The 115343-nt window shown below is 39.4% G+C and carries 110 protein-coding genes, 4 tRNA genes, 1 other RNA gene and 1 riboswitch (2 of these 116 only partly in view); of the genes, 67 read left to right on the top strand and 48 right to left on the bottom strand.

All coding sequences use genetic code 11. The annotated features are described in order from the left end of the window. Both AOLE_RS15700 and AOLE_RS15695 read right to left on the bottom strand, forming a co-directional pair. On the bottom strand, window positions 1-641 hold the 5' portion of the coding sequence (locus AOLE_RS15700; protein ID WP_023274313.1) for a tRNA dihydrouridine synthase. 304 nt of this gene lie to the left of the window's left edge; 641 of the gene's 945 nt are visible here — the first part of the coding sequence; the start codon lies at window positions 639-641; its stop codon lies beyond the left edge, outside the window. Window positions 642-725: 84 nt separating this feature from the next. Continuing rightward, window positions 726-1535, bottom strand: a complete 810-nt coding sequence (locus AOLE_RS15695) for a cytochrome C assembly family protein (protein WP_013198819.1) — start codon at window positions 1533-1535, stop codon at window positions 726-728. Between the two features lie 140 nt (window positions 1536-1675). Between AOLE_RS15695 and ffh the strand changes: the two genes are divergently transcribed. After that, entirely contained in the window at window positions 1676-3091 is a 1416-nt protein-coding gene (gene ffh / locus AOLE_RS15690; protein ID WP_004794257.1) for a signal recognition particle protein, read from the top strand. A 49-nt stretch (window positions 3092-3140) separates the two neighbouring features. Here ffh and AOLE_RS15685 read toward each other — a convergent pair whose 3' ends face one another. After that, on the bottom strand, window positions 3141-3875 hold the full coding sequence (locus AOLE_RS15685; protein ID WP_013198818.1) for a pantothenate kinase: 735 nt from the start codon (window positions 3873-3875) through the stop codon (window positions 3141-3143). Window positions 3876-3889: 14 nt separating this feature from the next. Further along, entirely contained in the window at window positions 3890-4642 is a 753-nt protein-coding gene (locus AOLE_RS15680) for a biotin--[acetyl-CoA-carboxylase] ligase (RefSeq protein WP_013198817.1), read from the bottom strand. Between the two features lie 30 nt (window positions 4643-4672). Here AOLE_RS15680 and AOLE_RS15675 point away from each other — a divergent pair, with 30 nt between their 5' ends. The 7 genes from AOLE_RS15675 (at window position 4673) to AOLE_RS15645 (ending at window position 15268) form a co-directional block, all read left to right on the top strand. Then, window positions 4673-5476, top strand: a complete 804-nt coding sequence (locus AOLE_RS15675) for a sulfite exporter TauE/SafE family protein (protein ID WP_004794252.1) — start codon at window positions 4673-4675, stop codon at window positions 5474-5476. A 256-nt stretch (window positions 5477-5732) separates the two neighbouring features. Continuing rightward, window positions 5733-6428: a GntR family transcriptional regulator gene (locus AOLE_RS15670; RefSeq protein ID WP_004794249.1), complete on the top strand. Its 696-nt coding sequence runs from the start codon at window positions 5733-5735 to the stop codon at window positions 6426-6428. Window positions 6429-6438: 10 nt separating this feature from the next. Next, the gene (gene smc / locus AOLE_RS15665) at window positions 6439-9888 is read left to right on the top strand and encodes a chromosome segregation protein SMC (RefSeq protein ID WP_013198816.1); all 3450 of its coding nucleotides are present in this window, start codon (window positions 6439-6441) and stop codon (window positions 9886-9888) included. 1 nt (window position 9889) lies between these two features. Then, complete coding sequence (locus AOLE_RS15660) at window positions 9890-10933, top strand: cell division protein ZipA C-terminal FtsZ-binding domain-containing protein (protein ID WP_013198815.1); 1044 nt, start codon at window positions 9890-9892, stop codon at window positions 10931-10933. Window positions 10934-11027: 94 nt separating this feature from the next. Further along, a complete protein-coding gene (gene ligA, locus AOLE_RS15655; RefSeq protein ID WP_013198814.1) occupies window positions 11028-13067 on the top strand; it encodes an NAD-dependent DNA ligase LigA in 2040 nt (679 codons plus the stop codon). Between the two features lie 252 nt (window positions 13068-13319). Beyond that, entirely contained in the window at window positions 13320-13784 is a 465-nt protein-coding gene (gene ftn / locus AOLE_RS15650; RefSeq protein ID WP_001214863.1) for a heteropolymeric bacterioferritin subunit Ftn, read from the top strand. Window positions 13785-14074: 290 nt separating this feature from the next. After that, window positions 14075-15268 (top strand): MFS transporter, encoded by a 1194-nt coding sequence (locus tag AOLE_RS15645; RefSeq protein ID WP_081399367.1) that lies wholly within the window; start codon window positions 14075-14077, stop codon window positions 15266-15268. A 67-nt stretch (window positions 15269-15335) separates the two neighbouring features. On the opposite strand, the gene AOLE_RS15640 is transcribed toward AOLE_RS15645, so the two are convergent. Continuing rightward, entirely contained in the window at window positions 15336-16769 is a 1434-nt protein-coding gene (locus AOLE_RS15640) for an alpha,alpha-trehalose-phosphate synthase (UDP-forming) (protein ID WP_013198812.1), read from the bottom strand. Next, the gene (gene otsB, locus AOLE_RS15635) at window positions 16757-17608 is read right to left on the bottom strand and encodes a trehalose-phosphatase (protein WP_013198811.1); all 852 of its coding nucleotides are present in this window, start codon (window positions 17606-17608) and stop codon (window positions 16757-16759) included. The genes AOLE_RS15640 and otsB overlap by 13 nt, the downstream gene beginning before the upstream one ends. Before the next feature lie 354 nt (window positions 17609-17962). On the opposite strand from otsB, the gene AOLE_RS15630 reads away from it, so the two are divergent. From AOLE_RS15630 to bioD, 5 genes are all read left to right on the top strand, one after another. Continuing rightward, the gene (locus tag AOLE_RS15630; RefSeq protein WP_013198810.1) at window positions 17963-18694 is read left to right on the top strand and encodes an alpha/beta fold hydrolase; all 732 of its coding nucleotides are present in this window, start codon (window positions 17963-17965) and stop codon (window positions 18692-18694) included. Between the two features lie 93 nt (window positions 18695-18787). Next, window positions 18788-20068 (top strand): adenosylmethionine--8-amino-7-oxononanoate transaminase, encoded by a 1281-nt coding sequence (gene bioA / locus AOLE_RS15625; RefSeq protein ID WP_013198809.1) that lies wholly within the window; start codon window positions 18788-18790, stop codon window positions 20066-20068. A 1-nt stretch (window position 20069) separates the two neighbouring features. Next, window positions 20070-21227, top strand: coding sequence for an 8-amino-7-oxononanoate synthase (locus AOLE_RS15620; RefSeq protein ID WP_013198808.1), 1158 nt, complete (start codon window positions 20070-20072; stop codon window positions 21225-21227). After that, window positions 21224-21973, top strand: a complete 750-nt coding sequence (gene bioC / locus AOLE_RS15615; RefSeq protein ID WP_013198807.1) for a malonyl-ACP O-methyltransferase BioC — start codon at window positions 21224-21226, stop codon at window positions 21971-21973. The genes AOLE_RS15620 and bioC overlap by 4 nt, the downstream gene beginning before the upstream one ends. Beyond that, window positions 21974-22618 carry a dethiobiotin synthase gene (gene bioD / locus AOLE_RS15610; RefSeq protein ID WP_013198806.1) on the top strand — a complete coding sequence of 215 codons (645 nt, stop codon included), beginning with the start codon at window positions 21974-21976 and terminating at the stop codon, window positions 22616-22618. 60 nt (window positions 22619-22678) lie between these two features. Here bioD and rluB read toward each other — a convergent pair whose 3' ends face one another. The 5 genes from rluB to AOLE_RS15585 all read right to left on the bottom strand — a co-directional run bounded on the left by rluB (window position 22679) and on the right by AOLE_RS15585 (window position 26619). Continuing rightward, window positions 22679-23602, bottom strand: a complete 924-nt coding sequence (gene rluB, locus AOLE_RS15605; RefSeq protein ID WP_004794225.1) for a 23S rRNA pseudouridine(2605) synthase RluB — start codon at window positions 23600-23602, stop codon at window positions 22679-22681. 41 nt (window positions 23603-23643) lie between these two features. Continuing rightward, window positions 23644-24237, bottom strand: coding sequence for an SMC-Scp complex subunit ScpB (gene scpB, locus AOLE_RS15600; protein WP_004794223.1), 594 nt, complete (start codon window positions 24235-24237; stop codon window positions 23644-23646). Beyond that, on the bottom strand, window positions 24234-25025 hold the full coding sequence (locus AOLE_RS15595) for a segregation and condensation protein A (protein ID WP_013198805.1): 792 nt from the start codon (window positions 25023-25025) through the stop codon (window positions 24234-24236). Before AOLE_RS15595 ends, scpB begins: the two co-directional genes overlap by 4 nt. A 224-nt stretch (window positions 25026-25249) precedes the next feature. Continuing rightward, complete coding sequence (locus tag AOLE_RS15590) at window positions 25250-25867, bottom strand: L-threonylcarbamoyladenylate synthase (RefSeq protein WP_004794219.1); 618 nt, start codon at window positions 25865-25867, stop codon at window positions 25250-25252. An 89-nt stretch (window positions 25868-25956) separates the two neighbouring features. Beyond that, window positions 25957-26619 carry an elongation factor P hydroxylase gene (locus AOLE_RS15585; protein WP_013198804.1) on the bottom strand — a complete coding sequence of 221 codons (663 nt, stop codon included), beginning with the start codon at window positions 26617-26619 and terminating at the stop codon, window positions 25957-25959. A gap of 96 nt (window positions 26620-26715) precedes the next feature. On the opposite strand from AOLE_RS15585, the gene AOLE_RS15580 reads away from it, so the two are divergent. The 6 genes from AOLE_RS15580 (at window position 26716) to lysM (ending at window position 30385) form a co-directional block, all read left to right on the top strand. Next, on the top strand, window positions 26716-27276 hold the full coding sequence (locus tag AOLE_RS15580) for a YceD family protein (protein WP_013198803.1): 561 nt from the start codon (window positions 26716-26718) through the stop codon (window positions 27274-27276). A gap of 74 nt (window positions 27277-27350) precedes the next feature. Beyond that, window positions 27351-27536: a 50S ribosomal protein L32 gene (gene rpmF / locus AOLE_RS15575; protein WP_000290730.1), complete on the top strand. Its 186-nt coding sequence runs from the start codon at window positions 27351-27353 to the stop codon at window positions 27534-27536. 151 nt (window positions 27537-27687) lie between these two features. After that, complete coding sequence (fabD, locus tag AOLE_RS15570) at window positions 27688-28674, top strand: ACP S-malonyltransferase (RefSeq protein ID WP_005303062.1); 987 nt, start codon at window positions 27688-27690, stop codon at window positions 28672-28674. After that, on the top strand, window positions 28671-29405 hold the full coding sequence (gene fabG / locus AOLE_RS15565) for a 3-oxoacyl-ACP reductase FabG (RefSeq protein WP_013198802.1): 735 nt from the start codon (window positions 28671-28673) through the stop codon (window positions 29403-29405). Before fabD ends, fabG begins: the two co-directional genes overlap by 4 nt. A gap of 84 nt (window positions 29406-29489) precedes the next feature. Beyond that, window positions 29490-29726, top strand: a complete 237-nt coding sequence (gene acpP / locus AOLE_RS15560) for an acyl carrier protein (RefSeq protein ID WP_004641570.1) — start codon at window positions 29490-29492, stop codon at window positions 29724-29726. Window positions 29727-29911: 185 nt separating this feature from the next. After that, entirely contained in the window at window positions 29912-30385 is a 474-nt protein-coding gene (gene lysM, locus AOLE_RS15555; RefSeq protein WP_005303067.1) for a peptidoglycan-binding protein LysM, read from the top strand. A gap of 42 nt (window positions 30386-30427) precedes the next feature. Here the strand turns inward: lysM and AOLE_RS15550 are convergent, their stop codons facing one another. Continuing rightward, window positions 30428-31195, bottom strand: a complete 768-nt coding sequence (locus AOLE_RS15550; RefSeq protein WP_013198801.1) for a hydroxymethylpyrimidine/phosphomethylpyrimidine kinase — start codon at window positions 31193-31195, stop codon at window positions 30428-30430. A 97-nt stretch (window positions 31196-31292) separates the two neighbouring features. On the opposite strand from AOLE_RS15550, the gene AOLE_RS15545 reads away from it, so the two are divergent. Beyond that, window positions 31293-31967 carry an HAD-IA family hydrolase gene (locus AOLE_RS15545; RefSeq protein ID WP_013198800.1) on the top strand — a complete coding sequence of 225 codons (675 nt, stop codon included), beginning with the start codon at window positions 31293-31295 and terminating at the stop codon, window positions 31965-31967. Between the two features lie 59 nt (window positions 31968-32026). Here the strand turns inward: AOLE_RS15545 and ribB are convergent, their stop codons facing one another. Continuing rightward, window positions 32027-32686, bottom strand: a complete 660-nt coding sequence (gene ribB, locus AOLE_RS15540) for a 3,4-dihydroxy-2-butanone-4-phosphate synthase (protein ID WP_005303071.1) — start codon at window positions 32684-32686, stop codon at window positions 32027-32029. A gap of 90 nt (window positions 32687-32776) precedes the next feature. Next, window positions 32777-32927, bottom strand: a riboswitch (FMN riboswitch). Between the two features lie 176 nt (window positions 32928-33103). Between ribB and AOLE_RS15535 the strand changes: the two genes are divergently transcribed. Together AOLE_RS15535 and AOLE_RS15530 are read left to right on the top strand one after the other, a co-directional pair. Further along, complete coding sequence (locus AOLE_RS15535) at window positions 33104-34894, top strand: DUF2157 domain-containing protein (RefSeq protein ID WP_013198799.1); 1791 nt, start codon at window positions 33104-33106, stop codon at window positions 34892-34894. Continuing rightward, window positions 34891-35442 (top strand): GDYXXLXY domain-containing protein, encoded by a 552-nt coding sequence (locus tag AOLE_RS15530; RefSeq protein WP_013198798.1) that lies wholly within the window; start codon window positions 34891-34893, stop codon window positions 35440-35442. The genes AOLE_RS15535 and AOLE_RS15530 overlap by 4 nt, the downstream gene beginning before the upstream one ends. Before the next feature lie 55 nt (window positions 35443-35497). On the opposite strand, the gene panD is transcribed toward AOLE_RS15530, so the two are convergent. From panD to AOLE_RS15485, 9 genes are all read right to left on the bottom strand, one after another. Beyond that, the gene (gene panD / locus AOLE_RS15525) at window positions 35498-35878 is read right to left on the bottom strand and encodes an aspartate 1-decarboxylase (RefSeq protein WP_002120296.1); all 381 of its coding nucleotides are present in this window, start codon (window positions 35876-35878) and stop codon (window positions 35498-35500) included. Window positions 35879-36009: 131 nt separating this feature from the next. Beyond that, the gene (pth, locus tag AOLE_RS15520; RefSeq protein WP_013198797.1) at window positions 36010-36591 is read right to left on the bottom strand and encodes an aminoacyl-tRNA hydrolase; all 582 of its coding nucleotides are present in this window, start codon (window positions 36589-36591) and stop codon (window positions 36010-36012) included. Window positions 36592-36611: 20 nt separating this feature from the next. Then, complete coding sequence (rplY, locus tag AOLE_RS15515; RefSeq protein ID WP_004794199.1) at window positions 36612-36908, bottom strand: 50S ribosomal protein L25; 297 nt, start codon at window positions 36906-36908, stop codon at window positions 36612-36614. Window positions 36909-37004: 96 nt separating this feature from the next. Beyond that, the gene (locus AOLE_RS15510; protein WP_005303079.1) at window positions 37005-37955 is read right to left on the bottom strand and encodes a ribose-phosphate pyrophosphokinase; all 951 of its coding nucleotides are present in this window, start codon (window positions 37953-37955) and stop codon (window positions 37005-37007) included. Window positions 37956-37991: 36 nt separating this feature from the next. After that, a tRNA-Gln gene (locus tag AOLE_RS15505) sits at window positions 37992-38066 on the bottom strand. 91 nt (window positions 38067-38157) lie between these two features. Beyond that, window positions 38158-38232, bottom strand: a tRNA-Gln gene (locus AOLE_RS15500). Next, complete coding sequence (gene ispE, locus AOLE_RS15495; RefSeq protein WP_013198796.1) at window positions 38231-39064, bottom strand: 4-(cytidine 5'-diphospho)-2-C-methyl-D-erythritol kinase; 834 nt, start codon at window positions 39062-39064, stop codon at window positions 38231-38233. Before ispE ends, AOLE_RS15500 begins: the two co-directional genes overlap by 2 nt. Before the next feature lie 18 nt (window positions 39065-39082). After that, the gene (gene lolB, locus AOLE_RS15490; RefSeq protein WP_003653326.1) at window positions 39083-39661 is read right to left on the bottom strand and encodes a lipoprotein insertase outer membrane protein LolB; all 579 of its coding nucleotides are present in this window, start codon (window positions 39659-39661) and stop codon (window positions 39083-39085) included. Between the two features lie 4 nt (window positions 39662-39665). After that, entirely contained in the window at window positions 39666-41375 is a 1710-nt protein-coding gene (locus tag AOLE_RS15485) for a tetratricopeptide repeat protein (RefSeq protein ID WP_023274311.1), read from the bottom strand. Between the two features lie 88 nt (window positions 41376-41463). Here AOLE_RS15485 and hemA point away from each other — a divergent pair, with 88 nt between their 5' ends. After that, a complete protein-coding gene (gene hemA, locus AOLE_RS15480; protein WP_004794195.1) occupies window positions 41464-42747 on the top strand; it encodes a glutamyl-tRNA reductase in 1284 nt (427 codons plus the stop codon). Here hemA and AOLE_RS15475 read toward each other — a convergent pair. After that, window positions 42744-44618 (bottom strand): DNA primase, encoded by a 1875-nt coding sequence (locus tag AOLE_RS15475; RefSeq protein ID WP_013198794.1) that lies wholly within the window; start codon window positions 44616-44618, stop codon window positions 42744-42746. The genes hemA and AOLE_RS15475 overlap by 4 nt on opposite strands. A 157-nt stretch (window positions 44619-44775) precedes the next feature. Continuing rightward, window positions 44776-45939, bottom strand: coding sequence for an outer membrane protein assembly factor BamD (locus tag AOLE_RS15470; RefSeq protein ID WP_013198793.1), 1164 nt, complete (start codon window positions 45937-45939; stop codon window positions 44776-44778). Window positions 45940-46010: 71 nt separating this feature from the next. On the opposite strand from AOLE_RS15470, the gene rluD reads away from it, so the two are divergent. From rluD to AOLE_RS15455, 3 genes are all read left to right on the top strand, one after another. Beyond that, window positions 46011-47063, top strand: coding sequence for a 23S rRNA pseudouridine(1911/1915/1917) synthase RluD (rluD, locus tag AOLE_RS15465; RefSeq protein WP_013198792.1), 1053 nt, complete (start codon window positions 46011-46013; stop codon window positions 47061-47063). A gap of 10 nt (window positions 47064-47073) precedes the next feature. Beyond that, complete coding sequence (gene pgeF / locus AOLE_RS15460) at window positions 47074-47811, top strand: peptidoglycan editing factor PgeF (protein ID WP_013198791.1); 738 nt, start codon at window positions 47074-47076, stop codon at window positions 47809-47811. Between the two features lie 192 nt (window positions 47812-48003). Then, a complete protein-coding gene (locus AOLE_RS15455) occupies window positions 48004-48555 on the top strand; it encodes a flavodoxin family protein (protein ID WP_005303092.1) in 552 nt (183 codons plus the stop codon). Between the two features lie 47 nt (window positions 48556-48602). Here the strand turns inward: AOLE_RS15455 and smpB are convergent, their stop codons facing one another. Beyond that, window positions 48603-49079: an SsrA-binding protein SmpB gene (gene smpB / locus AOLE_RS15450; protein ID WP_004641603.1), complete on the bottom strand. Its 477-nt coding sequence runs from the start codon at window positions 49077-49079 to the stop codon at window positions 48603-48605. 134 nt (window positions 49080-49213) lie between these two features. Between smpB and coaD the strand changes: the two genes are divergently transcribed. From coaD to AOLE_RS15430, 5 genes are all read left to right on the top strand, one after another. Beyond that, entirely contained in the window at window positions 49214-49705 is a 492-nt protein-coding gene (gene coaD, locus AOLE_RS15445) for a pantetheine-phosphate adenylyltransferase (RefSeq protein WP_023274310.1), read from the top strand. A 1-nt stretch (window position 49706) separates the two neighbouring features. Then, window positions 49707-49970: a YfhL family 4Fe-4S dicluster ferredoxin gene (locus tag AOLE_RS15440; protein WP_004794186.1), complete on the top strand. Its 264-nt coding sequence runs from the start codon at window positions 49707-49709 to the stop codon at window positions 49968-49970. Window positions 49971-49997: 27 nt separating this feature from the next. Beyond that, window positions 49998-50353: RNase P RNA component class A (gene rnpB / locus AOLE_RS19590), an RNA gene on the top strand. Between the two features lie 63 nt (window positions 50354-50416). Further along, a tRNA-Met gene (locus AOLE_RS15435) sits at window positions 50417-50493 on the top strand. Between the two features lie 149 nt (window positions 50494-50642). Next, the gene (locus AOLE_RS15430; RefSeq protein WP_013198789.1) at window positions 50643-51827 is read left to right on the top strand and encodes a porin; all 1185 of its coding nucleotides are present in this window, start codon (window positions 50643-50645) and stop codon (window positions 51825-51827) included. Window positions 51828-51880: 53 nt separating this feature from the next. On the opposite strand, the gene AOLE_RS15425 is transcribed toward AOLE_RS15430, so the two are convergent. After that, complete coding sequence (locus tag AOLE_RS15425; RefSeq protein ID WP_013198788.1) at window positions 51881-52861, bottom strand: LysR family transcriptional regulator; 981 nt, start codon at window positions 52859-52861, stop codon at window positions 51881-51883. Window positions 52862-52964: 103 nt separating this feature from the next. On the opposite strand from AOLE_RS15425, the gene AOLE_RS15420 reads away from it, so the two are divergent. The 7 genes from AOLE_RS15420 (at window position 52965) to AOLE_RS15390 (ending at window position 60647) form a co-directional block, all read left to right on the top strand. Continuing rightward, complete coding sequence (locus tag AOLE_RS15420; RefSeq protein WP_013198787.1) at window positions 52965-54077, top strand: tartrate dehydrogenase; 1113 nt, start codon at window positions 52965-52967, stop codon at window positions 54075-54077. A gap of 20 nt (window positions 54078-54097) precedes the next feature. Then, window positions 54098-55750, top strand: coding sequence for a BCCT family carnitine transporter (locus AOLE_RS15415; RefSeq protein ID WP_081399194.1), 1653 nt, complete (start codon window positions 54098-54100; stop codon window positions 55748-55750). 11 nt (window positions 55751-55761) lie between these two features. After that, complete coding sequence (locus AOLE_RS15410) at window positions 55762-56736, top strand: alpha/beta hydrolase (protein WP_013198785.1); 975 nt, start codon at window positions 55762-55764, stop codon at window positions 56734-56736. 42 nt (window positions 56737-56778) lie between these two features. After that, on the top strand, window positions 56779-57894 hold the full coding sequence (gene cntA / locus AOLE_RS15405; RefSeq protein ID WP_013198784.1) for a carnitine monooxygenase subunit alpha: 1116 nt from the start codon (window positions 56779-56781) through the stop codon (window positions 57892-57894). A 63-nt stretch (window positions 57895-57957) separates the two neighbouring features. Then, window positions 57958-59409, top strand: coding sequence for an NAD-dependent succinate-semialdehyde dehydrogenase (locus AOLE_RS15400; protein ID WP_013198783.1), 1452 nt, complete (start codon window positions 57958-57960; stop codon window positions 59407-59409). A 47-nt stretch (window positions 59410-59456) separates the two neighbouring features. Beyond that, window positions 59457-60413: a carnitine monooxygenase, reductase subunit CntB gene (gene cntB / locus AOLE_RS15395; protein WP_013198782.1), complete on the top strand. Its 957-nt coding sequence runs from the start codon at window positions 59457-59459 to the stop codon at window positions 60411-60413. Window positions 60414-60570: 157 nt separating this feature from the next. Continuing rightward, window positions 60571-60647, top strand: a tRNA-Met gene (locus AOLE_RS15390). 43 nt (window positions 60648-60690) lie between these two features. Here AOLE_RS15390 and AOLE_RS15385 read toward each other — a convergent pair. The 5 genes from AOLE_RS15385 to AOLE_RS15365 form a co-directional block, all read right to left on the bottom strand. Then, window positions 60691-61719, bottom strand: a complete 1029-nt coding sequence (locus AOLE_RS15385; protein ID WP_013198781.1) for a hypothetical protein — start codon at window positions 61717-61719, stop codon at window positions 60691-60693. Then, the gene (locus AOLE_RS15380) at window positions 61712-63337 is read right to left on the bottom strand and encodes an NAD+ synthase (RefSeq protein WP_013198780.1); all 1626 of its coding nucleotides are present in this window, start codon (window positions 63335-63337) and stop codon (window positions 61712-61714) included. Before AOLE_RS15380 ends, AOLE_RS15385 begins: the two co-directional genes overlap by 8 nt. Window positions 63338-63722: 385 nt before the next feature. Then, window positions 63723-64283 carry a hypothetical protein gene (locus tag AOLE_RS15375; protein WP_013198779.1) on the bottom strand — a complete coding sequence of 187 codons (561 nt, stop codon included), beginning with the start codon at window positions 64281-64283 and terminating at the stop codon, window positions 63723-63725. 163 nt (window positions 64284-64446) lie between these two features. Next, on the bottom strand, window positions 64447-64899 hold the full coding sequence (locus AOLE_RS15370) for a CopD family protein (RefSeq protein ID WP_013198778.1): 453 nt from the start codon (window positions 64897-64899) through the stop codon (window positions 64447-64449). Window positions 64900-64917: 18 nt separating this feature from the next. After that, window positions 64918-66147 (bottom strand): beta-ketoacyl synthase N-terminal-like domain-containing protein, encoded by a 1230-nt coding sequence (locus AOLE_RS15365; RefSeq protein WP_004641618.1) that lies wholly within the window; start codon window positions 66145-66147, stop codon window positions 64918-64920. A 300-nt stretch (window positions 66148-66447) separates the two neighbouring features. Between AOLE_RS15365 and AOLE_RS15360 the strand changes: the two genes are divergently transcribed. The 8 genes from AOLE_RS15360 to rimI all read left to right on the top strand — a co-directional run bounded on the left by AOLE_RS15360 (window position 66448) and on the right by rimI (window position 75339). Then, a complete protein-coding gene (locus AOLE_RS15360) occupies window positions 66448-67767 on the top strand; it encodes an EcsC family protein (protein ID WP_013198777.1) in 1320 nt (439 codons plus the stop codon). 200 nt (window positions 67768-67967) lie between these two features. Next, the gene (gene rpsL, locus AOLE_RS15355) at window positions 67968-68342 is read left to right on the top strand and encodes a 30S ribosomal protein S12 (protein ID WP_002050319.1); all 375 of its coding nucleotides are present in this window, start codon (window positions 67968-67970) and stop codon (window positions 68340-68342) included. 160 nt (window positions 68343-68502) lie between these two features. Further along, a complete protein-coding gene (rpsG, locus tag AOLE_RS15350; RefSeq protein WP_004638185.1) occupies window positions 68503-68973 on the top strand; it encodes a 30S ribosomal protein S7 in 471 nt (156 codons plus the stop codon). A gap of 177 nt (window positions 68974-69150) precedes the next feature. Then, window positions 69151-71289: an elongation factor G gene (fusA, locus tag AOLE_RS15345; RefSeq protein ID WP_005303124.1), complete on the top strand. Its 2139-nt coding sequence runs from the start codon at window positions 69151-69153 to the stop codon at window positions 71287-71289. A gap of 94 nt (window positions 71290-71383) precedes the next feature. Further along, on the top strand, window positions 71384-72574 hold the full coding sequence (gene tuf / locus AOLE_RS15340) for an elongation factor Tu (protein WP_004794160.1): 1191 nt from the start codon (window positions 71384-71386) through the stop codon (window positions 72572-72574). A gap of 204 nt (window positions 72575-72778) precedes the next feature. Further along, entirely contained in the window at window positions 72779-73660 is an 882-nt protein-coding gene (locus tag AOLE_RS15335) for a metal-dependent hydrolase (RefSeq protein ID WP_013198776.1), read from the top strand. A 240-nt stretch (window positions 73661-73900) separates the two neighbouring features. After that, complete coding sequence (locus tag AOLE_RS15330; protein ID WP_013198775.1) at window positions 73901-74776, top strand: metal-dependent hydrolase; 876 nt, start codon at window positions 73901-73903, stop codon at window positions 74774-74776. A gap of 107 nt (window positions 74777-74883) precedes the next feature. Continuing rightward, window positions 74884-75339 (top strand): ribosomal protein S18-alanine N-acetyltransferase, encoded by a 456-nt coding sequence (rimI, locus tag AOLE_RS15325; RefSeq protein WP_013198774.1) that lies wholly within the window; start codon window positions 74884-74886, stop codon window positions 75337-75339. Window positions 75340-75380: 41 nt separating this feature from the next. Here the strand turns inward: rimI and AOLE_RS15320 are convergent, their stop codons facing one another. From AOLE_RS15320 to trxB, 3 genes are all read right to left on the bottom strand, one after another. Continuing rightward, window positions 75381-76196 carry an arginyltransferase gene (locus tag AOLE_RS15320; protein ID WP_013198773.1) on the bottom strand — a complete coding sequence of 272 codons (816 nt, stop codon included), beginning with the start codon at window positions 76194-76196 and terminating at the stop codon, window positions 75381-75383. 18 nt (window positions 76197-76214) lie between these two features. Next, complete coding sequence (gene aat / locus AOLE_RS15315) at window positions 76215-76946, bottom strand: leucyl/phenylalanyl-tRNA--protein transferase (protein ID WP_013198772.1); 732 nt, start codon at window positions 76944-76946, stop codon at window positions 76215-76217. Window positions 76947-77069: 123 nt separating this feature from the next. Beyond that, window positions 77070-78017 carry a thioredoxin-disulfide reductase gene (gene trxB, locus AOLE_RS15310; RefSeq protein ID WP_013198771.1) on the bottom strand — a complete coding sequence of 316 codons (948 nt, stop codon included), beginning with the start codon at window positions 78015-78017 and terminating at the stop codon, window positions 77070-77072. A gap of 269 nt (window positions 78018-78286) precedes the next feature. Here trxB and AOLE_RS15305 point away from each other — a divergent pair, with 269 nt between their 5' ends. Next, on the top strand, window positions 78287-81328 hold the full coding sequence (locus AOLE_RS15305) for a DNA translocase FtsK (protein WP_013198770.1): 3042 nt from the start codon (window positions 78287-78289) through the stop codon (window positions 81326-81328). Window positions 81329-81486: 158 nt separating this feature from the next. Next, window positions 81487-82107 carry a threonine export protein RhtC gene (gene rhtC / locus AOLE_RS15300; protein WP_013198769.1) on the top strand — a complete coding sequence of 207 codons (621 nt, stop codon included), beginning with the start codon at window positions 81487-81489 and terminating at the stop codon, window positions 82105-82107. A 41-nt stretch (window positions 82108-82148) separates the two neighbouring features. Here the strand turns inward: rhtC and AOLE_RS15295 are convergent, their stop codons facing one another. The 6 genes from AOLE_RS15295 to AOLE_RS15270 form a co-directional block, all read right to left on the bottom strand. Beyond that, window positions 82149-82436 carry a PA4642 family protein gene (locus tag AOLE_RS15295; protein ID WP_013198768.1) on the bottom strand — a complete coding sequence of 96 codons (288 nt, stop codon included), beginning with the start codon at window positions 82434-82436 and terminating at the stop codon, window positions 82149-82151. An 84-nt stretch (window positions 82437-82520) separates the two neighbouring features. Beyond that, window positions 82521-82793 (bottom strand): cell division topological specificity factor MinE, encoded by a 273-nt coding sequence (minE, locus tag AOLE_RS15290; protein WP_000896934.1) that lies wholly within the window; start codon window positions 82791-82793, stop codon window positions 82521-82523. A gap of 2 nt (window positions 82794-82795) precedes the next feature. Continuing rightward, window positions 82796-83608 carry a septum site-determining protein MinD gene (gene minD / locus AOLE_RS15285; protein ID WP_004794144.1) on the bottom strand — a complete coding sequence of 271 codons (813 nt, stop codon included), beginning with the start codon at window positions 83606-83608 and terminating at the stop codon, window positions 82796-82798. A gap of 66 nt (window positions 83609-83674) precedes the next feature. After that, window positions 83675-84403, bottom strand: coding sequence for a septum site-determining protein MinC (minC, locus tag AOLE_RS15280; RefSeq protein WP_004641649.1), 729 nt, complete (start codon window positions 84401-84403; stop codon window positions 83675-83677). Between the two features lie 121 nt (window positions 84404-84524). Next, window positions 84525-85571, bottom strand: a complete 1047-nt coding sequence (locus tag AOLE_RS15275) for a hypothetical protein (RefSeq protein ID WP_013198767.1) — start codon at window positions 85569-85571, stop codon at window positions 84525-84527. A 16-nt stretch (window positions 85572-85587) separates the two neighbouring features. Further along, complete coding sequence (locus tag AOLE_RS15270; RefSeq protein WP_013198766.1) at window positions 85588-86514, bottom strand: acyltransferase; 927 nt, start codon at window positions 86512-86514, stop codon at window positions 85588-85590. A 245-nt stretch (window positions 86515-86759) separates the two neighbouring features. On the opposite strand from AOLE_RS15270, the gene AOLE_RS15265 reads away from it, so the two are divergent. From AOLE_RS15265 to AOLE_RS15220, 10 genes are all read left to right on the top strand, one after another. Next, window positions 86760-87413, top strand: coding sequence for an OmpA family protein (locus AOLE_RS15265; RefSeq protein WP_004794137.1), 654 nt, complete (start codon window positions 86760-86762; stop codon window positions 87411-87413). A 193-nt stretch (window positions 87414-87606) separates the two neighbouring features. Next, complete coding sequence (locus AOLE_RS15260; protein WP_004794135.1) at window positions 87607-89646, top strand: UvrD-helicase domain-containing protein; 2040 nt, start codon at window positions 87607-87609, stop codon at window positions 89644-89646. A 24-nt stretch (window positions 89647-89670) separates the two neighbouring features. Beyond that, entirely contained in the window at window positions 89671-90123 is a 453-nt protein-coding gene (dut, locus tag AOLE_RS15255; protein ID WP_003653255.1) for a dUTP diphosphatase, read from the top strand. Between the two features lie 198 nt (window positions 90124-90321). After that, on the top strand, window positions 90322-91740 hold the full coding sequence (locus AOLE_RS15250; RefSeq protein WP_013198765.1) for a phosphomannomutase/phosphoglucomutase: 1419 nt from the start codon (window positions 90322-90324) through the stop codon (window positions 91738-91740). 15 nt (window positions 91741-91755) lie between these two features. Continuing rightward, window positions 91756-92661 carry an acetylglutamate kinase gene (argB, locus tag AOLE_RS15245; protein WP_004794131.1) on the top strand — a complete coding sequence of 302 codons (906 nt, stop codon included), beginning with the start codon at window positions 91756-91758 and terminating at the stop codon, window positions 92659-92661. Between the two features lie 122 nt (window positions 92662-92783). Then, entirely contained in the window at window positions 92784-93566 is a 783-nt protein-coding gene (locus AOLE_RS15240; protein WP_004794129.1) for a GNAT family N-acetyltransferase, read from the top strand. 107 nt (window positions 93567-93673) lie between these two features. Further along, window positions 93674-94522, top strand: a complete 849-nt coding sequence (locus AOLE_RS15235; protein WP_013198764.1) for a class II glutamine amidotransferase — start codon at window positions 93674-93676, stop codon at window positions 94520-94522. Between the two features lie 249 nt (window positions 94523-94771). Beyond that, the gene (locus AOLE_RS15230; protein ID WP_013198763.1) at window positions 94772-95227 is read left to right on the top strand and encodes a bacteriohemerythrin; all 456 of its coding nucleotides are present in this window, start codon (window positions 94772-94774) and stop codon (window positions 95225-95227) included. Window positions 95228-95378: 151 nt separating this feature from the next. Next, entirely contained in the window at window positions 95379-96446 is a 1068-nt protein-coding gene (locus tag AOLE_RS15225; RefSeq protein WP_023274309.1) for a hypothetical protein, read from the top strand. After that, window positions 96446-96760: an RnfH family protein gene (locus AOLE_RS15220; protein ID WP_013198761.1), complete on the top strand. Its 315-nt coding sequence runs from the start codon at window positions 96446-96448 to the stop codon at window positions 96758-96760. The genes AOLE_RS15225 and AOLE_RS15220 overlap by 1 nt, the downstream gene beginning before the upstream one ends. A 64-nt stretch (window positions 96761-96824) precedes the next feature. Here the strand turns inward: AOLE_RS15220 and AOLE_RS15215 are convergent, their stop codons facing one another. Further along, window positions 96825-97223 carry an outer membrane protein assembly factor BamE gene (locus AOLE_RS15215; protein ID WP_003653245.1) on the bottom strand — a complete coding sequence of 133 codons (399 nt, stop codon included), beginning with the start codon at window positions 97221-97223 and terminating at the stop codon, window positions 96825-96827. Between the two features lie 111 nt (window positions 97224-97334). Between AOLE_RS15215 and fur the strand changes: the two genes are divergently transcribed. Then, the gene (gene fur, locus AOLE_RS15210; protein ID WP_002121758.1) at window positions 97335-97772 is read left to right on the top strand and encodes a ferric iron uptake transcriptional regulator; all 438 of its coding nucleotides are present in this window, start codon (window positions 97335-97337) and stop codon (window positions 97770-97772) included. 69 nt (window positions 97773-97841) lie between these two features. Here the strand turns inward: fur and AOLE_RS15205 are convergent, their stop codons facing one another. Further along, window positions 97842-98960 (bottom strand): PilT/PilU family type 4a pilus ATPase, encoded by a 1119-nt coding sequence (locus AOLE_RS15205; protein WP_013198760.1) that lies wholly within the window; start codon window positions 98958-98960, stop codon window positions 97842-97844. A 19-nt stretch (window positions 98961-98979) separates the two neighbouring features. Beyond that, a complete protein-coding gene (locus AOLE_RS15200) occupies window positions 98980-100017 on the bottom strand; it encodes a type IV pilus twitching motility protein PilT (protein WP_003653239.1) in 1038 nt (345 codons plus the stop codon). 126 nt (window positions 100018-100143) lie between these two features. Between AOLE_RS15200 and AOLE_RS15195 the strand changes: the two genes are divergently transcribed. Beyond that, entirely contained in the window at window positions 100144-100836 is a 693-nt protein-coding gene (locus AOLE_RS15195) for a YggS family pyridoxal phosphate-dependent enzyme (protein WP_013198759.1), read from the top strand. 107 nt (window positions 100837-100943) lie between these two features. Continuing rightward, on the top strand, window positions 100944-101786 hold the full coding sequence (locus tag AOLE_RS15190) for an undecaprenyl-diphosphate phosphatase (protein ID WP_013198758.1): 843 nt from the start codon (window positions 100944-100946) through the stop codon (window positions 101784-101786). Window positions 101787-101908: 122 nt separating this feature from the next. Here the strand turns inward: AOLE_RS15190 and AOLE_RS15185 are convergent, their stop codons facing one another. Together AOLE_RS15185 and AOLE_RS15180 are read right to left on the bottom strand one after the other, a co-directional pair. Continuing rightward, window positions 101909-105505: an AAA family ATPase gene (locus tag AOLE_RS15185; RefSeq protein ID WP_013198757.1), complete on the bottom strand. Its 3597-nt coding sequence runs from the start codon at window positions 105503-105505 to the stop codon at window positions 101909-101911. Window positions 105506-105514: 9 nt separating this feature from the next. Beyond that, on the bottom strand, window positions 105515-106783 hold the full coding sequence (locus tag AOLE_RS15180) for an exonuclease SbcCD subunit D (RefSeq protein ID WP_023274308.1): 1269 nt from the start codon (window positions 106781-106783) through the stop codon (window positions 105515-105517). 163 nt (window positions 106784-106946) lie between these two features. On the opposite strand from AOLE_RS15180, the gene AOLE_RS15175 reads away from it, so the two are divergent. Further along, window positions 106947-107420 carry an OsmC family protein gene (locus tag AOLE_RS15175; protein ID WP_013198755.1) on the top strand — a complete coding sequence of 158 codons (474 nt, stop codon included), beginning with the start codon at window positions 106947-106949 and terminating at the stop codon, window positions 107418-107420. A gap of 76 nt (window positions 107421-107496) precedes the next feature. On the opposite strand, the gene AOLE_RS15170 is transcribed toward AOLE_RS15175, so the two are convergent. Beyond that, the gene (locus tag AOLE_RS15170) at window positions 107497-107874 is read right to left on the bottom strand and encodes a VOC family protein (protein WP_013198754.1); all 378 of its coding nucleotides are present in this window, start codon (window positions 107872-107874) and stop codon (window positions 107497-107499) included. A 387-nt stretch (window positions 107875-108261) separates the two neighbouring features. Here AOLE_RS15170 and AOLE_RS15165 point away from each other — a divergent pair, with 387 nt between their 5' ends. Then, window positions 108262-108714 carry an ABZJ_00895 family protein gene (locus AOLE_RS15165; protein WP_013198753.1) on the top strand — a complete coding sequence of 151 codons (453 nt, stop codon included), beginning with the start codon at window positions 108262-108264 and terminating at the stop codon, window positions 108712-108714. Window positions 108715-108797: 83 nt separating this feature from the next. Beyond that, window positions 108798-109703, top strand: coding sequence for a TIGR01777 family oxidoreductase (locus AOLE_RS15160; protein WP_013198752.1), 906 nt, complete (start codon window positions 108798-108800; stop codon window positions 109701-109703). On the opposite strand, the gene AOLE_RS15155 is transcribed toward AOLE_RS15160, so the two are convergent. Together AOLE_RS15155 and hemB are read right to left on the bottom strand one after the other, a co-directional pair. Continuing rightward, the gene (locus AOLE_RS15155; protein WP_013198751.1) at window positions 109695-110810 is read right to left on the bottom strand and encodes an NAD(P)/FAD-dependent oxidoreductase; all 1116 of its coding nucleotides are present in this window, start codon (window positions 110808-110810) and stop codon (window positions 109695-109697) included. The genes AOLE_RS15160 and AOLE_RS15155 overlap by 9 nt on opposite strands. Window positions 110811-110835: 25 nt before the next feature. After that, complete coding sequence (gene hemB / locus AOLE_RS15150) at window positions 110836-111849, bottom strand: porphobilinogen synthase (protein ID WP_013198750.1); 1014 nt, start codon at window positions 111847-111849, stop codon at window positions 110836-110838. A gap of 142 nt (window positions 111850-111991) precedes the next feature. Between hemB and AOLE_RS15145 the strand changes: the two genes are divergently transcribed. The 3 genes from AOLE_RS15145 to AOLE_RS15135 form a co-directional block, all read left to right on the top strand. After that, window positions 111992-112489, top strand: a complete 498-nt coding sequence (locus AOLE_RS15145) for a thioesterase family protein (RefSeq protein ID WP_005303182.1) — start codon at window positions 111992-111994, stop codon at window positions 112487-112489. Window positions 112490-112756: 267 nt separating this feature from the next. Further along, window positions 112757-113908, top strand: a complete 1152-nt coding sequence (locus AOLE_RS15140) for an EmrA/EmrK family multidrug efflux transporter periplasmic adaptor subunit (RefSeq protein ID WP_013198749.1) — start codon at window positions 112757-112759, stop codon at window positions 113906-113908. Between the two features lie 6 nt (window positions 113909-113914). After that, window positions 113915-115343 carry the 5' portion of a DHA2 family efflux MFS transporter permease subunit gene (locus tag AOLE_RS15135; RefSeq protein ID WP_013198748.1) on the top strand. Its footprint extends 98 nt past the window's final position, so the window shows 1429 of its 1527 coding nt (coding positions 1-1429); its start codon is at window positions 113915-113917; the stop codon falls past the right edge of the window.

Here is a 115343-nt window from a genome sequence, read left to right as displayed (position 1 = left end):
TGTTGCTGACAGGCTCTAGCATCAGCATTGGTCCAGATTTCACCATTCGCAATGACATTAATTTTTAAAGCTTCTTTAATCGGTAGAATTTTTTCCCAATAAGCTGGTGGCGTGTAACCGTCTGCTTTAGTACGAGCATGAACCGTTAACCAACTTGCACCAGCATCTTCAACAGCATGGGCATTTTCCATGGTGTGATTTTCATCGAGATAACCTAAACGCATTTTTGCTGAAACAGGGATGTGTGCAGGTAGTGCATCTCTCACTGCTTTAATGAGCATATGTACAACATCAGGTTCATCAAGAAGAACAGAGCCACCTCGGTGTCGATTTACAGTTTTTGCAGGACAACCGAAATTTAGATCAATTGCTGGTGCACCAAGCTCTACAACTTTTGCTGCATTTGCTGCCAGCATATCTGGGTTGTTACCTAAGAACTGGACATGAACAGGCGTTCCAGCAGCTGTTTTACCATCGTTCTTTAACTCAGGGCAAAAACTATAGTAAATATGGTCTGGCAAAATGCTGTCTGTAACTCGAATAAACTCGGTCACACACCAGTCGAAATGACCAACAGATGTGAGTGTATCCCGCATGATCGGGTCAGTTAAACCTTCCATTGGAGCGAGTATGAGTTTCACAGTCTGTGTCACCTGAGCAAAAAGAAAACAGCGTTATACGGGATATGTATAACGCTGTCTAGTATCGAAGAAATTTTAATTTACTTAACGGCCCAAGATCATCTCAAGCACAAATTTACTACCAATAAAACCAATAGCCAAAAGCACAAAACCAATTAAGGTAAAACGAATCGCTTTTTGACCTCTCCAGCCAAGTTTGTAATGGCCAATTAAGAGTGAGCCATAGATAAACCAAGAAATAATACTAAATACAGTCTTATGAGCGAGATGCTGTGCAAAGAAGCTATCGATTGTCAAGAAACCAAAAGTGAGTGCAATTGTTAATAAAATAAAGCCAGTAATGATCAGATCAAATAACAAAGACTCCATCGCCTGAATTGGCGGAAGTAAATTGACCCAAAAGCGTTTTTTTTGTTTCTTTTTGAGTTCACGATTTTGGAACCAGAGCAAAATAGCGTGAATGGTTGCCATCAATAAAACTGCATAGGCAGAAAGTGAAAGAATAATATGAGTATCTAAGCCTAACGAATGCTGCTCAATAAATTGATCTGGTCGACTGAATCCAAAACCTAAAATTAGACCAATAGCCGCTACAGGAATGCCTAATAAATTTAGCGGTACGATGGGACGAAAAATACTAAAAATTAAACTTAACAACAGCATAAGCCACGATGTAAACGATACTAAATTAAAAACATCGTAGTTAATTCCGGCTGGTGTCAGCATGGCGTGACATAAAACTGTACCGTGCAACAGGAGCGCCAAAGTTGCAACAAAAGCAAATAACCATGGGTTTGGTTCACGTTTTGACATTAAACGAATAAACAGATACCAGAAAGAAGTGGTATATGCGATGAGTGCCAAAATTGTGTAAACCAAGGGGAGGCTAATCATGTCAAACCTTTTTCAGGATTAATTCATCTATATAAGATATAAATTCGCTGCGAACTAAAGTATCCTATAGCATTCTATGCATAAATTTTCTATTTCGAGAAAGATTTTTTTGCAACTAGCCATTTTAAGCGGATTTTGCAATGTTTGATACCTTAACAGAACGACTCACACAGAGTTTAAGAAATGTTACTGGCTCAGGGCAGCTGACCGAAGACAATATTAAAGATACCTTACGTGAAGTACGTATGGCACTTCTTGAAGCCGATGTCGCGTTACCTGTAACTCGTGAATTTATCGCGAAAGTTAAGGAAGAGGCATTGGGCCAAGAAGTGATGACTCAGTTATCACCAGGCCAGGCATTTGTAAAAATCGTCTATGACGAACTCACCAAGATGATGGGTGAGGCGAATGAAACACTTGATTTAAGTGCTAAGCCTCCCGTTGTTGTATTACTTGCTGGTTTACAAGGTGCGGGTAAAACGACAACTGCCGCTAAGTTGGCACGTTTCTTAAAAGAACGTCAAAAGAAAAAAGTAATGACGGTTTCTGCCGACGTTTACCGTCCGGCAGCAATTAAACAGTTAGAAACTGTGTCAGCAGAAGTTGGTGCAGGTTTTATTGCATCAGATGCTTCTGAAAAGCCAATTGATATCGTTAATCGTGCAATTGAACAAGCAAAAATCCAGTTTGCTGATGTGTTAATTGTCGATACCGCAGGTCGTTTGCATGTCGATGAAGACATGATGGACGAAATTAAAGAATTACATGCTGCCGTTAAGCCGACTGAAACCTTATTCGTGGTTGATGCCATGACAGGTCAGGATGCTGCAAATACAGCTAAAGCGTTTAATGATGCATTAGCACTTACAGGTGTGATTCTTACTAAAACTGATGGTGATGCACGTGGTGGTGCTGCGCTTTCTGTACGTGCAATTACGGGTAAGCCAATCAAGTTCTTAGGTATGGGTGAGAAGCTTGATGCTTTAGAACCATTCCATCCGGATCGTGTTGCTCAACGTATTTTAGGCATGGGTGACGTACTTTCTTTAGTCGAGGAAGTTGAACGTAAAATCGACAAAGAAAAAGCCGAAAAAATGGCTAAAAAATTGCAAAAAGGCGGCAGCTTCAACTTTGAAGATATGCTGATGCAATTTGAGCAAATGAAAAGTATGGGCGGCATGATGGGCTTCTTAGATAAGTTGCCTGGCATGAGCGGTGCAGGAATTCAGCAGGCTATTGAGCAAGCAAATCCTGAAAAACAGGTCAAGAAAATGGAAGCTATTATCCAGTCAATGACCGTTAAAGAACGCCGTAATCCAGACTTGATGAACCCAAGCCGTAAAAAACGTATTGCCGCGGGTTGTGGTATGGATGTTGCTGAAGTGAATAAACTCATTAAGCAACAAGCACAAATGGCTAAAATGATGAAGAAATTTGCGAATCCATCTGGTATGAGCAAAATGATGCGTTCATTAGGCAATATGCAAAAACAATTTGGTGGCGGCGGTGGTGGTGGAATGGGCCCACTGTTTGGCAACAACGACCAAAAGAAATAAACTTATAAAATAAAAGGCGCTGATAGCGCCTTTTATTTTGTTCTGTGTTTTAGTCTTTAGGATAATGAGCAATATATTGTTGTAGTCCTTTGAGCAAAAGATCTGTTTCTACGACTGGATCATATTTTTTCAAGAACTTAGCAAAAAGAGGTGCATCTCCACCCGTAAGGAGCAATTTTTTAGGAGATTGCTGCATAATGCTTTCAATTGTACTAATCAGACCTAACAAAATACCGTGGTGTACAGCATCGACTGTGTTATTGCCCGGGTTTAAATTATCAAAAGCTGAGTCTGGAATTTTAATGCCTTTAGTATTTTGAATGAGTGCATCGCGCTGCAAATATAAATTAGGGAGAATATAACCTCCTAAATGTTGTTTGCCTTGCGTTAAATCAATCGTTAAGGCTGTTCCACATCCAATAATACAATAGTTTTCATCTGTTTGAGCTACAGCGAGTACTTGTAGCCAACGGTCAATCCCGAGCTGACTTGGTACTTCATAGCCACACTTTAACTCAGCATATTCAGCATGTACTTTGGCAAAAACAATTGGAATTTCAAGCCATTTTAAAATCTGCTGAATACGTTGGTTGTTTTCAGTATCGAGTACTGAGGAAATCCCAATGCGATGCAGACCTTGATGTTTAAAGTGTTGAATTAAACCCAATAATAAATCGGCAGGGGACTGTAAATGTAGCTCAGCTGCATGTTCAATAATCTGCTGATTTTCAGTAATCCAATACTTTAAACGGGTGTTCCCGATATCAAGCCATAAACTTTTCATGGAAGAACACCTGTTTATTGATTCACTTGCGGTCTTAAGCGACCTTGATAAAACTGCTGAGGTTCAGGAGTTTCAAGAATTACTGCACCTTCATTGGATATTCCAACAAAACGACCATGAACCAGTCCCTGACTATGTTCGAACTGCACCAACTGATTAAGCCATGCAGCGTGGTGGTTAAAACGTCCAGCCAAGTTGTAGCAACCATGATCAAACCAACGAGCTGCATTTTGAATCGCCACATAAAGCTCTGAAATAAGTTCAAGACGACTCATTTGTTCTAGGCCTAAATCCTCTAGAGAGGTAATCGGTTGGTCACTATCAGTCACTGGTGGTGTTTTTAAATTAATACCTACGCCCACAATAGCTTGATGCTGGGAAAGCGGTTCGACCAAAATTCCACCCCATTTTCCATGCGTACTATACAAATCATTTGGCCATTTCACTTGCAAATTCAGCGATTGTAACTGCGGGATTTGCAAAATATTCAGAGCAACTTCAAGTGCTAAGCGACCATCTAAGGGTGTTCGAGTTTGCACCAATGTGCTTAAATAAATGTTTCCTTCAGGTGAAATCCATTGCCGTTGATGTTGACCTCGCCCTTGAGTTTGTTGAGCACTGCAAACCAAGCCCGTTGTAATGCCTTTTTGGGCAATTTCACGAATATCATCATTGGTCGAAGTTGTGGTTGCTTTTAATAAAACCACTTCTGGAAGCTGGTTTTTTGCGCTTAAAAGTTGTTGTAGTTGGCGAGTCTCTAAATCCATGTTGAATATGAGCAGAGTGGTAAAACATTTATGGAGTTAATCATATATTTACTCATTGGCGCAATTGCTGGTTTTACTGCCGGATTGTTTGGAGTTGGTGGTGGACTAATTATTGTACCAATCCTCTATGTGGTTTTTACCCAGTTGCACTATGACCCAGCAGTAATCATGCATATTGCAGTCGGAACATCGCTTGCAACGATTATTGTGACATCGTTTAGTTCAGTTTCGGCCCATCATAAAAAGGGTGCAGTTCTTTGGCCTGTTTTTCGTAATTTAGCACCTGGACTGGTGATTGGTTCATTTTTAGGAGCGGGTATTGCCGATTTGATGTCTGGTCAGCATTTACAGCTCCTTATTGGTGTTTTTGCGGTTGTTATGGCCTATCGTATGTTTAAAGGGGCAAATGTGGTTGTTGACCCAACACGTCAGCTTCCTTCAACACCTATGCAATTTATGGCGGGTGGTGGCATTGGTATTGCCTCTGCAATTTTTGGTATTGGAGGCGGTAGCTTAACTGTTCCTTATTTAAACCGTCATGGCGTGGTCATGCAAAAAGCAGTCGCGACTTCTGCCGCTTGTGGTTTGCCAATCGCTATTGCGGGTGCAATTGGTTTTATGTGGTTTGGTGCCAAAGAACACATCTCTGTACCTAACACGATTGGTTATGTGCATATCTATGCGTTTATTGGCATTAGTGTCATGAGTTTTGTTACAGCGAAGTTTGGCGCAAAAGTTGCTCATGCGTTGTCACCACAAATGTTGAAAAAATGCTTTGCCTGTTTATTAGTGGTGGTGGGTAGTTATTTTATTTATAAAGGGATTATGCACTAGAAAATAAAATATTAATCTTGCTAGAACTACGATTTATGAGCTTGAGTTTTTAGAAATTCGAGCTTTTTTTATTCAATAAAATAAGAACATTTGGGGTTTTTATTCATCCGATTTTGGTGTTGTTTTTAAATGGGTTGGCTTAAAATGCAATAAAATTGTCAGACAATGACATAGTTTTTAATCGGTACGATCAGTTAAAAACAAGGATGCGAAAGAAAAGCATGGATTAATGCATATAAAAAGTAGCGGGTGATTTATGAATCTCGAAGAGACAGAAAGTCTTTCTGAGCAAATTGTCAAATATATTAGCGAACAGATCATTAGTGGTGAGCTGGTTGAAGGCGAGCGTATTCAAGAATTACGTATTGCCAAAGAGCTTGATGTAAGCCGAGGGTCAGTTCGTGAAGCATTGTTATTATTAGAGCGTACTCATTTAATTGAGATATTTCCACGCCGCGGGGCAATTGTTTCAGAAATGTCTGCACAGCAGGTTAAAGCACTGTTTGACACAAACGTGATGTTATTGGGGCATATTGTTCAACGCATCAGTGAAACATGGCGCGCACATGAAGCAGATCAATTGCAGCTATTGTTAGAACAACTTCTTGAACATGTAAAAGCAGGTGATATCGAAAAATTTTATGATGGTGTTTTTCAATATCTCGCTGAACAGCAAGATATGGTAGGTAATCCTTACCTAATGAAGTTCTATAAAGAGTTACTACCTTCACTACGTCGCAGTTATTTTTTGACCTTAAATACCTCTAAGCGGGAACTACAAGAAGCATTTGCATTATTTAAACTCGTGACTGATGCAATTTTGATCCGAAAATCACAACAAGCCGCTTTATTTATGGAAGATTTTTGTCGACACTTACGTAACCTTGTGTTGGAATCGCTGACACGAATGAAACAGATTGAATTGGCCTGGGCAAGACGCTCACGCCGCTAGTTAGGGCATTATGCGTTTAAGCAGTTTAAAACTTTCCGGCTTTAAATCTTTTGCAGATAGTACAACTTTAAATTTTAAGGCGAACCGCACAGCAGTGGTTGGTCCAAATGGTTGTGGCAAATCAAATGTAATTGATGCCATTCGATGGGTGATGGGTGAATCAAATGCTCGTCAGCTACGTGGTGGTAGCATGCAAGATGTTATTTTTACAGGAACCTCCAAGCGTAAGCCAGTGGGTGTGGCGAGTGTTGAGCTACGTTTTGATAATACCTATGGCAAATTGGGCGGGTCATATAATGCCTATAATGAGCTAGCGGTTCGCCGTCAGGTCACCCGTGAAGGTAAGTCCGAATATTTCTTAAATGGCACACGTTGCCGCCGCCGTGATATCACTGATATTTTCTTAGGAACAGGGTTAGGGCCGCGTTCATATGCAGTGATTGAACAAGGCATGATTAACCGTTTGGTTGATGCCAAACCTGAAGAAATGCGCATCTTTATTGAAGAGGCTGCAGGTGTTTCACGCTATCAAGCCCGTCGACGCGAAACCTTGCAACATCTTGAACATACTGAGCAAAACCTTTCACGTTTAGAAGATATTGCCCTAGAATTAAAATCGCAGCTTAAGACGCTTAAACGTCAATCCGAAGCAGCGGTTCAATATAAAACTCTGGAAAGCCAGATTCGGATCCTAAAAATTGAAATTTTGTCTTTTCAGGCAGATAAAAGCGTACGCTTACAAGAAGAATATACAGTTCAAATGAATGAACTGGGTGAAACTTTTAAATTGGTTCGCTCAGAGTTAAGTACGATTGAACATGATTTAGAAGCAACCAGCGCTTTATTTCAGCGACTTATTCAGCAATCTTCACCGTTACAACAAGAATGGCAACAAGCTGAGAAAAAACTATCTGAACTGAAAATGACTCTGGAACAAAAACAGAGTTTATACCAGCAAAATAGTATGACTCTCGTTCAGTTAGAACAGCAAAAATTCCAAACTAAAGAACGTTTACAACTTTCTGAATTGCAACTTGAAACACTGAATAATCAGTTAGATGAACAAACTGAATCATTAACTGGAATTGAGCATACTGCAACGGAAGCTGAACAAAACTTTGCTGATTTACAATCTCAGCAAAAACAAGCACAACAACAGTTTGAACAAATAAAAGCTCAGGTTGAAAAACAACAGCAGCAAAAAATGCAGATGTCTGCCCAAATTGAGCAGTTAGGCAAAAATGTTCACCGCATTGAACAGCAAAAAGAAACGTTGCAACATCAAGCAAGTCAGATTCAATCGCATGTTCATGAAGATGAGCAGGGCGAATTTGAGCAACTACAGCAGCAATTACGTCGTGAAATCTCGACTTTAGAGGCTGAAATTGAGCAGTATGTGCAACAGATTGAACAGTCTCAACAAGCGCATCAGACAACAAAAAATCAGCAACAAACGCTAAAAACAGAAATACAGGTTTTATTATCTGAGCAGAAAAACTTAAGCCAGCTTGTTGCTAAACAAAGTCCAAAGCAACATCAAGATACACTACGTTTAATGCAGGCTCTACAGTTAACGGAGCAAGGCAAGCCACATGCACAGATTGTTGAAAAGTTTTTAGCAAAATGGTTGCAGGCACATATTCTTGAAACTGAACAAGCCTTTCAGGAAGGAATTGCTCGCCAGTTAAAACCTTCAGAGCAAACGAGTCAATTTAAAGGTAATTTAGCCTGTTTAAATGACTGGATTGAGTCTCCACAGCTATCAATCTTTTCGAATGTAGTGATTGCACAAGATTTGGCAGTTGCTTTAAATGAGCAAAAGCAACTGCAATATGGTCAGTCTATTTTGACTTTAGATGGTTATCATATCGGGCAGGATTGGGTGATTGCCCTTATGTATGATGATGAAAGTCAAAGTGCGCAAGGTATGCTGAGCCATCGCATTCGTCTAGATGAAATTGAACAAGCCCTTGAAAAGCAACAACCTGAATTACAAGCATTAGATCAAATTTTAGTTCAGCAAAAAGATGAACTAGGGCAGTTGCAGTCTGACTTGCAGCAGAAACAGCAAGTTGTTAAACAAAAACAAAAAGACTTACAACAGCTTGATGTGCAAATTGCTAAACAGCAAACCGCAGCACAAGCCTTTTTACTGCAAAAACAACAATTGAAAGATCAGTTAGCTCAGCTAGACATGCAGCTTGAAGAAGATGCAATGCAAAAAGACGATCTTGAAATTGATTTGCATGCTCTAGCAATCAAACTTGAAACCATTTTACCTGATTATAAAACTTTGCAATTCCGGGTAGAAGAGTTAACGGAACAGTTAGAAGAACAGCAACAAGCTCTACAACATCAGCAGCAAGAACGCGAGATTTTACGTCGTAGTAGTACGCAAACCACACAACAAATCGAGTTGCTTGAAAAAGATATCTCGTTCTTGCAAAGTCAATATCAGCAGATTAATGCTCAAATGGAGCAGGCGAAAAAATTTGTTGACCCTATTCAGTTAGAGTTACCAAATCTTGAGTCAGAATTTCAGCAACAATTTGCTCAAACTGAAAAGTTGCAAAAGAACTGGAATGAATGGCAGCTTGAACTCAATAGTGTGCAGGAAAAACAACAAACCCTGACAGATCAGCGTCATCAATATCAACAAAAAGATGAACAACTCAGAGAGCAACTTGAAGAGAAGCGTTTGGCATGGCAAGCGGCTAAGTCAGATCGTGAACATTACCAAGAACAGCTTAAAGAGTTAAATGCCGAAGTCCAAAAAGGTTTACAAATTGATTTAACTGAGCACCAGCAAAAACTGGAAAAAGTACAGAAACAGTTTGAAAAAATCGGTGCGGTAAACCTTGCGGCTTCACAAGAATTTGAAGAGGTTTCTCAGCGTTTTGATGAGTTGAGTCACCAGATTCAAGATTTGGAAAATACGGTAACTCAACTAAAAGATGCGATGAAAAGCATTGATCAGGAAACCCGTAAGTTGTTTATGACAACGTTTGATCAGATTAATCAAGAGTTGCAAAATCTGTTTCCAAAGGTCTTTAATGGTGGTGAGGCGAGTTTAAGCCTTGAAGATGACTGGCAATCTGGTGTTAAACTGATGGCTAGACCACCGGGTAAGAAAAATAGTTCTCTAGCATTACTTTCCGGTGGAGAAAAGGCGTTAACAGCGTTAGCATTAGTATTTGCGATTTTTAGATTAAATCCGGCACCGTTCTGTGTGTTAGATGAAGTGGACGCACCACTTGATGATGCGAATGTTCAGAGATATTGTAATTTGGTAAAAGAGCTTTCTGAACATGTACAATTCATTTACATTACACATAATAAGCTGGCGATGACCATGGCAACTGATTTGTTGGGTGTGACCATGCCTGAACCGGGTACATCAAAATTAGTCACTGTCGATTTAGAACAGGCAAAAGAATACGGGTTAGTTTCGGAGTCATAGAATGGAAATCAATACGATTATTGGCATCGTTGTCGCCATTATTATTATGCTAATTGGCTTAAAAATGATTTTAAAAAAGTCAAACCATGCCGAACCCTCATTAGACAGTGATTTGCATATTAATCCTGATAGTAATCAACCAGTTATACCTAGACATGTGCGAGATCAGCTTGAACAAGCTGAAGCTGAACGTGTATCGGCAACTAGTACAGAGCGAGTAGAGCCGACGTTAAATGAATCTGCATCGGTAGAAACTAGTACAACAAAATCAACAGAAACTTTGGCTGTAGAACCTGCTCAATCAATTTCAGCCGAATCAACTCAACCCGCTGTTGAAAATTCTTCGGACCAGATTAAATCTGAAGAAACTGTAAAAAGCTCTACCATTAACACAGACAGTTCAGCTGAGTTAGTTGATACGGTTTCTGTTAAATCAGAAATTGAAGCTTTATCAGAAGAAAAATTGAAATCTGAAAGTGAAAAAACTGAGCCTGAGTTGAGTTTAAACCCAAATATTGAAACTGCCGAAATTGCTGAATTTGAAGGCGAGAGTAATATTCTGGATGTACATTTGCATGAACAGCAACGCTATGATGATGAAAGTGCATTAGCGATGGCTGAACAGATTATTGCTTTAAATGTCTATCCGAACCCGCGTCGCGCGTTGTCTGGCGATAAAGCACTTAAAGTATTGTTAAAATATGGTTTACGTTATGGCGAAATGTCATGTTTCCATCGCTATGAAAATACGGATGAGCCGAGCGTACTAATGTTTTCAGTACTGCGTATGACAGACAATGGACCAGCTGGATTTGATCTTGAAACCTTGTCTAGTGAACAAGTTCAAGGGTTGGCATTTTTCCTTGCGCTTCCAAACAGTAAAGCCGTAACTGGTTTTGACATGATGGCGAGTATTGCAGGTTTAATTGCTCGTGAAATTGATGGCAAAGTTTATGATGAAAATAATCTTGAATTTACACCACAGTTAAAAGAGCACTGGCGTCATCATGTGATTGATTATCGTCCGGCACATGCGACTGCCTAGTTTTAATTTTTTACGTTCGTTGCGATAATTGCAATATATCTAGTCGCAGCTCAGGGTGGAGAAATTTCCACCCTTTTTTATGGTGAATAACATAATGGCAACAACTTCCGTGATCGAACAGATGCGTCAGCTTATTCAACTGATTGCAAAGCATAACCACGCCTATTATGTGATGGATCAGCCGACAATCTCGGACAGTGAATATGATCATTTATTTCACCAGTTAAAAGCTTTAGAAGAGCAATATCCTGATCAGGTTCAATCAGATTCTCCAACGACAAAGGTAGGCGGCCAAGCACTCTCTAAATTTCAAAGTGTGACTCATGTCGTTCCGATGCTTTCTTTGGGGAATGTTTTTAATCAGGAAGACTTATTTGCATTTGCTCGCCGTGTTGAAGAGCGTTTGCCTAACCAAAAAGTACAATATGAAGTAGAACTAAAACTTGATGGTCTTGCGATTTCGCTTTGGTATGAAAACGGTGTGTTAATACGTGGTGTTACACGTGGTGACGGCGAAACTGGAGAAGACATTACCCAAAACGTCAAAACGATTCGTAACTTGCCTAAAGTGTTGCATTCAGATCACTTTGAAATTCCACGTTTGCTTGAAGTCCGCGGTGAAGTGCTCATGCCAAAGTCTGGCTTTGAAAAACTTAATGCCGATCAGGAAGCAAAAGGTGAGAAAACGTTTGCGAACCCACGTAATGCCGCAGCAGGTAGTTTAAGACAGCTCGACCCGAATATTGCTGCTAGTAGACCTTTAGCGTTTTATGCGTATGGTATTGCCCAGTGCGAACCAAATCATAACTTAACCACCATGCACGACAGCCTGCAATGGCTCACACAACTTGGATTTGAAATTGCTGAGCGTCAATATCTATGTAATTCAATTCAAGAAGTACAGCAGCGTTATGAGCAAATCCAACAAGAACGTCCAGATCTACAAGTTGAAATTGATGGAATGGTCGTAAAGGTTGATGACTTAAAACAACAACAACAACTTGGTTTCTTAAGTCGTGAGCCACGTTGGGCAACTGCTTATAAATTTCCTGCACAAGCTGCATTAACTACAGTTGATCAGATTGATTGGCAAGTAGGGCGTACAGGTACTTTAACCCCTGTAGCGCGTTTAAACCCTGTATTTGTAGGGGGAGTAACGGTTTCCAACGTAACTTTACATAACATTGGTGAAATCCATCGTCTAGATGTGCGTGTTGGCGATACTGTTAGTGTTTATCGTACGGGCGATGTTATTCCTAAAGTAGAAAAAGTTTGGCCAGAATTCCGTTCACCTGAAGCTGAAATTGTACATTTGCCTGAAAGCTGTCCTGTTTGTGCCTCACCAGTTGTAATGCCTGAAGGAGAAGCTTTAGCACGTTGTTCTGGTGGACTTTATTGTGCTGCACAGCGAATTGAAGCGATTCGCCATTTTGTATCACGTAAAGCTCTGGATATTGAAGGTTTAGGAGACCGCTGGGTAGAGTCTTTATTACACCTCGATTTACTTAAAGATGTTGCCGACATTTACCATTTGCATGAGCACCGAGAAACTTTGCTCGGTATTGAAAAAATGGGTGAGAAATCGGTACAAAATCTCATTGATGCCATTGAAGCCAGTAAGAAGACAACGCTTGCACGTTTTATTTATGCTCTGGGAATTCGTGGAGTGGGTGAAACAACAGCTAGAATGTTGGCCAATACTTTCCAAACTTTAGAAGCACTTAAAGCTGCTGATGTTGAAGCTTTAAAGAAAACCCCAGATGTCGGTGATATTACTGCAGAGTGGATTGCTGACTTTTTCTTGGCACCGCACAATATTGAAGTACTTGATCGCTTAATTGCAGCCGGGATTCATTGGGATGCGCCAACAGCTCCAACACGTCAGCCGTTAAATGGTGAAAGCTGGGTATTAACAGGCACATTAGAACAAATGACCCGTGATCAGGCGACTCAAATGCTACAAGCATTAGGTGCGCGTGTAAGCGGTAGTGTATCGAGTAAAACCAAATGCGTCGTTGCGGGCGAGAAGGCTGGTTCGAAATTAGAAAAAGCAGCAAAACTTGGTATTGCTGTTATGAATGAGACTGATTTCTTATCACTTATGGCGAGCTACGGGCAGACTTTAAGCGAATAGGTCTACCGAAATAAGAACCATTGATTTTAGTTACAAATTTATAAATTGATGGTTTAAGTTATATTTTAACGCTTGTTTGAACTTATAAATCAGACAAGCGTTTCTTTTTGCACAGGAAATTTAAATAACTTAAACTGCAAATGCGTATGTTTCTCATTTTAATTTGATAAAAATCATAAACTTAACTATTTTTTATTTTGCAATCATTTTTAAGATTGCCCATAATAGTCTTCATACGATAGGAGATTTATTATGCGTGGCAATCCAGAAGTCATAGACTATTTAAATATGCTCATTGGCGGAGAATTGGCTGCCCGTGATCAATATCTAATCCATTCTCGTATGTATGAGGATTGGGGCCTAAATAAAATTTATGAACGTATTGATCATGAGATGCAAGAAGAAGCTTCTCATGCTGATGCGATCATTCGCCGTGTATTGTTCTTAGGTGCTAAACCAAACATGCATCGTGAAGATATCAATGTTGGTACAGATGTTGTATCTTGTTTAAAAGCTGATTTGGCGCTTGAATATCATGTTCGTGAAAAGTTAGCGACTGGTATCAAACTCTGTGAAGAGAAGGGCGATTACATTAGCCGTGATATGTTGCGTCAACAATTATCAGATACTGAAGAAGACCATACATATTGGTTAGAAAAGCAATTACGTTTAATTGAGTTGATTGGCTTACAAAACTATATTCAATCTCAAATTTAATAAAATGACCCAGCTTAAGCTGGGTTTTTTTATGGGCTTATTTTAATGAAATGAAGTCTTAACTTGGATGTTAATTTTGTCAAATTGAACATATTCAAAGCCTTACTATATAAGGCTTTGGCAGTTACAAAAAAGTCAGAAAAATTGTATCGCACCCCCTGTTTTTTTTATGAAATTGTTTATAATTTCGCCAATAAAACCCTTGCCTAGAAATTTAATGAGGCAAGGGTTTTTCTATGGAAAATCGGTTGGTATGGATCGCCAATGATTTTATGGTGAGTTCGCGGAATATGTTATTTACCAAACCTGCTGTTTTAGACACAGCTACTCTCTTAAGCACACAGCGTCTTGCAACACGACTAAGCTTTTTTAGCTTAGGTTTTGCGACCGCAGCTTGGGCACCTCTCATTCCTTTTGCACAGCAGCGCCTAAACCTAAATCATGCTGATTTTGGTTTACTTTTGCTTTGTATGGGGATTGGCTCAATGATCGCTATGCCTGCGACAGGTGCTTTAGTCAAGCGCTGGGGGTGTCGTCCGTTAATTGCTTTAGCATTGATGCTGTTAATGGTCTTATTGCCTAGCCTTACGATGTGGAGCAGCATTGTGACCATGGCTGTAGCATTGTTTGTCTTTGGATCGGCAGCAGGATGTCTTGGAGTGGCTATTAATTTACAAGCAGTAGTTGTTGAAAAACATAGCTTGCGAGCGCTCATGTCTAGTTTCCATGGAATGTGTAGTCTTGGTGGCTTAACGGGCGCTATGCTTGTGACAGCACTATTGGCAGTAGGACTTTCACCCTTAATGAGTACTTTATCAGTCGTTATGATTTTGCTTGTTATTGGTGGTGTTGCTATTCCTTCTTGTTTAACGTCTTTTGAACAGGATGAAAAGCCACATGAAGATACAACTCAAGCACCGAAAAAACGTTATCGTCCCGATGGCATTATTCTGCTTATTGGTATGATGTGTTTTATCGCCTTTTTATCAGAAGGTGCTGCGATGGATTGGGGTGGTATTTATTTAACAAGTAAATATCAACTTAATCCTGCTTTTGCTGGTCTCGCATATACTTTTTTTGCGCTTAGCATGACCACTGGTCGTTTTGCAGGTCATGTCTTACTTAAGCAATGGGGCGAAAAAAATATTGTGACTTATAGTGCAATTGGGGCCGCGATTGGTATGGCTGTTATTGTGACAGCACCCGTATGGCAAGTGGTTGTACTAGGTTATGCGCTATTAGGATTAGGCTGTTCTAATATTGTGCCAGTGATGTTTTCTCGCGTAGGTCGACAAAACAAGATGCCGAAAGCAGCAGCACTTTCTTTAGTATCTACGATTGCCTATACAGGCTCATTAAGTGGACCAGCTTTAATCGGTTTAATTGGTGAATGGGTTGGTTTAAGCACGGTTTTAACAGGCGTAGCTGTATTGCTTTTTATTATTGCTTTACTTAACCGTTTTACGTTAATCAAGACAAATTAATTTATAACTAATAATCACCAAATAGCGAACATCGAGAAATTAAATTTCTCGATGTTCTTTTTTAGATTTATAAAACTTGATAGATAGATTGATAATTATCTTGTAATAATCTCTGAGGCTTCATCAGTAGAGTTGGTGTCTTTTCTAAATCATCCAAGAAGTTATTTCGCCAATTGGTAAGATCAGAAGATGTTAATCCCTCTATCAATTGCTGATAACGATTAATACGCTCAGTTTTAGACATTTCTAAAGCCATTTTTAAAGTATCCATCATTGCCGCTCTATCTTGCGGATCAACAATCAAGGCTTGAGACATCTGCTCAGCAGCTCCCGCATATTTAGATAAAATGAGTACCCCAGGATTTTCTGGGTCTTGGGCTGCAATATACTCTTTAGCGACTAGGTTCATACCATCGCGTAGTGAGCTGATCCAGCAAATATCTGAATGGCGGTAAATGTGCATAAGATTATGGTGTTGAACCGTGTCATAGCAGCAATCTACCGGTCTCCAGTCTTCATGTGCAAACTCTTCGTTAATTAACTCTAGCTTGGTTTTAAAACGTTGGTATAAGCGTTGATAAGCTGGAATATCGGTACGAGATGGTATTGCAACTTGAAGATGTCGAACTAAACCATGATATTCGGGGCTGGTTTCCAAAAAGGTTGCAAATGCATTAAATCTTTCGAGTAAACCTTTTGAGTAATCAATACGATCAACACCAATAATCGTTTTTTGACGTGGGATTTCTTCAAAATTAAACACGGAAGAGGTCGCCAAATCTTGTTGTGCTTGCTTTTGTATAATCTCTGGCTGAACACCAATTGGGTACGACTTAATTAATATTTGACGTTTTTTGTAGCTAATACTGTTGCTTTGAATTTTCTGAGCTTCGAGTAAATTTAGACAAGTCTGCATACATGCATTTTGATCGATCTGAGTTTGTAAGCCAATAACATCATATTGAATCAAGTCTTGAATTAATTCTCGAGCTACTGGAATTTTGTGCCAGATATTTAGGCTAGCAAAAGGAATATGTAAGAAGAAACCAATTTTATTTTGCATGCCTAATTCACGGCAGTAACGCGCCACACTAAAAAAGTGATAATCATGTATCCAAATAAGATCGTCAGGCTGTGCAAGCTGTTTTAATTTTTCAGCAAATAACCGATTGACCTTTTGATAGGTATTATATTCTTCTGCATCATATTCAATCAGGTCTTCTCGAGCATGCATTGCTGGCCAGAGAACCTTATTTGCAAATCCACAGTAATATTGCGCGTATTGTTGATGAGTAAGAGGACAGGTAATGTAATCAATTCCTTCAGAATAAGCCTGTTCAAATTCTGGTGCTTCGCCATCTGTGATTTGCTGACCATTCCAGCCTAACCAAATACCATTACTATCATTCAAAGCATCTTGCACAGCCACGGCAAGGCCACCTGCTGAAGCTTTACCTGATGGCATACTTATTCTGTTCGATAACACAATTAATTTAGACATATTTGTTCTCCATTCTCATTTTGGCTATTTTTGACATATAAGCTTTTTATTCTGTTTTTAAATAAAAGAAGAAAATTCGCGACATTATTAATATCTTTTAATCTATATTTGGCTTGTGTTTCGCCGGAACCTACTTTAATCGTGAGACCAGCGTGCTGATTAATAAAAATAAAACCAGATTCATCTGTTAAATCATCTCCTATAAAAATCGGTACTACAGAAGGTAAATTAAGATGATTTAATATAGTTTGAATGGCTTTACCTTTGTCAGCTTGGTTTGGTATTAACTCAACAACAAATTTCCCATGATTTATTTTTAATTGCGGATAATCAGGATTAATCTGATGCATAATATTAATAGCAACATTTTCTAGGTTGGGATTTTTACGGTAATGTAAAGCAATAGAATATCCTTTATCCTCAATTAATAATTCAGGATATTTCTCACAAGATTTTATAATATCTTGTTTTAATTTTTTAAAATTAATCGAACTTAAATCTGGTCGAATATAATGATCTGAGCCAAAATAAATATTTAAACCATGCAAGCCAGCAACAGGAATCTCAATAGGCTGTAATAGCTCGCAAGCTGTGTCTACATCTCGACCTGTTACAGCAATAACGGGTATATTTAATTTAATAATTTTTTTTATAGTTTCTAATGTCGTGTTTGGAATAAAACTTTGCTCAGGATTAATTTGGAATGGCGCTAACGTCCCATCAATATCCAAAAATAAGCAATAATTTCTATCTAAAGATAAGGTTTTTATAATATCATCTGGTGTAACAAAATATGTATTTTTTTCTCTCCCATCAGATATTGTACTTTGACCGTTCATATTAGCCTTCCTAATATTTTGTTCAATAATTAATCTTCTAACATTAAAATGAATTGATGAATCATTTCTTTTAATAAAAAAACATAAGTATTAACATTAATTACATTGCATAATGGATTTATAGGCGAAGTGTGGATTATGTTGTTTTTTGAGTGGCTTCAATGTTTAGATAATTAAAGTTTTGTATATTTACTATGAATAATGCAGGTCTTGTTTATCAATATATTTCAGAATATTAAATACTCATAAATCCTTGATTTTACTTTTTGAAATCCAATTTTTATGTTGATTTTAAAAGATATTTTAAAGTCATATTATTATATAATCCTGATAAAGTCGGCTTTGGACAGGCATATGAAGTTACAAAATAAAATTTTATTAATTACAGGTTGGGGAGTAGGTGTGGAACCTTTGCAAACTCTAAAATTACATTTGGAAAAAAAAGGTTTTGATACTCAACTTATTAATATTTTTAATGTTTTAGATCGTAACTTTCGAGCACAGCTTGATTTAGTGGCTGAAGTTGATGTGGTAATCGGTTGGTCTTTAGGTGGGCAGTTGGCGACTCACTTAGTTGATTCTTTTTATAAGAGCACTGGTCTAACTAAAACTTTAATTACACTTGCTTCTAATCCATGTTTTGTTGCCAATAGAGTGTGGCAAACTGCAATGCCTACTGATGTATTTAGTCAATTTAAAGCGTCTTTTTTACAGAACTCGCAAGCTACTTTAAAGCGCTTTTATTATTTAATTACACTTGGTTCATCTCAAGCTAAACAAGACTGGATAAGCTTACAAAATATAGCAAGCCCGCCTTCAAATGAACTTTTATTAGAAGGTTTGCAAATGCTTGAACAGTTAAATCTGGTAGATAACTTAAAAAACTATCTGGGGCCACAGCTTCATCTGTTTGCCGAGCAAGATAATGTCATTCCTTGCAAAATTATGGAAAATTTTAAAGATATAGCGACAAAGAACATGAGTTATAAGCTAATAAAAGACGCTACACATGCTTTTCCCTACCTACAGGTCGAAAGAACAATTGAAGAAATCTGCCAATTTTTAACAATTCATCAGCAAAGTTAATAAGCTTTGATTGATATCGCAATTTTCTTTCATTCTTAACAGGTTTAACATGTGTTCAATGAAAGATTTGAACGCTGTAAAAGGGTAAATAGGATGACCGATAATTTTGATTTAGAACATATTTGGCATCCTTATACTTCAATGACCCAACCTTTACCCACATTTAAAGTGAAACGTGCTTATGGAGCAACGATTGAACTAGATGATGGTAAAACTTTAATTGATGGTATGTCGTCTTGGTGGTGTGCAATTCACGGCTATAACCATCCTGAACTCAATCAGGCAGTGACAGATCAATTACAGAACATGTCACATATCATGTTTGGTGGGCTAACCCATGATCCTGCGATTGAACTTGGTAAAATTCTTTTAAAAATTACACCGCCAAGTCTCGATAAGATTTTTTATGCAGATTCAGGGTCGGTTGCCGTTGAAGTTGCTTTGAAAATGGCTGTGCAATTTTGGACAGCACAAGGCCAACCACAAAAAACAAATTTTATTACTCCGCGTTCTGGTTATCACGGTGATACATGGAATGCGATGTCGGTCTGTGATCCAGTGACAGGTATGCATCAGATTTTTGGCACAAGCTTACCTAACCGTCTTTTTGTAGCAGCACCGCAAACCAAATTTCATGAAGATTGGAATCCTCAAGATATTGCTGAGCTAGAACAGACTATTCAGCAAAATCATGAAAACCTTGCTGCACTCATTATCGAACCAATTGTTCAAGGTGCAGGGGGCATGCGTTTTTATCATCCTGAATATTTACGTCAGGCTAAAGCGCTTTGCGAGAAGTATCATCTGTTATTAATTTTTGATGAAATCGCTACTGGTTTTGGTCGTACTGGTAAGCTCTTTGCGTGGGAACATGCACAAGTTGAGCCCGACATTATGTGCATAGGTAAAGGGTTAACAGGCGGCTATATGACTTTATCTGCGACTTTGACTACAAAGTATGTTGCAGAAACGATTAGTCGCGGTGAGGCTGGAGTATTTATGCACGGTCCAACTTTTATGGCCAATCCGCTTGCTTGCGCTGTTGCCTTGAGAAGTACGCAATTATTAATTGAGCAAGATTGGCAAGCCAATATTAAGCGAATTGAGCAACAACTTAGCCAATATTTAACGCCTTTAAGTCAGCTTGATTATGTTGCTGATGTACGAGTGCTGGGTGCAATTGGTGTCGTAGAACTTACCTTTAATGTCGACATGAAAACTTTACAGCAACAATTTGTAGACCGTGGAATCTGGATTCGTCCTTTTGGCAAACTGGTTTATGTGATGCCACCGTATGTCATCACTCAACAAGAGCTAAGCGATTTGCTTGAACAATTGGTTGACGTTGTTAAAACGTTACAGGGAGCACATTAAGATGTCATTGCTTGATCATTTTGCTAACGAGCTAGATGAGTTAAAACAACAAGGTAATTTCAGACAATTTACCCAAAATGTGCAACATGGCTGTTTTATTACAATTCAAAATAAAACAATGCTCAACTTAGCTTCAAATGATTATCTTGGACTGGCGGCTGATCTAAATCTTCGCCAAGAGTTTTTAGATAGCTTGCCGTTAGAGCGGAGCTATTTTAGTTCTTCATCAGCCCGTTTATTGACAGGTAACTTTGATGAATATGAACAGTTGGAAAATAGTTTAAGTAAAGCATTTGGTGGTCGGTCGGCTCTGCTATTTAATAGTGGCTATCACATGAATATTGGTATTTTGCCTGCTGTTGCTGATAGTAAAACTTTAATTTTGGCAGATAAATTAGTCCATGCCAGCATGATTGACGGGATCCGTTTATCTGGTGCGCAGTATGTGCGTTATCGACATAATGATTTACAGCACTTAGAACAACTTCTGCAAAAGTATCATGATGATGACAAGATTGAACGAATCATTGTGGTCACAGAAAGTATTTTTAGTATGGATGGTGATGAAACGGATTTAGCTGCATTAGTCCAGCTTAAAAAACGTTTTGCTAAAACCATGCTATATGTCGATGAAGCACACTCAATTGGTGCTCGTGGTCAGCAAGGCTTAGGATGTGCTGAACAATATAATGTCATTCAAGAAATTGATTTTCTAGTTGGTACCTTCGGTAAAGCATTAGCAGCAGTTGGTGGTTACATTATTTGCGATCCAATTCTTAAAGACTATCTTATTAATAAAATGCGCCCGCTTATTTTTACTACCTCTCAACCCCCTATTATTGTAGCTTGGGTAAACTTTATATTCCAAAAAGTATTGGTTGCTCAACCTCAGCGTGAACACTTAAAAAATATTAGCCAATATCTTCAACAAGCCGTTGTACAAAAGGGTTATGTAAGCCCGTCGACTAGTCATATTGTTCCAGTTATTGTTGGAGAAAGTCAGGCTGCGATCGATAAGGCAAAACACGTTCAAGAAAGCGGCTTTTATGCCATGCCTGTACGCCCACCAACAGTACCTAAAAATAGTGCACGTTTGCGTATTTCTTTAACGTCAATGGTACAGCAACATGAGCTTGAAGAATTGGTGAGTTTTCTGTGAGTTTGAATAAAAACTTGGTTGCCCAGCGTTTTGCCAAAGCTGGGCAAAGCTATTCAGAGCATGCAATAGTTCAAAAACAAATTTGCCAAAATTTAACGGGCTTACTAAAGCAGTTTTGCCCAAGTACGATGTCACGTGTTTTTGAAATCGGTTGTGGTTCTGGCAATTTAACGCGTCTTATTACTGCATCTTTTCAGATTGAAAAATTAATTTTGAATGATCTGTATGCAGATGTGCAGCAGCACTTCAATCATCAAGAAAATTTGAAATGGTTGATTGGGGACATTGAAACGTTAGATTTCCCCCAACAGCTCGATATGATTATTTCAGGTTCTGCTTTGCAATGGATGCAGGATTTGCCTCTTTTGCTTAAGCGTTGTAATGAGGCTTTAGTTGATCAAGGCTGGTTATGCTTTTCAACATTCGGCTCTCAGAATTTAAGAGAAATTAAAGAGCTAACCGGACAAGGTTTAAGTTATTGGTCAGTTGAAAATTGGAATAGTGCCTTAACTCAGGCTGGTTTTGAGATTTTGCATTTGTCAGAGTCAGAAACTCAACTCTATTTTGATTCGCCTAAAGCCGTGTTGCAGCATTTAAAAGCAACAGGTGTAACGGCAACTGCTCAGCATCGTTGGACAAAGCAAACTTTACAACAGTTTTATCAAGATTATGATCGGTTTAAGTACGCTGAGGGATATTCCCTCACATATCATCCGATTTATTGTATTGCCCGGAGAGTGAAGTAAATGAGTGGCCAGATCTATTTTGTGAGTGGGATTGATACCGACATTGGTAAAACCTACGCTACAGGCTTTTTAGCAAAATTATGGACTGAGCAGGGTAAAAAAGTGATTACCCAAAAACTCATTCAGACGGGTAATGCTGATATTTCTGAAGATATCGAAAAGCATCGTGAAATTATGGGGCAGGGCTGGTTTCAAGAAGATCATGATAAGCTAACCATGCCTGAAATTTTTAGCTATCCTGCTTCGCCTCATCTTGCAACACGCCTAGATAACCGAGAAATTGATTTTCAAAAAATTGAAAATGCGACGCAAACATTGGCAGAGCGTTTTGAAATTGTATTGTTAGAAGGTGCGGGCGGCTTAATGGTGCCACTAACCACCAGTCTGCTTAGCATTGATTATGTTGCTCAGCACCAGTTTCCAGTTATTTTAGTAACATCAGGTCGTTTAGGAAGTATTAACCATACTTTACTTAGTCTTGAAGCACTTAAGTCTCGTGGACTTAAATTAAAAGCTTTGGTTTATAATTTAAAAGATGAATCAAAAGATCCATTAATTTCTCAAGATACTTCAAATTATCTGAAAGACTATTTAGCAGTTCATTTCCTTGAAGCTGAATGGATTGAACTGGAAAAAATGAATTAAGTTAAAAAATGATATAAAAAAACCGCTCTGATTTGAGCGGTTTTTTTATATCAATAAATCTTAGAACTTCTTAGAACCACGGTTAAAACCAGTTGATTTACGTTGGTTACCCGTGTTAGCTGGAGCTTCTTTTTCTTCATCACGACGTTGTTGGCGTAAGTAACCGCCACGACGAGCAGCCATTGGCTTTTCAGTCATACGGTCAGTACGACGTTTTGCCATACCAAATAAACCTGTACCTTGACGTGGTTTTAACTCAACAGATTTTGCTAGATTATCGATATCAGTTTTATCGAGTTCCATCCAGCGGCCAGTACGTAATTCGCGTGGTAAAATAACTGTACCGTAGCGCGTACGCAATAAGCGGCTTACTTTAAGTTCTTGTGATTCAAAAATACGACGAACCTCACGGTTACGACCTTCTTTCACCACAACTTGGTACCAACGGTTAATACCTTCACCGCCAATTTCTGAGAAAGATTCAAATTTAGCAGGGCCATCTTCAAGTTCTACGCCATTAACCATGTTTTGACGTATTTTAGGTGTTACTTCACCCATAACTCGAACAGCATATTCACGTTCAACTTCATTTGATGGGTGCATTAAGCGGTTAGCAAGCTCACCATCATTTGTAAATAGTAATAAACCAGTACTGTTAATATCTAGACGACCTACCATTACCCAGCGGTCATTCGCAATTTGTGGCAAATGATCAAATACAGTCGGGCGTTTTTCAGGATCATTACGTGAACAGATTTCGCCTTCTGGCTTATAGTAAATCAATACACGGCGACGAATTTCGTCTTCAATTTGAAACTGAACTTTACGGCCATCAATGCGTAATTCATCGCCTGGTTCAATGCGCTCACCCACTTGGGCAACACGACCGTTTACACTCACGCGTCCTGCGGCAATAACCTCTTCCATATATCGGCGGGAACCTAATCCGATTCGCGCTAATACTTTTTGCAATTTTTCACTCATGACAGCACAACCTTAGACATAATGATCAACAGTCCACCTCTTTATGATTTCGGTGCATTTGCATCGAGAGCCATAAAGGCTTCCTTGGCGTTCTGTAGGGGAGGCAATTGGCCTAGCGATGCTAGACCAAAAGCATTCAGAAACTGAGGCGTTGTAATTAGCAACGCGGGTCTTCCGGGTAAATCTCTAAAACCGGCTTCTTTAATCCAGTTCCAGTCAAATAGTGTTCTAAGAATCTGACTATTATTAGACACACCACGAATTTGTTCAATATCAGCGCGGGTAACCGGTTGATGATAAGCAATGACAGCCAGGGTTTCTAGTAATGAAGGCGACAGTTTTGTTGGTCGCTCTGGCCAAATTTGAGCAATAATACTACGATATTTAGATCGTACCTGAAAGCGAAACCCTTGCGCTGTTTCAATCAACTCAATAGATCGGCCATGTTGTAATAGCGCGAGCTGTTGTAAAAGTTGACGAAGCTGTTGTTTATTATATTGATTATTAAATGCTTCTTTTAAACGGGCAATTGAAACGGGCGCTTCACTAGCAAAAATAATAGCTTCAAGTTGTAATAAGACTTCGTGGTGAATGTCAGCTAATGACAAATCCGTATTATTTTGTTCAAAGCTCATATTGAAGATCCTTGAATTGCTAACGGAGCTTCAATACCTGAGGCAATAATTTTAATTCGCTGTTGTCGGGTTAACTCTAAAACAGCCATAAATGTAACAACCATTCCCATGCGACCTTGCAGAGGATTGAGTAATTCTTTAAAACTTAACACGTCACCAGACTCTAATTTCTCTTCAATATATGCAATGCGTTCTTCTAGTAAGACAGGCTCTTGAGCCACAACATGCGTAATAGGTTCTGGTCGGTTAAACACACAGAACAATGCGTCATGCAATGCTGAAATATCATAGCCTTCATAAACAGGAGCAATATGACCTAAGCTCACATTTGCACTGAATGTATCACGCTCAAGAATTGGCATTTGACCCAAACGTTCAGCCGCTTGCTTGATACGTAGATAGGTTTCAAGTCGGTCAATAAGTTCTTGTTTAGGGTCTTTTTCAATACTGATGATTGTTGGCTTTGGTAAAAGTAGGCGAGACTTTAAATCTGCCAATAAAGCGGCCATCACCATATAATCAGCGGTTAGCTCAATATTTAAGGATTTCATACTATCCATATAAGTTAAATATTGACTTGCTATAGGCGCAATATCGACGTGAATTAAATCAAAACCGTTTTTTTGAATCAGATAAATTAAAAAATCTAGGGGACCTTCAAACTGTTCGAGCAAAATCTCAAATGCAGCAGGAGGGATATAGAGATCTTCAGGAATCTTGTCATGCCACTCATCTAAAACACGGATGTGTGGAGCGTCTTCCATGGATTGATGAAGTGATTGATTCATTACGATTATAAGCCACGCGAATTTTCAAAAGCATGAGACTTGTTATTCAAGTCAAAGAGAGCTGTAAACAGAAGAACAGCAGATAGTGAAAATCATTCTAAATGAATTGTGCATTTTAATAAATTACTTAACGACTAAAGTGTAAAAAAAATCCAAAATAAATAAAGAGTATTTTTTTGAGTGATAATACTTTTTTTAAAACTATTGGTAAAAATTGTAAGTGCTTATTCAAAAGCACTTACATCGCCAATACCACGACGGATAATTTCAGGATGTTCACCCGATAAGTCGACAATACTTGTGCTTGTTAAAGTACCGAAACCACCATCAATAAATACATCGATTCGTTTATCTAGCTGATTTTCAATATCGTAAGGATCATCTAGAGGGTCTTCTTGACCCGGTAAAATTAATGTACTCGTAAGTAGGGGCTCACCAAGCTCTTGTAATAAAGCCTGACAAATTGGATTACTTGGAATACGTAAGCCAATGGTTTTCTTTTTAGGATGCATTAACCTACGAGGAACTTCACTTGTTGCAGGTAAAATGAATGTCGTTATAGCAGGGGTATTCGCTTTCAATAAACGATATGTTGCATTATCAACTTTTGCATACGTTGCAATATCTGATAAGTCACAGCACATAATGGCATATTGATGTTTAGGTCCTAAACCGCGAATCTGCGCAATACGTTCCATGGCATTTTTATTACCGATTTGGCACCCAATTGCGTAGGCTGCATCGGTAGGATAAACCACAACATCTCCGGCACGAATGCGTTCAACCGCTTGGCTAATAAGGCGTTGCTGTGGATTTTCAGGATGTACATGTAAATGCATCATATTTTAGAGACTCCATCACGCCAGTGTTAAAATAATTATTAGGCTTTTTAAACAACCTATGCAAGTAATTAACGTGGTTTTTTTGTCAATTAATCAAGGAGTTCACGTTTAAATTCATTTAATTGTAATGCTAGGCCTGAACGTGTACATTGGCAAATAAAACCAATAAATGCTGCTGCATCACGTGGCAACTTGGCTTCACCTGAAAAGTAACGTTGTACTTGAGCATAGACATTATCTTTAAATATTTTGCCATCTCCACCATCACCTGTCAGATTATCAAGCGAGACTCTAAATTTTCTACCAAAAGACTGTGCAAACAACCATTCAATTGCCTGAGGCTTAACTTCGACTTGTTCAAATAGACTTTGCTGTTCTTGCGTACGGCCATCGGGAGCGTACCAATATCCTAGATCAGGTAATAGGCGGCGTTTTTCGCCTGCAATAGACCAATGACTAATTTCATGCAAGGCACTATTAAAGAAACCATGGGCAAATTGAATCTTGGCAGGTTCTATATTTGTTGCAGGGAAATATTCTGGTTCAAAATCTCCACGAACTAATGTCACATTATGGTGGGAAAACCAGTGATTAAAGTGTAAAATAAGCCAATCGACTTGCTCAGACTCCGATTTTGAGCTTGACCATGGTGAGAGTTGCACTATGTCAGGTACAAGAGTGTTCTGATGAGTTGAATGGGTGCAAACGAGTAATGAAGTGTTAACTTCAGGTTGCGGCTGCAACAGGTGCATTGCTTAATTTACCCCGAGTTCTGTCTAAAGAAGTGCAAAATTGTATCTTAATCTTTGACAGAGTACCGATGAATTTGTAGAATTGCCGCCTTAATTATGTCAGCAAATACCTTTCCGGCACAGATTGAGCCGTTTAAATGGGCTGAACAAGGCTTTACATGGTCAGGTCAACTGCCCTTGTCTCGCTTTGCTCGTATCGCTCGTGAAGCTGTTGGATCAATTGATAACCAATTGATCAACATAGACTGTAAGCTATCAATGGATGCCTATCATCGCATTGTGTGGATGGATGGTCATATGGACACGATAGTTCCAATGGAGTGCCAACGTTGTTTGGAACCTGTTGAAATTCCTCTTGTCTTAGACTTTCATATTGCATTAATGGATGATGAGTCACTGATAGAGCGCTTGGATGAGGATGCTGATTTCATCGTTTTAGGTGAAAGTGAGTCTTCGACGAAAGGTGATTATGATACGCCAGCCTCGATTAACTTGCTCGCATTACTAGAAGATGAACTGTTATTGTTGGTGCCTTTATCTCCCAAGCATGATGCTTGTGAAAATAAACATCAACCTACCATTCAAAATGTTGTTGAAGAAAAACGGGATAACCCGTTTGATGTTTTGGCAGGTTTGAAGGGTAAACTTAACTCATAATTTGTGATATAATTGTGAGATAAGACAACTGAATTTGTTCTGATCCATTTTTTCGATCTTTGTAAGGAGCCATCATGGCCGTTCAGCAAAACCGTAAAAGTCGCTCTCGCCGTGACATGCGCCGTTCACATGACGCTTTAACCGAGAATGCATTAACAGTAGACCAAGCAACTGGTGAAACTCATCGTCGTCACCACGTGACTAAAGACGGTTTCTACCGTGGTCGTCAATTATTCGCTAAAGCAGCTGATGCTGAATAATTGCATGATATGCATTAAGCGTGATGCTTAAGTATAGAAAAAATGGGAGCGAAAGCTCCCTTTTTTTGTTGTTTTTCGCAATTATAAAAATATAAATAACATGTTAAATTTCCGCTCCAGAAATGAGTGAAAACCCAAAAAAGGATTTCTTATGTCTGCTAAACGTCTTGAACAAGTAGCTTTAGCCACAAAAACTGCGTTTGTGTTTCCAGGTCAAGGTTCACAAAAAGTCGGTATGCTTGCTGAACTAGCAGAACAGTTTAGTGGGGTTGGGCAAACCTTTGCGGAAGCATCAGATGCACTTGGATTTGATCTGTGGCATATTGCGCAAAGTGGTGAAGGTCTCAACCAAACAGAAAATACCCAACCTGTGTTATTAACTGCCAGTATCGCTTTATGGCGTGTATGGCTTGATTTAGGTGGTCTGGCACCTAAGTACCTTGCAGGACATTCTCTAGGTGAATACAGCGCTTTGGTTGCTGCAGGATCTATGAGCTTGGCAGATGCAGTGAAACTTGTGAATTTGCGTGGCAAACTCATGCAAAGCGCTGTTCCTCAAGGGGAAGGTGCTATGGCTGCAATCCTTGGTTTGGCTGATGAAAAAGTGGTTGAACTTTGCCAAATTGTGAATGCAGAAGGTCAAGGCTCAGTAGAAGCTGCAAACTATAATTCACAAGGCCAAGTCGTAATTGCCGGAAGTACAGCATCTGTACAACAAGTAATGGCTTTGGCAAAAGAGCAGTCTGCTAAGGCAATTGCTTTACCTGTGTCAGTTCCTTCGCATTGTTCATTGATGAAGCCTGCTGCTGAAAAATTTGCAGAAGCTTTGGAACAAACTGCCATTGAGCTGCCTACCATACCTGTAATACAAAATGTCAACGCGGGAATAGCTACCGATGTTGCTCAATTGCGTCAGGCGTTGACTGCTCAATTGTACCAATCTGTACAATGGACAGACACGATGCAATTCTTACAAGACCAAGGTATTCACTACGTTGTTGAGTGTGGCCCTGGTACAGTATTGAGTAATCTCGCGAAGCGTTTACCAAATATAGAAAAAGCTTTTGCTATCGATAGTAAGAGTAAAATGGAAGATGCCCTAAATGCTGTTTTAGTGGCAGAAGGAAAAATTGCATGACACAAGAACGCAAAGTTGCATTAGTAACGGGCGCGAGTCGGGGCATTGGCGCTGCAATTGCCCAGCAACTTATTCAAGACGGTTATTTTGTTGTAGGTACTGCGACATCTGAGTCTGGCGCACAAAAGTTAAGTGAAAGCTTTGGTGAGCATGGGGCAGGTTTAGCTCTCGATGTGCGTAATCTCGATGAGATTGAAGCAGTCGTTTCTCATATTGAACAAAACTATGGCCCTGTGCTTATTTTGGTTAATAATGCAGGTATCACGAAAGACAATTTATTGCTACGCATGTCAGAAGATGATTGGGATGACATTCTCAACATTCACCTTAAAGCCGTATATCGTTTATCTAAACGTGTGCTTAAAGGTATGACGAAAGCGCGCTTTGGCCGCATTATTAATATTAGTTCTGTTGTTGCTCACTTTGCAAACCCAGGTCAAGCGAACTACTCTGCTGCAAAAGCAGGTATTGAAGCGTTTAGCCGCAGTCTTGCAAAAGAAATGGGTAGCCGTCAAATCACTGTGAATAGTGTGGCACCAGGTTTCATTGCAACAGAAATGACAGATGCACTTAGTGAAGACATTCGCAAAAAAATGAGTGATCAAGTGGCTTTAAATCGCTTAGGTGAGCCACAAGATATCGCAAATGCGGTGAGTTTCCTTGCAAGTGATAAAGCAGGTTACATTACCGGTACGGTATTACATGTAAATGGTGGTTTATACATGGCCTAAGGCTGATGTATAAACTTTTAAAAATTTTTATATTCAATTAAACTAGTGGCAAATCAAACGCCACAAGCAATGAGGAGAATTCCTGTGAGCGATATCGAACTACGCGTTAAACAAGCGGTTGCAGAACAACTTGGTCTTAAAGCTGAAGAGATTAAAAACGAAGCATCTTTTATGGATGACTTAGGTGCTGACTCTTTAGATTTAGTTGAGCTTGTAATGTCTTTCGAAAATGACTTCGACATCACTATCCCTGATGAAGATTCTAACGAAATCACTACAGTTCAATCTGCAATTGACTATGTAACTAAAAAACTTGGTTAATTCGCATATTGCTGAATAAAAGAAGGCCACCGTAAGGTGGCTTTTTTTATTTGTGAAAAAATTTAAGGGATACATATTTTTACAAGATCAACCTCAATTGATAGCAGAGGCATAACTTTTTTGAAGTATAACAATAAAGGTCAGTTTAATGACTTTACTATAAACAATAATATGAGGACTAAAAGATGGGTCTTTTTGATTTTGTAAAAGGTATTGGTAAGAAAAATACCGCTCCTGCAGAACCACAACCAGCTCCGGCAACACCAGCAGAACCTTCTGCACAAGAAGTTGCAAATAAATTATTAGGTTTAATTAAAAGTTTAGGCTTAGGGGTAGAGGGCTTATCTGTAACCTATAATGGTGCTACAGATACTGCAATTATTAAAGGGCAGGTAAAAAGCCAAGCAGATAAAGAAAAAATTATTCTTATTGTTGGAAACATTGATCATGTGGCACAAGTAGATGACCAAATGACTGTTGCAACTCCTGAACCAGAAAGTAAGTTCTATACAGTGAAATCTGGTGACAATCTTTCAAAAATTGCGAAAGAATTTTACGGTGATGCAAATCAGTATCCAAAAATCTTTGAAGCAAATAAACCAATGTTAAAAGATCCAGATGAGATCTTCCCTGGACAGGTTTTACGTATTCCTCAATAATTGAGGGTAATAAAAAAGGCGCTTTTGGCGCCTTTTTTCTTTTTAAAATCTTTTTGGTATTTTTTGCCCATTTGGCACTGGAGTGTCAGCATTCTTTAAAACACCGAATAACCATGTTTCAGCATGCTGAACTGCAATTTTTAAAGAATCACCTAAAGCTAAACGACCCGCAATAAAACTAGCTAAAGAGCAACCTGATCCATGATATTCGCCTTCAAGACGGGGGCAGCTACTACTCGCTGCAAGTTCACCATTAATATATAAACTATTTTTAATATGATCTGGTGTATCTTCGTGCCCACCTTTAATTAATACAGCTTTAGCACCCATTTTAAAAAGTTTTTTGGTTGCTTGGTCTAAGTCATCAGTACCTGTTAATGCACGTAATTCGACCGTGTTGGGAGTAATAATGGTGGCTAGGGGAATAAGCTCAACAAATGCTTTAACAAGAGTCGCTTGATCACCTAAAGAACCACCGCTGTTTGCCACTAAAACAGGATCAAGTACATATTGATAGTCAGGGTGTGCGCGAAGAAATTCAGCTAGAGCAGCAATATTATCTGTAGTGCCAAGCATGCCTGACTTAACGCATTTAATTGGTAAATCACCAACAACGGCATTGGCTTGAGCTAATAAGAGTTCTTTTGAGGTTGCTTCGAAGCCAAATACTTGTTGTGAGTTCTGAATGGTAAGCGCTGTACATGCAATTGCTGCATGAGCACCACTTTGTCCAATTGCTTCAATATCAGCTTGTAAACCTGCACCACCTGAAGGGTCTAAACCCGAGAAACAAAGTACGGTTGGACGCACGGTTATTTCCTTTTCAATTTAAATTTACGTTAGTATAAGAGAGTTTGATTAAACTCTCGACCAATTGAATTAAATACTTTACTGGGTTAGTGATTGAATGGCTATAAAACATATTTTGATTGATTTAGATGGAACCCTAACAGACCCAAAGGTTGGTATCCATACTTCAATTCGTTATGCAATGGAAAAACTAGGCTATCCATTAGCTGCCGATTTAAATATTGACTGGACCATTGGCCCACCCTTAAAACCTTCACTCGCAAAATTGTTGGCTACTCAAGATGATGCGTTAGCTGAACAAGCTCTACTTGCTTATCGTGAGCGTTTCTCGGTGATTGGTTTATTTGAAAATGAAGTATATCCTTCTGTTGTACAGACACTTAAAGCGTTAAAAGAGGAAGGGTATCGTTTATTTGTTGCCACTGCTAAACCAACGATTTATGCAAAACGTATCTTGGATCATTTTGAGTTAAGCCAATATTTTGTAGATATTTATGGCAGTGAATTGACAGGTGAGCGCACCAATAAAGCTGAACTCATTCATTATATTCTTGAGCATGAGCAACTAAACCCAGAAGAATGCTTAATGGTAGGTGATCGTCAATATGATGTTTTAGGTGCACGGCATAATGGTATTGAGGCAGTCGCTGTGACTTATGGTTATGGAACAGCAGAGGAACTTGCTCAAGCACAGCCAAAAGCAATGATTAATCAATTCTCTGAACTCTTGGACTATGTTGAAGAAGTGGCAGCACAAAAGAAAGTTTCTTAAATATAAGTAAGATTTAATTTAAAGGTTTGGCCTTGATATAAAGCCAAACCTTTTTTCATTTAAACACCGTGTTGTTGACGGTATTGAACAAGTTCTTCAATCGTAATCACAGTTAAATGATGAGTTTGCGCATAAGCCAAAACTTGAATGCCTGATGCCATAGTGCCATCTGGGTTAGTCAATTCACATAACACACCAGCAGGTTTTAAACCGGCTAGTCGTGCGAGATCAATTGTTCCTTCAGTATGACCACGTCGAGTAAGCACTCCACCATTACGTGCACGTAATGGAAAAACGTGACCCGGACGATTAAGATCGCTTGGGACAGCACCATCTTTAATTGCAGTTTGAATGGTAGTAACACGGTCTTTAGCAGAAACACCTGTAGTAACACCTTGAGCAGCTTCAATGGTTACTGTGAAAGCGGTATGAAACTGGCTCGAGTTTTGAGAAACCATTGGTGGTAGTTCTAGATGATCTGCTAGCTCTTCTGTAAGGCATAAACATACGATACCCGAGCCATCACGAATCATGCGTGCCATTGTTTCTACTGTTAACGTTTCGGCTGCAACAATGAGATCAGCTTCATTTTCACGGTCAAAGTCATCCATAACCAAGACTGGTTTGCCTTTACGGATATCTTCTAATGCTTGTTGAATGCGCTGCTCAGCAGGAGAGAGGGCTGAGAAAAAAAGTTCTGGTTGAATTAAGCTAGACATAATGAAACGCTCTCGTAAAAATACGGTTGAACATTTCAGGACTGATGTAAAAACAGGCTGGCACTGAAATAAAACGGATTTATCCCAGTTCGTCGTCTTCTTTCATCCGGACTATACCGTCGGCTTTGGAGTTTCACCAAATCTGCTCAAATTACACAATTTAAGCTCGTGGGCTTGTTAATTTATTTATAAAAATTAACTTTACCACCGGTGGGGAATTACACCCCGCCCTGAAGCGATGGGTTTTATTATAGCGCGCTTGGCAAAATTGGCTAGATGCTTTTGTAGAATACTAAGTCTCATTATGAATAAGTATTTTCATAAACAGAATTAGGCTTTTTAACAAGAGCTTACTTGTTGATATGGAAATGGAATGCTATGTTTTTTATAGAAAATTATAAATAAAATAGGTGTTTCATGCAGATAAGAGACTATTATCCTTTAAGCAATAGCTCATTTATTCAGCATCTCCATATTTTCAGTTATGTGTTTATGGCGGTAAGTATTCTTTATTTAATTGCTGCTAACTGGTTGATGCTTCCAGATAGCATTCAACTCGCTATCCCGCCCCTTATATTACTTGTGACAGCATGGTTCAGTGTAAAAGATACCTTAACTGAAGGTGTTAGGCAGACCTTACACAGTATTTGTGGCTTGATGATAGGCTTAAGCTTGGCCGTTATCGGACAGGTTTATCAAACTGGTGCAGACAGTTATTTGCTTTTTTTAATTTGGACATTGCTTTTACTACCGTGGCTATATCGACCGAATATTGGAATTTTTGGTCTAATTTGTATAACCAGCCAGCTCACACTTTTTTTATTTTTTAAACAGACTTTTTGGCCAGAAAAGTTTCCATATTTATATCTGTTCGCTCTAAATTTATTAAGCCTTGTCGAGTTTGGGGTGTGTATAAAGAAGTATCGTGCTTTAAGATTTGTTTTTATCGCTTGGTTTGCCGTTATTTCAATCATTGGAATGATCCAATATTTATCGAATGAAAATATTCCTTATCTGATCTCGGCTTTCTTTTCAGGACTAATCGTTTTTTATTATTTCTTCAAAAAAAATGATCAGTTGTGTGCCAGTTTAATGGCTGCTGTTCTTGGTGTGACAGCAACAATATGGCTCGTAGATGGGATTAATAACTTATTTAAAGATTCTAATGAGTTCATCTTTTTATTGATTGCGGGCATTATTTTTATTTGGTTTGCACTGATTAGTTATCTTTTAATAAAAATTTTTCGTCAAAGCCGCTTTTATGTCATTCCATTGGCAATTGGTGCTTGGCTTGCAGGTCTAGCACTTGCAGCTTTTACGCTGGTGTTTTGGGAGGCTATTTCTTTAGTCATTGGAATTATTTTTGTTGGATTAGCTTTTATTCTTTTAAAGAAATCACAAAGCTATTTCTTTCGACAATTTGCTTATTGTTTATTTATCAGTGGACAGACTGCTTTCTTATTTCATCTTGGTTCAGAAACAGATCAAATTCTATGGGTTTTAATTGCGCAGATTTTTATTATATATATCAGTTATTTCCTTAAACCGCATTGGTTCTTCATTTTAATTCAAATGCTTGCTACATATGGCATCGCATTTGTCTATTTGCTACAACTAGACCATTCATTGTGGTCAATACATTCTACTCAGACTTATTTAAATTTAACTTTGCTCAGTTACTTGGTTTTTAGTTTGGTGCTGTTGCCTAAGTGCAAATCAATAGCGCTATATGAGCGTAGTATTTTTTTATGTGTGCTTGTCGTAATTTTAGTAGTTTCTTTTTTTGATGCTTTTATGGGTTTAATTCCAGAGAGTCCGATACATCAGCAGCTATGGGTTTTATATTTGCTACCTAGCATATGGTTGCTATGTTTTAGTATTTTTCATTTATATAGACAACTTCATGGAGTCACTTTTTTTGCCTTTTTAATTTTTAGCATATTGCTTATTACACTTGGCTATTTTGAAATTTTTATCCTGTTCATTATTTTAACGTGGGCATTAAAAAAGAAAGATTATATTGTTTATGGAGTTAGCTTGGCTGTATTAGTTTTAGTGTTCTGGCAGCTCTACTACAACTTACAAATAACTTTTCTAGCCAAGAGTGCCTCAATTTTTATTTCTGGTGTTGTTCTCTTTGCTCTGTCATGGTTACTTCATCATGAAAATAAAGATGATCTCGTTGAAGTTGAAGGAGAGAAAAAATGAAAAAGTATTTTTCTCTTATTCTTGTATTAGTCACCCTATTAATCTTTGTAGGATTAGTGGCAAAAAACGAATGGCATCTGCATCATAGTAAAAGTATTTTTATTGAACTTAGACCAGTCGATCCTCGTTCAATTTTACAAGGTGACTATATGGCACTGGCTTATGAGTTAAATTTACAATCTCTTAAAGCTCTTGCAGGAAGTGAAAGTGAGGCTCTAGATCAGGTAATTTTTAATCATTCTTCTGTTCAAGCAAAAGTTATTTTAGATTCACAAAATCGAGTAGTTCATACAATTTTAGATAGTAACAATTCATTTGCTGGGCAAAGTTTAATTTTAAAAAATCCTGAAAATCGTTTACAGGCTTTATATCCCGCTTCACGAAGTTTCTTGTTTGCCGAAAGTCTAGCTCAATGCTATCAGAAAGCAAAGTATGCTGAATTTAAGGTAAATACAAAAGGAGAGGCGATTCTGTTTGATTTGCGAGGAGGGGAGCTTCAAGCATTAAATTGCAAACAGCACAAGAACTGGTTGAAAGGAACTATTTAGGGTATATAAAATTATAAAAGCCCGTCAATGCGGGCTTTTTTATTCTTAGAATAAATTAGGCAACTTGAACAGGAATACAATTCGCTGTGTGGTTGACTGTATTATTTGGGTTTGCATAGACCAAACGTGGTTTATGAATATTTGCTTCAGCTTCAGTAAAATCGCCAAATGTAGCAATAATGACTAGATCACCAACGTCTGCTTGATGTGCAGCACCGCCGTTTACTGAAATAATTCCAGAGTTATCTTCACCACGAATCGCATAAGTCGTGAAGCGTTTGCCATTGGTTACATTCCAAACATGAATTTCTTCATATTCACGAATACCAGCTAAGTCCATCAATACGCCATCAATTGCACAAGAACCTTCATAGTGAAGTTCAGCATGGGTTACAACTGCACGGTGAATTTTGCATTTTAATAAACGAGATAGCATGGCTAGCGTCTCCTGAGTAGACCTAAGATGTAGATCTTATGGTGAAATCTTTAGCTTTTGCGGTTGGCAAAGTGGCTGATGCGCATTTTGCTCCTAAAAAAGCAAGATAGCAAGCATGATTGTTCAACAATTTAATTGGGTTTATAAGCATTAATTTGATTCATGGCCTGTGGAACTTGTCCTTGAACAAGTAGTTTCACTTTAGAAAGAGCATGATCAATTGCTGCATCCATCAGACTTTGTTCACTACTTGGTGCTTTTCCAAGTACGTGACCTGAAACTCTTTCTTTTGAGCCAGGATGTCCGATACCAATACGTAAACGATGAAAATTTGAACCAATATGAGGGACAATGTCACGTAAACCGTTATGACCACCATGTCCACCGCCTGTTTTAAGACGAATTACACCAGGGTTCATATCAAGTTCATCATGAGCAATCAAAATTGCTTCGGGAGCAATTTGATAAAATTTTGCAAATGGAACTACACTTTGTCCAGAACGGTTCATAAATGTAGTGGGTAGAAGTAGACGGACATCGTGTCCTTCTATATTACCACGTCCACTGATTCCGTGAAATTTCGGATCATTTTTTAATGTAATGCCATATTTATTAGCAAGCTGTTCAATGAACCAAAAGCCTGCATTATGGCGGGTTTGGGCATATTCTGAACCAGGATTGCCCAAACCAACAATTAGCGAAATATTTGACACTAATCTACGCCTTTCAACACTTATGCGCGTTTGAAGTCAGCGTGCATAGGAGTGTTTTTAGATGGGTGACGTTGTAACGCTTGGATTTTAACGTTTTCAACTTTGTCGCCCACTTTGATTTCTACAACTTCTTCAAAGAAAGCATTGTTTTCTAAAGCTTTTACAAGCTCGCGAAGTTCTAAAGTAATAGCTACAGGCTCAGCATTGCCACCATAAATGATAGCTGGAATTAATGCTTCGTGACGAAGGCGGCGGCTCGCACCTTTCCCTTGTTTGTCTTCAGCACGCGCTTGAGCGTTTAATACGAAGTTTGCCATGAGTAAATCCTCATTAAAGTTTAAATATACTAAACTTGCGACCAGTTTAGTGATAGAAAACCCCAGCCAAGGCCAGGGTTCATAAAAGCTGCGGTATTATAAACTATCGAACATCGCACTGATAGATTCTTCGTTATTAATACGACGAATCGTTTCAGCAACCATGCTAGCAACAGAAACCTGACGGATTTTGCCCAAGGTTAATGCTTCATCAGAAAGAGGAATGGTGTCAGTGACAACCAATTCATCAATAACTGAATTACGTAAGTTTTCAATAGCCTTGCCAGAAAGTACAGGGTGAGTTGCGTATGCAACTACACGACGTGCACCAAATTGCTTAAGCGCATCAGCTGCTTTGCACAATGTACCGGCAGTATCCACCATGTCATCTACGATAACGCAATCACGATCTTTTACGTCACCAATTAAGTGCATAACTTGCGACTCATTGGCTTTTTGACGACGTTTGTCAATAATTGCTAAATCGATGTCACCCATCTGTTTGGCAACGGCACGAGCACGTACTACACCACCAACGTCAGGAGAAACCACCATAAGGTTGTCATGCTGTTGTTGACGTAAGTCAGCAAGCAAAGCAGGAGTACCGTAGATGTTGTCGACTGGAATATCGAAGAAACCCTGAATTTGGTCAGCATGTAAGTCAATCATTACGACACGATCAATACCAACAGTGGTAAGCATGTCTGCAACAACTTTAGCTGTAATCGGTACACGTGCAGAACGTGGACGACGGTCTTGGCGAGCATAACCAAAATAAGGGATAACAGCGGTAATACGACCAGCACTTGCACGACGCAAAGCGTCTGCCATAACCAAGATTTCCATAAGGTTATCATTGGTAGGGGCACAAGTAGGCTGAACGATAAATACGTCTTTACCACGAACATTTTCAGTAATTTCTACTGAAATTTCTCCATCAGAAAAGTGACCGACTGATGCAGCACCTAGAGGGATATGTAAGTGACTTACGACTTTTTGAGCGAACTGTGGATGAGCATTTCCACTAAAAACGACAAGATTGGGCATGAAGCACCCTTGGCGGTTGGTATGTAATTAAATAGATGGCAGGGGCGGCTGGATTCGAACCAACGGATGCCGAGATCAAAACCCGGTGCCTTACCACTTGGCGACGCCCCTAATGCGGCAGAACTTTAATATTTTTGCAATGCAATGTCAAGATTAATCAACAAAAAGCATAGCAATTAAGTCTGTCTTTAAAATAAGAGAATGGCAGGGGCGGCTGGATTCGAACCAACGGATGCCGAGATCAAAACCCGGTGCCTTACCACTTGGCGACGCCCCTAACGTGTAACCTTAAAATGATTAAGAGGAGATTCTTTTAAACTATTTACCAAGTAAGATTTACAAGGTGAATGCTTAAGAATTTCATCAATATTCATTTCATTCGTTACTTCAATAAAAACACAAGCACCTGTACCTGTAAGCTTTGCTTGACCAAACTGGTCTAAATATCGCATCGCTTCTTCTACTTCAGGGTATAACTGCCGAGCTAATGGCTCAAAGTTATTTCCAAAATTAGAAGGTTCTAACTGATAGGCGCAAAATTTAGTGGTCTTAGAGTCTCTTGTCAATGTTTTTTGTGAAAAAAGCAATTGAGTGCTGATAAAACAATCAGGTTTTAAAATAATGAACTGTTTTTGATCTAAGTCTATGAATGATAAATGTTCACCAATACCTTCAGCCCATGCATTTTTACCATAAATAAAAATAGGAACATCTGCACCAAGCTTAACGCCATAGTCCGCAAGTTGTTCTTGATTTAGTCCACATTCCCATAATTGATTTAACACAATCAGGGTTGTGGCAGCATTGGATGAACCTCCGCCCAGACCTGCACCCATTGGAATATTTTTTTCAATTTTGATGTGTAAACCGCAGAATTTTTTTGCATGCGGTCTTAGTATTTGAGCAGCCCGATAAATCAGGTTTTCTTCAGGTCTGACTTCACTCAATCCATCAATTTCGATTTGTTCATCCAAAGTCGGCGTAAATATCATCCAGTCATATAAATCAATAAGTTGGAAAATAGTTTGTAACTCATGATAACCATTTTCGCGTCGGCCTGTAATATGCAAAAACAGGTTGAGCTTAGCTGGAGAAGGAACTCGAATCATAGATTTATATAATTAGACTTAGCGGTTTTGGATGACCATTGTAATACGGTTTTCTTTATCTTCAGCAAGAGCTTGCTTTAAAACCAGTTTGTTTGGCAAAGTTTGTTCTCCATCATAGCTAAAATTAACAGTCCAGCCATCTTCAATGAGTTGGTTTACGCGATTTTCATTATCTTTACTGATCTGAGCACTTAAAGTTGCAGGTTTAGCCAAAATCCAACTCGTTAAATGAGTAATTGGTGCTTGCCAACCAGTTGCACGCTCTAAAAGCTCTTCTGGAGAGGCAGCAGTAATTAATCCAGTTTTCGCACTATTTAACTTCACTTCACCGGGTTTACCCTGAATTTGGGTTTTTCCTACACCTAAAATACCGCTTAATTCAATATCAAAATTATCTTGTTGTTGAACCCATGTGAAAAAAGCACTACCAGTTTGCTGTGGTGTACGAACCCCGATTTTACCTTGTAAATTAAAGTGTTTTTCATCTTGAACTTGCTGGGTAACCGCAGGTTTTGGTTGAGTAAAATGCTGACAACCGGTTAGAAATAATACACTTGATCCACAGATCGCTGTGCACAGTTGGGCAAATTTGCTCATATATTTAACTCTTTTTTGCAGATGTAGGTAAAATTAACGCATCAAGCTGTTGTAATTGTGGATCATTGGCATGTTTTTGTTTCAGTTGTTGTAACACAGCGCTAAATTGAGTTAATGATCCTTGCATATACAATGCTTTAGCATAGCGAACGCCAATATTTATATTGTGACTAAGTTCATAAGCTTTGCCTAAAGCCTCTGCCGCGGCTTCATAATCATTCTGTAAAAATGCAATATAGCCCAGCGTATCAAGAATTGAGGCTTGTTCCGGTGCATATTCTAAAGCTTGCTCTGCATATTGACGTGCTTCTTTTAGCCGACGGTTTTGCAGGGCTAATGTATAAGCATATGCATTGAGGTACGTTGGACTGTTAGGCTCAAGTTGTAATAATTGTTTTAATGTTTTGTCGAGTTTATCTCTGTCAGTATACGGATCAAGTAATAAAACTTCTGCGTAAATGAGTTCCGGATCATCGGGTAAATTCTTTATCGCTTCATCTAATAAGTTTAATGCAGCTTTTTTATTGCCCATTTTCTTTAAGATTTCAGCTTGAGCTTGATATAAGAAACTCGCATGTTGGGGATAATTTACGCGTTCTTGCGTGAGGAACCGTAAAGCATCATGTAAATTTTCTTGTTTATCGTATATTGCAATCAGATTGCGTCTGGAAACGACGTATAAGCTGCCATCAACTAAACGATAGTAGGCTTTTGCGGTTTCATAATGTTGTTTGCGTTCTGCATTAATGGCTAAATAGTAATAAGCTTCATTTTGATATTTTGCAGAGTTTCGTAGATCAACAAGATATTGTTCTGCTTTGTCATATTGCTTTAAATCGATACTGGTTAAGCCTGCAATAAACAATGCTTCTTCAGCTTTAGGATTAGCTTCTATAACGTTTTCGAGCTTTTCTAACGCGAGCTGAGATTGGTTAATTTGAATGAGATAGCGGATTTCAGCTAAACGAATATCTAAATTTTTCTTATATTTACGGCTGGACTTTGCATACCATTTAAGCGCACCTTCTTGATCGCTAAGAGCGATGAGTAAGTTAGCTTTCATTAAAATAAAGCTCGTCACTTTAGGACGTCGGCGTAATGCCTTGTTGATGTTGGTTAGAGCAGATTCTAATTGGCCATTTTGGGCTTCTAAGTTGGCGATGAGTGCTAAAATAGAAGGGTTATCTTTTTCAGCACTAGAGCGTAAAGCTGTTAATAGTACATCTCGATCTTGAGCATTTTCTGGAGCAATACTTGCTAAAATTTGTTCTAAATCAGCAGTCGGATCTATTTTTAAAATTTTATCTAATGTTTCAGCGGCAAGCTGGTATTCATGTGTTTTTAAAGCAATATGTGACAAATAGAATAAAGCCGGCACATCTTTTGGCTCTTGAGCTACCCAATGTGTAGCAATATTTAAAGCGGCTTGTAAGTCATTATATTCAAGAGCAACGTCTAAAGCTCGTTGTTTAATTGAGGTAGAGTTGCTTTTAATTGCGAGCACTGTGTAATTGTGCAAAGCGTTAGGAATATCATCATAAGCCAGAGCAAATTCAGCGACCATAGTTTGTTCTAAGGCCTGATCAAATGAATGCACGGTATAGGTCTCTTGCACAGGACGTGCATAGACATGCGAGGACATGCTACCTAACAATAAGAATGTGGTAGAATACTGTCTTATCGAAGCACCGTTAAAATTAATACGGCTATTCATTTGACGCAATTTTTATTGATCCAAAGTAATGCTTTTTATGACACCGATGTTGCACAATAGCATAAATTTAGCGAAATGATGATCTGATATGTCTTTCTTTGCATTGGGTGTCAACCATCAAACAGCTTCTGTCGAACTCCGCGAAAAAATTGCTTTCAATGCAGAGCGATTAAGTCGTTTGCTTGCCGAACAAAATCATCACCAGAACTTAAAGGATTTGGTGGTGGTTTCGACGTGTAACCGCACAGAAGTGTATGCCATGGCAGAAAATGCCGAAAGCCTTCTGAAATGGTTAGCCGATGCCAATAATATTGATGTACAGCACTTAATTCATCATGTTTATCGTTACGAGAACACGCAGGCAATTACACATTTAATGCGAGTAGCGAGTGGTCTTGATTCTCTCATGCTGGGTGAGCCGCAAATTTTAGGGCAGGTTAAAAGTGCTTTAGCATTGTCTAAAGAAGCTCAAACGGTTTCTCCTGAATTAAACAGTGTTTTTGAATATGCTTTTTATGCTGCTAAACGCGTACGTTCCGAAACGGCAGTGGGTAGTCATGCCGTTTCGATGGGGTATGCAGTAGCTCAATTAGCTTTACAGGTCTTTAGTAAGCCCGAAAAACTTACTGTAATGGTCGTTGCAGCAGGTGAAATGAATAGTCTGGTTGCTAAACATCTGGCTGAAATGGGTGTTGCCAAAATTATTATTTGTAACCGTAGCCGTGAGCGTGCTGACCAATTGGCTCAAGAAATTTCACATCAAGTTGAAGTTGAAATTATTGATTTTTCAGCATTAGCTGAAAACTTATATCGTGCTGATGTTGTATCGAGTTGTACTGGTAGCTTATATCAAGTTATTGCTTATCCAGATGTTAAGGCTGCATTAAAGAAACGTCGCTATCAACAAATGTTAATGGTTGATTTAGCCGTACCTCGTGATATAGATCCCAAAGTTGAAGCGCTTGATGGGGTCTATTTGTATGGTGTTGATGATTTACAAAGCGTGATTGATGAAAACCTTGCTCAACGACGTCAGGCCGCTGTTGAAGCAGAAGTCATGGTTAATCAGTTAGCTACCCAGCTTATTACGCATCAAAAAGTTAAAGAGGCTGGCAGCACAATTCATGCTTACCGCCAACATAGTGAAGAAATTAGTCAACAAGAGCTTACGCACGCATTAGAGGCTTTGCATCATGGTGAAAATGCTGAACAAGTATTACAGCAATTCGCGCATCGCTTGACGCAAAAGCTTATGCATCCGACATCTATTTTGCTACGCGAAGCTGCCAAGGCAGAAAATCCTGATTATTTAGAATGGCTACAACAGCATTTACAGGACGTCTTTGATCATGAGCGTAAGCCAAAACATTAAGACAACAGTCTTAAGCTAATTTGTTTTGTTAGTTCATTGAGTTGTTGCCTTAGATTTCTTGATTCAATCAGAGAAATCGGTGACTTAAGCTTTTGACGTAAATATCTTTCTTTTAAGCCTAACGCATATTCTTGAGCTAACTTGTCAGCCACTTCAGGTGCTTGAGTTAATGCTTGGATATTGGTCCTTTGCATAATATCTGCAATTTCATGGCAATAACTGCTGCATGCACCCAAAACATAATAAGTCGCTAGCTCTTGGTCATCAGGCAACTCATCAAATATACGGTTTAAAGTTGCTAATATTTTAGCCAATAACTCATCTTGGGGAATATAGGCACGTAATCCTTCAAAATGAATATAAAGGAATGGATGGTGCATCAAAATTGCGACAGCAAAGTCTTCATCTTTCGTTTGAATATTAAATGATAACGATGCATCGTGACTAACTTGTGGGGTAAAACGTTTACCTAGTCCGAGTTTTTCACGGAAAGATTGATTAAGTAAATAACGGAAAGAACCCTGTTTGGGTAATAGTTCAGTTAGTTCCCTGAGTTCACCCATGACCAAGCTTTTGCCTTCAGGAGTGCTAATGTCGTGTTGACCTGTTAAATGGGCAAACACAAAATCAGACAAAAGAGGGGCCTGTTGTAATAGTTTCTGGAAATTTTCAAGCCCTTCACGACGAATAAGAGAGTCCGGATCGTGGTCATTTGGTAGAACGAAAAATTTGAGTTCACGGCCATCATTGAGAAGTGGTAAAGCAATTTCTAGCGTTCTGCGTGCTGCTTTTTGACCCGCAGCATCACCGTCAAAAGCAATGGTAATTCGGCTATTTTGTTTAAATAAAATATTAAGATGTTCTGTATTACTTGCAGTCCCTAAAGTTGCGACAGCCCCTGTAATGCCATATTGCTGAAGCGCAATGACATCCATGTAGCCTTCAACCATCAACCAGTCGCTAGACTTAAGTTTTCTGCCTTCATAAAGCCCATAAAGTAGCTGATTCTTGTGAAAGACTTCTGAGTCAGGTGAGTTGATATATTTGGGTTTGATTTCATCATTTAAGGCACGTCCACCAAAACCAACGACGCGACCTTTTGGGTCTCGAATCGGGAAAATGACACGGTCACGTAATAAGTCAAAATCACGGCCACTATCGCTTGAACGAATAAGTCCAAGTTGTTTTAAACCATCAATGTCATAAGGAAAAGCTTTTTCTAAGTGTTGCCAGTCTTCTGGTGCATAGCCCAAGCGCCAAAACTGAATAGTCTGATTAGTTAAGCCACGTTGTTTAAAGTAGTTTTTTGCCTTTTGACTATTAGGTAATTGGTGCTCATAGAACTGAGCAACATTTTCCAGTAAGTCATATAAATTACCTTCTTGAACTGGTTCATCAAAACTAAAAGGCTGCTCGAACTGAGCAAATGGATCATCAAAAAATACAGGTTCAAGCGTGTTATAGCTTTCATCAGTTGGTTGTTGTGGAGTTGGAGTTACAGGCTCCGCCGTATTTGCTTTAGCAACTGGTGGTTTCGTAACCTGACGGGTATAAGACAGCTTTTTATTTTCAGTATTATCTTTCGGTAGTTCGACTCCAGCGCTACTCGATAGCTCCTTCATGACATCTATAAAATTTCGGTTATCGATGTCCATGAGAAATCGGATCGCGTTCCCGTTAGCCTGACAACCAAAGCAGTGATAATACTGCTTGTCGCGATAGACATGGAACGATGGCGTTTTTTCTTGATGAAAAGGGCAACAGCCGGAATATGTACGTCCCGTCTTTTTCAGTTTCACACGTTGACCAATCAGATCGACAATATCTGTGCGATCTAAAATCTGATCAATCGTATGTTGTGGAATTGCCATAATTCAGATAACCGTATTAAAACTGATGAGAGAGTGAGTCAGAATATTCTGACATGATGAGGCAAGATCTACACAATAAATATTTTAATATTTTATAAAAACAAACAGGCAAGTGGTATCACTTGCCTGTTTATTGGTGCTTTTTAAAATTTGTAACTTATTGAGCAGCGTCGCTAGTACCTTGCGTTGCATCATCTGACTGAGTATCAGTTGATACACCTGTAGAGCTAACAGCTGGAGCAACAGTTGTATTTTCTGCTGGTTGTGGCTCAGGTTTATCTAATAAACCGAAGCTTAAACGATTTGTCCAACTACGTTCTGACTTTGGAGCTTCAACAGTAGTTTTTTCTGGTTCTTCAGTTTCTTCTTTATCTGAATTACCAATTAAACCAAAGCTTACGCGATTGAGGAAACCACGTTTTGGAGCTTCTGCTTCAGCTGTGCTTTCTGGAGTTGCAGCCGTAGATTCACGACCGAAAATACCCAGAGTCGCACGGTTAATCCAGTTGCCTTCTTTACGAGCAGCAAGCATGTTAACTGTGCCGTCTTTTTTCACCAAGTTAGGATAATTAAGCTTTAAAACTTCAATATATTGTTGTGAAGTCGCTTTATCACCTAATTGGTTATAGCTATATGCCAAAGTCGCTAATGCTTCTGGAACTTGAGGAGTTTGTGGATAGTGTTCAATTACCCATTGCGAACGTTCGGCAGCTGCGATCCAAGCTTTACGTTTAACGTTAAAACGCGCAGCAGTCATTTCATTTTCAGCAAGTTCTTGCCCAATGAACTTCATACGCTGAGCAGCATCAACAGAGTATTGGCTACTTGGGAAACGACGAATTAAATCAACAAAGTTCTGATAAGCAACTTTTAAATAACTCACATCACGATGAGATTGTTGCAGAGATGTATAGCGCATCAAACTGTCGTAATTTTGCTCCATATTCGATACAGCACGAACATAGTAAGCATAATCTACATTTGGGTGTTGAGGATTTAAACGAATAAAACGTTCTGCTAAGGCAATCGCGCCTTCATAATCTTTTTGTTTAAATTTTGAATATAGAAGTTCAAGTTGTGCTTGTTGTGCGTATTGTCCAGTCGGATAATAAGTATCGATTGCCTCTAAAGACTTGGTCGCATCAAGATATTGACCACGGTCAAGCGACTTTTGGGCCTTTTCGAAGTAAGCTTGTTCACTAGATTGTGGGCCACTATCGACCACTTCTTTTTTACTTGGATTGCTGCTACAGCCCACAAATGCAGACGCTACACCTAAAGATAAGGCAAGCATCGTAATTTTATAACGTGGTAGCGACATAAAAACTCCTCTGTTATGTTGGGCAATGAGCTACAATTGCGCTATTAAACCACTTTTATCTCAATGATCAAATGACTTCAGCACAATCTTCAAACACAAACTTATCTGAAACCGACTTCAATTTACTTGAAGATTCTGAGGATGCAGATAACCATACTTCTGATTCAACTGCAACACGTTTATCGTTGCAAGTTCAGTTAGATGAAACCTATCTGGGACAACGTATCGATCAGGTTGCGGCCTTGGTGTGGAATGAGTTTTCACGTGAAAAGCTTAAACAATGGTTGAAGGATGGCCATCTGTTGGTGAATGGTAACATTGTCAAGCCGAAGCACCGTTGTGAAGGGACAGAGCTGCTTACACTCGAAGTTGAGCTCGAAGCACAGACCACAAGTCAACCTGAAAATATTCCACTTAATATTGTTTATGAAGATGACGACATTTTAGTCATTAATAAACCAGTAGGCATGGTAGTACATCCTGGGGCAGGCAATAGTTCTGGAACTTTAGTGAATGCCTTGCTTTATCATTTCCCAAAATTGTCGGAACTTTCTCGCGCAGGTTTAGTGCATCGTATTGATAAAGATACAAGCGGTTTGTTGGTCGTTGCCAAGAGCCTTGAAGCACAATTTTCTTTAAGTAAACAGTTGGCAAATAAATCGGTTTACCGTGTATATGACCTAGTTGTTTATGGAAATATTATTGCTGGTGGTACTATTGATGAACCGATCAAACGTCATCCTGTTGACCGTGTGAAAATGGCGATTTTACCGGGCGGGCGTGATGCTGTGACCCATTACAATGTAAAAGAACGCTTTAAAGATTTTACTCGTGTACAAGCTCGTCTTGAAACAGGCCGAACTCATCAGATTCGTGTCCATTTTAGTTATATCGGCTATGGACTTATCGGTGATCAGATTTATATGAACCGTGTACGTGTACCAGCAGGGGCATCTGAATTACTCATTGATACTTTACGTGGTTTTAAGCGCCAAGCATTGCATGCAGCTAAATTGGGCTTAAAACACCCTCGTACTGGTGAAGAAATGCTATTTGAAGCGCCGTGGCCTGAAGATTTTACGCATTTAGTAGATGTGTTACGTTCAGAAAACGCTGCATATTAAGGACGCGTATATGGAATTTGTTCAAGGTTTACCTCAAGGCGTATATGTAGGACAGACACGTGTTCAACATCCTTTAGCATTAGCAACGGATCAATATGAATTGTCTGGCTTTAATCTGGCTTTACATGTTAATGATGAGGCAAAACGTGTTCAGCAACATCGCATGATATTGCTAGATGAGTTTGCTAAGTTCGGTGTTAAAAAAATGACATGGATGACTCAAACTCATAGTACGATTTGCCATACAGTAAATGAACAAATTCCTTTTAAGGCTTTAATTGGTGATGGTTTGGTCACTCAAATCAAAGGTCATGCTTTAATGATGATGACCGCTGATTGCTTACCTATTGTGTTAGGCAATGCCGAAGGTACCGAAGTCGCAAATTTACATGCGGGTTGGCGTGGTTTAGCTGGTGGGATTGTTGAAAACACAATTGCTGCCATGCAGAACCCTCCAGCTTGGGCGTGGTTAGGAGCAGCGATTAGCCAACCTTGTTTTGAAATTGGGGCTGAAGTAAAAGCTGTTTTTTGTGATAAATATCCTGAGTTGGAAACAGCTTTTGTTGAGGGGGCTGCTCCAAATAAATTTCATGCAGATTTATATGCAATTGCACGTTTTATTTTGCAGAGTCTAGGTGTGAAGCAGGTTTTAGGCGGAGACCAATGTTCATATCAACAGAGCGATGAATATTTTTCTTATCGTCGTGATGCGAAGACTGGGCGTATGGCTACCTTTGTTTTTATCTAAGCTTTATAAAAGTACGTAAAATCACTCTCTTATTTTGTAGTCATTAAATAAAGTAAGAGAGTGTCTATTTAGCTTAAAGATATTACGATTGTGAATTGTATTGAAACGCTTCTATTTCATATTTATAGATGTAGGTTTAGCAAGAGCTAATAAAATGATAAAATAGAAAAAATCGCTCAAAATTTTAATCTTATGTCTTTGCCTGAAAAACATCTCTCAATTGTCTACCACAGTCCATATGGTCATACCGCCAAAGTGGCCTCTGCTATTGCTGCTGGTGCAGAGGTGATGGGGGTGAAAGTACATTTAATGAATATTGAGCATATTGATTGGGATGCGCTTGATGCATCACAAGGCATTATTTTCGGATCACCTACCTATATGGGAAGTATGACTGCCGATTTTAAAAAATTTATGGACAGTACTTCTAAGCGTTGGAAAGAACGTGTGTGGCAAGGCAAACTTGCGGCGGGCTTTGCAAATTCGGGCGGACTGAGTGGCGATAAACTAGCGGTATTACAACAATTAAATATTTTTGCCATGCAACATGGAATGCTTTGGTCAGGTTTACCTTTAATGACGACAGGGCATAGTGAAAAAGATTTAAACCGATTATCGAGTTGCTTAGGTTTGATGACACAGTCAGATAACGCTCCTGTTGAAATTACTCCTCCACAAGGTGATTTAGATACAGCTAAATGGTTTGGTGAATATATTGCTGGACTTTTATACAGATTAAACTAATGAACTTCACGACGTAAAAAAGCCTCTGAAAAGAGGCTTTTGTTTTATTACTTATGAAATATACGAGCTTTATCACGTTGCCAGTCACGGTCTTTTTCGGTTGCACGTTTGTCATGAAGCTGTTTACCCTTCACAAGTGCAATCTCCAGTTTGACTAAATGACCTTTCCAATAACACGCTAAAGGAACACATGAGTAGCCTTTCTGGTTAACTGCACCCATTAGATGTTCAAGCTGACGTCGGGAGAGCAATAGTTTACGGGTACGTGTTGCCTCAGGTACAACATGGGTCGAAGCCGATAATAAAGGCTGAATTTGTGAACCAAGTAAAAATGCTTCGCCATTTTTGAAAATGACATAACTTTCCGTCAAAGTCATACGCCCAGCACGTAAGGATTTTACTTCCCAACCTTGAAGTGACATGCCTGCTTCAAATTTTTCTTCGATAAAATAATCATGACGGGCACGCTTATTTTGTGCGATTGTTCCGCCATTATGTTTCTTTACTACTGTTGCTTTCGCCATAATTCAAACTTCCACAATTATGCCTATTGTGCCGTAAACTGATGCTAAGGTGAAGTTTTTCCTGCACATGAATATTTCGCCTCATGTATAACTTTTGCTAAAATAGGTTCACAATATAATTAGAGTACTAGCGGATGTCTAAAACGCGTGTAATTTATCCTGGAACATTTGACCCCATCACGAATGGACACGTTGATTTAGTTACTAGAGCATCAAGAATGTTTGATGAGGTTGTAGTAGCAATTGCAATTGGACATCATAAAAACCCTTTGTTCAGTCTAGAAGAAAGAGTTGAACTGGCCCAAAAATCACTAAGCCACCTTTCAAATGTTGAATTTGTCGGCTTTGATGGTTTACTGGTTAATTTTTTCAGAGAGCAGAAGGCAACAGCAGTACTTCGTGGTTTAAGAGCGGTTTCTGATTTTGAATATGAATTTCAATTGGCTAATATGAACCGTCAACTTGATCCACATTTTGAAGCGGTGTTTTTAACACCATCTGAGCAGTATTCATTTATTTCTTCGACATTGATTCGGGAAATTGCTCGTTTAAAAGGGGATGTAACCAAGTTTGTTCCGCAAGCTGTGGTTGAGGCCTTTGAACGTAAACATCAACAAGGTTGGTAACGTGTCGTTATATATCACCGATGAATGCATAAACTGTGATGTTTGTGAACCAGTTTGCCCGAATGAAGCAATTTTTATGGGTGAGGTGATTTATGAAATTCATCCAGATTTGTGTACTGAGTGCGTTGGTCATCATGACCAACCGCAATGTCAGTTGTTTTGTCCTGTAGATTGTATTCCTAAAGATCCGCAGCATGAGGAAACAGAAGAACAGCTCTTCGACAAATATAAAAAATTAATTGCTCAAAAAAGCACGAGCAATTAGTAAATAAATTTGTTAATATGCGCCCCTGAGGTGAGCTGGATGGTCGCTGCTGTGGAGGTCTTCGTGACTGAAGCAGGGGAGGAAAGTCCGGGCTTCATAGGGCAGGGTGCCAGGTAACGCCTGGGCGGTGAAAGCCGACGGAAAGTGCAGCAGAGAGTAGACCGCCTCATTCGTGAGGTAAGGGTGAAAGGGTGCGGTAAGAGCGCACCGCGTGTCTGGTAACAGTTCACGGCATGGTAAACCCCACCAGAAGCAAGACCAAATAGGAATCCTGAGGTACGGCCCGTACTGGATTCGGGTAGGTCGCTTGAGCGTATGAGTGATTGTACGCCTAGAGGAATGACCATCCTCGACAGAACCCGGCTTATAGGCTCACTTCACCTAATTTATTTAAAATTTTTCTTGACGTGCATTAAAGAAACTAAGATAATGCGCGCACAGTTTTCGGCTATGTAGCTCAGTTGGTTAGAGCACCGCACTCATAATGCGGGGGTCACAAGTTCAAGTCTCGTCATAGCCACCATTTTATAGACCACGCTCCTGCGTGGTCTTTTTTTTATGCTCATTTTTTGATTAAACACAGTTTGTGAAGACCGACTTTATAGTTGTGGCATTGTTTGTCTACGTCAATTTCTTCATGTTCTTATAACACTTAACAAGGATGTTGAAGACATGAAAAGGTCATTATTATTTTTAGGGATTTTAAGTTTAACAGCGGGAGTTCAAGTTTCTGCGGCTGATTTGAGTTGGGGAGATCCAACTTTAGACTCGGGTCAATTTAAAGTTTCTGGCGCGGTACGCTCTCGCTATTTGCATAAAGATTATGTGGTTGATGCAAATGAAGGCTCTCAAAATGATGACTGGCGGCTAACTGATATTAAATTAGTGTTAGGTTATGAAAATCCAGATTGGATTGCAGGGGCGGATGCCCGTTGTTATCAATATGATCGCTTATGCGATGCAATTTTTCTAAAAAAAGCATGGGTAGGTTATAAGTTATCTGACCAGCAGAGAATCACGGCAGGTTTGCAACCCGTTGATTTTGGTTTTGGCGAATTTTGGGGAAGTAGTTATTACGAAACACTTTTAAATACAGTTGGTTTAGAAGATATCGATAATTTGGGTATCAAATATAAATTTGCAGATGATAAATATAATTTGACCTTGGGTTTCTATCCAACTGATGGTGGAAATTATAAGGGAACTTCAAAAGACTCAAGCCGTTACAGTGGTAATTTTGTTGAAGCTGATGATTTAAGTACAGGTACCAATATTGAAGAAAAAAATATGTGGATTGCCCGAGCATCTAGAAAATTTGAGATTGATAAGTCTCAAAATTTTTCGACTGAGCTAGGTGGGTCAGTTTGGTATTCTGACTTAGAAAATAAAAGAACAAATATAGATGGACACCGTAAATCTTGGAACATTTTTGCTCAAACGCAATATCAAGCATGGCAGTGGATGTTCTTGGCGGGTAAGCAAGATGTCACGAATGGCGACGATTTATTCCCTAATAGTTCAACGATTGGAGCATTTGATTATCCATATCAAGTCGCTAATAAAGGTAAGTATTTGGTCAATGAAATTAACTATACCTTTGCTCAGCCATTCCATCAGATTGAAAACATTAAACCTTATATCTCCCATAGTCGCTTTTTTAAAGACGAGGATGGCTATAAAGACTCTGAACGTTTAATTGCTGGGGTTTATTTTAATTACAAAGCCATAGGTATTCAGGGTGAATATATTATGAGCAAGAATGACCCAATGGTGGGAGGTAGTGCGAATGGTTTGGCACAAGGTAGTAGTAATGACTGGGATAAATTGTTTTATCTCTCAATTGGATATTATTTCTAAAATTTAAGAGCAATTTATTGCCCTAAGTGAATAGGCCTCACTTAGGGCTTTTTTTATAGAAAGACTTTTTCAGGCGGAGGTTCACGTTTGACTGCAGGTGAAACGAGTTGGCCTCGGCTTAAGTTTTGCACGTGCTGCAATCGATTAAGTAATTCATTTTGAATGAACAAAATGCAAGTTTGTAATTTAGACGAGCTTTTGAGTCGCGATGGATAAACTGCCCAGATGTCTGCATCTTGCCAATATTCAGGCAAAATGTGCTGGAGTTGGCCTGTAATCAATTCGTCTGCAACATCCCAAATTGATCGGAAAATAATACCGTGGCCTTCTATGGCAAGCTGATGAATAATTTCGCCGTTATTAGAAACAAAGCGTGGTTTGACATGAACCGAGACATCTTCAGAAGTATGTCGAAATTTCCATAGCACAGACGATTGATCACGCTCACTAATCGTCAAACAATCATGTGTTTGCAAGTCTTCAATGCTGTCTGGTACGCCGTGTTTAAGTAAATAGCTCGGTGCTGCACACAAAATACGGAAATTAGATGCTAACTTCTTTGCAATCATATTTGGCGCAATTTCATTACCAATTCTAATATCTAAATCAATACTGTGTTGAATCAGGTCTTTAGTATTGTCGATGGTATCAAAATGAATTTGAAGCTTTGGATAAAGCATCATTAATTTAGACAGAATTGGTGCGATATGCTTTCTGCCAAAACCAAAGCTACTAATAATATCCATACGGCCTGTGGGCGTACTGAGCGGGTTATTGACCAGTTCACAGACTTCATCAAATTCTTCAAGAATATTCGAAACTCTTTCAAGAATAAGTTTGCCATCTTCCGTCAGGCTGACATGACGTGTGCTGCGATGAAAAAGTTTGCAGCTCAACGTGTTTTCTAAAATATTAATTCGCTTGCTAATAAAAGCTGGCGATGTCCCAAGTTCCTCAGCAGATTCGACAAAACTTTTCAGTTTGGCGACTGTGCAAAAAACCTTTAAATCCGATAGGTTAGGTAGATTGTTCACGATCCGTGTCCATTGGAGTGATAGTTCCGTTATTGATCATTTTTGCTTAAAACATCATGTTTAAGCCATACAAGGATATTAGTCGAAGGTGTGAAGGAAGCTTATGGCAAAAAGATATAAAGTTGCCACGATTGCAGGCGATGGCATTGGTTTAGAAGTTCTACCAGAAGGCATTAAGGTTGTAAAGGCAGCAGCAGAAAAGCATGGCATTGAGCTTCAACTCGATGCTTTCGATTGGGCAAGCTGCGATTACTACCTTGAGCACGGCAAAATGATGCCGGATGACTGGTTTAAAACCTTGCAAGGTTACGATGCAATTTATTTTGGCGCTGTAGGCTGGCCAGATAAAGTGCCCGACCATATTTCACTTTGGGGTTCGCTACTTCAGTTCCGTCGTGGTTTTGACCAATATGTGAATTTACGTCCAGTGCGCTTAATGCCAGGTGTGAAATGTCCATTAGTAGGTAAAAAACCAGGCGACATCGATTTTTATGTGGTTCGTGAAAATAGTGAAGGGGAATACTCAGCTATTGGTGGTAAAGCTTTTGAAGGAACAGACCGTGAGTTTGTTTTACAAGAGGCTGTATTTACACGTCATGGTGTAGATCGAATTTTGCGTTATGCATTTGAGTTTGCAAATCAACGTGAAGCGAAAAAAATTACAGCAGCGACCAAATCAAATGGTATTGCGGTCAGCATGCCGTACTGGGATGAGCGCGTTGATGCGATGGCAAAACAGTATCCACAAATTCAGGCTGATAAACAGCATGTTGATATTTTAGCGGCGCGTTTTGTTTTACAACCTGAACGTTTTGATGTGGTTGTGGCATCCAATTTATTTGGCGACATTCTTTCCGATTTAGGCCCTGCATGTACAGGAACCATTGGTTTGGCTGCTTCGGCAAATTTAAATCCAGAAAGAAAATTTCCATCATTGTTTGAACCTGTACATGGTTCAGCACCAGATATTTACGGTAAACAAATTGCCAATCCAATCGCTGCGATTTGGTCGGGTGCCATGATGTTCGAATTCTTTGGTGAAGAAGATGAACGCTGCATTCAAGCAGGTCAGGACATTATGCAGGCGATTGAGAATGTCTTAATTAATGGGCCAAAAACAGCCGATATTGGTGGTCAGGCAAAAACTTATGAGGTAGGAGATGCAATTGCATCGTGTGTAGCCCAAATTAAAATGGACGTGTTCGCTATGGAATAACGCCATCCAAAAATGGATGTATGGATATGGATAATCAAAACACAAAAATTTATACGGATAAAGTTCTTGCCGTAACCAGTTTACTGTTTGTATTTATTTCAGTTGCTGGTTTGGCAATTTATTCGCAAGAGTCGATCAAGATTGCTGCAACATGGATGCAGTGGACGACATCGGTATTTACAACACCAGTATTACTGTTTGCTTTTTTAGCCATCATTTTTACTTTTGGTTTGGCCTTTAGTAAATATGGAAAAATCAAACTAGGTGAAGGGAAACCTCAATACACCACGATGTCATGGATTTTTATGTTCATCTTGTCAGGTATTGGGTCTTCTACACTGTACTGGGGCTTCTTGGACTGGGCTTACTATTATCAAACTCCGGGTTTGAGCTTACCGCCTGAGTCAGCAGAAGCATTGAAATATAGTGTGGCTTACTCGTTTTTTCATTCAGGTTTAAGTGCTTGGGCAATTTATGCATTGGCATCAATTTCTTTGTGCTACAGCTACCATGTGCGAAAAAACAAAGGATTAAGTTTGGCTTCCGTGATTGAGGCTGTAACAGGCTTTAAATCAACTGGCGTGGTTGGGCGTTTAGTCGACCTCATGTTCTTGCTTTGCATGTTTGGTGCTTTGACGATTTCGTTGGTACTCACCGCCGTGACATTTACCAATATTTTGTCTCAACTCACTGGTATCCCAAATACTTTTATGACCAAGGTCATCATTATTTTGGGTGTCTCGGTTGTGTTTGCTCTTAGTTCTTACGTTGGTATGGACAAAGGTATGCAGCGTTTAAGCCATTTGGTGTGCTTGGGTGTTGTGTTATTTGCAATTTATGTACTTTGCTTTGGTCCGACCCAATTCATTTTGAATAATTCATTAATGAGTTTTGGATTAATGGCAACCAACTTCGTTGATATGAGTTTGTTTACCGACCCAATGGGCGATGGCAAGTTTACTCGTGAATGGACTGTATTTTACTGGTTGTGGTGGATTTCATATGCACCGGGTGTGGCACTCTTTGTAACGCGTGTTTCTAAAGGTCGTACGATTAAAGAAGTGATCTTTGCCATGGTAATTGGTGGTAGTGTCGGTCTTTGGTTCATCTTTGGTGTGTTTGAAAACTACAGCGTCTATAGCTTTATCCATGGGGCTGTAAATGTACCGCAAATCTTAAGCCAACAAGGTGGTGAGGTTGCGATTGGTCAATTGCTCAGTCTGTTACCTGCTGGAAAACTAATGATGTGGATTTTCCTCGGCATTATGGTGGTGTTCTTGGCAGCACACATGGATGCGGTAGGCTATGCGGTTTCAGCAACATGTACACGTGGTTTAAGTGAAGGGCAAGATCCATCGCCAAATGCTCGTTTGTTCTGGTGTGTCATGCTGACTTTAGTTCCAATTGCCATGATCTTTAGTAAAGCGCCTTTGGACACAATGAAAACAGCAACCATTGTGACGGCTTTACCATTCATTGTGATTATTCTGATTCAAACCTATGGCTTAGTGAAATGGTTGATTCAAGATTATGCCAAAGTCCCATCGCATTTAATTGAGCAACAAGGTTATGATGATCAGGAAATTGGTTTAAACCAGTCTCAAGATGAACATGCAAAACGGATGCAGCTTGAGCTTGCAAGCTCAATCAAACTGGATAGAAAAACCAGCTAGAGGGAACGGTAATGACTACACATGAACAGACCACTTATGCCTTAAGTGAAGAAATGCAAAGCCTTGTGTATTGGAGCAGCATTTATTCACCAGCAGATGCAGATATTGACTCAGTCCGTGCGGCCTATGACGCAATGTGTCGACACTACACTTTGCCACGTGATGGCAAGATTGAAGTAGAAGATCGCTTTGTTGCAAATGATGAGCATCAAGTTCCTGTTCGTGTGTATTTACCAAAAACAAATCGACCTGAGTCTGGTTGGCCATGTGTGTTGTATTTACATGGCGGCGGTTGGATGGTTGGTGGGCTCGATTCACATGAGTTTATTACCAGCTATTTGTGTCAGGACTTAAATGCAGTTGTCATTAGCGTAGATTACCGTATGGCACCAGAGCACCGCTTTCCGGCAGCTTTTGAAGATTGTTTAGCAGTTTATCAATGGCTTAAAAAGCATGGTTCAGCTTGGCAGATTAATAGTGAAAATATCGTTCTAGCAGGCGATAGTGCAGGCGGTAATTTGGCAGCAGCCCTTGCAGTTGAACTACAACATAGTGGTTTGCAAGCTCAAGGTCTAGCTTTGGTTTATCCATGTTTAACTACAGCGCTTGATACACCAGCCGCACAAAAGCATGCCCATGCGCCGTTGTTAACAACGGAAGATATGCATTTTTATTTAAAGGAATATGCACCTAACTCACAAGATTGGCAGGATTTACGTCTAGCGCCTTTATTGGCAACGGACTTTTCAGATATGCCTATGAGTTTCGTAGCGGTTGCAGAGTATGACCCTTTAAGTGATGACGGTTATCTCTTTACCCAAAAATTGGAACAAGCTGGGATTCCTAGTGAGTTCCATTTAGGCAAAGGATTATTACATGGCAGTTTACGTCTGATGCGTGACTGCCCAGAAGTACAACAGTTATATCAAAACATGCTGAGTGCGATACGCCGTATGTTGAGCAGTGTCGAAAAGGCATCAATTTAATATCGAGTCATTTGGACGAAAAGAATTTAATGGAGTAATAATATGAGTGCAGTTGAAAAATTACCTGAAGATTTTTGCGCAAACCCAGATGTTGCATGGACTTTCCCTAAAGTTTTCTATACTTCATCGCAAGTTTTTGAGCATGAGAAAGAAGCAATCTTTGCTAAAAGCTGGATTTGTGTTGCACATGGCAGTGAGTTGGCACAACCGAATGACTATATTACCCGTAAAGTAATTGGTGAAAATATTGTCATCATTCGTGGTAAAGATAGCGTTTTACGTGCGTTTTATAATGTATGTCCGCATCGTGGTCACGAGCTTTTAAGTGGCAGTGGTAAAGCAAAAAATGTAATTACCTGCCCATACCATGCTTGGACTTTCAAGCTAGACGGTAGCTTGGCTTTGGCACGTAACTGTGACCATGTTGAATCTTTCGATAAAGAAAACTCAAGCATGGTGCCTTTAAAAGTTGAGGAATATGCTGGCTTTATTTTCATTAATATGGATGAAAATGCGACTTGCGTAGAAGACCAGCTTCCAGAATTTGCTGAGCGTTTAAATCAAGCATGTAGCGTGATTAAAGATTTGAAACTGGCGGCACGTTTTGTGACAGAAACGCCAGCAAACTGGAAAGTAATTGTTGATAACTATCTAGAGTGCTATCACTGTGGGCCTGCACATCCTGGTTTTGCTGACTCAGTACAAGTTGATAAATATTGGCATACCACACATCAAAACTGGACTTTACAGTATGGTTTTGCTCGCTCATCTGAGAAGTCATTTAAGCTTGATCCATCAATAACAGATCCTGAGTTTCATGGTTTCTGGACTTGGCCTTGTACTATGTTCAACGTACCACCAGGCAGCAATTTCATGACGGTGATCTATGAGTTCCCAGTTGATGCAGAAACGACTTTGCAGCACTACGATATTTACTTCACGAACGAAGAACTCACTCAAGATCAGAAAGACTTAATTGAGTGGTATCGCAATGTATTCCGCCCTGAAGATTTGAACTTGGTCGAAAGCGTACAACGTGGTTTGAAATCACGTGGTTATCGTGGTCAAGGCCGTATCATGACTGACAAGCAACGCTCAGGAATTAGTGAGCATGGTATTGCTTATTTCCAGCATCTAGTGGCGCAGCATCACAAATAAAACAAATGGATTTATTCAGGTGTAAAGATGACTTACACCTGATTCTTCAGTTAGGAAGATGATATGTCGAGTTTACAAAGCACTGAATTATTTCAGCAACAAGCCTATATTAACGGGCAATGGTTAGCTGCACAGTCAAATGCAACGGTTCCAGTGACTAACCCAGCAACAGGCGAAGAAATTGGCACAATTCCAAATATGGGAGCGGCTGAAGCTACACAGGCGGTTGAAGCTGCTTATACTGCTTTACAAAGTTGGAAGGCTTTAACTGCTCAAAACCGTGCAGATATTTTATTAGCTTGGTACAAACTGGTTCTCGATCATATCGATGAACTTGCTTTAATTATGACCATTGAACAAGGAAAACCTCTGGCAGAAGCGAAAGGTGAGGTGCGTTATGCTGCCTCATTTATTCAATGGTTTGCCGAAGAAGGTAAGCGTATTTATGGTGATGTGATTCCAACTGTAAATAACCAGCAGCGTTTTATTATTAGTAAAGAACCTGTGGGTGTGGTGGCTGCGATTACGCCATGGAATTTCCCAATTGCCATGATTACTCGTAAAGCAGCACCAGCTTTAGCAGCTGGATGTACGGTCGTGATTAAGCCAGCGAATGAAACGCCTTATTGTGCTTTAGCGATTGCAAAGCTTGCGGAAAAAGCAGGTATTCCGGCTGGTGTGATTAACGTCGTTACAGGTAAATCACAAGAAATTGGTTCGGTATTTACTTCACATGAAAAAGTGAAAAAATTGACCTTTACTGGCTCAACTCCAGTAGGACGCCTACTGATGCAGCAGTGCTCAAGTACCATTAAAAAATTGGCGCTTGAGTTAGGCGGTAATGCTCCTCTGATTGTGTTTGATGACGCCGATTTAGATAAAGCTGTACAAGGTGCGATTTTTGCCAAGTTCCGTAATGCAGGCCAGACCTGTGTTTGTGCTAACCGTATTTATGTGCATGACAATATTTATCAAGCTTTTGCCGAGAAGTTTGTTCAAGAAGTACAAAAGTTTAAAGTCGGTAATGGTTTGGAAGACGGCGTACAAATTGGCCCATTAATTAATGAAAAAGCGGTGTTAAAAGCACAGCAGTTGATTGATGATGCAGTGAGTAAAGGTGCTAAGGTTGCTTGCGGTGGTAAACAACATGCTTTAGGAAAAACCTTTTATGAGCCATCAGTTCTAACGAACGTTGACCGTACAATGGAAATTGTCCAAGAAGAAATTTTTGGTCCAGTTGCGCCGCTCATTCGCTTTACAGATGAAGTTGATGTTGTTGCTCAGGCCAATGACACGATCTTCGGTTTGGCTGCTTATGTTTATAGCGAAAATATTTCACGTTTATGGCGAGTATCAGAACAGCTTGAATATGGAATGGTCGGTATGAATGCCACAGCAATTTCAAATGAAGTTGTACCATTTGGTGGTGTAAAACAATCAGGTGTTGGGCGTGAAGGCTCAAAGTATGGTCTTGAAGAGTTCATGACTATTAAATACATGTGTTTAGGGCTTTAAGGATAAGCCCTAGCAATAAGAAAATGCGGTAAAAGAAGGATTCTAATATGGCTAGTCATTATGAAATGTTCCCGGCAGTTGTTACTCATGTGGAACAGCTAACCCCTTTAATCAAACGGTTCACGTTCAAACGTCAAGATGGGCAGAACTTTCCTCGATTTAGTGGGGGAAGCCATATTATTGTCAAAATGAATGAGCAACTTTCAAATGCTTACTCATTGATGAGCTGTACGCAAGACCTATCTACTTACCAAGTCTGTGTTCGTAAAGATGTGGAAGGTAAGGGCGGTTCGGTTTTTATGCATGATCAATGTAATGAAGGCTGTGAAATTCAGATTTCAGAACCAAAAAATTTATTTCCATTAGCGGAAACAGGCAATAAACATATTTTAATCGCAGGTGGTATTGGTATTACACCATTCTTGCCACAAATGGATGAGCTTGCAGTACGCGGTGCTGAATTTGAGCTACATTATGCCTACCGTTCACCTGAACACGCGGCTTTATTAGATGAGTTAAAACAGAAACATCCTGATCATGTGTTTAGTTATGTTGACTCAGAAGGTTGCGCATTAAATTTGGATGAACTGATTTCATCACAACCTAAAGGCACGCATGTCTATGTCTGTGGACCGAAACCCATGATTGATGCTGTGATTGATTGCTGTAATAAGCATCGTTACCGCGATGAGTATATCCACTGGGAACAATTTGCTTCAACAGTTCCAGAAGATGGAGAAGCGTTTACGGTAGTACTTGCTAAGTCTAATCAGGAAATTGAAGTACAAAGTAATCAGACAATTTTACAAGCCATCGAAACATTAAATATTGATGTGGAATGCTTATGTCGTGAAGGGGTTTGCGGCACATGTGAAACTGCTATTTTAGAAGGTGAAGCAGAGCATTTTGATCAATACTTAAGTGATGCAGAAAAGGCTTCACAAAAGAGCATGATGATTTGTGTATCGCGAGCAAAAGGAAAAAAACTGGTATTAGATCTCTAATATATTTCTTTGGTTGATCAACTGTTTAAAGTGAAAATTTGCTAAAAAATGAACAAATAATGATGATCTGAATCTTATTTGTTCATTTGATGGAATTTAGTGGTTTTGAACTCTTGACCTGCTATACAGAACTATAGATAATGCGCACACAGTTTACGGCTATGTAGCTCAGTTGGTTAGAGCACCGCACTCATAATGCGGGGGTCACAAGTTCAAGTCTCGTCATAGCCACCATTTTAAAAACCATGCTCATGCATGGTTTCTTTTTATCTGCTTTTTACATATTAAAGTGTTTTTCAATCGTATCGAGTGTTTTTGAGCTTTGATAAAAAGGAGCTAAAAGCGCTTGTAATAATGGTTCTAAAATACCGTGTTCATTAAAGGCATTCATAACCTTCGGATAAAAACGTAAAGCTTCAGTTTGTAAGTCGCTTTCGGTTAAACCAATCTCACTTAATACTTCAAATAAACTCTGGTCTTTATAAAAGTCATAAAAAACTTCAACACCATACAAAATCAGATCTTGCATGAATTGCGACTGGCGTAACTCTTTCCAGTATTCGTAAATTAAAACAAAAAACTCTTCAACATCGAGAGGAGTGAGTTGCTTCATAAACTCATACATTTTTTTATGTCTAATATCTTCCCAGACATGACGCACTAGGCTTTCTAAATCTTCACTCGATAAAAGACTTAATTCTGTGAGTTGTTCATGAATAAAGCTGGCAATCCAAGTTTCAAGTTTATGCTCAAGACGTTGTTGCTGTAGAAAGGAGAATTTTTTGAGTTTGTGTTGCCATTCAAAGTGATAGTCATCAACTCTAGATGCACTTAGAAATTTTGGTAATTTTTGTTCTAAGGTTGAGGTTGCAATATATTGGCAAAGTTGTTGTACAGAAGGACTACTTCTTAAAAACTGATTGAGATAAAGAGGAATATGTTCCATTTCTAAAAATTTGGAGAGCCACATTTCAAATTGGTGGTCAGATACCAAATCTTGTAGCTGAATTGGAGACTTCATGGCAGATAGATAAATACGCTGCGCAATTTCCCCAATAAACTCAAGTAAACCAGCACCTAGCTGCATTTCAAAAGCATAACGTTTCACAACGGCTTGTAGTTGCTCTAAATCAACAACTTCATGAAGTTTTATTTCGTCAGCATGTTGCATAAACAGTTGAATGAACTGCTGGAAATAAATAGGTGAGTTTTCTATAGATAATTGTTTTTTGAAAAATTCCACCTGCTCAAGCAAAAGTGCTTGAGCAAGTGCTGTAGTTTTTGATGAGTTTTCCTGCTCAGTCATTCGCTGTCCAACCGTTGACAATCGGATAACGTCGTTCACGACTAAATGCACGAGAAGTAATTCTCGGCCCAATCGCGCCTTGACGACGTTTATATTCATTACGATCAACTAAACGGATAACTTTTTCAACTACTTCTTTATCAAAACCTTTGGCAATAATATCTGCCTGACTTAAATCTTCTTCAATGTATGCGTAAAGAATGGCATCCAATACATCATATGCTGGTAAAGAGTCTTGGTCTTTTTGGTCTGGGCGAAGCTCTGCTGAAGGTGGACGAGTAATAACACGTTCAGGAATAACAGGAGTTTCACTTAAGCTATTACGGTATTTTGCTAATTCAAATACGATAGTTTTATAAACATCTTTTAGAACTGCAAAGCCACCAACCATATCACCGTAAAGTGTACAGTAGCCAACTGAAAGCTCAGATTTGTTGCCAGTAGCGAGTACTAAATTACCAAATTTATTTGATAAGCCCATGAGTAATGTGCCGCGTGCGCGCGCTTGTAAGTTCTCTTCGGTTGCATCTGCTGGTGAGTTGCCAAAGAAAGGATACAAGGTTTGCATAAAGCTATTTACAACTGAATGTATTTCAGCAATACCGAAAGTTACACCCATACGACGAGCCTGTTCTGCCGCATCTTCTACACTAATTTGAGAAGTATAAGTATAAGGCATCATTACGGCTTGTACTTTTTCTGCACCAATTGCATCAACAGCAATAGCAAGTGTAAGAGCTGAGTCAATACCGCCAGATAAACCTAAAATTACACCAGGGAAACCTGAACGCTCTACATAGTCACGTGTTGCCAGAACTAAACCTTGATAGATCTCTGCAAATGTTTCTAAAGCAGGAGCTGATTCTGTGACTTTAAATGCTTTGTTTTTTGGGTCAAATTCAGCGATGTAGAGATCTTCTTTAAAGCTTGGTGCTTGTAAAGCAATTCCACCATCTTTATTGCTGACAAAACTTGTGCCATCAAAAATTAAATCGTCTTGGCCGCCCACTTGGTTAACGTACACAATGTTGAGGTGAAGTTGTTTTGCAAGTTCACTCAAGGTTTGTGTACGGTGCTGTGGTTTACCGACTTCGTATGGTGATGCATTTAATACAAGAACTGTATCAACATTTAATTGGCTTAACTGTTTTACGGTATTAATTGACCAGATATCTTCGCAAATCAATACGCCAAACTTATGTCCAAGATATTCAAACACCAAATGCTGATGCCCTTTTTGGAAATAACGTTTTTCATCAAAGACGCCATAGTTTGGTAAATTGTGTTTGTTAAAAACACCCAAAACTTGACCGTCTTTCATGACAGCAGCGGAATTATAACGTTGACCATCTTCTGTCTGGTTCACAAATCCGAAAACCATGACAATATCTTTAACTTCGGCAAGTTGAGCAAAAGCCTTTTGCATACGTTTATTTAAATTTGGACGTAGCAATAAGTCTTCAGCTGGATAACCAATAACAGAAAGCTCGGGAAAAATAATCAGGTCAGCGTTTTGTTTTTTCGCCTGATTTACTTGCTCAATCATCTTTTTGGTGTTTGAGTCAATATTGCCAATATGCGGAGAAAACTGAGCAAGGGCAACTTTAAAACTTTTCATTCAAACCTAATCCTAGATCATAACGAATATAGATACACATAGTGTTGATTTTTATAGATATAATTTTTCAACGATGTGTATGATACGATATTAAACAATTAAAATAGTAAACAAAAATGTCAAGATCAATAATATATACCAATCACATATTTTCTGCGTAAAAATAACGAGATTTTCTGTATAGAATAGAAACAGGCTTCATTATTTTTATTGTTTGTATACTGCCTTATCACAAGCCAATTTGGAATAAGGGCGTTATATTTTTTTCAATAATTTGAATTAAATAAGAGTGATTTCATAGCTTAGGTAAGTATTTCTGATTTATAAGAATTCTCATTTACATTAAGCAAAAAATGTTACGTTCAAAGAAGGATTGATTATTTAGTTACAAATGAACTTGTGGTGAACAGATAATATTTGGGATTTTACCAGAGCAAATGTCACGGGCAATTTCACCTTGTTGTTCAATGTTATAAGAGCTAAAAGCCTTGTGGGGAGAGTAGGTGTATTTATAGGGGTTGTAACTTTTAAAGCTCAGATAATAAGCCGATTGCAGTAAGGCGCCTTTAAGTAGTACATGAATGCCTTTTTGATACTGCATGACATGAGTGAGTTCGTGAATAAAAATACCCTGCATAAATTTAGATTCTAGAGCATAATTTTCACTGTAATCGGAAAGATTGACATAAATATTTCCGTTTGGAGCCATAAAAATACCGTAAGACTGCCAAGGAAGGTAGCGAGTAGCAATAATTTTAGGTTGTTCACAATTGAGCATGTCGCCAAAGACCATTTGTGCTAATACTTTTTCTTGGGCAGTCAAATGTCTAATTGGGTAGTTTTTTAAGTGACGGAAAATAAAAAGCGTAAAAAGAATAAATTGTGTGCGAATTAAGCGTTTAAAGGCATTAAAAAGTAGCATAGCTTTGCCATTAAATGAGTTCATCTATTTCTTTAGCATACTATAGGTTAGGTATCGCGAAATAAAGAGGTGTGATTATTCATTAGTTTTATCGTTCTGTTTTAAAAATATAAAGCTTTAAATGGATCTAGTTTTTCTTATTGCTGTGAATAAAAGATTTCTTAGATAAGAAAAGCAAAAGCCCCAGTTAAAACTGAGGCTTTACGACAACTAAAATCACAACAGCAAATAAAATTAAGGTTGGCATTTCATTAAAGAAGCGCCAGAACTTATGTGATTTATAGTGAGCATTTCCGATAAGTTTTTTACGGTAGTAGCCACATGCCAAATGGTAGATGACTAATAAAGCAACTAATCCAACTTTAAGGTAAAACCATGTTGCTTGATGATAATGTCGAGTTGCATCGCCCCAATCCACAAGAAAATGAGCAGTAATTAATGTGGCAATCAGAGAAGGCCACATAATTCCACGATACAACTTACGTTCCATTACTTCAAAGCGTTGATGACTAACAGCATCTTCACTCATAGCATGATAAACATATAGACGTGGTAAGTAGAACAAAGCAGCGAACCAACAAACCACGGCAATAATATGTAATGCTTTTACCCACAAAAAAGCATCAGAAGGTGCATCCATCGATAATCCTAGGTGGGATTATGCATCCCACTTCTTGAAAATAAGGCAAGCGTTAACACCGCCAAAGCCAAAACTGTTACTCATTACAGTATTCAATTTTGCATCACGTTTTTCAAGTACGATATCAAAAGGTTTTGCGCCTTCATCAAGTTCAGTTACATTGATGTTTGGTGCAATAAAGTCATTTTGCATCATTAGAACAGAGTAAATAGCTTCTTGTACGCCAGCTGCACCTAAGCTATGACCTGTCATAGATTTAGTTGAGCTAAGAGGAGGCACATTGCCTTCGCCAAATGCACGTTCCATTGCTTTAAGTTCTGTAATGTCACCAGCTGGAGTAGATGTACCATGTGTATTTACATAGTCAATTTTGTCTACGCCATGTTGCTTAGCTTCTTCAAGTGCCATTAACACACAACGTGTAGCACCTTCACCGCTTGGAGCAACCATGTCTGCGCCATCGCTGTTTGCAGCATAACCAACAACTTCAGCTAAAATGTTGGCACCACGTGCTTGAGCGTGTTCAAGTGATTCAAGTACCACGAAACCACCACCGCCAGCAATAACAAAACCATCACGGTCTGCTGAATATGGACGAGATGCTGTTTCTGGAGTTTCATTATATTTTGAGCAAAGCGCACCCATTGCATCAAACAATAAACTTTGAGACCAATGATCTTCTTCACCACCACCAGCAAGCATAAGGTCTTGTTTGCCGAGTTGAATCAGGTTGTACGCATAACCAATTGCGTCAGCAGAAGTTGCGCAAGCACTTGTAATTGTATGAGCAATACCTTGCAGTTTGAATGCAACACCTACGTTTGCAGTAATAGTGTTTGACATGTTGCGTGGTACGAAGAAAGGTCCTACTTTACGTGCACCTTTAGTTTCTAAAAGCTCTGTCATTTCAACAACAGATGCAGTTGAACCACCACCTGAACCGCCTGCGATACCGTAACGTGGATTACCACCGATTTGCTCAGCAGTAAGACCTGCATGTTCAACAGCAGCTACAGCAGCATTGTAAGCGTACATTGCACATACGCCCATAAAGCGTTTTAACTTACGATCAATATGATCAAAATCTTGTTCTGCAGCAGCGCTCACATGACTTTTAAAATTGAGTTCAGCATAAGTTGGGTTAAAACGTGTCCCGGAGATTCCATTTTGAAGTGAATGAGTAACTGCTTCTAAAGAGTTACCGATACATGAGTTAATACCCATACCAGTGATTACAACACGTTTCATCTACAGGTCCCTTTATGGTGATATTAAGAGTCTATGGTGATCAACAGCTATGAAAACAAATAGGAGAATATAGCTGTAAGAAAACAAGACTCATGTTTTTTCGTTGTTAACATGATAGCAGAAAGGATTTTTATTTCTTATGGCAAATCTTTATGACAATTTTACATTTAAAAAAAATAACTAAATACATAGTATGTTGCATTTAGGGTTAACTAAAATACACACATTCAAGTTGAGATAAATCCACATTCCACCTAGTATTTATGTCTAATTAGATAAATTAAAAAATCGAGGTACTTGATGACAAAATTTAATAATAATCAATCTGACAATTTGTTTTCTCAGGTCTTCGGAGTGGCTAAAAAGCTCAGTTCTACAGGATTGAGTATCTTGCAACAGAACCAATCAGGTGACGTCAGTAAGGTAATTGAACCAATTCCAACTGGGAAAACAGTTGAAGGAAAATCGAGAACAAAAAGCCCATTTGAAGTTGAGCAATATGAAAGTCCTCAACAAATGCTGCGAGAACAATTGCCGAAAGTAACTCGTCAGGTCTTTGGGCGACATTTTACAAAAGTAAATGGTGTGGCTACATTTCTTTCCCCAGATTGGGATGAAAAAATCTCAGGTTATTTATTTGATTGGTTGAATGACTTTAGTTCAAAAAGCACCTTAACTGAAAAAATCCTAGAAGAAGCGGGTGCTAAAGATTTATTTGAGCTCACTAAAGATACGGGCCGTTCTCAGCGTTTAAGTCAGGCGCTTATCGAACAAAATAAATTAATTGCAACTGTACAAGGTGCAATTACAGGCGTGTCGGGTGTAGTTGGCGCCGCTGTAGATATTCCTGTTTCACTCGTGCTGGTTTTAAGAACGATTTATCAGACTGGTAGATCACATGGTTTTGAACTTCTGGAAGTTACAGACCAAGACGTTGTCGAGTTTATCTTTAAAGAAGTTGATATTAGTCTGATTGCTGAAAAGCAAACTTTATTGATAGCTTTAAAAACATTACGAAATATGTTGGAAACGCAAGATATTCATCAATTTCAGCAAGTGTTAGGTTCAACTACCGATTTTGATACTTTAAAGAACTGGCTAGTCGATGAAGATGGAGAGTTTAAATGGGGTTGGTTAAACCGTATTCCTAAACTTTCAGCATTTGGCAAAGTTACACCAGTTGCTGGTGCTGTTTTAAGCGCAGTATATAGTTGGAAATTACAAGAAGATGTTGGTCATAAAGCACAAGCCATTTTTGGTGCTGCAAGACATTATTTAAATGAGCATCCAAGTGAGCATTTATCTCCGTTACAGGCCTATTATGCTGCAGTAACGCTCATCCAGAAGGCGAGTCCTCGTCTTTTAAATGTGGGTGAGGATGGTAATATTCATGCTGCACATCATCATAAAGTAGAAAACCATGATGTCATTTCAAAAGTATCTATTGTCTTAAAGCCTACAGAAAGTAAAAAGAGTGAAGAAAAAATTCAGGAAAATGTTCACCAAGGTATCGAGCAACTTGCTGATAAACATGTAGAGGAACATGAGCATACTGAGCAAAAACCGGCTTTAACTCCTGAGGAAGATGAAGAGGAGTTGAATGATAAAAAATACTCTTAACAATACCCTTACAAATAAGAGGTTTAAAAATAAAATTTGAACTCTATTTAGATTTGTAAGTTATCCTGTCAAAGATTGATATGGTCAACATTTGGTAAGTATTGCCGTGTTGACCATTTTTGCATCTTAGCTTACAATTATGTGCCCTTAAAAAGAGGTATTTTCTTTTTAAGGTTTTTTAATAACGGGAGAATTGCCATATGGCAACAACGAATCAGTTGATCCGTAAGGGTCGTACGACTTTGGTTGAAAAATCCAAAGTTCCTGCGTTGAAGGCTTGTCCACAACGTCGTGGTGTTTGTACACGTGTTTATACAACTACACCTAAAAAACCTAACTCAGCTATGCGTAAGGTTTGCCGTGTTCGCTTAACTTCAGGTTTTGAAGTATCTAGCTACATCGGTGGTGAAGGTCATAACCTACAAGAGCACAGTGTTGTTCTTATCCGTGGTGGTCGTGTTAAAGACTTACCAGGTGTACGTTACCATACCGTTCGTGGTTCATTAGACTGTGCTGGTGTTAAAGATCGTAATCAATCACGTTCTAAATACGGTACTAAGCGTCCTAAGAAGTAATTCTAGGAAACTAGTCCAATAAGCCCTTTAGCGTTTCGCTTGTTTGAATTCTTCATAGATTTGTAATTCAAGCGACGTATAGTAAGGCCAGCGTCGTGTACATGACACTTGTACAAACTGCTGGATTATCCTGAAGTGTCATATTATTAGGTGTATTAAAATGCCAAGACGTCGCGTAGTCGCTGCTCGTGAGATCCTTCCAGATCCAAAATTTAGCAGCCAAACAATCGCTAAATTCATGAACCACGTAATGCAAGATGGTAAAAAATCTGTTGCTGAAGGTATCGTTTACGGTGCTTTAGAACGTGTTCAAGAAAAAAACAAAGTAGACCCAGTTGAATTTTTCGAGACTACTCTTGAAAAAGTTCGTCCTATGGTTGAAGTAAAAGCACGCCGTGTTGGTGGTGCTACTTATCAAGTACCTATGGAAGTACGCCCATCCCGTCGTACTGCCTTAGCTATGCGTTGGTTAGTAGATGCTGCTGCTAAGCGTTCTGAAAAAACGATGGCTTTACGTCTTGCTGGTGAGTTGCTTGATGCAGCTGAAGGTAAAGGTGCAGCAATCAAAAAACGTGAAGATGTGCACCGTATGGCTGAAGCTAACAAAGCCTTCTCTCACTACCGTTTCTAAGCGGATAAAACAGGCCTTATTCAGGAGAATATTCATGCGTACAGCAGCTCGATTCAACATTGCTCTTTATCAAAGTGGGAGCTTTGCAGGTATTTAAGTTGCCTGTTTGGATATTCGCGCGCATCAATTTAATTGGTGCGTCCTGTTTTAAATATAACATTTAGGAATGTAGACATCATGGCTCGCCAAACCCCAATTACTCGTTACCGTAACATCGGTATTTCTGCGCACATTGACGCAGGTAAAACAACTACAACTGAACGTATTTTGTTCTACACAGGTGTATCTCACAAAATTGGTGAAGTACACGACGGTGCAGCAACAATGGACTGGATGGAACAAGAGCAAGAGCGTGGTATTACAATTACCTCTGCTGCTACAACTTGTTTCTGGTCTGGTATGGGTAACCAATTCGAACAACACCGTATCAACGTAATTGACACCCCGGGACACGTAGACTTCACAATCGAAGTTGAACGTTCTATGCGTGTTCTTGACGGTGCGTGCATGGTTTACTGTGCTGTAGGTGGTGTACAACCTCAGTCTGAAACTGTATGGCGTCAAGCGAACAAATATAAAGTGCCTCGTTTAGCATTCGTGAACAAGATGGACCGTACTGGTGCAAACTTCTTCCGTGCTGTTGAGCAAGTTAAAACTCGTTTAGGTGGTAATCCTGTTCCTATCGTTGTGCCAATTGGTGCTGAAGATACGTTCCAAGGTGTTGTTGACCTTATCGAAATGAAAGCGATTATCTGGGATGAAGCATCTCAAGGTATGAAGTTTGAATATGCTGATATCCCAGCTGACCTAGTTGATACGTCTAACGAATGGCGTACAAAAATGGTTGAAGCTGCGGCTGAAGCTTCTGAAGAATTAATGGACAAGTACCTTGAAGAAGGTGATCTTTCTAAAGAAGAGATCATTGCAGGTTTACGTGCTCGTACATTAGCTTCTGAAATTCAAGTAATGCTTTGTGGTTCAGCGTTCAAAAACAAAGGTGTTCAACGTATGTTGGATGCTGTAATTGAATTCTTACCATCACCTACAGAAGTTAAAGCGATCGAAGGTATCCTTGACGACAAAGACGAAACTAAAGCGTCTCGTGAAGCATCTGACGAAGCTCCGTTCTCTGCACTTGCGTTCAAAATCATGAACGACAAATTCGTAGGTAACTTAACATTCGTACGTGTTTACTCTGGTGTTCTTAAACAAGGTGATCCGGTTTATAACCCAGTTAAATCTAAGCGTGAACGTATCGGTCGTATCGTGCAAATGCATGCGAACGAACGTCAAGATCTTGATGAAATCCGTGCAGGTGATATCGCAGCGTGTGTAGGTCTTAAAGACGTTACTACTGGTGATACATTATGTGATGAGAAAAACATCATTACTCTTGAACGTATGGAATTCCCAGAGCCAGTAATTTCATTGGCTGTTGAACCAAAAACTAAAGCAGACCAAGAAAAAATGTCTATCGCTTTAGGTCGTTTGGCTAAAGAAGATCCATCGTTCCGCGTTCGTACAGACGAAGAATCTGGTCAAACAATTATTGCTGGTATGGGTGAGCTTCACCTTGACATCATCGTTGACCGTATGAAGCGTGAATTCGGTGTTGAAGCGAACATTGGTAAACCAATGGTTGCTTACCGTGAAACGATCAAAAAGTCTGTTGAACAAGAAGGTAAGTTCGTACGTCAAACTGGTGGTAAAGGTAAGTTTGGTCACGTATATGTACGTCTTGAACCGCTTGATGTTGAAGAAGCTGGTAAAGAATACCAATTCGTTGAAGAAGTTGTTGGTGGTGTAGTACCTAAAGAATTCTTTGGCGCAGTTGACAAAGGTATTCAAGAACGTATGAAGAATGGTGTATTAGCTGGTTACCCTGTTGTGGGTATCAAAGCGACATTATTCGATGGTTCTTACCATGATGTCGACTCTGATGAATTGTCGTTCAAAATGGCTGGTTCATACGCTTTCCGTGACGGTTTCATGAAAGCTGATCCTATCCTTCTTGAACCAATCATGAAAGTTGAAGTAGAAACTCCAGAAGACTACATGGGCGATATCATGGGTGACTTAAACCGTCGTCGTGGTATGGTTCAAGGTATGGATGATCTTCCTGGTGGAACTAAAGCAATTAAAGCAGAAGTTCCATTGGCTGAGATGTTTGGTTACGCGACTCAAATGCGTTCTATGTCTCAAGGTCGTGCGACTTATTCTATGGAATTCGCTAAATACGCTGAAACTCCACGTAACGTGGCTGAAGGCATCATCGCTAAGTTCCAGACTGGCGGTAAAAAAGGTGACGACGAGTAATCTTTCGATTACTATAAGCCCAAACTAATTCTTAGTTAAAAACCAAGCGCTCGTGCAGTGACCCTGCATGAGCAGTTTATAAAGGAAGATCATCATGGCTAAAGCCAAGTTTGAACGTAATAAGCCACACGTAAACGTGGGCACAATTGGTCACGTTGACCATGGTAAAACAACTTTAACTGCTGCGATTGCAACTATTTGTGCAAAAACTTACGGCGGTGAAGCGAAAGATTACTCACAAATCGACTCAGCACCTGAAGAAAAAGCACGTGGTATTACAATTAATACTTCACACGTAGAATACGATTCTCCAATCCGTCACTACGCTCACGTAGACTGCCCGGGCCACGCCGATTATGTTAAAAACATGATTACTGGTGCTGCTCAGATGGACGGCGCGATCCTTGTATGTGCTGCGACTGATGGTCCAATGCCACAAACTCGTGAACACATCCTTCTTTCTCGTCAGGTTGGTGTACCTTACATCATCGTATTCTTAAACAAGTGTGACCTTGTTGATGATGAAGAATTACTTGAATTAGTAGAAATGGAAGTTCGTGAACTTCTTTCTACTTATGACTTCCCAGGTGATGACACTCCTGTTATCCGTGGTTCAGCTCTTGCTGCTCTTAACGGTGATGCTGGTCAATATGGCGAGTCTTCAGTTCTTGCTCTTGTTGAAGCGCTTGACTCTTACATTCCAGAACCAGAACGTGCTATCGATAAAGCATTCTTAATGCCAATCGAAGACGTATTCTCAATTTCTGGTCGTGGTACTGTAGTAACAGGCCGTGTAGAAGCTGGTATCGTTAAAGTTGGTGAAGAAGTAGAGATCGTTGGTATTAAAGATACAGTTAAAACAACTGTAACTGGCGTAGAAATGTTCCGTAAACTTCTTGACGAAGGTCGTGCGGGCGAGAACTGTGGTGTTCTTTTACGTGGTACTAAGCGTGAAGACGTACAACGTGGTCAAGTACTTGCTAAACCAGGTACAATCAAGCCGCACACTAAATTCGATGCAGAAGTATACGTACTTTCTAAAGAAGAAGGTGGTCGTCATACTCCATTCCTTAACGGTTACCGTCCACAGTTCTACTTCCGTACAACTGACGTAACTGGCGCAATCCAATTACAAGACGGCGTTGAAATGGTTATGCCAGGTGACAACGTTGAAATGTCAGTAGAATTAATCCACCCAATCGCAATGGACCCAGGTCTACGTTTTGCGATCCGTGAAGGTGGTCGTACTGTAGGTGCTGGTGTTGTTGCGAAAGTAACTGCATAATCACTTTCAGTGAAAAAAAGCGCTCTTTTTAGAGCGCTTTTTTTATATTTAATTGTCTAACAATCATTATAAAAGCTGGCCTTAACTGATATTTCAATGTCCTTATTTACCCTTAATCCTTTTTATGAAATTTGTATGATAAGAATCAAGAAAACGAACAATAAAGTTTGAGTAATTTGGATTACTTAATAAGGAGCTTTGGGTATGAATGCTAAAGTGAATATTACGAATCGCGCAGGAGCAAGCTTTCCTGTACGTCGTATGAACTTTGACTTTAATGATGTACCAGAATATTGGATGAATGGTTCTGCTGGACTCACACACTTTATGACAGCATTGTCGGCTTTGTTTCCGGCAGGTGAGAAATTCTTCATAGATAGTGTACGTGCTGTACGTTATCACCCATCTATTAAAGATGATGAAGCATTGCAAAAAGAGATTAGTGCCTTCATTGGGCAAGAAGCAATGCATACTCAAGAGCATGTAAATTTTAATGCTTCTGCTCAAAAGTTTGGTCACGATGTAGAAACATTAGAGAAGTTTACTGACACGGCGATTCAAACAGCAATTAAAGCTTTTGTAAAAATTGTTAAACCTTTCGGTATGACCAAAGAAATGGTTGACCTGACCGCTACAACAGCACTTGAACATTTTACGGCTACTATCGCTTCACAGTTATTAGTTAATAACCATATTCAAGAGTTGATGACAGATGAGACGATGTCAACGATGTGGTATTGGCATGCTATCGAAGAAAATGAGCATAAAGCCGTAGCTTTTGACGTGTACGAAGGTGTATTTGGCAAAGGTGTAAAAGCTTATGCTTTACGTACGAGTTCACTAGTATTTGCGATGACTTTAATCTTTTTGATTCAATCATCTTTTGTACTTCGTTTATTAAAACAAGACAATAAGTTGAATTTAACTGAGCTATCAGTAATTTATAAATATGGATATAGCCCATCTAAAGGTATTATTAGTGGTATGGCTAAAGAAATGCTAGCTTATTTTAAACCTGGTTTTCATCCAAATGATTTAGATACAGTTAGTCTATTGAAAACATGGAAAGCAAAATTAGGTTTGTAATTTAAATCTATGTTGATTTGAAAGGGCTCATGAGTAGCCCTTTTTTCTTTTTAAGTATTATTTGCTAACCATAAGTATAAGTAAGTCTATGCACCTTTATGGGGTTATTAATGACCTCATCTGATATTTCTCTGTCCTCATCTGCACTTAATTGGTACATCGAAAGACGTATGATTATAAATATTAAGAAAATAAATAAAGTTATATGTGAATTAGCTATTCACTTAAAAGGAGTCTGAGATGAATGCTAAGGTAAATATTTCCAATCGTGCTGGTGCTAGTTTCCCTGTGCGTCGTATGGACTTTGAATTTACTCAGGTCCCACGCTATTGGGCAAACTATGATGCGGCATTGACACATTTTATGACAGCATTATCGGCCCTTTTCCCAGAAGGTGAGCAGTTCTTTGTAAATAGTACTCGTGCTGTTCGAAATGATCTAAAGCTTGCTGATCCAGATCTTCAAAAAGAAATTAGTGCATTTATTGGTCAAGAAGCGATGCATTCGAAAGAGCATTTAGCATTTAATGCTTCAGCGCAAGCTTATGGTTATGATGTTCGCCATATGGAAAAGCAAACAGGAAAAGTCATTAAAGTGGGTACGGCTGTTGTAACAAAATTAATGAAACCTTTTGGCTACACTAAAGAAATGATTGATTTGACGGGAACATGTGCGCTAGAACATTTTACGTCTACCATTGCAGCTGAACTTTTACAAAATCCTGAAATTCAAGCGATGTTCCAAGACGACACGATGTATCATTTATGGATGTGGCATGCAGTTGAAGAAAATGAACATAAAGCTGTGGCATTTGATGTGTACACAAGCATGTATGGGCAAGGTCCGAAAGCCTATTTTATGCGCTCAGCAGCTTTGATTATTGCAATGGCATTAATCTTTGCAACTCAATCTTATTTTACTGCTAAGTTACTCAAGACTGATGATAAATTAACGTGGAAAGATACGAAGTACATGCTTAAGTTTATGTATGGTCGTAAAGGTTTTATGACACGTCAAATTCCAGAGTTACTTGATTTCTTAAGACCAAAATTTCATCCAAATGATTCTGACACTACAGCGTTGCTAGCAACTTGGCGTGAAAAACTAGGTCTCTAAAAAGGATGGTAAAAAAGGGCAATTTAATTGTCCTTTTTTTTACTCGTTTTTTCTTGTGAAGTTTTTATAATACGCACTACTTTAGAACTTTGATTGTGCTGAACCCCATGATTCGTATTATGCAAAACACTGATGTTGATATTGTTGTACAAATCGAAAAATCAGTGCAAACACACCCATGGTCAAGACAGCAATTTGTAGAATCTTTGAATTCTTATCAATGCACTGTCATTGAGTCACAAAATAGAGTCGTTGGGTTTTGTATTTTACAACCAGTACTTGATGAAGCAAATTTATTGCTCATGGCAGTTGATCCTAAAATGCAAGGTCAGGGCTTAGGATATGAGTTATTAAATGCATCAATTGATCAATTAAAAAATCAACCAGTACAAATATTTCTAGAAGTTCGTGAAAGTAATAAAGCTGCTATCGGTTTATATGAAAAAACAGGTTTTCACCAAATCGACCTTCGTCGCAATTATTATCCTACCCCAGAAGGGGGGCGGGAACATGCAGTCATTATGGTAAAAACCTGTACAGATGATTTTGCTTCTTTATTCTAAATTTTGATCTGAGTACTTTTCATAAGAAAGTCAGATCAAAATTATTTAATAATTAAATTATTCCATTCAGAAGGTAATGTTGTCATAAGCGACGTACCTAACTGTTGAATTTCGTCGGGCGATAAGGATCTGTTTAAGCGGCGCCATTGCCCATCTAGTAAAAGTTCTAAAGGGGTATATTGCGACTTATAATTCATTTTGGCTGAGTGTGGCACCCAGTAACCTAAATAAAGATATTCTAAACCAAGTGATTTCACATATTCGATTTGGTTCAAAATAGAGTACACACCAAGTGATCTACGATGTTCATCTGGATCAAAGAAAGTATAGACCGCAGACAGTCCATCATCCATTAGATCGCAGGTAGATACACTGATTAAACGGTTATCTTTCCAAAGCTCTAAAAAGAAACTATCTGTACAGCTATGTACTAAAAATTTTTCAAACTGATCTAAGCTTGGTGGAAACATGTCACCATCTGCATGGCGTTCATTAATATAGCGTTCATATAAATCATAATGAATCTGAGCAGCTTGCTGAGTTGGCAAAACTGTCATGGTCAGATCATGATTTCTTTTCCATGCTTTTTTCTGCATGCTGTTCATTTGGAAATCGGCAACTGGAACGCGACAAGATAAGCATTGTCTGCATAAATGGCATTCAGGACGATAAACGAAGTCACCGCTGCGGCGAAATCCTAAACGAGAAAGTTCTGAAAGAGTGACCACATCAATCCGATGAATAGGGTCTAAAAACACCATGCGCGCCGATTTATTTTCTAGGTAGCTGCAATCATGAGGTGGAGTAATATAATACTGCAGATCATTTAAAAGGGACTTCGGGTGATATGATTTCATGATTGGTCCCTCCTGTTATCATTCCATTAATTTTGCATCTAACGCTATTGTTTTACTTGAAAATACACGTTCTTGATACTTTTTCCAATTGATAGAGGGGTGAATAATTACATCTTGTAACGATTTTAAGTAGTCTTGACGAGAAAGTGTACAGGCTCCCAAGCTAATTAAGTGACTATTTACAAGCTGGCAGTCTACCCAAGGGAGCTGATTTTCCTGTCCAATCAGCATTAGTGTATAAAAAGCCATTTTTGAAACATCAGTTTCATTACTAAACATTGATTCACCGAAGCATCCTTTGCCAATCGTAATGCCGTATAGACCTCCGACAAGTTCGTTTTGATCCCAGACTTCCACACTATATCCATAGCCAGCATTAAACATCTCACAATAGCCCTGAATAATATCTTCACTAATCCAAGTTTCATCTGCATAACTTCTTGGTAGAGAACATGAGCGAATAACTTCTTCGAAGGCATGATTAACCGTAATTGTATAATCATGTTTTTTCATGTTTCTAAGGAGTGACTTGCTTGGTTTGTAGTTTTGAGGGTAGATCACACAACGAGGCTCAGGGCTCCACCAACAAATGGGTTCATCTTCATTGAACCACGGAAATAAACCATGGGTATATGCTTCATATAGGGTAGAAGGGGAGAGATCAGCTCCAATACAAATTAAACCATGACCATCCGGATCGGCTTCAATAGGGTCAGGGAAAATGAATTGAGAAAGTGGAAGTGTATTCATAAAAATAAAATAAGATCAGCTTTAAGGTTATGCTATAAAAATTAATATATGTCAGCTAGTCATTATTCTAAAAAAACAGCCGTTATAAGAACGGCTGTTTTTTAAACTCTAGAAATCTATTAATTAAAGATTATCTAGATATTTTTCAGCATCAAGAGCCGCCATACAGCCTGACCCAGCAGAAGTAATCGCTTGACGATAAATGCTGTCAGCGACGTCACCAGCAGCAAAAACACCAGCTACAGAAGTTGCTGTTGCATTACCAGAAGTACCGCTTTGTACTTGAATATAGCCATCACGTAAGTTTAATTGACCATCAAACATTCCAGTATTTGGTTTGTGGCCAATTGCAACGAATAGACCATGAACCTCTACGTCTTGCTTAGATTCATCTTGAGTTGATTTAAGGCGAACACTTGTTACACCAGTATTGTCACCCAATACTTCTTCAACTTCGTGATTCCAGATAATGCTGATTTTGCCTTCTTTTTCTTTGGCAAATAAATGATCTTGCAAAATCTTTTCAGAACGTAAGCTATCACGGCGGTGTACTAGCGTTACATGTGAAGCAATATTTGATAAATAAAGCGCTTCTTCAACAGCAGTGTTACCACCACCTACAACCATTACTTTTTGGTTTTTGTAGAAGAAACCATCACATGTTGCACATGCGCTTACGCCTTGACCCATAAAGTTTTGTTCAGACTCTAGGCCAAGATATTGAGCTGTAGCACCAGTTGCAATAATCAAAGCATCACATGTGTACTCTTCCATATCACCTTTTAGAACAAAAGGACGTACGTTTAAGTCCACTTCGTTAATATGGTCATAGACGAGTTCTGTACCAAAGCGTTCAGCATGTGCTTGCATACGATCCATTAATGCAGGACCTGTTAAACCTTCAGGATCGCCCGGCCAGTTGTCAACTTCGGTTGTTGTTGTAAGTTGCCCACCTAGTTGTAAACCTGCAATCAAAGTAGGTTTAAGGTTTGCACGCGCTGCATATACCGCTGCACTATAGCCCGCAGGGCCAGAACCGAGAATAATTAACCGAGAATGACGAGCACTCATTGAGGGTATCCTTATTTATTTCGAGAATTTTGAAAATTATACGTGAATTTGCCGATCAATAGCGTTAAATCAATGTGGATAATATTGATCAGGTCAATCGAATTAAGTTATATAACAATATAGAAGTGCCTCATGTTAACAACAACTGTAAAGAATCATGCACCTTTTTTGTAAGAACAGGTGCATAATATAAAGTTCATTCGTTGAAGATCTAGAATGTAGTTCTTCACATCTCTAAACCAATAATTAAATGGGTTACAGGACAGTATATGACTGCGGTGTCGAGTGTTTATGCACAGCGCTTATTGATGACATTATTCTTGGTTTCTTTTGGCATTTATATGTTTCTGGCAACAGTAACATATACACCATTTGATCCGGGCTGGATGCATATTTCCAGTGATACTCAGCAAGTATCCAATGCAAGTGGTATTGCTGGCGCATGGATTGCAGATTTGCTGTTTGGTTTTTTAGGATGGGCAAGTTTGCTTATTCCAATTTTCCTTTTTATTGAAGCAATACAAGTGTGGTGGCCACGTAGTTTTTTAAACCGCCCATTTCGTTATGCTGCACAATTCTTTTTAATTTTGGTTGTGTCTAGCCTGCTTTATTTACATTGGAATGTGCCGGCAGATACTTTAGATAATGCGGCTGGGGGAATTATTGGTTACGAGTTAGGTCAAAGCCTATCTCAATTGCTAACAATTTACGGTGCGACTTTATTCTTACTCGTTTTCGGAGTGGTTTTGTTTACTCTTGCATTTGGGGTGCAATGGAGCAAAACATGGGTTACGCTTAAAGCGACACCAAGCTATTTACAAGATTTATTTTATAAAAACGTATCACCAAACGAATCGGATTATGACTTAACAACTCAGCCTGCTAACAAAGCAGCGGCAGTTAAAGTTGCACAAAACACTGAAGCCAATGCTTCAGATGAAAAAGAAGTGCCAGTTCAATCTGAAACTACTCAATCACAACCTACAGCAACACGACATGATGCGGTTGCTGAAAGGTTATTTGCAGATGTCTTAGCGAAAGAGCAGAGCCGACCTGAACCTGTAGTAGTTGAGCCAGTTGCAAATACTCAAAACTTTGAACATACGCTTGAGCAAGCCCATAAGCTTGAAAAAGATAGCCAACGTTTAGTGGCTACGGGTGAAGTGTGGCGTGCTTTACAACGTGATGATGCGAGTCATAAGCAAGAAATTGATGCACTTTTAAGAGCAGCTGATGATTCAACAGAACAAGCTCCTGCTCATGAGCAATTCCAGCAAACTCTTTCACAAGTTCATCAAACTCAACCTACAGCTAAACAAGACCTACATGGTCTTGACTGGAATGATGATGAAATTTTTGATGAGTTGCTTGCTGCGGTTCCAAACAGTAAAACTGCAACAGATGTGCATACACCATTTGTTCAAGATCAACATGTAGAAGCAGAACCAACTTCGCAATCTGTGAATATTGCGAATGAAACATCTTCACCTTTATCGAATGTAAATCAGTCACCTAAAAATTTAGCAAATGAACAAGTTTTTGAAGACTTTGATGATTTATTAATAGATGAAGATATTGCGCCCGCTGAACCTGTCAGAGCAAGTAGTTATGCGCAATCTTCAGCATTTGTAAAAGCTCCAATTCAAACGACTATTCAAGCCGATAAACTTTCAAAAGAAGAGTTTATTGAGGCATGGCAGGAAACTGCTGGAAAACCTCAAGAAAATCTTGATATTGATGAAGATGATTTCGATTTAGATGCGCCATTAACAGATGCAGCTGGTCGACCAATGTCTCGTGCAATGCAGGTTGCCAAGAAGCGTTTGGATTTACCTACTTTGCCAGGTCTTGATCTACTTGATAAGGTTGATCCGAATAAGAAAGTTAACTTCACTGAAGAGCAGCTTTCGCGTTTATCAGAATTACTTGAAATTAAGTTACAAGAATTTAACGTTAAGGCTCAAGTGGTTGAAGCTCAACCAGGGCCAGTAGTTACCCGTTTTGAATTAGATTTAGCACCGGGTGTTAAAGCATCTAAGGTAACCAATATTTCACGTGACTTAGCCCGTTCAATGTCGATGGCCTCTGTTCGTGTTGTGGAAGTCATTCCTGGTAAACCATATATTGGTATTGAAGTACCAAATAGTGCCCGTGAAATGGTGCGTTTGATTGAACTATTGGAAACGCCAACATATCGCGATCCAAGCGCATTAATCAGTATGGCGATGGGTAAAGATATTTCAGGTAATCCAGTATTAACTGATTTAGCGAAAGCCCCACACATGCTAGTTGCTGGTACAACGGGTTCTGGTAAATCGGTTGCGGTAAACTCGATGATTTTATCGATGTTGCTTAAATATACACCTGACCAGTTGCGTTTGATTTTAATCGATCCAAAACAGCTTGAACTTGCAAACTATAATGATATTCCACATTTATTAACTCCTGTTGTTACTGACATGAAAGATGCAGTAAGTGCGTTGAACTGGTGTGTGAATGAAATGGAACGTCGTTATAAGCTGATGTCATTCTTAAAGATTCGTAAATTAAGTGACTACAACCGTAAAGTTGAAGAAGCAATTGCGAATGGGGAAGATCTAATTGACCCAACTTGGAAACCAAGTGATTCGGCGACACAAGAACGCGCACCTCGTTTAACACCATTACCATCTATTGTGATTGTTGCGGATGAGTTTGCCGACATGATTATGCAGGTGGGTAAAAAAGCAGAAGAAATGATTACGCGTTTAGCGCAAAAATCTCGTGCTGCTGGTATTCACCTATTGCTTGCAACTCAACGTCCATCTGTTGATGTCATTACCGGTTTGATTAAAGCCAATATTCCAACGCGTGTCGCATTGCGTGTAAACAGTAAAATTGACTCGCGTACTATTTTGGATGCAGGTGGTGCAGAAGATTTGCTCGGTCATGGTGATATGCTGTTCTTAGGGCCTGGTAAAATCGAACCTGAGCGTGTGCATGGTGCATTCATTAGCGATGATGAAGTTAACCGCATTTGTGATGCTTGGCGTGAACGTGGTGAGCCAGATTATGTTGACGAAATCTTGACTCCATTTGATGAAGAACCAACTTCACGTGGTTTTGAAGAGGGTGAGGGAGGTTCTGACCGTGATGCACTTTATGATCAATGTGTGTCATTTGTTTTAGAAACTCGCAAAGCTTCTACATCGTCACTACAGCGTAAATTTAGCCTTGGTTATAACCGTGCTGCCCGTATCATTGATCAAATGGAAGAGAACGGCATTGTGAGCGCCATGGGGCCTAATGGTAAGCGAGATATTTTAGTTTAAGAACTTATCTTTATAAAAAAAGTCTCTCTGGAGGCTTTTTTTATAATTTAAATAAATTGAATCTATTTATAAAATGACTTAAAGATTTTAACGTATAGTAAAAAATGCTAATGTATTTTTCCTAAATAAATAACAACGAATTAAATCTGGAGGAAAACATGTTACTTGCTCTGATTACTTTAGCTTTTATCCATTTTTGTGCACTTATTACTCCAGGACCTGATTTTTTTCTTGTATCTCAAACAGCGATTAGTCGATCACGTAAAGACGCTATGCTAGTAGTGGGTGGTATCACAGCCGGTGTTATGTTTTGGGCTTGTTTGGCACTGATGGGATTAAATCTTATTTTTGAAAAAATGGCTTGGTTAAAGCAAGGTTTACTCATCGCCGGTGGCTTATATTTATGTTGGTTAGGCTATCAGATGTTGCGTTCGGCATTTTCAAAAAATCAGCAAGAAGATAATGTTGCTGTAGAGCTACCAAAAGCACCTTACCTATTTTTTATTAAAGGCCTCATAACCAATCTATCAAATCCTAAAGCTGTTATTTATTTTGGTAGTGTTTTCTCTTTATTTTTAACTAATCCTCAACTTGATCAGGTTCACTGGCTGCTCTTTATTATTGTCACAGTCGAAACAATTTTATGGTTCTGCTTTGTTACATTTATTTTTTCATTGCCAAGTTTTAGATCAGCTTATCGTAATTTTTCAAAATGGATTGATGGTATTTCTGGTGGCATTTTTACTGTGTTTGGTATTTTCCTCATTGGAAATCGATAAATTGAGATAAGAAAAAAGCCTCTTGAAGAGGCTTTTTATTTTTAAGCAAACTTTGCTAGAACTTCTAAAAATGGTGCCGATTGACGCGGAAATTTGGCAATCACATCATGGATGCATTGGCCTTCAGGGTCTTTGGCATTAATATTGCGTCCGTCCGCAATAAATTGAGTCAAAAGACGTTCATAGTCTGTTGGACGCATATGTTTGAATGCATGGTAGAGCACATGAAAATCTGCGTTCACACCCGCTGGCGGAAGTTGGTTGAGGTAGGCAAAAACACGCTCATCGGACCATTCTTCATTGAAAGTTGCTGGCTGTGATAATGCCATGACAATCTCCTCAGTTTTAAAAAAGGCAAAATAACTTGCGTTATTTTGCCTTGATTCTGTTTTATTGAATAGTCAGAAATAGAATTATCGTTCTTCAGGTAAATTGATATTCATTTCTAACATTTCGATATTAGCTTCAGAGCGAACCTGCATTTGGATATGCTGTTCACCTACACCGCTGACATAACGACTAACCACTTGCATGATTTCTTTCTTCATCTGATCAATCTTGTCTTGGCTTAAACGGCGGCCTAAACCTTGTTCAGAAGCAACAATAACTTTCAAACGATCTTTGGCAGTTTGAGCACTTGATGGTTTTTCTTCACTGCTAAATAATTTACTCCAGAATCCTGCCATATCTACGCTCCAAATAGTCGTGCTAACCAGCCTTTAGGTTGAGCTGTGATGTGTCTATAAGGACGGTCTTCACCAAGAAAGCGAGCAACCAAATCATCATAACCCTGACCAGCTTTAGTTTCTGAATACAGAATTACTGGCTTACCTTCGTTTGATGCTTGTAATACACTTGGACATTCTGGAATAACACCTAATGTCGGTACGCGTAAAATATCTTTAGAAATATCATCAATGGTCAGCATTTCCTGACGGTCTGCGCGTTCAGGGTTGAAGCGTGTAATACATAAATGTTTACGTATACGTCCTTCGTTTTGTTCAACTTTTTTGGTTTTGCTATCTAACATACCAATAATACGGTCAGAGTCACGTACTGAAGAGATTTCAGGGTTTGTTACAATGATTGCTTCATCTGCATGATACATGGCTAAAATTGCACCACGTTCAATACCAGCAGGTGAGTCACAAATGATGTAATCAAATTCTTGAGATAGCTCATCAATAACACGAGCAACACCATCGTCGCTCAACGCATCTTTATCACGTGTTTGTGAAGCCGGTAAAATATAAAGGTTTTCGATATCTTTATCGCGAATAAGGGCTTGCTGCAGACGTGCTTCGTTGTTAATTACATTGACAAAATCATAAACAACACGACGCTCACAACCCATAATTAAATCAAGGTTACGTAAGCCTACATCAAAATCAATCACAACAGTTTTATGACCACGAAGGGCTAAACCTGTTGCAAAAGATGCGCTCGTTGTAGTTTTACCTACACCACCTTTGCCTGATGTTACGACAACAATTTTGGCCACCGAATCCACTCCTATTATGGTCATTCACCCTTAAAAGGGCTGTTTTTTGGTGATTTGCTTAATAAACTAAAGTTCAATCGCTTCAAATTCAAGCTCTTGCTTTTCATTTAAATAAATATGTACTGGTTTTTTTACCACATGTTTAGGGATATCATCTGCGACACAATACGTTCCGGCAATGGAAACGAGCTCAGCCTCTAAAGATTGGCAAAAAATACGTGCAGCTGCGTGCCCGCCCGCACCAGCAATGACTCTACCACGAACTGTGCCATAAATATGTATATTTCCTGATGCAATCACTTCAGAACCACTATTCATGCCAGCTTTTAAAATAATATCGCCGTTATCTTGTACGAGGGATTGGCCTGTACGTAAAATTTCATCATGATAAGAGGTAATATGAGCAACCGCTATCTTGTTTAGTGGTTTTTTTGTTTCTGCTGAAGATGATGCAGGAGCAGTAGCAGGTTTTTCTACAATTGCGACTTGTTCTGTTGTGGCTTTAATACGCTGTAATGGTTGATCTGCCGGTAAAACAGGAAATTGAATAGCGCGAGCTTCATCTCCTAAAATACCGTCGATTACCGCCATAGGCTGTAGACCCAAGCTCACCAGAAGTTGAATTAATGCAATTAACTCTTGCTCAACCGTACTATCAATAATCACTAAAGTTCCTTGATAGGAACCTTCATTTAATATATTTGATAATTGCTGGCGGATCACATCATGATCATTGGTATCGAAGGTTATCCTGCTAAAGTTAACCATTCTGCCGGTAATCCGGATATCAGCCATAAGTCTTCCTTCAAGGCGTTAAAACGAGCTGTAATATCGTTAAGTTTATTGTAAATAGAGCAAATGCTAGAACAAATCGTGCCAATTCTCTAGCGTGTTTAATAAAAAATTAAGTAAATGCTTATTCTTTGATTCGATCATACTCCGCAAGCGTTTGTTGCCATTGTTTGACCTTGACCTGTTTTCGTACAGACTCCAGTGTCTCGAACACGACAGATTCAACCAATTGCTCAAGCTGACGATTATTAATATTTATTTCACTCACTTTTTGAGAAATTAATTGATAAGTAGAATTCGGACTGTTTGGTGATCCCTCAATTAAAGGTTCAATTAAACCTGCACTAATATTTTCACCTAATCTTTGCCCAATACTCTGAATTTGCTGTTCAATACGACCACCGACTAAAGGAATTAAGCGTAATAATTGGGTTAGCTCAGGTGTATCTACTATGGCCTGATCTACAATTTTCCCAACACCTGTTGTTATTGCCGGTTTTTGTCCTTTTAAAGCAGTTGCTAAAGATTCTTGTAATAATGCTGTTAGGGTAGCAGTAAATTGCTCACGATGATGATTAACTAAGTCGTGAATAATCTGTTTATGGCTAGAACTGGTTTGAAGTTCATATCTAATGCCATCAATCACGGTAATAACAACACGATCGGAAAGTTCTTCCATGACAACGCGATAATAAAATAAACCAGTCTTTCTCCAGCTTTCCGGAATAACTCGATAGCCCATTTCGTGTAAACGATAAGCAATAATCCCAGCTCGGAATAAACGTAGAAAACGAAGCTGAGGAATAATGGCTAAAATTTCATACCAGTGAATAAAAGGGAAAAAGAACCAACGTTTATGGTGTTTATTGATGATTGCAATGCTCCAGCGCACGAGCAGCTCAACAATTAAAAAACCAATAAACCAAGCTTCTGATGTGATCACCCACGGGTGTAATGAATTACGGTAAAAGCTCAATATCTGGGGCAAATGAATGTGTTCAAAGAACCATGCCCCAATACTGCTCATTAAAAAGAAATTAGTCGCAAGACAGAACAGGTTAAAAATAATAATAAACACCATAAAGATGTCATAGATCAAAAACAGCTTAAACGAAAGGCTGTTTGGATCTACATGATGATATTTCGTTTTTTTCCCAGCGCTGTTTTGCATAATAACGGATGCTTTCTTAAATATTTGTAGAGGTATATTGAGATTTCATTTGCTCAATAAGTTGATCTTTTTCGGTCCAGATTTCATGCACCCATTGTTGGAAACGTTCACGGTAAACCGCATCGTCTTCATAGTTTCCACCAAGAACCCAGTCTGGAATTTCAATTTTACGCAAATTTACTGCAATTCTTGAAACATCACCGAGCCAGAAATCGCTATATCCAGGAACGCCATTCGGATAGACAATTGTCATATCAACTAAGGCATCAATTTTGTCACCCAAAATATTCAAGGCAAGTGCCAAGCCACCTGCTTTTGGTTTAAGCAAATGCTTATATGGCGATTTTTGCTGGTCATGTTTTTCTTGAGTAAACCGAGTACCTTCTAAATAATTCAATAATGTGAAGGGCTGACTTAAAAGCTGTTCACAAGCTTTACGTGCTTCCATCATGTCACGGTCTTTGAGCTCAGGATTCTTTGCAACCTGTTCTTTTGTGTGACGTTTCATCATCGGGAAGCCTAGAATTTTAAAAGCTTGCCCAACGAAAGGAATAAAGATGAGTTCCCATTTGGTAAAGAAACGGGTGAGTGGCATACGCGTTAAACCAAAATATTGATTCACCGTTGTATCAACCCAACTTTGGTGGTTACACGTCATGAGATAACGACCTTGCATATTTAGGTCAAGTCCCTCATCAATCGTGATATCCCATTTTAGATTTGGTAAAACATGGTCAATTAACCAATTATTTACCCCTAACCAGCTATTTGTAATTTGAATATTGGTTTCATCTATTTTAGATGATTTTTTTAAAAGCTTAGTCAGACCTAGTGCAAGAACAGGTGGACCATGAAAAAACGTACTTCCTGTAATGACTGTACCTACAGTGAGTCCACGTGTAATTTTTTTTAGCGCAGATTGCTTATTGGGTGCAGTTGACATATGAATGACCCCGAATGTCTAAAATCCATAGAAAAGTTGTTCAACTATAACTGTCATAATATGAAATACAACGATATCTTAGACAACAATGAAGAAATTGTGATGAGGTAGCATCTTAAAGTGCATCAAAATATTACAAAAACATAACTAAACTGTTTATTATTAACAAAATATCAATGTTTTATACTTCCTTTTTGTTTCATTATTCACTCAACAACAAAACACTCAAAGTGAGGAGGCATGCAATGCGTGCATTAGTTATTTCAACAGTGGTAGGGGCAGCAGTAGTACTTTCTGGTTGTCAAACAACAGGTAACAACCTTGGTGGCGTTGAATACGATAAAGCCGCATTAGGTACATTAATCGGCGCAGCAGCTGGTTACGGTATTTCTAAATCAAGTGCAAACTCTAGCCGTCAAAACAACCGTGCTGCAGCAATTGGTGCAGTTTTAGGTGGTGCTAGTGGTTTATACCTTGACCAAAAAGAGAAAAAATTACGTCAACAAATGGCGGGTACTGGTGTAGACGTTGGCCGTAATCCAGATGGTTCTGTTCAATTAATTATGCCTGGTAGCATTACTTTTGATACAAACAAATCAAACATCAAGCCAAACTTCTACTCAACTTTAAACAAAGTTGCTCAAACTTTGGCTGAAGATAACAAGAGTGCAATTCTTGTAACAGGTTATACTGATAACACTGGTAATGATTCAATTAACATTCCATTATCACAAGCACGCGCTCAATCAGTACGTAGTTATTTAGCTAGCCAAGGCGTATCTGCTAGCCGTATCGACGCGCAAGGTTTTGGTTCATCTAACCCGATCGCAGATAACTCAACTGCAACTGGCCGTGAACAAAACCGTCGTGTAGAAATCAGCATTTATGCTAAACAATAAGATTTAGTTTATTGTTTCAAAAACCACCTTCGGGTGGTTTTTTTATGGGTGCAGTACAAGAAATAATCACGACATTCTGCGGCGCATAAATTGCATTATTAGACATCATTTATACATATCCATAGATTTACTATTGGGATTCTAAAACAGAGATGACTATAATCATGCTCGAAAAATTAAGAGGTAATACACGATGTCATCTGCCAGTCAATTGAACAACAAGCAAGAAGAAGCCATGAAATATACTCAGGGCCCTTTATTGGTGCTTGCTGGTGCTGGTTCAGGTAAAACATCGGTAATTACGCGTAAAATTGCCTATTTGGTGCAGCATTGCCGTATTCCAGCGCATCGTATCACTGCGATGACCTTCACAAACAAAGCTGCCCGTGAAATGAAAGAGCGTGTGACCAAGCTTTTGTCACGTGAAGAATCAAAAGGTTTATCTGTTTCGACTTTTCATACTTTTGGTTTAAACCTTTTACGTTTAGAACTTAAAAATTTACCTTTAAAAGCTAATTTTTCGATTTTAGATGCAGACGACTGTAAGCGTATTTTGATGGATTTGATGCATCGCGACAATTTGTCAGGTGCAGAGAGTAAAGAATTAATTGCTAAGGCAATGAAGAAAATTTCAGATTGGAAAAATGATCTGATCGTGCCAGAGCAAGCGCATTCAACTTGTGAAACACCTGAAGATGTACAGTTTGCCCATCTTTACCAGCTTTATGAACGTAATTTACGTGCCTACAATGCAGTCGATTTTGATGACTTGATTGTTATGCCAACACGTTTACTGCAAGAAAATGCAGAAGTACGTGATAAATGGCAAAACCGTGTTCGCTATTTATTGGTCGATGAATATCAAGATACCAACACCGCCCAGTATATTTTGGTGAAACTTTTAGTTGGGGTAATGGGGCAGTTCACCGCGGTAGGTGACGATGACCAGTCAATCTATGCGTGGCGTGGTGCTAAGCCTGAAAATATGGCTTTGCTTAAGCAGGATTTCCCAAATTTACAAATTATTAAACTTGAGCAGAACTATCGTTCAACCAGCCGTATTTTAAAAGCAGCGAACTGTGTTATTCAAAATAACCCGCATATTTTTGATAAGAAATTGTGGAGTGATAAAGGGCATGGTGAAGTCATCAGAATTATTACGTGTCGTAATGATGACGATGAAGCAGAGCGCGTGGTCAAAGACCTACTTACTCATAAGCTCATGAACGGTAAAAACTGGAAAGATTATGCGGTTTTATATCGTGGTAACTTTCAGGCGCGTGTATTAGAAACCCAGCTTCGCCAAATGCAAATCCCGTATAAACTCTCTGGTGGTACTTCGTTCTTCGCTCGTGCAGAAATTAAAGACGTGATGAGTTATTTGCGTCTTATTATTAACCCAGAAGATGACAGTGCTTTCTTGCGTATTATTAATACACCTAAACGTGCGATTGGCCCAGTTACTCTTGAGAAGTTAGGTTTATTCTCGCAAGAAAATAATTTGTCTTTACTTGGTGCTTCTGCTGATCAACGTTTAAGCATGGTGCTTCCTAAAAAGGCAGAAACTCAGCTTCATGAGTTTGCTGACTTTATCGCGACATTTACGCGTGAATTGTTAGAAGACGATGAACCTGTGCCTAAAGTTCGTCAAATGATGAACGAAGCCGGTTATATGGATTATGTTCGTGAACAGTCTGCAACACCTGCACAAGAGAAAAGTAAGCTCGATAACATTGAGAATTTATTTACCAGTATTCAAAACCTCATTAACCGTGCAGAAGACGTTGATGAAAAAAATATTGAAAGTGTCATTCGAAAACTGGTTCTGCTTGACCTTTTAGAACAGCAGCAGGAAGAAGAAGATACGGACAAAGTTAACTTACTGACTCTACATGCTGCAAAAGGTTTGGAATTCCCATATGTGTACATTATGGGACTCGAAGAAGAACTATTGCCGCATAAAAACTCGATTGCAGCAGAAACCATTGAGGAAGAACGCCGTCTCATGTACGTGGGAATTACCCGTGCACGTCAAGGTTTAACGTTAACACTGGCAGAACAGCGTAAAAATGGCGGACAGATGAAACAGATGACACCTAGCCGTTTCCTTGATGAACTTCCGCAAGATGAGCTCGAGTGGTTAGGGCGTAAAAAGAAAATTGCGGCTAATGTTGATCCTAAAGAACAGGCTCAACAATATCTGGCAAATTTAAAAGCTTTATTAAAGCGTTAATTTTTTTAATTTTTAGGAAATCCCATGAAAGTTCAAGTGAAATTGCTCGATCCGCGTTTAGGTAAAGAATGGCCTTTACCTTCATATGCAACAGCAGGTTCAGCGGGTTTAGATTTACGTGCCTGCGTCGATGAAGCAATTGATATTGAACCAGGACAAACTGTTTTAGTTAAAACAGGTATGGCAATTTATATTCATGATGTAAATTTTGCTGGTTTAATTTTACCGCGTTCAGGTTTAGGTCATAAACACGGTATCGTGCTTGGTAACCTAGTTGGTTTGATCGATTCAGATTACCAAGGTGAATTGATGGTTTCGGTTTGGAACCGTGGTCAAACAACCTTCCGTTTAGAACCAGGTGAGCGCTTGGCACAATATGTATTAGTGCCAGTCGTACAAGCTGAATTTGAGCAAGTAGAAGAATTTGAAGAAACTTTACGTGGCGCTGGTGGCTTTGGTCACACAGGTAAACAATAAGTTTTTTAAAATATTAACGAAAATCAAACGCCTGTTGAACAGGCGTTTCTTTTTATATCTTGAATGTTACAATGGATTATATTACAACACGCTTTACTCATATTCTTTTAACTTTTTTAGCAAACAAACCTTTCAAAAATTTTGAATAATCTATGTTTTTGCGATAGATCGGATTGATCTTTAAATAGAAGATACGCTATGAATGTAAGACACTCATTTCCAAAAAGTATTTTTCGTGCTTACGATATTAGAGGCAAACTTTCTTACTTAACCGCGGACGTTGTTCGTTCGATTGCCTACGGATTGGCACAACAATACAAACAAGCAGAACAAACTCAATTAGTGATTGGCTATGATGCCCGTCTCACAAGTCCAGCCTATGCACAATTAATTGAAGAGATTTTAATAGAACAAGGTTTAAACGTTACCAACATTGGCTGTTGTTCATCACCAATGATGTATTACATTGCGAGAGATTTTGGTGGCAATGGCATTATGGTGACTGCAAGCCATAATCCAAAATCGGATAATGGTATTAAGTGGATTTTAAAAGGTGAACCTCCATCTCCGGAAATGATTCAGCAGGTGGGTGACGAAGCTCAAAATTATGTACCAGCTCATTCCATTTCTGTACTTGAGTTAACATTACCTCAATTTAAAGCTGAATTTTGCCAGAAATACCAGCAAGCCATTTTTAAAGATATTCAATTAAAACGTCCTTTAAAAGTTATTTTAGATGGTTTACATGGCTCTGCTGGGCACTGCTCAAAATTAATATTGGAAAAAATGGGCTGTGAAGTCATTGCTTTACGAACCCATCCGAATGGAGAGTTTCCAGATCATGCACCAGACCCTTCGCATGCAGCTCATTTAACTCATTTGCGTAAAGCAGTGGTTGAGCAGCAGGCAGATATTGGCATTGCTCTGGATGGTGATGGAGACCGTGTCGTTTTAGTCGATGAAAAAGCCCAGATATTGACAGCAGACCGTTTATTATCACTTTTTGCGCAAATGTGTTTAGAACAACACCCTGAGCAAGAAATTGTTTTTGACGTGAAATGTTCACGCATGGTTCAAAAAACGGTTGAACAACTTGGCGGAAAAGCAAAAATGATCCGTACGGGAAGTAGCTTCTTAAGAGCTTATTTATCTCAGTCAAATGGACGCGCCATTTTTGGTGGAGAATATGCGGGCCACTACGTTTTTAATGATGGGCGTGGTTTCGGATACGACGATGGTCTATATGCTGCATTACGTGTAATGGAATATTTTACACAATCGAGTGCGACAACAATTTCTGAATTGTTTGCTCCTTATCCAGAAAGATGTTGTACAGAAGATACCTATATTGGTACGTATCAGTCTGATCCAAAGTATGTATTACAAGATATTGAAATTTTAAGTCATCGTTTAGGTGCCCGCATCAGTAAAATCGATGGCGTACGTCTTGATTTTGATGATGGTTTTGGCATTATTCGAGCATCAAATACTGGTGAATATTTTACAGTAAGATTTGATGCAGATAATCCTTTACGATTAAAGGAAATCCAGCAAAAATTTGTAGATATGTTGCAAGAGCACTATCCGCAAATTGCACAAGAACTTTCAGAGGCCTAAGTAAGGAGAGGCGTAATGCCCCAACATCAGCATATCGGTGTCGACAAAGCAAAAATCTTGATTGAAGCTTTGCCGTATATTCAACGTTTTACTGGTAAAACGCTGGTGGTGAAATACGGTGGCAACGCGATGACTGATCCGGAGCTCGAAAGTTCATTTGCCCGAGACATCGTTTTACTTAAAACTGTCGGGTTAAATCCGATTGTTGTTCACGGTGGTGGACCACAAGTAGACTCATTTTTAAAGCAGTTAGGCCGCGAGTCTGACCGTATTGACGGTATGCGTGTAACTGATGCTGCAACCATGGAAGTGGTTGAAATGGTATTAGGTGGTAGTGTAAATAAATCAATTGTTAACCTGATTAATAAACATGGTGGCCGTGCAATTGGTTTAACAGGTAAAGATGGTAATTTACTTCGTGCCCGTAAATTACTTATGGAAAAGCAAGAAGAAGACGGTTCTATCAAACATATCGACTTGGGTATGGTTGGTGAAGTGACTGGCGTTAAAACAGATGTATTGGAAATGTTCACTCAAAGTGACTTTATTCCAGTGATTGCACCATTAGGTGTGGATGAAGAAGGCAACACTTATAATATTAATGCTGATTTAGTTGCAGGTAAGGTTGCAGAAGCACTAGGCGCTGAAAAGTTAATTTTGCTTACCAATATTACTGGTGTGCTTGATGAAAATAAAAATCTGTTAACTGGCCTTACTACGCAAGAAGTTGATCGCCTCATTGAAACAGGTGTGATCTATGGCGGTATGATTCCTAAAGTAGGTTGTGCACTTGATGCTGTCAAAGGCGGTGTTGTAAGCGCACATATTGTTGATGGTCGCGTACCACATGCAACATTGCTTGAAATCTTCACTGATCATGGAGTGGGTACACTCATTTCTAATCGCACTAAAACAGCTTAAGAAATCCGTTATTCTCAATAAAAAGATCACCCTAGGTGGTCTTTTTTTATACCATTTTAATTTGGTCATTTTTTTGTCATGAGCTTTGACTAGTGTAAGGGGTGTCACTAGGAGCGTTCATTATGCTGGAAAAATTTAATCAATATCGCCAAACCTGGACTTTACCTTTAAATCGTCATAAAGCAATAAATCAGACACAATTTCGTTTTGAATGGGTTGATAATTTAAAAGAATTACAAGATGTACAGCGGTTTCGTGCCCAACAATTTAGCCAACAATTTGGAATTCATTTTGAAGATAACTTAGACCAAGACATTTATGATTTTGGTTGTGAGCATGCGGTCTTACGTGAAAAGTGGACTGGAGAGATTGTCGCGTATACCCGTCTAAAACTATTTCAAGGTCATGAGATTGCCCAAAGCTACAGCGCACATGAGTTTGATATTGTTCCTCAGTTATCACATCTTCCTAATGTATTAGAAATAGGGCGTACCTGTGTCCATCCTCGCTTTCGTAATGGTAAAGCATTATCGACACTGTGGTTGAATCTTGCACCGAAAGTGCTATGGTCAATGCGCGCTAAATATTTAATGGGCTGTGTCAGTATTCATCTACAAGATAATTTGGCTAGAGCGTACTACACGCATCGCCAGATTCAGCAATTATCTGAAAGTAAAACCATTGATATCCGTTCGAAAAAAATCTACGAACCTGAATATCCTGAGTTTAGTTTTCCACAAGATGAGCGTATGCCAAAGTTGTTCCAAATGTATTTGAGCATGCAATCAAAATTATCGAAACAGGCTTTTTTTGATGAAGAGTTTAACTGTCTAGATTATTTTGTATTTCTGGAAGTGAATAAAGTGGCGACTTCATTTGTCATGAATAAAATGGGTCAGCGTTAATCATATGTTCTATTTTCTAATAGCCAGCACATATTGAGATTTGCAAGCAATTTTACTCTCATGCACAATAGAGCAGATGGGGTAATTAGAAGTAGTTTAAAAGCGATATGTGCCAGCTATTAGGAATGAATTGTGCAACACCAACGGATATTACTTTTTCTTTCCGTGGTTTTTCACAGCGTGCAGGAATTACCTCAGACCATAGTGATGGATTTGGTATTGCATTTTTCGAAGATAAGGCTTGTCGTTTATTTGTCGATAACCAGTCGGCAGTTGAATCTCCAATTGCCGATCTTATTCGTAATTATCCTATTAAATCACGTAACGTGATCGCGCATATTCGTAAAGCGACTCAAGGTAAAATCACTTTAGAAAATTCTCATCCCTTTATTCGAGAGTTGTGGGGGCGTCATTGGATTTTTGCCCATAATGGTGATTTACATGACTTTAATCCACCACTGAGTGGACGTTTTACGCCAGTGGGGAATACAGACAGTGAACGCGCATTTTGTTATTTGCTCGATCAACTCGTTGAAGCTTTTGGCTATGAAGAACCAAGCCTTGAACAGATATTTGAAGTATTAGAAAAAATTTCGCCACAAATCGCTGAGTACGGCACATTTAATTATTGCTTATCGAATGGCAAGGCATTATTTAGTTATGCGATTACTAAATTACATTGGTTGGTTCGAGAATATCCATTTAATCAGGCTCATTTAATTGATTTAGATGTTGAAGTTGATTTTAGTCAGGTAACAACCCCTGAAGATCGTGTAGCAGTAATAACAACTGAACCTTTAACACATAATGAAAACTGGACAGCTTATCAACCCGGTGAAATGATTTTATTTCAACATGGCGAGCCAATTAAAAAAGCTATTACTCATGTCGAGAGATTAAAGCGTGAGCAGGAAAATCCTGAAATTAAACGTATTACTCGTGCAGATCAATATTAATATAAAGTATATTTAAAATATATAAATAGGAATATCTATATATTAAACGTTTAATAATAAAGTATTTTGTTTAAAAAATACTTTATTATTTTAGTTGGTTAAATTTTTAAAAAACAAATAAAAACAATAATTTATGTTTAATATGATTTTTATATGATAAACCCGACAAAATAGCTTTGTTTTTATTTATATTCTTTAAATATATCATGATGTTTATGCAACAGTCATTGAACATCATTGGGGAGATGTATGAAAATGAAATGGGCTTCAGAATATAATACGGGTATTGATGTTATTGATGAGCAACATAAACGAATACTTGATTATATTAATGAAATTGATGATGTAAAAGATGATGAAGATAGACGTCGAATTAAAGATGTTTTAGATAATATTATTGATTACACGCAATCACATTTTACTTTCGAAGAAAGTTTGCAAGAGGAAGCAGATTATAAATATCGTGTACCACATAAACGTGTACATGACTTATTTATTAAAAAAATAGAGTTATATCGTGAGCGTTTTGAAATGGGACATACTGTTGAAAAAGAGCTACAAGAAATTTTAGCAAAATGGTTAATTAACCATATTCAACATGATGATGCTGATTATGTGGGGGCGGTAAAAGAAAATATGATGGGAATTATTAGAGAAAAAGAAAAGAAGAAAGGGAAAAACTGGTTTGCTCGGTTTTTCGCATAACTTAAATAACAAAACTTATAATTTTAGTTAGCGCAGCAAACTATCGTTTCGGTAGTTTGCTTTTTTTATTGAGCAAACTTTGATTTTCAGGCATGAGACGGGCAAAATATCTATAGTCTTTTTCAAGGAATGCATAATGCAGGACATACCTATGTCACGATGGTTATCGCCCCTGATGGCGTTTTGCTTATCTTTCATCATTATGGCGACATTGGCACCCGCTATGGGGATCCAGATTGATCGTCAAATCGATTTCTGGTTATTGTGGTTGGGCACAATGCTGTTATTGGCTTTACCAGTTTGTTATTTAGAAATTGCTTTAGCAAAACGGTCGAAGACTACTGCTCTAAATGCTTTATCAAGTTTAACTCGTGAAGCAGATAGTTCACCAAAATGGCGTTTGGCTGGTTGGCTTGCAGTTATTTTTATTCCATTTTTAGCCGGGAATGTACTGAGTACTGCTGGCAATTTACTGACAGTACAGCTTAATAACAGCGTTTCTGGGCAAATTGTTTTTGCTGGTCTTGCAGTTGCGGCTTTGATTTTATTTTTTATTCCGCGTCAGATTTTAATTGTGTTAATGACAGTTGGTGTAATCGCTTCTCTTGTTTTAGCTAATACAATGGGAACGACTTTACATCCTTGGCATTGGACAAATGTTGAGTTTAAAGAATGGGGTAATGCAACTGTACTTGCTCTTGTTGCGAGTGGTTTAGGCTTAGGGCTTTACTGGCAGAATAGCTTGTCTGTAATTCATTCTCAAGAAGGCGCTACCCGAACTGTACTTCCAATCTGGTTAGCTCAGTTAATTGCTGTCGTAGCGTTTGGTTTCTTTTCTCTTCAAGCACAGCTTCCTGTTTTTACCTGGATTTTTACTGCGGTAATGACAACAGCTCTGTTTATTCAACTTGCTAAAGAGCAGCTTGCTCAACGTCAACTGATGTACGTTTTACAATGGGTGATTATTGTTGTAGCAATTGCGGTTTGGGCTGTGCCTGAACTTCACGGCATCTTTACGCTGATTTTGATGCTTTGGGGATTACTCATTTGCCTGATCTATGCAATTTTTGCTGGTTGGATTATGAAAATTAGCCACTTGCGTAAATCAATGAATTTTAGCAATGAGTTGTTCTATAACTTGTGGCGTATTGCGGTACGTATTGTTTTACCGCTTTCAATTGTAATTGCCATGGTTGCGGTAGTTGGACAAATTATCTGATGGAAAAAGCTCAGCAAGTGTGGGTTGCTTATGCAGCCCCAGAGCAACAGTTTTTAGTTGCTGTTCCATTTGAAGCTGGAATGACAGCATTACAAGCAATTGAAGCGAGTGGGCTGCAGAAACAGGTAAGTTTACCTGAGCCATTACAACTTGGCATATTTGGTGCAAAAGTTGAAGCACATGCGATTTTACAAGCAGGTGATCGGGTAGAGGTCTATCGGTCTTTAACGATTAATCCTAAGGATATACGCCGTAAACGCGCCGAGCAAAATCCTGTGGGGCGATATATTAAAAGTAATCGCTTAAAGCAATAAGCCCCATAAATAAAACCCCTCGAAGTATTTCACTTGAGGGGTTTATTTTTATTAGAAAAAACGATTATAGTGGTGGGGCAGTTAAAATCGCTTCTTTAGAAGCAGGTAAACCTGGTTGCGACTCTGGAATAGTTTCTAAACCTTCAATTTTAGTTACTGTGCCAGTGCCATCAAAGTAAATTTTTAAATGCTGACCATGTGCTGCGGGGATTTTTGCCTTTTTAGCATAAGTTCCCGGGATATAGTTGTAAATGTAGTCCCAACGCTGAGGATTGAGTGGATCAGTCACAGTTGGACTACCAAGCAAAAAACGCACTTGCTGGAAATTCATGCCGACTTGTACTTGAGAGGCCTGAGCTTTGGTCAAAGGAGTCCCTTGAGGAATATCAACCTTATATACACCAAAGATTGAACAACCAGCAAGGAGTGAAGTGACTAATAACGTCAGCACGAGTTTTTGCATTTTGCTACACTATCCCAATAAATTATGATGCATTTGATCAAAGGATAGATCATACTTCATCTAAATTCTATTGCCTATTCCAACTTGAGATTTGTTGAGAGACCTTTTTTCATGCCTATTTCCAATCAAGATTTGCGCAAAGCTGGACTTAAAGTTACCCTTCCACGAATTAAGATTTTGGAATTATTAGAAAATTCAAAGCAACATCATCTTAGTGCTGAAGATATTTACAAGACTTTGTTAGAACAAGGGGAAGATGTCGGTCTTGCGACAGTTTACCGTGTGTTAACACAATTTGAAGCTGCAGGTATCATTCAGCGTCATCATTTCGAAAATAATCATTCTGTTTTCGAAATTATGCAAGAAGATCATCACGATCATTTGGTTTGCCATAATTGCAACAAAGTTATTGAATTTACTAATGATGTTATCGAGAAGGAACAGCATGCTGTAGCAGAGCAACATGGGTTTACCTTAACGGGTCACTCATTAAACCTCTACGGTTACTGTAACGAACCTGAATGTCAGGAAGTTCTGCGTAAGAAATAATCGTTTTCACACAAAGGAAACAAATAAAAAAGGAAGGTTACGTTTAACCTTCCTTTTTTTATGAAGAAATTACTGTCGGTCGAAGGTTAAATGCTGATTTGTGCCTGCAATTTGATCAGGTCCTTCTTCAGCAAGCTTAATCGTCAAACGTAAATCATTTGGTGAGTCGGCATGTTTTAATGCATCTTTGTAGGTAATTTGGCCTGCTTTATAGAGATCAAACAACGCTTGGTCAAAGGTTTGCATACCGAGTTCACGTGAGCGTTTCATTAAATCTTTAATTTCATGAATTTCACCTTTACGAATGTAATCTGAAATTAATGGTGAGTTAATTAAAATTTCAATTGCGGCGCGGCGAGAATTGCCATCCGGTGTTGGAATAAGTTGCTGAGCAATCATGGCCTTTAAGTTAAGAGATAAGTCCATGTAGAGCTGACTGTGGCGGTCACTTTCAAAGAAGTGAATGATACGGTCGAGTGCTTGGTTAGCGTTGTTGGCGTGCATTGTGGCTAATACAAGGTGACCTGTTTCAGCAAAGCCAATCGCGTAGTCCATAACTTCACGAGATCGAATCTCACCAATCAAGATGACATCTGGTGCTTGTCGCAAAGTATTTTTTAAGGCAATTTCAAATGAGTCCGTATCGATTCCGACTTCACGTTGGGTAATGATGCAGCCCGCATGTTCGTGAATAAACTCGATTGGGTCTTCAATGGTAATGATATGACCTTTAGTGTTGTGGTTACGATAGCTAATCATTGAAGCCAAAGACGTCGATTTACCTGTACCTGTCGCACCAACAAAAATAATGATACCGCGTTTGGTCATTGATAAATCTTTAAGAACAGGTGGTAACTGCAAGTCATCAATTGAAGGAATTTTAGTTTCAATTCGACGTAGCACCATGCCGGGCATGTCACGCTGCTGAAAAGCACTCACACGAAAGCGGGCAGTTTTATCACGGTTCATGATGGCAAAGTTACATTCACGAGTGTCTGCAAATTCTTTGCGTTGCTTTTCGCTCATGATGGAATGTAAGAGTTGACCAATTACTTCGCCTGAAAGACTATTTTTTGAAATTGGAACAATTTGCCCGTTAATCTTCATAGATGGCGCAACACCATCTGTAATAAAAAGATCGGATGATTTTTTTTCAACCATGAGGTTGAGTAAGTCATTAAAATCCATATTTATTCTCTAATTATTTTTATAGGAATGATTCAGGCTGTTTTGCAGCAGTACGAGCCGTTTGTGGACTAATCACACCACGAGAAACTAGACCTTTTAAGCTTTGGTCGAGTGTCGTCATGCCATGATTTGCACCAGTCTGAATTGATGAATACATTTGGGCGACTTTGTTTTCACGAATTAAGTTACGAATGGCAGGAATACCAATCATGATTTCATGTGCTGCCACACGCCCACCACCATTCTTTTTAAGTAGGGTTTGTGAAATAACAGCCTGTAAAGATTCTGACAACATGGCACGAACCATGTCTTTTTCTTCGGCAGGGAATACGTCAATCACACGGTCAATGGTTTTTGCAGCAGAAGTCGTATGGAGCGTACCAAATACTAAGTGACCCGTTTCGGCAGCAGTAAGTGCTAAACGAATGGTTTCAAGGTCACGCATCTCACCGACCAAAATAATATCTGGGTCTTCACGTAGTGCCGAACGAAGTGCTTCGTTAAAGCCATGTGTATCACGATGCACTTCACGCTGGTTAATCAAACATTTCTTCGACTGATGTACAAATTCGATAGGGTCTTCAACCGTTAAAATATGGTCATAACGATTCTCGTTGATATAGTCCATCATTGCCGCAAGCGTCGTTGATTTACCCGAACCTGTTGGACCTGTCACCAGTACAATCCCGCGAGGATAGTCGCAAATATCTTTAAAGATTTGACCTAAGCCTAAATCTTCCATAGTAAGTACTTTAGATGGAATGGTACGAAATACTGCACCAGCACCGCGGTTTTGGTTAAATGCGTTAACACGGAAACGAGCAACATTTGGCACTTCAAAAGAAAAGTCGGTTTCAAGCTTTTCTTCGTAGTCTCGGCGTTGTTTATCATTCATGATGTCATAGACTAGACGGTGAACATCTTTATGATCAAGAGCCGGTAAGTTAATGCGACGGACTTCACCATCAACGCGAATCATCGGTGGCATGCCAGCAGATAAGTGTAAATCGGACGCGCCATTTTTCACAGAGAAGGCGAGTAGCTCTGTAATATCCATAATTTCCCCAAGTAAATCAAAATATGTCATTATTTTGTAGAATAATATACGGCTTTCACCGAGGCTTACCAACACCTCGCTTTAGGTGAAAAGCAAAAAAGTTTTTTGAAAATGAGAACCTTGTCAATGAATTACCTGCAAGATGCGCGGCAGCACGTATTACAGCAAATCCAACGTGCTTGTGAACATGCTCAGCGTTCGCCTGAAACTGTGCAACTTTTAGCCGTATCAAAAACACATCCGAGTGAAAGTTTGCGTGAAATGTATGCAGCAGGACAAAGAGCATTTGGTGAAAACTATTTACAAGAAGCTTTAGACAAAATCGAAGCTTTACAAGATTTAGAAATTGAATGGCATTTTATTGGTCATGTTCAGCGCAACAAGACTAAACATTTGGCTGAAAAGTTTGATTGGGTGCATGGTGTAGATCGTTTGATTATTGCTGAGCGATTATCTAATCAAAGACTTCAAAATCAATCTGACTTGAATATTTGTTTGCAAGTGAATATTGACGGGCAAGACAGTAAAGATGGTTGTGCACCAGATGAGGTTGCCGAGTTAGTTGCTCAAATTAGCCAATTAGCAAAAATTAAACTACGTGGTTTGATGGTGATTCCAGCGCCAGATAACACAGCCGCTTTTGTAGATGCTAAAGCCTTGTTTGATGCTGTGAAAGAAAAACATGCCCACCCAGAACACTGGGACACATTAAGCATGGGAATGTCAGGTGATTTAGACGCTGCGATTGCAGCAGGTTCAACCATGGTACGTGTAGGAACGGCTTTATTTGGAAAGCGCGATACAGTTGAGAAAAAATGACTTTTACAATTTAGATAACCGTTTTGTCGGGTAACTGTAATTTGTTAATTTAAATTTAATTTTCCTAGCTTATAACCCAGATATTTTAATATTTGAGTGTGTAATGTATGGATTTATTGCATGTTTTCATTCTGGCAATCATTCAGGGATTCGCTGAATTATTGCCAGTTTCTAGTTCCGCACACGTTATTTTAGCTGAAAAGTTAATGGGGTATGATCCATCTGCACCTGATATGACCTTCTTACTTGTGATGTTACATACGGGTACGATGTTTGCAGTGATCGTTTACTTTTGGAAATCTTGGCGTAAAACCTATTTCTCTTCTTGGGAAAGTTTTAAAAAACAAGCCTTCTATATTATTTTAGCAACGCTTATTACAGGCGTGCTTGGTTTAGCGCTCCAATCTCTGATTAAGCATGTGTTCTTCGGCGGCGCGAGCAGTTTCGAAATTGAGCATTTGTTTAGTAACTCAAAACTCATGGCAGCTGCGCTGATTTCGGCAGGTGTTCTGATTATTTTATCTTCGCGTTTAGATCGTGGTCAGCAGGGTGAAATTAGTTTGCGTAGTGCTTCTATTATTGGGGCGGTGCAGGCTTTATGTTTGCCTTTCCGTGGCTTTTCACGTTCTGGTGCAACCATCTCTACAGGTTTATTTTTAGGTGTATCACGCCAAAAGGCAGAAGAGTTCAGTTTTGCGTTGGCTGTGGTATTAACACCAGCAGTAATTTTAAAAGAATTATATCGTTTAGTTCACGCTCAAGGCTTACAAACCGTGACACATGGACAAGTGTTCCATTCGATGGTTCCAAGCTTATTGGGCATGTGCTTTAGTTTTGGTGCTGGTCTTTTGGCATTAAAATGGTTGTCTTCATGGTTAGAACATGGACGCTGGCATTTGTTCGGCTTGTACTGTATCGGTTTTGCAGTTGTCGTACTCTGCGTGAATTAATTTTTTGATGTTTTAAAAATAAAAAATTAGTACAAGACCATACAAGAAACAAAGGGGCGTAAATAATACGCCCCTTTGTTATATAAGATTCAATCAAGTTTAAGATATGAAATCCTAATAAATTAACCCACGACTTCAATCGTACTTGCACCAGCACCAAGTGGTTTCACTTGAATTTGTACAGGAATACGCTCATGCATTTCTTGAATGTGTGAAATGAGAATGACCTGACGACCCTGATTTTGCAATTGATCTAAAGCATTCATGACCATGTGCAAAGAAGAAGCATCCAAAGTACCAAAGCCTTCATCAATAAATAGAGATTCAATTTTCATTGAACCTGAGGCCATATTGGCAATGGCTAAAGACAAGGCAAGGGCAGTTAAGAATGATTCACCGCCAGATAAAGATGCAACGGAGCGGGTTTCTCCATCCATATCGTGGTCAATAATCGCAAGGCTTAACGATTGCTCTAGGCGTTTTAGCGTATAACGTTGAGAAAGCATCGCCAGTTGTTGATTCGCATGTTCAACTAAAATATCTAGGTGATATTGCTGAGCATAGTCACGGAACTCTTTACCTTTAGCATCGCCAATCAGACCTGAAATTTTGCTCCAACGATGCTCTTCTTGCTGAATATTTTGAATCTGCTCGGCGTATTGTTGCTGCTTAGCTAGGTTTTGCTGATGTACTTCAAGCTTAAGTTTAAGCCGATCACGTACTTCAAGCTGTGCTTTGAGCTCTGCAATATTGTCTTGAATAAGGCTAACAAGCTTTTCATGTTCAATATCTGGCTGAGTTTGTAAATGCTCGCTCAATTGCTCTTGCATGGTTTTAAGGGCAGAAGAGGCTTCACTTAATAAACGCTCGGCATGATTAAGACGGTTACGAATGTCTTGCTCTTGGGCGGAATTAATCTGCATGAGTGCCGTAAGATCAGATGCCTGAAAATCAACGTGAGCTTTTAACCAGTTTTGAATTTGTCCATCAACCTGCTGCTGATGTTGCGAGGTGTGTTGATGTTGATGCTTGAGCTGATCGAGCGCCTGTTTTTGCTGTTCAAAGTGCTGTCTGGTTTGTTCGAAACGTTGTTTAGCCTCATGATAGGTAGTTTGTTGTTGCTGACGTTTAGCATCGTGTTCAATTAACCATTCGTGCGGTTTAATGTCAGCGCGGCCAGTCATTTGTTGAATGAGCGACACCGCTTTTTCATTATTTTGTTGGCCTTTAAGCGTAATCTCTTGGAGATTTTGATCGATCTCATCAATTTGCTTGGCCATTTGTTCAAAGTTAGCAGTCAACATTTTAAGTTCTTGTTGCTGCTGTTCAAAACGCTGTGAAAGCTGTTCTTGTTGCTCAAGCTGCTTAGCGCGTGCATCAAGAATAGTCCAAGTCTGCTTAGCCGTTTGGCTACTTGCTTGCTGCCATGCGTGCTGTTCAGTTTCCGATAAGCACTCAACAATATGTTGAACTTGTTGTTGCCATTGCTGTGCTGTATTAAGCAAACTTTCATTACGTTGAATCGTTTGAACAAGCTGATTGTGTTGTTTAATCGATTGGGCTAAACGCACGTTTTCTGAGTCAAATGAATTTATGGCAGTTTGTGCCGCTTGTCTGAGTTCGTTCAGCATTAGCAAGATTTGTTCAGGAGCTTGATTTAGCTCAATCTGTAACTGATTGAGACTAAACTGCTGCTTAAGCTCTTGCTGCAAGCTTGATTGTTTGGCTTTAAGTTGAGTTAAGTATTTCTGAACTTGCTCAAGCTCGGCACGGCACTGAGTAAGTGCATGTTGCTGGGTTTGCCATGCGTTAAATTTAGTTTGTTCTAGCGCTACTGCCTGTTGCTCTTGTTGTTGCTGCAAGTCGAATAAAGCTTTAGAGACCGCACTGTCATCAATACGATAGGGATGATGTGTGCTGCCACACACTAGGCAAGCTTCGCCGTCTTTAAGATTGGCCCGTAACTGCTCAATATTTTCGGTGTGTAATAAACGCTGCTGTTGCAGGATGTGCTGTAACTTTTCACGTTCAGTTTTTGATGTTTGGTACTCTTGCTCAGCTAACTGACAAACGGTTTTAAGCTGCTGCTCTTGGGCTGAGGTCTGTGTCTGTTTTTCGGTGAATTGCTGAAGCTCAGCATATAGCTCATGATAAATTATTATTTTCTGTTGAATCAGATCTAACTGAGTAATTTGAGCAAGTTTTTGATCTTTGTCTTTACGCTGTTGTTCAAGCTTTAACTCAATCTGTTCAACTGTGCCTAGTGAAGTTACGAGTTGTTCGAGTTCGCTTTTAGCTTCCGACAGCTTCTGGCGAGCAAGGGTAGGGTTGCCAAGCTGTTGTTCAATTGCTTGGTAGTTTTGAATAAATTGCCCAAGCTGATGTAGATGTGCTGACAGGCCTTTGTCCAACACAGCATATTGCTGAGTTTGGGTAAGCTGCTGTTGTAGATGAATTTGGTTCTGCTGAAGCTGTGCAATGTGCTGTTGCACAGTATTTTGCTGCTGGTACAGTGGACTGAGTTTTTGCTCAAGTACGTTTCTTTTTTCTTTGCACTTTTTATATTCATCGGCAATAAAGGCGCGTTCTTGAATGGACTGTCGAACTTGATTTAAAGCTTGTTGATGCTGCTGCTCAAAATCGAGCGTCTGTTTGAGTTCTTGTTCTGCAAGTTGATACTGCTTTTGTCCTGTTTCAAAAACTTGCACCAACTCATTAAACTTGGTTTGAGCTTGCTGAATTTGCGGTTCAAGCTGTTGTAGCGTTTGTAAATTTTGAGCTTGCTGAAAAACCTGTTGGCGTATTTCAGAGAAAACTTCGAGTCGTTTTAATTGCTCACGCTCACCAGCCAATTGTTGATGGTGATTTTGCTGGGTTTGAAACTGTTGTTGTTTAGCTTGAACTTCTTGCTCAAGCTTTGCTTTACGCTCAAACCATTGTTGCTGTTTATCTAAGACATTTTTTTGTTGTTCTAACTGGTGATGGTTTTGCTCGGCTTGCTGATATTGTTCCGTAAATGCAGCAATCTCTTCATCAGACAAAATTTCAATGTGGCCTAAGAACTCTTCAAGCTGTTTACGCTGCTTTGCAATATCTGCTGTTTTACGAAAGGCTAATTCACCAATTTTGGCGAAAATGCTGGAGTTTGTCAGGTACTCAAGTAGTTCACCGCGTTCACTATCTCGTGCTTTTAAAAACGCCGTGACTTCTGACTGGGCAAGTAAAACAGCACGAGTAAACTGTTCAAATGAAAGCTGGGTAATTTGTTTAATTTTTTCATCAACTGCTTTGGCTTTGTCGGCAAGCACTACACCATCGGTCAGGCATTTTAAGTGACGTTGCACACTTTGTAATTTACCATTCGGGTTTTCACGCGCACGTTTAATTTCCCAGCGTGCTAAATAGCGTTTTTGATCTTGAGCAATAAAGCAAAGCTCAGCAAAACCATGTCCCGTACCACGGCGTAATACAGTTAAAGGTGAATTGGTCAGTAGCTCTGAGCCATCGACATCTTTTAATTTGCCATCGCTGTCTTTAAGACGTGGAACGCGATTAAACAGGGCAAGACACATCGCATCTAAAATGGTCGATTTACCAGCACCAGTTTTTCCCACAATAGCAATTAAGCCTGCGTGAGCTAGAGGCGAGCTTTCAAAATCAATAAAGTGCTCGTCAGAAAGAGATGCCAGATTTTTTATACGAATAGATAAAATTTTCATGACATGTCCTTAAGGAGTTGCATCATTTTCAAGATTTTTTTGTGCTTCTTGTACCAGACTCAGAAAATCTTTTAAGACTGCATCATCGGTACTGTAACCTTGTTTTTCCCAAATATTTTGAAAGAGTTTTTCTGGTGTTGGTGGTTCAAGTGCAATGTGCTGAGTGGTATCGGTGTTCGAAGCATCCTGGCTCACATATTGACGTGAAATACGCACTAAACGATAGCGGTCAGGTGGCAATGCGGCTTCAAACTGTTGGCGTAAATTAGGCTGGGGTGGCGTTAAACTATAATATTCAATATCGACATATTCACGGTGGTCAATATTTTCAATCACGCCGTGTGGTAAAGCTTTGAGTTGTTGCAATACTTCGTTTAACTCACCACGAATGCGGTGCAACTGTATACAACGCGGAATTACTACAGCTTCAAATTGCAAACGACTGTCTGTGTCTTGAGTCGGGTCAATTTTGACTTCAACTACTTGGTGCTTATAGTTAATTTCACTAAAGGAAAGTGGAATTGGCGAGCCACTATAACGAATGTGCGGCTGACCTACTTTTTGTGGCTTATGCAAATGCCCTAAAGCCACATAGTCGACAGCATCTTCAAATAAAGTTGTTGAAAGTGCCTCTTCATTACCAATAATAATTGGGCGTTCAGAGTCGGATGTTTCCCCACCTTGCATATGCGCATGTGACATCAAAATAAGTGCTTGGTCTGGCGTTTTACGACGTTTGGCTTCGGCAATGAGTTGCTGGTGCAAATAGGCAATCGCGTTTTTGCTGTTGGTGGTATGTTCATTAAAACCCGTAATTTCGGCTGAACGTAAAAAAGGCAGGGAAAGGCACCACGCCACAATATCTTGATTTTGGTTATAGATAGGTAAAAGTAGTCGATCGAGATCTAGAGTTTTATCTTCATTCCAGCGAACCACACCCACAGTTTTTGCATTGTATTTTTCTAAAAGTGGTTCGACCTGTTCAATACGGTAGCCTGAGTCATGGTTACCCGCAATCATGAGTGTTTGCATGTGCGGTGCAAGGCGATGTGCATCTGCTAAAAATTGGTAGAGCTGTTTTTGTGCTTGAGAACCCGGGTTAATCACATCAAAAATATCACCAGCAATAAGCAGGGCATGCGGTTGTTTTTCTTGAATTTGAGTGAGTAACCAGCTTAAAAATTGTTGGTGTTCGTAGTGGCGTGAATGATTATAAAAAAACTGCCCCAAATGCCAGTCAGAAGTATGTAGAAAATGTACGGACATAGAAACAGACATCAAGCCAAAATAAACACAGATACGTTAGCATAAATTGACAGGAGATTTTATCAAGACATTTTAAAGTGCTCGTTATTTAAGCCTAGGTTGAAACTTAAATTAATTTTTCACTTTAAACTTTGCTTTGTTACTATCGACTTAAACCATGAACTTTGAGAACAAAATGACCATTCATGAATACGAAGTAAAAATACAGTGGGAAGGCAATACAGGAACTGGCACTTCTTCTTATCGTTCATATAAAAGAGACTTTAGTATTCATCATCCGCAAAAGGCCACGATTCAAGGTTCATCAGACCCAGCCTATTTAGGTGATGTGACCAGATGGAACCCAGAAGATTTATTGGTTGCATCAGCTTCAGCTTGTCATAAGCTTTGGTATTTACACCTATGTGCAGTCAATCATATTCATGTGCTGAGTTATGTCGACCATGCACTTGGCTTTATGGAAGATACAGATCCAGTTAAACGTGGTCACTTTACCCAAATTATTTTAAGACCAGAGATTGTTTTGGAAAAAAGTGCCGATCAAGAGCTTGCTGCAAAACTACATGAAGAAGCGCATCATGAATGCATGATTGCCAATTCGATGAATTTCCCAATTACATGTGAAGCCAGCTTTAGCTTTGCTGAATAATTAATATGGAATAGCCACCGATAAAAAGGCGGTGGCTATACATTAAAAAAATAAATAGAGTCGTTAAATAAGATCTTTAAGCTGCATTTTCATCGACTTGGAAAATACCAAAAACGTTGTGGTCTAAATCGACAAAGTAACCATGCCAAGCACGACCGGGAATGGCGAATTTATCCATCGCGACAATACCACCTTGCTCTAAAATTTTTGCAGCTACCTCATCGAAGTTTTCTACCTGAACCGAACAGGTAAATGCGTTGGTGCCATATTCCATTGGCGGCGTTTGGGTTGGGCGTTTTAATAGTCCACCCATAATTGAAGGCGTTTCGATACGATAATATTCAATTGGTAAGTTTTCATCGAGTTTAAATTGCCAGCCGAACACAGTTTGATAAAACTGCGAATCGCGGGCAGGGTTTGAAGACTGGATTTCAAAATAGGCAATATTATTCATATTATTTAAAACATATTTTTATGGTGCAAAAAGTATACGCATAGCCTTTATGGCCACGAAAGGACTATTGTGTATGTTGAGCGTAAAATAAATGAAAGTGCTAGAAAATAAAAACCGACGATTCGAGTGATGAGAGAATCGTCGGTCAAAAACTTCATCAAGGGTTTCGGCTGCTAACAAAACCTAATCCGAAGGAAGGAAAGAGTCGTAAGTCGTAATGAAAGGTCACCGAAACAATTTTGCGGATGCCGTGCAAAGGAAGTATTCGGTTGCTGCGACCTTATTACCCTATATAACGTCAAGAGATTCGAATTGGTTGACAGAAAAATGAAAAAAAATCGAAAAAAATTTATAATTATTTTTTGAACCCATAAATTAGGCAAAAATATGACCAAATTACGTACTTACTTTCTCTGGTTTTTTGCTTTATGCATCGTACTTACCTTAATTGTAGGTGTGGTTGCAGCACTATTACCAGCGAGTGTAGGCGGTATTTTAACAGCCGTTCCATATTTAGGCGCAATGATTTTTGTCTTATTTAAATTTTTAAAGAAAGAACGCCGTGCTCCGACTGTACAAGAAAAAAAGAAATTTACTTTAGGTTTTACCCTGATTTTTTGGGGCTATAACTTGTGTGGTGTTTTATTTGGTCTGTTTTTATTTGCTAGAAAAGACCCAGAGATTTTGCAGAACTTTATGCTTTACCTCAAACAACCTCAGTTCTTGAGCATTATGGTGATTATGCTTTTAATGTTAGCTATTCCGCTTTATTTAATTACCTACTGGTTTTATGGCAAACAGGCACAGCGAATGGCAGACAAAATGTTTAATGTGCAATAGATCACTACATAAACAGCTACGATTAAATATAAATGAGTCTTATATAATGAAATAAAACTTGTGTCCTCGGCTTAGGAGGAAATATGAATAAGAATGTATTAATCACGGGTGCTAGTGGTTTTATAGGAACGCATTTAATTAAGTTCCTGCTGCAAAAAAATTATAACGTGATTGCTGTGACACGGCAGGCTGGCAAGAAATCTGACCATCCTGCCTTACAGTGGGTGCAAAAATTCGAAGATATTACGACACGTCAAATTGACTATGTGGTGAATTTGGCAGGTGCAAATATTGGAGAGAAACGCTGGACCGGGTCACGTAAAAAACAACTCATTGAAAGCCGAGTAAACACGACCCGAAAGTTATATGCATGGCTCAAGCAATCTGAAATTTTTCCAGAAGTGATTGTCTCTGGCTCCGCGATTGGCTATTACGGGATTGATGATCAAGAAAATTGGACAGAGGTGTGCACTGAACAAAGCTCACCACAGCCTATTTTTATGTCCAAGCTTTGCCAAGAGTGGGAACACGCAGCTTTAGCAGACGCTCAGCAAAATACTAAAATTATTCGTTTAGGTGTGGTGTTTGGGCAGGGCGGTGGCATCTTGCCTAAAATGTTGCTTCCGATTCGACTCAATTTAGTCGGTCAAATTGGTCATGGTCGTCAGCCTGTGGTTTGGGTACACATTGAAGACGTGTTAAGTGCAATCGAGTTTATATTTAAACATCCTCAATCTGCCCAAATTCACAATGTCGTAGCGCCAGAAAACGTGACTCAAAAGGTATTTGTTGAACAAGCTGCTGCGGTACTCAATAAGAAACCACTTTTGTCAGCGCCTAGCACTGTTTTTCGCTGTTTGTTGGGGGAACAATCGCAATTGATTTTGAATGGTCAATACGTTAAACCCGAAGCCCTGCAAGCAGAAGGATTTGAATTTGCTTATCCTCAACTAAAAATGGCTTTAGAGAATGTACTCGCGTCAGGCTAAGATTTTATTTTGCAAGCGCTCTGGGGAATATGCTTTGGCATCCACTAATGTCGGTTGACCCAGCATAAGCTGACGGAGCAATTGTGCAGAGCCAGCGCCCATACACAAACCATTTCTAAAATGACCAAAGTTTGCCCAGAGGTTATCCATTTCAGGCATTTTGCCAATGTACGGAACGCCATTTGGTGAACTTGGTCTGAGGCCTGCCCAGCGCTGTACAATCGGGAAATCGGCCAGTTCAGGCACCATTTCTAAACATGCTTCTAAAATATTGTGCTGGGTGGTTTCATCGGTCGAAGTGTCAAAACCACGATGTGCCATGCTTGACCCACACACAATATGACCGTCCATACGAGGAATCAAATACATCACTCGATTCATACACATGGTCGGTAGCCAGTGAGCAGGGGTTTTAAATAACAGCATTTGACCTTGAACAGGTTCGACTGGAATTTCGAGTTGTAATTGTGAGTTCCAGTAATGGCTCCAAGCGCCCGAAGTTATTACAAAATGATCTGCTGTGTGTTTGCAACCATCTTCGGTTTGTATGGCTTGTATAACGTCGCCATGTTGAATTAGTTTTTTAACAGCAGCGTGTTCAAAAAATTCAACATTGGGATGTTGTTTTAAATAGCTAATGAGGGACTGTAATACTCGCGGATTGCGAATATTAGACAGTTCAGGGAAATAAATAGCTTGTTGAAACTGATCGGATATATGTGGGTTGACTTGCTCTAGCGCATCTCTCTGTAAATATTCACAGCGTTGCATGGGTTCTTGATGTTGCTCGGCGTAAGAAAGTCCGACGTCAAAATCTTCTTCATCAAAAATCAACATGCCTGTGTCATGAATTTCAAAATCAATCCCTGTAACAGGGGAGAGTTTTTGGTTCCATGCTTGATAAGACGCTTTGCCAAATTGAGCGAGTTGGTTCACTGCATGCACATAGCGCCAAGGGTACATCGGAGAGAGAATACCTCCGCCAGCCCATGAGGCTGCTTGTCCCGCTTGTTGTTGGTCAAAAATGCTGACGGTACAGCCTTGTTCAACCAACTCCAGCGCAGACATTAATCCACTTATGCCCGCGCCAATAATTGCAATATGCATGCAGTGTTATCCTTTCTCTGCGAACTTAGTTCATTTCCTTGAGTTTTTCGGCAGCAGTTTCTGCAAAGTAAGTCCAGATCCCATCTGCACCCGCACGGCGGCAGCACATGAGTGATTCTAAAATCACTGATTCTGATAACCAGCCATTTTGAATTGCACCAGCTAACATCGCGTATTCGCCACTGACTTGATAAATGAAGGTTGGAACACCAAAGGTATCTTTCACTTCACGTACCACGTCCAGATATGGCATGCCCGGTTTTACAATGACCATGTCGGCGCCTTCTTGAATATCAAGCGCGATTTCATGTAAAGCTTCGGCACGGTTGGCAAAGTCCATCTGGTAGTTATATTTATTACCACCTTTAAGGTTGGATGCAGAGCCAACAGCATCACGGAACGGACCATAGAAGCTAGATGCATATTTCGCAGAGTAGGCCATGATGTTGGTATAGATGTGACCATTGGCTTCTAAAGCTTGACGAATCGCGCCAATACGGCCATCCATCATGTCACTTGGTGCAATCACTTCGGCACCAGCTTCAGCGTGACTTAAGGCTTGTTTAATCAAGCATTCGACAGTCTCGTCATTTAGCACATAGCCTGTCTCATCAATAATGCCGTCTTGACCATGAGTCGTGTATGGGTCGAGGGCACCATCAGTGATTAACACCATTTCTGGTAATTCTTTTTTAAGCAGACGACATGTGGTTTGAACTAAACCATCTTCACGCCATGCAGCTTCTGCGGTGAGGCTTTTATCTTCTTGAGGAGTGACTGGAAAAAGAGCCAGTTTCGATACACCCAATTCCAGAAGTCTTTCAGCTTTTTTCAGTAACAAATCTGCCGACAAACGCTGAATGTTTGGCATACTTGGAATATCTTGGGTCTGATTTTGTCCCGGTAATACAAATACTGGATAAATCAAGTGATTGGTAGTGAGCTGTGTTTCGCTGACCATCGCACGCAACTGGTCATTTTTACGGATACGGCGCATGCGAGTGGCTGGAAATGCAGGACGATTGAACGTATAAGTCATAACAATCTCGATGTTCGGTATTACACTAGGATAGGTTGGCGGATATTCCATTACTGTCAACCGACTGCTGTATTGTAGCCCCATAATGCTGGATTTGTACAAAATTATGGGTGTTTATCATGCTTTTAAATTTAGGCAATGTATGAGTGATGAAAAGAAAAATTGGACTGGGAACATCCATTTAGGTGCAAAAACTGACCTAACTGTGGTTCTCAACCAGTTATGTAAGGCGTTTAATAGCTCTCCTTTTTTTAAGCATAGTGGAATGATTATGCGTGTGGTGGACGGGCACATTGAAGGCTATATCGAGATGCAACCCAACCTGATTGGCAATTTGGCATTTCAGATTTTGCATGGCGGCGTTGCTGCAACTTTGCTCGATAGTATTGGTGGAATTGTGGCAATGGAACACCTCTATCGCCGTTCAACTCCCGAAACTTTAACTGAAACCATTAAGCAAGTGTCGCGTTTGGCAACAGTCGATATGCGTGTAGATTATTTAGCGCCGGGGCGTGGTAAATATTTTATTGCTCGTGCTGAAGTTCTGCGTTTAGGTCGTAAGGGCTGCACCATGCGCATGACGATGGTCAATGATGAAGAGAAAGCCATTGCTGCCGGCATTGCTTCATATGCCTATTAAGCAATGAATTGAACCATTTAAAAGCGCCAAGTGCGCTTTTTTTAGTGTTTGAAAAGCTAAAATTTTCATAAAAACTTTGAGATAAACATTAATTTAATTAGAACGAACGCATGAGTTATAAATTTTTATTCTCATATTGTGAGGTTTTAGCGTTAAAATTAGCTCCTTTGACAATGCGATATGTCTTGTTTATAGAAAAATAAAAACTCTATAACAAGGTGTAGTGCGAGATTGATGGCAAAGCCAACTCATCTTTAGGAACATACCATGACTGATGCACAAAGCAATGTAGAAGAAACAGTGCCAACAACATCTGCCTCGGATGACAACAATCAAAACAAGCGCAAAAAATTTCTTGGTTTTTTTGCGCTGATTTTATTGATCGCCGCTATTTTATATGCAATTTGGGCATTATTTTTAAACAACTCCGTGAGTACGGATAATGCTTATGTCGGTGCTGAAACCGCGCAAATTACTTCAATGGTGAGCGGTCAGGTCGCTCAGGTTGTCGTAAAAGATACCCAAACGGTACATCGTGGTGAGGTGCTGGTTCGTATTGATGACCGTGATGCCAAAATTGCATTAGCGCAAGCTGAGGCAGAACTTGCCAAAGCAAAACGCCAATACAAACAAACCGCAGCAAACAGTAGTTCTTTAAACTCTCAAGTGGTGGTGCGTGCTGACGAAATTAACAGCGCTAAAGCTCAGGTTGCTCAAGCACAAGCCGACTACGACAAAGCTGGGTTAGAACTCAACCGCCGTGCACAACTTGCCGCGTCTGGTGCAGTGTCTAAAGAAGAACTCACTAAGGCACAAAGTGCAGTTGAAACAGCCAAAGCAGGGCTAGAACTTGCTAAAGCTGGTTTAGCGCAAGCGTCTTCAAGCCGTAAAGCTGCCGAAAGTACCTTAGCTGCAAACGAAGCCTTAATTCAGGGTGTAAGCGAAGTTTCAACACCTGATGTACAAGTTGCACAAGCACATGTTGAACAAGCTCAGCTTGATTTAGAACGTACCGTGATTCGTGCGCCAGTTGATGGTGTGGTCACACGTCGTAATATTCAAGTGGGTCAACGCGTTGCACCGGGCACCAGCATGATGATGATTGTGCCGCTCAACGATTTATATGTAGATGCGAACTTTAAAGAAAGTCAGTTGAAAAAAGTCCGTCCGGGTCAAATCGTCACACTTACTTCAGATTTATATGGTGACGATGTTGAATATCACGGCAAAGTGATGGGCTTCTCTGGTGGTACAGGCTCTGCCTTTGCCTTAATTCCGGCTCAAAACGCAACAGGTAACTGGATTAAAGTGGTTCAACGCTTACCAGTTCGTATTGCACTTGACCCGAAAGAACTTGCTGAACACCCACTGCGTGTTGGCTTGTCGATGGAAGCAAAAGTCGACTTATCTGCGAAGTAAACGCTTATGAAAACGCAAACACCTTTTGCCGAGCTGAGCGGTGGCCGTTTATTACTGGCAGCGTTTGTTATTGCCTTGTCGAACTTTATGGTCGTACTCGATACGACCATTGCCAACGTATCTGTACCACACATTACCGGTAACCTTGCTGTTTCAAGTACACAAGGGACGTGGGTCGTTACATCGTATGCAGTTGCAGAAGCGATTTGTGTACCTTTAACGGGTTGGCTTGCGGGCCGCTTTGGAACTGTTCGGGTTTTTATTTTTGGCCTGATTGGTTTTACCATTTTTTCTTTCTTGTGCGGCCTAGCAAACTCGTTAGGCATGTTGGTGTTTTTCCGTATTGGACAAGGTCTATGCGGTGGCCCACTCATGCCACTCAGCCAAACTTTGCTCATGCGTATTTTCCCTCAAGAAAAGCATGCACAGGCGATGGGCCTATGGGCAATGACGACCGTCGTTGGGCCAATTTTAGGACCAATTTTGGGTGGTCTCATTAGTGATAACCTGTCTTGGCACTGGATTTTCTTTATTAACATACCAGTCGGCATTGTTTGTGTTTTAGCGGCAATCCGTTTGCTTAAACCTGCCGAAACAGAAACGATTTCTTTAAGAATCGATACCGTCGGTTTAGGTCTGTTAATTCTGTGGATTGGTGCACTACAGCTCATGCTCGATTTAGGGCACGAACGCGACTGGTTTAATAGCACTAGCATTGTGGTGTTAGGCTTGACTGCCGCCATAGGCTTTGTGGTGTTCCTCATATGGGAGCTGACCGATAAACACCCCGTCGTGGATGTCAAAGTCTTTAGGCATAGGGGCTTTGCAATTTCAGTACTGGCCTTGTCGCTCGGCTTTGGAGCATTCTTTGGCAGTATTGTACTGATACCACAGTGGCTGCAAATGAACCTTTCCTACACCGCCACGTGGGCCGGCTATTTAACCGCAACCATGGGCTTTGGTAGTTTGACCATGTCACCGATTGTGGCAAAGCTTTCGACCAAACATGACCCAAGAGCACTAGCGAGTTTTGGTTTGATTTTGCTGGGTGGTGTGACCTTAATGCGGGCATTCTGGACCACAGACGCCGACTTTATGGCACTGGCTTGGCCGCAAATCTTGCAAGGTTTTGCTGTACCGTTCTTCTTTATTCCACTGTCGAATATTGCACTCGGTTCAGTACTCCAGCAAGAGATTGCATCTGCTGCGGGCCTCATGAACTTCTTGAGAACCATGGCAGGGGCGATTGGTGCATCAATTGCTGTGACCGTGTGGGACGACCACGCCAAAGTTGCACGCAGTGAAATGGTGTCTAACCTAAATACTGCCGAAGTTCAAAATAACCTTGCTCAAAATGGTTTTTCGGCTGACTCGACCTTAGGAATCATTTCAAACCTCGTTGATAAAGAAGCGATTACTATGTCGGCAAACCATG

This window comes from Acinetobacter oleivorans DR1 (assembly GCF_000196795.1).
Taxonomy (GTDB): Bacteria; Pseudomonadota; Gammaproteobacteria; order Pseudomonadales; family Moraxellaceae; genus Acinetobacter; species Acinetobacter oleivorans.
Note: the sequence above shows the minus strand (reverse complement) of the source record. Positions and strands in the feature narration are given on the sequence as shown.

Bases quoted from the DNA above. Each gene is read 5' to 3' on its own strand.
- AOLE_RS15695 (WP_013198819.1), bottom strand. From the start codon at position 1,535: ATGATTAGCCTCCCCTTGGTTTACACAATTTTGGCACTCATCGCATAT.
- ffh (WP_004794257.1), top strand. From the start codon at position 1,676: ATGTTTGATACCTTAACAGAACGACTCACACAGAGTTTAAGAAATGTT.
- AOLE_RS15685 (WP_013198818.1), bottom strand. From the start codon at position 3,875: ATGAAAAGTTTATGGCTTGATATCGGGAACACCCGTTTAAAGTATTGG.
- AOLE_RS15680 (WP_013198817.1), bottom strand. From the start codon at position 4,642: ATGGATTTAGAGACTCGCCAACTACAACAACTTTTAAGCGCAAAAAAC.
- AOLE_RS15675 (WP_004794252.1), top strand. From the start codon at position 4,673: ATGGAGTTAATCATATATTTACTCATTGGCGCAATTGCTGGTTTTACT.
- AOLE_RS15670 (WP_004794249.1), top strand. From the start codon at position 5,733: ATGAATCTCGAAGAGACAGAAAGTCTTTCTGAGCAAATTGTCAAATAT.
- smc (WP_013198816.1), top strand. From the start codon at position 6,439: ATGCGTTTAAGCAGTTTAAAACTTTCCGGCTTTAAATCTTTTGCAGAT.
- AOLE_RS15660 (WP_013198815.1), top strand. From the start codon at position 9,890: ATGGAAATCAATACGATTATTGGCATCGTTGTCGCCATTATTATTATG.
- ligA (WP_013198814.1), top strand. From the start codon at position 11,028: ATGGCAACAACTTCCGTGATCGAACAGATGCGTCAGCTTATTCAACTG.
- ftn (WP_001214863.1), top strand. From the start codon at position 13,320: ATGCGTGGCAATCCAGAAGTCATAGACTATTTAAATATGCTCATTGGC.
- AOLE_RS15645 (WP_081399367.1), top strand. From the start codon at position 14,075: ATGTTATTTACCAAACCTGCTGTTTTAGACACAGCTACTCTCTTAAGC.
- AOLE_RS15640 (WP_013198812.1), bottom strand. From the start codon at position 16,769: ATGTCTAAATTAATTGTGTTATCGAACAGAATAAGTATGCCATCAGGT.
- otsB (WP_013198811.1), bottom strand. From the start codon at position 17,608: ATGAACGGTCAAAGTACAATATCTGATGGGAGAGAAAAAAATACATAT.
- AOLE_RS15630 (WP_013198810.1), top strand. From the start codon at position 17,963: ATGAAGTTACAAAATAAAATTTTATTAATTACAGGTTGGGGAGTAGGT.
- bioA (WP_013198809.1), top strand. From the start codon at position 18,788: ATGACCGATAATTTTGATTTAGAACATATTTGGCATCCTTATACTTCA.
- AOLE_RS15620 (WP_013198808.1), top strand. From the start codon at position 20,070: ATGTCATTGCTTGATCATTTTGCTAACGAGCTAGATGAGTTAAAACAA.
- bioD (WP_013198806.1), top strand. From the start codon at position 21,974: ATGAGTGGCCAGATCTATTTTGTGAGTGGGATTGATACCGACATTGGT.
- rluB (WP_004794225.1), bottom strand. From the start codon at position 23,602: ATGAGTGAAAAATTGCAAAAAGTATTAGCGCGAATCGGATTAGGTTCC.
- scpB (WP_004794223.1), bottom strand. From the start codon at position 24,237: ATGAGCTTTGAACAAAATAATACGGATTTGTCATTAGCTGACATTCAC.
- AOLE_RS15595 (WP_013198805.1), bottom strand. From the start codon at position 25,025: ATGAATCAATCACTTCATCAATCCATGGAAGACGCTCCACACATCCGT.
- AOLE_RS15590 (WP_004794219.1), bottom strand. From the start codon at position 25,867: ATGATGCATTTACATGTACATCCTGAAAATCCACAGCAACGCCTTATT.
- AOLE_RS15585 (WP_013198804.1), bottom strand. From the start codon at position 26,619: ATGCACCTGTTGCAGCCGCAACCTGAAGTTAACACTTCATTACTCGTT.
- AOLE_RS15580 (WP_013198803.1), top strand. From the start codon at position 26,716: ATGTCAGCAAATACCTTTCCGGCACAGATTGAGCCGTTTAAATGGGCT.
- rpmF (WP_000290730.1), top strand. From the start codon at position 27,351: ATGGCCGTTCAGCAAAACCGTAAAAGTCGCTCTCGCCGTGACATGCGC.
- fabD (WP_005303062.1), top strand. From the start codon at position 27,688: ATGTCTGCTAAACGTCTTGAACAAGTAGCTTTAGCCACAAAAACTGCG.
- fabG (WP_013198802.1), top strand. From the start codon at position 28,671: ATGACACAAGAACGCAAAGTTGCATTAGTAACGGGCGCGAGTCGGGGC.
- lysM (WP_005303067.1), top strand. From the start codon at position 29,912: ATGGGTCTTTTTGATTTTGTAAAAGGTATTGGTAAGAAAAATACCGCT.
- AOLE_RS15545 (WP_013198800.1), top strand. From the start codon at position 31,293: ATGGCTATAAAACATATTTTGATTGATTTAGATGGAACCCTAACAGAC.
- ribB (WP_005303071.1), bottom strand. From the start codon at position 32,686: ATGTCTAGCTTAATTCAACCAGAACTTTTTTTCTCAGCCCTCTCTCCT.
- AOLE_RS15535 (WP_013198799.1), top strand. From the start codon at position 33,104: ATGCAGATAAGAGACTATTATCCTTTAAGCAATAGCTCATTTATTCAG.
- AOLE_RS15530 (WP_013198798.1), top strand. From the start codon at position 34,891: ATGAAAAAGTATTTTTCTCTTATTCTTGTATTAGTCACCCTATTAATC.
- panD (WP_002120296.1), bottom strand. From the start codon at position 35,878: ATGCTATCTCGTTTATTAAAATGCAAAATTCACCGTGCAGTTGTAACC.
- rplY (WP_004794199.1), bottom strand. From the start codon at position 36,908: ATGGCAAACTTCGTATTAAACGCTCAAGCGCGTGCTGAAGACAAACAA.
- AOLE_RS15510 (WP_005303079.1), bottom strand. From the start codon at position 37,955: ATGCCCAATCTTGTCGTTTTTAGTGGAAATGCTCATCCACAGTTCGCT.
- ispE (WP_013198796.1), bottom strand. From the start codon at position 39,064: ATGATTCGAGTTCCTTCTCCAGCTAAGCTCAACCTGTTTTTGCATATT.
- lolB (WP_003653326.1), bottom strand. From the start codon at position 39,661: ATGAGCAAATTTGCCCAACTGTGCACAGCGATCTGTGGATCAAGTGTA.
- AOLE_RS15485 (WP_023274311.1), bottom strand. From the start codon at position 41,375: ATGAATAGCCGTATTAATTTTAACGGTGCTTCGATAAGACAGTATTCT.
- hemA (WP_004794195.1), top strand. From the start codon at position 41,464: ATGTCTTTCTTTGCATTGGGTGTCAACCATCAAACAGCTTCTGTCGAA.
- AOLE_RS15475 (WP_013198794.1), bottom strand. From the start codon at position 44,618: ATGGCAATTCCACAACATACGATTGATCAGATTTTAGATCGCACAGAT.
- AOLE_RS15470 (WP_013198793.1), bottom strand. From the start codon at position 45,939: ATGTCGCTACCACGTTATAAAATTACGATGCTTGCCTTATCTTTAGGT.
- rluD (WP_013198792.1), top strand. From the start codon at position 46,011: ATGACTTCAGCACAATCTTCAAACACAAACTTATCTGAAACCGACTTC.
- pgeF (WP_013198791.1), top strand. From the start codon at position 47,074: ATGGAATTTGTTCAAGGTTTACCTCAAGGCGTATATGTAGGACAGACA.
- AOLE_RS15455 (WP_005303092.1), top strand. From the start codon at position 48,004: ATGTCTTTGCCTGAAAAACATCTCTCAATTGTCTACCACAGTCCATAT.
- smpB (WP_004641603.1), bottom strand. From the start codon at position 49,079: ATGGCGAAAGCAACAGTAGTAAAGAAACATAATGGCGGAACAATCGCA.
- coaD (WP_023274310.1), top strand. From the start codon at position 49,214: ATGTCTAAAACGCGTGTAATTTATCCTGGAACATTTGACCCCATCACG.
- AOLE_RS15430 (WP_013198789.1), top strand. From the start codon at position 50,643: ATGAAAAGGTCATTATTATTTTTAGGGATTTTAAGTTTAACAGCGGGA.
- AOLE_RS15420 (WP_013198787.1), top strand. From the start codon at position 52,965: ATGGCAAAAAGATATAAAGTTGCCACGATTGCAGGCGATGGCATTGGT.
- AOLE_RS15415 (WP_081399194.1), top strand. From the start codon at position 54,098: ATGGATATGGATAATCAAAACACAAAAATTTATACGGATAAAGTTCTT.
- AOLE_RS15410 (WP_013198785.1), top strand. From the start codon at position 55,762: ATGACTACACATGAACAGACCACTTATGCCTTAAGTGAAGAAATGCAA.
- cntA (WP_013198784.1), top strand. From the start codon at position 56,779: ATGAGTGCAGTTGAAAAATTACCTGAAGATTTTTGCGCAAACCCAGAT.
- AOLE_RS15400 (WP_013198783.1), top strand. From the start codon at position 57,958: ATGTCGAGTTTACAAAGCACTGAATTATTTCAGCAACAAGCCTATATT.
- cntB (WP_013198782.1), top strand. From the start codon at position 59,457: ATGGCTAGTCATTATGAAATGTTCCCGGCAGTTGTTACTCATGTGGAA.
- AOLE_RS15385 (WP_013198781.1), bottom strand. From the start codon at position 61,719: ATGACTGAGCAGGAAAACTCATCAAAAACTACAGCACTTGCTCAAGCA.
- AOLE_RS15380 (WP_013198780.1), bottom strand. From the start codon at position 63,337: ATGAAAAGTTTTAAAGTTGCCCTTGCTCAGTTTTCTCCGCATATTGGC.
- AOLE_RS15375 (WP_013198779.1), bottom strand. From the start codon at position 64,283: ATGAACTCATTTAATGGCAAAGCTATGCTACTTTTTAATGCCTTTAAA.
- AOLE_RS15370 (WP_013198778.1), bottom strand. From the start codon at position 64,899: ATGGATGCACCTTCTGATGCTTTTTTGTGGGTAAAAGCATTACATATT.
- AOLE_RS15365 (WP_004641618.1), bottom strand. From the start codon at position 66,147: ATGAAACGTGTTGTAATCACTGGTATGGGTATTAACTCATGTATCGGT.
- AOLE_RS15360 (WP_013198777.1), top strand. From the start codon at position 66,448: ATGACAAAATTTAATAATAATCAATCTGACAATTTGTTTTCTCAGGTC.
- rpsL (WP_002050319.1), top strand. From the start codon at position 67,968: ATGGCAACAACGAATCAGTTGATCCGTAAGGGTCGTACGACTTTGGTT.
- rpsG (WP_004638185.1), top strand. From the start codon at position 68,503: ATGCCAAGACGTCGCGTAGTCGCTGCTCGTGAGATCCTTCCAGATCCA.
- fusA (WP_005303124.1), top strand. From the start codon at position 69,151: ATGGCTCGCCAAACCCCAATTACTCGTTACCGTAACATCGGTATTTCT.
- tuf (WP_004794160.1), top strand. From the start codon at position 71,384: ATGGCTAAAGCCAAGTTTGAACGTAATAAGCCACACGTAAACGTGGGC.
- AOLE_RS15335 (WP_013198776.1), top strand. From the start codon at position 72,779: ATGAATGCTAAAGTGAATATTACGAATCGCGCAGGAGCAAGCTTTCCT.
- AOLE_RS15330 (WP_013198775.1), top strand. From the start codon at position 73,901: ATGAATGCTAAGGTAAATATTTCCAATCGTGCTGGTGCTAGTTTCCCT.
- rimI (WP_013198774.1), top strand. From the start codon at position 74,884: ATGATTCGTATTATGCAAAACACTGATGTTGATATTGTTGTACAAATC.
- AOLE_RS15320 (WP_013198773.1), bottom strand. From the start codon at position 76,196: ATGAAATCATATCACCCGAAGTCCCTTTTAAATGATCTGCAGTATTAT.
- aat (WP_013198772.1), bottom strand. From the start codon at position 76,946: ATGAATACACTTCCACTTTCTCAATTCATTTTCCCTGACCCTATTGAA.
- trxB (WP_013198771.1), bottom strand. From the start codon at position 78,017: ATGAGTGCTCGTCATTCTCGGTTAATTATTCTCGGTTCTGGCCCTGCG.
- AOLE_RS15305 (WP_013198770.1), top strand. From the start codon at position 78,287: ATGACTGCGGTGTCGAGTGTTTATGCACAGCGCTTATTGATGACATTA.
- rhtC (WP_013198769.1), top strand. From the start codon at position 81,487: ATGTTACTTGCTCTGATTACTTTAGCTTTTATCCATTTTTGTGCACTT.
- AOLE_RS15295 (WP_013198768.1), bottom strand. From the start codon at position 82,436: ATGGCATTATCACAGCCAGCAACTTTCAATGAAGAATGGTCCGATGAG.
- minE (WP_000896934.1), bottom strand. From the start codon at position 82,793: ATGGCAGGATTCTGGAGTAAATTATTTAGCAGTGAAGAAAAACCATCA.
- minC (WP_004641649.1), bottom strand. From the start codon at position 84,403: ATGGCTGATATCCGGATTACCGGCAGAATGGTTAACTTTAGCAGGATA.
- AOLE_RS15275 (WP_013198767.1), bottom strand. From the start codon at position 85,571: ATGCAAAACAGCGCTGGGAAAAAAACGAAATATCATCATGTAGATCCA.
- AOLE_RS15270 (WP_013198766.1), bottom strand. From the start codon at position 86,514: ATGTCAACTGCACCCAATAAGCAATCTGCGCTAAAAAAAATTACACGT.
- AOLE_RS15265 (WP_004794137.1), top strand. From the start codon at position 86,760: ATGCGTGCATTAGTTATTTCAACAGTGGTAGGGGCAGCAGTAGTACTT.
- AOLE_RS15260 (WP_004794135.1), top strand. From the start codon at position 87,607: ATGTCATCTGCCAGTCAATTGAACAACAAGCAAGAAGAAGCCATGAAA.
- dut (WP_003653255.1), top strand. From the start codon at position 89,671: ATGAAAGTTCAAGTGAAATTGCTCGATCCGCGTTTAGGTAAAGAATGG.
- AOLE_RS15250 (WP_013198765.1), top strand. From the start codon at position 90,322: ATGAATGTAAGACACTCATTTCCAAAAAGTATTTTTCGTGCTTACGAT.
- argB (WP_004794131.1), top strand. From the start codon at position 91,756: ATGCCCCAACATCAGCATATCGGTGTCGACAAAGCAAAAATCTTGATT.
- AOLE_RS15240 (WP_004794129.1), top strand. From the start codon at position 92,784: ATGCTGGAAAAATTTAATCAATATCGCCAAACCTGGACTTTACCTTTA.
- AOLE_RS15235 (WP_013198764.1), top strand. From the start codon at position 93,674: ATGTGCCAGCTATTAGGAATGAATTGTGCAACACCAACGGATATTACT.
- AOLE_RS15230 (WP_013198763.1), top strand. From the start codon at position 94,772: ATGAAAATGAAATGGGCTTCAGAATATAATACGGGTATTGATGTTATT.
- AOLE_RS15225 (WP_023274309.1), top strand. From the start codon at position 95,379: ATGTCACGATGGTTATCGCCCCTGATGGCGTTTTGCTTATCTTTCATC.
- AOLE_RS15220 (WP_013198761.1), top strand. From the start codon at position 96,446: ATGGAAAAAGCTCAGCAAGTGTGGGTTGCTTATGCAGCCCCAGAGCAA.
- AOLE_RS15215 (WP_003653245.1), bottom strand. From the start codon at position 97,223: ATGCAAAAACTCGTGCTGACGTTATTAGTCACTTCACTCCTTGCTGGT.
- fur (WP_002121758.1), top strand. From the start codon at position 97,335: ATGCCTATTTCCAATCAAGATTTGCGCAAAGCTGGACTTAAAGTTACC.
- AOLE_RS15205 (WP_013198760.1), bottom strand. From the start codon at position 98,960: ATGGATTTTAATGACTTACTCAACCTCATGGTTGAAAAAAAATCATCC.
- AOLE_RS15200 (WP_003653239.1), bottom strand. From the start codon at position 100,017: ATGGATATTACAGAGCTACTCGCCTTCTCTGTGAAAAATGGCGCGTCC.
- AOLE_RS15195 (WP_013198759.1), top strand. From the start codon at position 100,144: ATGAATTACCTGCAAGATGCGCGGCAGCACGTATTACAGCAAATCCAA.
- AOLE_RS15190 (WP_013198758.1), top strand. From the start codon at position 100,944: ATGGATTTATTGCATGTTTTCATTCTGGCAATCATTCAGGGATTCGCT.
- AOLE_RS15185 (WP_013198757.1), bottom strand. From the start codon at position 105,505: ATGAAAATTTTATCTATTCGTATAAAAAATCTGGCATCTCTTTCTGAC.
- AOLE_RS15180 (WP_023274308.1), bottom strand. From the start codon at position 106,783: ATGTCTGTTTCTATGTCCGTACATTTTCTACATACTTCTGACTGGCAT.
- AOLE_RS15175 (WP_013198755.1), top strand. From the start codon at position 106,947: ATGACCATTCATGAATACGAAGTAAAAATACAGTGGGAAGGCAATACA.
- AOLE_RS15170 (WP_013198754.1), bottom strand. From the start codon at position 107,874: ATGAATAATATTGCCTATTTTGAAATCCAGTCTTCAAACCCTGCCCGC.
- AOLE_RS15165 (WP_013198753.1), top strand. From the start codon at position 108,262: ATGACCAAATTACGTACTTACTTTCTCTGGTTTTTTGCTTTATGCATC.
- AOLE_RS15160 (WP_013198752.1), top strand. From the start codon at position 108,798: ATGAATAAGAATGTATTAATCACGGGTGCTAGTGGTTTTATAGGAACG.
- AOLE_RS15155 (WP_013198751.1), bottom strand. From the start codon at position 110,810: ATGCATATTGCAATTATTGGCGCGGGCATAAGTGGATTAATGTCTGCG.
- hemB (WP_013198750.1), bottom strand. From the start codon at position 111,849: ATGACTTATACGTTCAATCGTCCTGCATTTCCAGCCACTCGCATGCGC.
- AOLE_RS15145 (WP_005303182.1), top strand. From the start codon at position 111,992: ATGAGTGATGAAAAGAAAAATTGGACTGGGAACATCCATTTAGGTGCA.
- AOLE_RS15140 (WP_013198749.1), top strand. From the start codon at position 112,757: ATGACTGATGCACAAAGCAATGTAGAAGAAACAGTGCCAACAACATCT.